The 114,431-nt window shown below is 71.0% G+C and carries 102 protein-coding genes and 1 riboswitch (1 of these 103 running past the window's edge); of the genes, 46 read left to right on the top strand and 56 right to left on the bottom strand.

Annotated features, from left to right (window positions below; genetic code table 11):
* On the top strand, positions 1–1,439 hold the 3' portion of the coding sequence (locus tag EAS64_RS37285; RefSeq protein WP_145860992.1) for a DHA2 family efflux MFS transporter permease subunit. 166 nt of this gene lie to the left of the window's left edge; only the last 1,439 of its 1,605 coding nucleotides appear in the window; its start codon lies beyond the left edge, outside the window; its stop codon occupies positions 1,437–1,439.
* A 73-nt stretch (positions 1,440–1,512) separates the two neighbouring features.
* On the opposite strand, the gene EAS64_RS37280 is transcribed toward EAS64_RS37285, so the two are convergent.
* The 11 genes from EAS64_RS37280 to EAS64_RS37230 form a co-directional block, all read right to left on the bottom strand.
* Complete coding sequence (locus EAS64_RS37280) at positions 1,513–2,679, bottom strand: M20/M25/M40 family metallo-hydrolase (RefSeq protein ID WP_145860990.1); 1,167 nt, start codon at positions 2,677–2,679, stop codon at positions 1,513–1,515.
* A gap of 1 nt (position 2,680) precedes the next feature.
* Positions 2,681–3,751, bottom strand: coding sequence for an ABC transporter ATP-binding protein (locus tag EAS64_RS37275; protein ID WP_145860988.1), 1,071 nt, complete (start codon positions 3,749–3,751; stop codon positions 2,681–2,683).
* Positions 3,748–4,800: an ABC transporter ATP-binding protein gene (locus EAS64_RS37270; protein ID WP_145860986.1), complete on the bottom strand. Its 1,053-nt coding sequence runs from the start codon at positions 4,798–4,800 to the stop codon at positions 3,748–3,750. Before EAS64_RS37270 ends, EAS64_RS37275 begins: the two co-directional genes overlap by 4 nt.
* Positions 4,797–5,705, bottom strand: coding sequence for an ABC transporter permease (locus tag EAS64_RS37265; protein WP_145860984.1), 909 nt, complete (start codon positions 5,703–5,705; stop codon positions 4,797–4,799). Before EAS64_RS37265 ends, EAS64_RS37270 begins: the two co-directional genes overlap by 4 nt.
* Positions 5,706–6,680: an ABC transporter permease gene (locus tag EAS64_RS37260; protein ID WP_187366456.1), complete on the bottom strand. Its 975-nt coding sequence runs from the start codon at positions 6,678–6,680 to the stop codon at positions 5,706–5,708. It lies immediately after the preceding gene.
* Positions 6,681–6,693: 13 nt separating this feature from the next.
* Positions 6,694–8,352, bottom strand: a complete 1,659-nt coding sequence (locus EAS64_RS37255; RefSeq protein WP_145860980.1) for an ABC transporter substrate-binding protein — start codon at positions 8,350–8,352, stop codon at positions 6,694–6,696.
* A gap of 167 nt (positions 8,353–8,519) precedes the next feature.
* Entirely contained in the window at positions 8,520–9,785 is a 1,266-nt protein-coding gene (gene lysA, locus EAS64_RS37250; RefSeq protein WP_145860978.1) for a diaminopimelate decarboxylase, read from the bottom strand.
* 83 nt (positions 9,786–9,868) lie between these two features.
* Positions 9,869–10,918 carry an SIS domain-containing protein gene (locus tag EAS64_RS37245; RefSeq protein WP_222849892.1) on the bottom strand — a complete coding sequence of 350 codons (1,050 nt, stop codon included), beginning with the start codon at positions 10,916–10,918 and terminating at the stop codon, positions 9,869–9,871.
* Complete coding sequence (locus EAS64_RS37240; protein ID WP_281283383.1) at positions 10,905–12,425, bottom strand: xylulokinase; 1,521 nt, start codon at positions 12,423–12,425, stop codon at positions 10,905–10,907. The genes EAS64_RS37245 and EAS64_RS37240 overlap by 14 nt, the downstream gene beginning before the upstream one ends.
* Before the next feature lies 1 nt (position 12,426).
* Positions 12,427–13,332 (bottom strand): GntR family transcriptional regulator, encoded by a 906-nt coding sequence (locus EAS64_RS46450; protein WP_145860975.1) that lies wholly within the window; start codon positions 13,330–13,332, stop codon positions 12,427–12,429.
* 6 nt (positions 13,333–13,338) lie between these two features.
* Complete coding sequence (locus EAS64_RS37230) at positions 13,339–14,688, bottom strand: aspartate aminotransferase family protein (RefSeq protein ID WP_222849891.1); 1,350 nt, start codon at positions 14,686–14,688, stop codon at positions 13,339–13,341.
* A 144-nt stretch (positions 14,689–14,832) separates the two neighbouring features.
* On the opposite strand from EAS64_RS37230, the gene EAS64_RS37225 reads away from it, so the two are divergent.
* Positions 14,833–16,083 (top strand): hypothetical protein, encoded by a 1,251-nt coding sequence (locus tag EAS64_RS37225; protein ID WP_145860971.1) that lies wholly within the window; start codon positions 14,833–14,835, stop codon positions 16,081–16,083.
* Here EAS64_RS37225 and EAS64_RS37220 read toward each other — a convergent pair.
* The 4 genes from EAS64_RS37220 to EAS64_RS44180 form a co-directional block, all read right to left on the bottom strand.
* Positions 16,013–16,774, bottom strand: a complete 762-nt coding sequence (locus EAS64_RS37220) for a metallophosphoesterase family protein (RefSeq protein WP_145860969.1) — start codon at positions 16,772–16,774, stop codon at positions 16,013–16,015. The genes EAS64_RS37225 and EAS64_RS37220 overlap by 71 nt on opposite strands.
* A 61-nt stretch (positions 16,775–16,835) precedes the next feature.
* Positions 16,836–17,513 (bottom strand): carboxymuconolactone decarboxylase family protein, encoded by a 678-nt coding sequence (locus EAS64_RS37215; protein WP_145860967.1) that lies wholly within the window; start codon positions 17,511–17,513, stop codon positions 16,836–16,838.
* A 14-nt stretch (positions 17,514–17,527) separates the two neighbouring features.
* Positions 17,528–18,346 carry a fumarylacetoacetate hydrolase family protein gene (locus EAS64_RS37210; protein WP_145860965.1) on the bottom strand — a complete coding sequence of 273 codons (819 nt, stop codon included), beginning with the start codon at positions 18,344–18,346 and terminating at the stop codon, positions 17,528–17,530.
* A 160-nt stretch (positions 18,347–18,506) separates the two neighbouring features.
* A complete protein-coding gene (locus EAS64_RS44180; protein WP_187366455.1) occupies positions 18,507–20,030 on the bottom strand; it encodes a protein kinase domain-containing protein in 1,524 nt (507 codons plus the stop codon).
* Positions 20,031–20,223: 193 nt separating this feature from the next.
* Between EAS64_RS44180 and EAS64_RS37200 the strand changes: the two genes are divergently transcribed.
* Positions 20,224–20,742, top strand: coding sequence for a DUF6918 family protein (locus EAS64_RS37200; RefSeq protein ID WP_145860963.1), 519 nt, complete (start codon positions 20,224–20,226; stop codon positions 20,740–20,742).
* A 73-nt stretch (positions 20,743–20,815) separates the two neighbouring features.
* Entirely contained in the window at positions 20,816–22,390 is a 1,575-nt protein-coding gene (locus EAS64_RS37195) for a serine/threonine-protein kinase (RefSeq protein WP_145860961.1), read from the top strand.
* A 118-nt stretch (positions 22,391–22,508) separates the two neighbouring features.
* On the opposite strand, the gene EAS64_RS37190 is transcribed toward EAS64_RS37195, so the two are convergent.
* The 5 genes from EAS64_RS37190 to EAS64_RS37170 all read right to left on the bottom strand — a co-directional run bounded on the left by EAS64_RS37190 (position 22,509) and on the right by EAS64_RS37170 (position 27,186).
* Positions 22,509–23,222 (bottom strand): maleylpyruvate isomerase family mycothiol-dependent enzyme, encoded by a 714-nt coding sequence (locus tag EAS64_RS37190; RefSeq protein WP_222849890.1) that lies wholly within the window; start codon positions 23,220–23,222, stop codon positions 22,509–22,511.
* A gap of 32 nt (positions 23,223–23,254) precedes the next feature.
* Positions 23,255–24,454 (bottom strand): fumarylacetoacetase, encoded by a 1,200-nt coding sequence (fahA, locus tag EAS64_RS37185; protein ID WP_145860959.1) that lies wholly within the window; start codon positions 24,452–24,454, stop codon positions 23,255–23,257.
* A gap of 107 nt (positions 24,455–24,561) precedes the next feature.
* Complete coding sequence (locus tag EAS64_RS37180) at positions 24,562–26,094, bottom strand: APC family permease (protein WP_145860958.1); 1,533 nt, start codon at positions 26,092–26,094, stop codon at positions 24,562–24,564.
* Between the two features lie 160 nt (positions 26,095–26,254).
* Positions 26,255–26,791, bottom strand: coding sequence for an inorganic diphosphatase (locus tag EAS64_RS37175; protein WP_145860956.1), 537 nt, complete (start codon positions 26,789–26,791; stop codon positions 26,255–26,257).
* Positions 26,792–26,955: 164 nt separating this feature from the next.
* Positions 26,956–27,186, bottom strand: a complete 231-nt coding sequence (locus EAS64_RS37170; RefSeq protein ID WP_145860955.1) for a hypothetical protein — start codon at positions 27,184–27,186, stop codon at positions 26,956–26,958.
* Between the two features lie 226 nt (positions 27,187–27,412).
* On the opposite strand from EAS64_RS37170, the gene crcB (EAS64_RS37165) reads away from it, so the two are divergent.
* From crcB (EAS64_RS37165) to EAS64_RS37155, 3 genes are read left to right on the top strand one after another with little or no spacing between them, the layout of a single operon-like run.
* Positions 27,413–27,904 carry a fluoride efflux transporter CrcB gene (gene crcB / locus EAS64_RS37165; RefSeq protein ID WP_222849889.1) on the top strand — a complete coding sequence of 164 codons (492 nt, stop codon included), beginning with the start codon at positions 27,413–27,415 and terminating at the stop codon, positions 27,902–27,904.
* A complete protein-coding gene (gene crcB / locus EAS64_RS37160; RefSeq protein ID WP_145860953.1) occupies positions 27,901–28,266 on the top strand; it encodes a fluoride efflux transporter CrcB in 366 nt (121 codons plus the stop codon). Before crcB (EAS64_RS37165) ends, crcB (EAS64_RS37160) begins: the two co-directional genes overlap by 4 nt.
* Entirely contained in the window at positions 28,263–29,342 is a 1,080-nt protein-coding gene (locus EAS64_RS37155) for a DUF190 domain-containing protein (RefSeq protein WP_222849888.1), read from the top strand. The genes crcB (EAS64_RS37160) and EAS64_RS37155 overlap by 4 nt, the downstream gene beginning before the upstream one ends.
* Positions 29,343–29,353: 11 nt before the next feature.
* Here the strand turns inward: EAS64_RS37155 and EAS64_RS37150 are convergent, their stop codons facing one another.
* Positions 29,354–30,364 carry a DUF4331 family protein gene (locus EAS64_RS37150; RefSeq protein WP_145860949.1) on the bottom strand — a complete coding sequence of 337 codons (1,011 nt, stop codon included), beginning with the start codon at positions 30,362–30,364 and terminating at the stop codon, positions 29,354–29,356.
* Between the two features lie 221 nt (positions 30,365–30,585).
* A complete protein-coding gene (locus tag EAS64_RS37145; protein WP_145860947.1) occupies positions 30,586–31,563 on the bottom strand; it encodes an ArsR/SmtB family transcription factor in 978 nt (325 codons plus the stop codon).
* A 117-nt stretch (positions 31,564–31,680) separates the two neighbouring features.
* On the opposite strand from EAS64_RS37145, the gene EAS64_RS46445 reads away from it, so the two are divergent.
* Complete coding sequence (locus EAS64_RS46445) at positions 31,681–33,624, top strand: DUF899 family protein (RefSeq protein ID WP_145860945.1); 1,944 nt, start codon at positions 31,681–31,683, stop codon at positions 33,622–33,624.
* On the opposite strand, the gene EAS64_RS37135 is transcribed toward EAS64_RS46445, so the two are convergent.
* Positions 33,615–34,592, bottom strand: coding sequence for a sigma-70 family RNA polymerase sigma factor (locus tag EAS64_RS37135; RefSeq protein ID WP_246116061.1), 978 nt, complete (start codon positions 34,590–34,592; stop codon positions 33,615–33,617). The genes EAS64_RS46445 and EAS64_RS37135 overlap by 10 nt on opposite strands.
* Before the next feature lie 143 nt (positions 34,593–34,735).
* Between EAS64_RS37135 and EAS64_RS37130 the strand changes: the two genes are divergently transcribed.
* Positions 34,736–35,650 carry an NAD-dependent epimerase/dehydratase family protein gene (locus tag EAS64_RS37130; RefSeq protein WP_145860943.1) on the top strand — a complete coding sequence of 305 codons (915 nt, stop codon included), beginning with the start codon at positions 34,736–34,738 and terminating at the stop codon, positions 35,648–35,650.
* A gap of 382 nt (positions 35,651–36,032) precedes the next feature.
* Positions 36,033–36,401, top strand: a complete 369-nt coding sequence (locus EAS64_RS37125) for an ATP-binding cassette domain-containing protein (RefSeq protein ID WP_439333639.1) — start codon at positions 36,033–36,035, stop codon at positions 36,399–36,401.
* Positions 36,402–36,533: 132 nt separating this feature from the next.
* Here the strand turns inward: EAS64_RS37125 and EAS64_RS37120 are convergent, their stop codons facing one another.
* Positions 36,534–36,788: a hypothetical protein gene (locus tag EAS64_RS37120; RefSeq protein WP_145860941.1), complete on the bottom strand. Its 255-nt coding sequence runs from the start codon at positions 36,786–36,788 to the stop codon at positions 36,534–36,536.
* Between the two features lie 328 nt (positions 36,789–37,116).
* On the opposite strand from EAS64_RS37120, the gene araB reads away from it, so the two are divergent.
* Entirely contained in the window at positions 37,117–38,862 is a 1,746-nt protein-coding gene (gene araB, locus EAS64_RS37115; RefSeq protein WP_145861393.1) for a ribulokinase, read from the top strand.
* Positions 38,852–39,541, top strand: a complete 690-nt coding sequence (locus tag EAS64_RS37110; protein WP_145860939.1) for an L-ribulose-5-phosphate 4-epimerase — start codon at positions 38,852–38,854, stop codon at positions 39,539–39,541. Before araB ends, EAS64_RS37110 begins: the two co-directional genes overlap by 11 nt.
* A gap of 16 nt (positions 39,542–39,557) precedes the next feature.
* Here EAS64_RS37110 and EAS64_RS37105 read toward each other — a convergent pair whose 3' ends face one another.
* The 3 genes from EAS64_RS37105 to EAS64_RS37095 form a co-directional block, all read right to left on the bottom strand.
* Positions 39,558–40,364: an ATP-binding cassette domain-containing protein gene (locus EAS64_RS37105; RefSeq protein ID WP_145860937.1), complete on the bottom strand. Its 807-nt coding sequence runs from the start codon at positions 40,362–40,364 to the stop codon at positions 39,558–39,560.
* Position 40,365: 1 nt separating this feature from the next.
* Positions 40,366–41,331 carry an ABC transporter permease gene (locus tag EAS64_RS37100; protein WP_145860935.1) on the bottom strand — a complete coding sequence of 322 codons (966 nt, stop codon included), beginning with the start codon at positions 41,329–41,331 and terminating at the stop codon, positions 40,366–40,368.
* Between the two features lie 251 nt (positions 41,332–41,582).
* Positions 41,583–42,740 carry a substrate-binding domain-containing protein gene (locus EAS64_RS37095; protein ID WP_145860933.1) on the bottom strand — a complete coding sequence of 386 codons (1,158 nt, stop codon included), beginning with the start codon at positions 42,738–42,740 and terminating at the stop codon, positions 41,583–41,585.
* Positions 42,741–43,390: 650 nt separating this feature from the next.
* Between EAS64_RS37095 and araA the strand changes: the two genes are divergently transcribed.
* From araA to EAS64_RS37065, 7 genes are all read left to right on the top strand, one after another.
* Positions 43,391–44,926: an L-arabinose isomerase gene (araA, locus tag EAS64_RS37090; RefSeq protein WP_246116060.1), complete on the top strand. Its 1,536-nt coding sequence runs from the start codon at positions 43,391–43,393 to the stop codon at positions 44,924–44,926.
* 14 nt (positions 44,927–44,940) lie between these two features.
* The gene (locus tag EAS64_RS37085; protein ID WP_439333638.1) at positions 44,941–45,501 is read left to right on the top strand and encodes a hypothetical protein; all 561 of its coding nucleotides are present in this window, start codon (positions 44,941–44,943) and stop codon (positions 45,499–45,501) included.
* Between the two features lie 1,076 nt (positions 45,502–46,577).
* Positions 46,578–47,981, top strand: coding sequence for an aldose epimerase family protein (locus EAS64_RS37080; protein WP_145860930.1), 1,404 nt, complete (start codon positions 46,578–46,580; stop codon positions 47,979–47,981).
* A 215-nt stretch (positions 47,982–48,196) separates the two neighbouring features.
* Entirely contained in the window at positions 48,197–48,319 is a 123-nt protein-coding gene (locus EAS64_RS46985; protein WP_281283378.1) for a hypothetical protein, read from the top strand.
* A gap of 298 nt (positions 48,320–48,617) precedes the next feature.
* A complete protein-coding gene (locus EAS64_RS37075) occupies positions 48,618–48,902 on the top strand; it encodes a hypothetical protein (protein ID WP_145860928.1) in 285 nt (94 codons plus the stop codon).
* A gap of 148 nt (positions 48,903–49,050) precedes the next feature.
* Positions 49,051–50,283 (top strand): alpha-hydroxy acid oxidase, encoded by a 1,233-nt coding sequence (locus EAS64_RS37070; RefSeq protein WP_145860926.1) that lies wholly within the window; start codon positions 49,051–49,053, stop codon positions 50,281–50,283.
* A gap of 235 nt (positions 50,284–50,518) precedes the next feature.
* The gene (locus tag EAS64_RS37065; RefSeq protein WP_246116059.1) at positions 50,519–51,553 is read left to right on the top strand and encodes a Dyp-type peroxidase; all 1,035 of its coding nucleotides are present in this window, start codon (positions 50,519–50,521) and stop codon (positions 51,551–51,553) included.
* 7 nt (positions 51,554–51,560) lie between these two features.
* On the opposite strand, the gene EAS64_RS37060 is transcribed toward EAS64_RS37065, so the two are convergent.
* A complete protein-coding gene (locus EAS64_RS37060) occupies positions 51,561–52,355 on the bottom strand; it encodes a VldE C-terminal domain-containing protein (RefSeq protein ID WP_145860921.1) in 795 nt (264 codons plus the stop codon).
* A gap of 544 nt (positions 52,356–52,899) precedes the next feature.
* Here EAS64_RS37060 and EAS64_RS37055 point away from each other — a divergent pair.
* Both EAS64_RS37055 and EAS64_RS37050 read left to right on the top strand, forming a co-directional pair.
* A complete protein-coding gene (locus tag EAS64_RS37055) occupies positions 52,900–53,481 on the top strand; it encodes a dihydrofolate reductase family protein (protein WP_145860919.1) in 582 nt (193 codons plus the stop codon).
* Positions 53,474–53,887, top strand: coding sequence for a nitroreductase family deazaflavin-dependent oxidoreductase (locus tag EAS64_RS37050; protein WP_145860917.1), 414 nt, complete (start codon positions 53,474–53,476; stop codon positions 53,885–53,887). Before EAS64_RS37055 ends, EAS64_RS37050 begins: the two co-directional genes overlap by 8 nt.
* A gap of 101 nt (positions 53,888–53,988) precedes the next feature.
* Here the strand turns inward: EAS64_RS37050 and EAS64_RS37045 are convergent, their stop codons facing one another.
* The 4 genes from EAS64_RS37045 to EAS64_RS37030 are packed head-to-tail and all read right to left on the bottom strand — an operon-like array spanning position 53,989 to position 57,315.
* The gene (locus EAS64_RS37045; protein WP_145860915.1) at positions 53,989–54,852 is read right to left on the bottom strand and encodes an ABC transporter permease; all 864 of its coding nucleotides are present in this window, start codon (positions 54,850–54,852) and stop codon (positions 53,989–53,991) included.
* Between the two features lie 2 nt (positions 54,853–54,854).
* Entirely contained in the window at positions 54,855–55,826 is a 972-nt protein-coding gene (locus tag EAS64_RS37040; protein WP_187366487.1) for an ABC transporter ATP-binding protein, read from the bottom strand.
* A gap of 5 nt (positions 55,827–55,831) precedes the next feature.
* Positions 55,832–56,722 (bottom strand): DUF4097 family beta strand repeat-containing protein, encoded by an 891-nt coding sequence (locus tag EAS64_RS37035; RefSeq protein WP_187366453.1) that lies wholly within the window; start codon positions 56,720–56,722, stop codon positions 55,832–55,834.
* Positions 56,723–56,781: 59 nt separating this feature from the next.
* Complete coding sequence (locus EAS64_RS37030) at positions 56,782–57,315, bottom strand: hypothetical protein (RefSeq protein WP_145860910.1); 534 nt, start codon at positions 57,313–57,315, stop codon at positions 56,782–56,784.
* 218 nt (positions 57,316–57,533) lie between these two features.
* Between EAS64_RS37030 and EAS64_RS37025 the strand changes: the two genes are divergently transcribed.
* Positions 57,534–58,331 carry a family 1 encapsulin nanocompartment shell protein gene (locus tag EAS64_RS37025; protein ID WP_145860908.1) on the top strand — a complete coding sequence of 266 codons (798 nt, stop codon included), beginning with the start codon at positions 57,534–57,536 and terminating at the stop codon, positions 58,329–58,331.
* Positions 58,332–58,440: 109 nt separating this feature from the next.
* Here the strand turns inward: EAS64_RS37025 and EAS64_RS37020 are convergent, their stop codons facing one another.
* Positions 58,441–59,511, bottom strand: coding sequence for an NAD-dependent epimerase/dehydratase family protein (locus EAS64_RS37020; protein ID WP_145860906.1), 1,071 nt, complete (start codon positions 59,509–59,511; stop codon positions 58,441–58,443).
* A gap of 145 nt (positions 59,512–59,656) precedes the next feature.
* On the opposite strand from EAS64_RS37020, the gene EAS64_RS37015 reads away from it, so the two are divergent.
* Positions 59,657–60,151, top strand: a complete 495-nt coding sequence (locus EAS64_RS37015; RefSeq protein ID WP_246116058.1) for a GNAT family N-acetyltransferase — start codon at positions 59,657–59,659, stop codon at positions 60,149–60,151.
* Here the strand turns inward: EAS64_RS37015 and EAS64_RS37010 are convergent.
* On the bottom strand, positions 60,132–61,361 hold the full coding sequence (locus tag EAS64_RS37010; RefSeq protein WP_246116057.1) for an MFS transporter: 1,230 nt from the start codon (positions 61,359–61,361) through the stop codon (positions 60,132–60,134). The genes EAS64_RS37015 and EAS64_RS37010 overlap by 20 nt on opposite strands.
* A 67-nt stretch (positions 61,362–61,428) precedes the next feature.
* Here EAS64_RS37010 and EAS64_RS37005 point away from each other — a divergent pair, with 67 nt between their 5' ends.
* A complete protein-coding gene (locus tag EAS64_RS37005) occupies positions 61,429–62,364 on the top strand; it encodes a LysR family transcriptional regulator (RefSeq protein WP_145860903.1) in 936 nt (311 codons plus the stop codon).
* 97 nt (positions 62,365–62,461) lie between these two features.
* Here EAS64_RS37005 and EAS64_RS37000 read toward each other — a convergent pair whose 3' ends face one another.
* Positions 62,462–63,229, bottom strand: coding sequence for an IclR family transcriptional regulator (locus tag EAS64_RS37000; RefSeq protein ID WP_145860901.1), 768 nt, complete (start codon positions 63,227–63,229; stop codon positions 62,462–62,464).
* Between the two features lie 158 nt (positions 63,230–63,387).
* On the opposite strand from EAS64_RS37000, the gene EAS64_RS36995 reads away from it, so the two are divergent.
* From EAS64_RS36995 to EAS64_RS36980, 4 genes are all read left to right on the top strand, one after another.
* Positions 63,388–65,577, top strand: a complete 2,190-nt coding sequence (locus EAS64_RS36995; RefSeq protein WP_145860899.1) for a malate synthase G — start codon at positions 63,388–63,390, stop codon at positions 65,575–65,577.
* A 9-nt stretch (positions 65,578–65,586) separates the two neighbouring features.
* Complete coding sequence (locus EAS64_RS36990) at positions 65,587–66,207, top strand: histidine phosphatase family protein (RefSeq protein WP_145860897.1); 621 nt, start codon at positions 65,587–65,589, stop codon at positions 66,205–66,207.
* 184 nt (positions 66,208–66,391) lie between these two features.
* Positions 66,392–67,408 carry a zinc-binding alcohol dehydrogenase family protein gene (locus EAS64_RS36985; protein WP_145860895.1) on the top strand — a complete coding sequence of 339 codons (1,017 nt, stop codon included), beginning with the start codon at positions 66,392–66,394 and terminating at the stop codon, positions 67,406–67,408.
* A gap of 148 nt (positions 67,409–67,556) precedes the next feature.
* Complete coding sequence (locus EAS64_RS36980) at positions 67,557–68,537, top strand: TAXI family TRAP transporter solute-binding subunit (RefSeq protein WP_145860894.1); 981 nt, start codon at positions 67,557–67,559, stop codon at positions 68,535–68,537.
* 111 nt (positions 68,538–68,648) lie between these two features.
* On the opposite strand, the gene EAS64_RS36975 is transcribed toward EAS64_RS36980, so the two are convergent.
* Complete coding sequence (locus EAS64_RS36975) at positions 68,649–69,404, bottom strand: SDR family NAD(P)-dependent oxidoreductase (RefSeq protein WP_145860892.1); 756 nt, start codon at positions 69,402–69,404, stop codon at positions 68,649–68,651.
* A gap of 316 nt (positions 69,405–69,720) precedes the next feature.
* Positions 69,721–69,918, bottom strand: a complete 198-nt coding sequence (locus EAS64_RS36970; protein WP_187366452.1) for a hypothetical protein — start codon at positions 69,916–69,918, stop codon at positions 69,721–69,723.
* Positions 69,919–70,160: 242 nt separating this feature from the next.
* Between EAS64_RS36970 and EAS64_RS36965 the strand changes: the two genes are divergently transcribed.
* From EAS64_RS36965 to EAS64_RS36940, 6 genes are read left to right on the top strand one after another with little or no spacing between them, the layout of a single operon-like run.
* Complete coding sequence (locus EAS64_RS36965; protein WP_246116056.1) at positions 70,161–71,363, top strand: acyl-CoA dehydrogenase family protein; 1,203 nt, start codon at positions 70,161–70,163, stop codon at positions 71,361–71,363.
* Between the two features lie 6 nt (positions 71,364–71,369).
* A complete protein-coding gene (locus tag EAS64_RS36960; protein WP_145860888.1) occupies positions 71,370–72,905 on the top strand; it encodes a long-chain-fatty-acid--CoA ligase in 1,536 nt (511 codons plus the stop codon).
* Positions 72,902–74,638 carry a PHA/PHB synthase family protein gene (locus EAS64_RS36955; RefSeq protein WP_145860886.1) on the top strand — a complete coding sequence of 579 codons (1,737 nt, stop codon included), beginning with the start codon at positions 72,902–72,904 and terminating at the stop codon, positions 74,636–74,638. Before EAS64_RS36960 ends, EAS64_RS36955 begins: the two co-directional genes overlap by 4 nt.
* A gap of 23 nt (positions 74,639–74,661) precedes the next feature.
* Positions 74,662–75,525 carry a poly(3-hydroxyalkanoate) depolymerase gene (phaZ, locus tag EAS64_RS36950; protein ID WP_145860884.1) on the top strand — a complete coding sequence of 288 codons (864 nt, stop codon included), beginning with the start codon at positions 74,662–74,664 and terminating at the stop codon, positions 75,523–75,525.
* Positions 75,522–76,715, top strand: a complete 1,194-nt coding sequence (locus EAS64_RS36945) for a PucR family transcriptional regulator (protein WP_187366451.1) — start codon at positions 75,522–75,524, stop codon at positions 76,713–76,715. The genes phaZ and EAS64_RS36945 overlap by 4 nt, the downstream gene beginning before the upstream one ends.
* 60 nt (positions 76,716–76,775) lie before the next feature.
* Positions 76,776–77,153 (top strand): YchJ family protein, encoded by a 378-nt coding sequence (locus EAS64_RS36940; protein ID WP_145860880.1) that lies wholly within the window; start codon positions 76,776–76,778, stop codon positions 77,151–77,153.
* Here EAS64_RS36940 and EAS64_RS36935 read toward each other — a convergent pair.
* Complete coding sequence (locus tag EAS64_RS36935) at positions 77,132–78,799, bottom strand: ABC-F family ATP-binding cassette domain-containing protein (RefSeq protein ID WP_145860878.1); 1,668 nt, start codon at positions 78,797–78,799, stop codon at positions 77,132–77,134. The genes EAS64_RS36940 and EAS64_RS36935 overlap by 22 nt on opposite strands.
* Before the next feature lie 82 nt (positions 78,800–78,881).
* Between EAS64_RS36935 and EAS64_RS36930 the strand changes: the two genes are divergently transcribed.
* Both EAS64_RS36930 and EAS64_RS36925 read left to right on the top strand, forming a co-directional pair.
* Complete coding sequence (locus EAS64_RS36930) at positions 78,882–79,715, top strand: mycofactocin-coupled SDR family oxidoreductase (protein WP_145860876.1); 834 nt, start codon at positions 78,882–78,884, stop codon at positions 79,713–79,715.
* Positions 79,716–79,784: 69 nt separating this feature from the next.
* Complete coding sequence (locus tag EAS64_RS36925; protein ID WP_145860874.1) at positions 79,785–80,036, top strand: hypothetical protein; 252 nt, start codon at positions 79,785–79,787, stop codon at positions 80,034–80,036.
* A 99-nt stretch (positions 80,037–80,135) separates the two neighbouring features.
* On the opposite strand, the gene EAS64_RS36920 is transcribed toward EAS64_RS36925, so the two are convergent.
* Complete coding sequence (locus EAS64_RS36920) at positions 80,136–85,682, bottom strand: ATP-binding protein (RefSeq protein ID WP_145860873.1); 5,547 nt, start codon at positions 85,680–85,682, stop codon at positions 80,136–80,138.
* 299 nt (positions 85,683–85,981) lie between these two features.
* Here EAS64_RS36920 and EAS64_RS36915 point away from each other — a divergent pair, with 299 nt between their 5' ends.
* From EAS64_RS36915 to EAS64_RS36900, 4 genes are all read left to right on the top strand, one after another.
* On the top strand, positions 85,982–86,695 hold the full coding sequence (locus tag EAS64_RS36915; protein WP_187366450.1) for a glycerophosphodiester phosphodiesterase: 714 nt from the start codon (positions 85,982–85,984) through the stop codon (positions 86,693–86,695).
* 123 nt (positions 86,696–86,818) lie between these two features.
* Positions 86,819–88,210: a DUF2252 domain-containing protein gene (locus tag EAS64_RS36910; RefSeq protein ID WP_222849887.1), complete on the top strand. Its 1,392-nt coding sequence runs from the start codon at positions 86,819–86,821 to the stop codon at positions 88,208–88,210.
* Positions 88,211–88,301: 91 nt separating this feature from the next.
* Positions 88,302–88,724, top strand: a complete 423-nt coding sequence (locus EAS64_RS36905; protein WP_246116055.1) for a cytidine deaminase — start codon at positions 88,302–88,304, stop codon at positions 88,722–88,724.
* A 119-nt stretch (positions 88,725–88,843) separates the two neighbouring features.
* Entirely contained in the window at positions 88,844–90,202 is a 1,359-nt protein-coding gene (locus EAS64_RS36900) for an aminomethyltransferase family protein (protein ID WP_145860867.1), read from the top strand.
* A 30-nt stretch (positions 90,203–90,232) separates the two neighbouring features.
* Here the strand turns inward: EAS64_RS36900 and mtnA are convergent, their stop codons facing one another.
* From mtnA to EAS64_RS36885, 3 genes are read right to left on the bottom strand one after another with little or no spacing between them, the layout of a single operon-like run.
* Positions 90,233–91,234, bottom strand: a complete 1,002-nt coding sequence (gene mtnA / locus EAS64_RS36895) for an S-methyl-5-thioribose-1-phosphate isomerase (RefSeq protein WP_246116054.1) — start codon at positions 91,232–91,234, stop codon at positions 90,233–90,235.
* A 16-nt stretch (positions 91,235–91,250) separates the two neighbouring features.
* Positions 91,251–91,946 carry a response regulator gene (locus tag EAS64_RS36890; protein WP_222849886.1) on the bottom strand — a complete coding sequence of 232 codons (696 nt, stop codon included), beginning with the start codon at positions 91,944–91,946 and terminating at the stop codon, positions 91,251–91,253.
* On the bottom strand, positions 91,943–93,226 hold the full coding sequence (locus EAS64_RS36885; protein WP_145860865.1) for a GAF domain-containing sensor histidine kinase: 1,284 nt from the start codon (positions 93,224–93,226) through the stop codon (positions 91,943–91,945). The genes EAS64_RS36890 and EAS64_RS36885 overlap by 4 nt, the downstream gene beginning before the upstream one ends.
* A gap of 101 nt (positions 93,227–93,327) precedes the next feature.
* Between EAS64_RS36885 and EAS64_RS36880 the strand changes: the two genes are divergently transcribed.
* The 3 genes from EAS64_RS36880 to EAS64_RS36870 all read left to right on the top strand — a co-directional run bounded on the left by EAS64_RS36880 (position 93,328) and on the right by EAS64_RS36870 (position 96,092).
* The gene (locus EAS64_RS36880; RefSeq protein WP_145860863.1) at positions 93,328–93,663 is read left to right on the top strand and encodes an AAA family ATPase; all 336 of its coding nucleotides are present in this window, start codon (positions 93,328–93,330) and stop codon (positions 93,661–93,663) included.
* Positions 93,575–95,734, top strand: coding sequence for a helix-turn-helix transcriptional regulator (locus EAS64_RS36875; RefSeq protein WP_145860861.1), 2,160 nt, complete (start codon positions 93,575–93,577; stop codon positions 95,732–95,734). The genes EAS64_RS36880 and EAS64_RS36875 overlap by 89 nt, the downstream gene beginning before the upstream one ends.
* Positions 95,735–95,819: 85 nt before the next feature.
* Entirely contained in the window at positions 95,820–96,092 is a 273-nt protein-coding gene (locus tag EAS64_RS36870) for a DUF4242 domain-containing protein (RefSeq protein WP_145860860.1), read from the top strand.
* 37 nt (positions 96,093–96,129) lie between these two features.
* Here the strand turns inward: EAS64_RS36870 and EAS64_RS36865 are convergent, their stop codons facing one another.
* Together EAS64_RS36865 and EAS64_RS36860 are read right to left on the bottom strand one after the other, a co-directional pair.
* Positions 96,130–96,600 (bottom strand): cupin domain-containing protein, encoded by a 471-nt coding sequence (locus tag EAS64_RS36865; protein ID WP_145860858.1) that lies wholly within the window; start codon positions 96,598–96,600, stop codon positions 96,130–96,132.
* A gap of 68 nt (positions 96,601–96,668) precedes the next feature.
* A complete protein-coding gene (locus EAS64_RS36860) occupies positions 96,669–99,047 on the bottom strand; it encodes a lysylphosphatidylglycerol synthase transmembrane domain-containing protein (protein WP_246116079.1) in 2,379 nt (792 codons plus the stop codon).
* Positions 99,048–99,442: 395 nt separating this feature from the next.
* On the opposite strand from EAS64_RS36860, the gene EAS64_RS36855 reads away from it, so the two are divergent.
* Entirely contained in the window at positions 99,443–99,790 is a 348-nt protein-coding gene (locus EAS64_RS36855) for an MmcQ/YjbR family DNA-binding protein (protein WP_145860854.1), read from the top strand.
* 35 nt (positions 99,791–99,825) lie between these two features.
* Here EAS64_RS36855 and EAS64_RS36850 read toward each other — a convergent pair whose 3' ends face one another.
* Positions 99,826–100,122 (bottom strand): putative quinol monooxygenase, encoded by a 297-nt coding sequence (locus EAS64_RS36850; protein ID WP_145860853.1) that lies wholly within the window; start codon positions 100,120–100,122, stop codon positions 99,826–99,828.
* 230 nt (positions 100,123–100,352) lie between these two features.
* Here EAS64_RS36850 and EAS64_RS36845 point away from each other — a divergent pair, with 230 nt between their 5' ends.
* Positions 100,353–101,633, top strand: a complete 1,281-nt coding sequence (locus tag EAS64_RS36845) for an autotransporter outer membrane beta-barrel domain-containing protein (RefSeq protein ID WP_145860851.1) — start codon at positions 100,353–100,355, stop codon at positions 101,631–101,633.
* 15 nt (positions 101,634–101,648) lie between these two features.
* Here the strand turns inward: EAS64_RS36845 and EAS64_RS36840 are convergent, their stop codons facing one another.
* Positions 101,649–102,461, bottom strand: coding sequence for a DUF1684 domain-containing protein (locus EAS64_RS36840; protein ID WP_145860849.1), 813 nt, complete (start codon positions 102,459–102,461; stop codon positions 101,649–101,651).
* Between the two features lie 146 nt (positions 102,462–102,607).
* A riboswitch (SAM riboswitch) is annotated at positions 102,608–102,720 on the top strand.
* A gap of 37 nt (positions 102,721–102,757) precedes the next feature.
* Between EAS64_RS36840 and EAS64_RS36835 the strand changes: the two genes are divergently transcribed.
* On the top strand, positions 102,758–104,068 hold the full coding sequence (locus tag EAS64_RS36835; protein WP_145860847.1) for an aminotransferase class V-fold PLP-dependent enzyme: 1,311 nt from the start codon (positions 102,758–102,760) through the stop codon (positions 104,066–104,068).
* 104 nt (positions 104,069–104,172) lie between these two features.
* Here the strand turns inward: EAS64_RS36835 and EAS64_RS36830 are convergent, their stop codons facing one another.
* The 10 genes from EAS64_RS36830 to EAS64_RS36785 all read right to left on the bottom strand — a co-directional run bounded on the left by EAS64_RS36830 (position 104,173) and on the right by EAS64_RS36785 (position 114,139).
* Complete coding sequence (locus EAS64_RS36830; RefSeq protein ID WP_145860845.1) at positions 104,173–105,306, bottom strand: peptidase C39 family protein; 1,134 nt, start codon at positions 105,304–105,306, stop codon at positions 104,173–104,175.
* 75 nt (positions 105,307–105,381) lie between these two features.
* Positions 105,382–107,121 carry a dipeptide ABC transporter ATP-binding protein gene (locus EAS64_RS36825; RefSeq protein WP_145860843.1) on the bottom strand — a complete coding sequence of 580 codons (1,740 nt, stop codon included), beginning with the start codon at positions 107,119–107,121 and terminating at the stop codon, positions 105,382–105,384.
* On the bottom strand, positions 107,118–107,981 hold the full coding sequence (locus EAS64_RS36820; RefSeq protein ID WP_246116053.1) for an ABC transporter permease: 864 nt from the start codon (positions 107,979–107,981) through the stop codon (positions 107,118–107,120). The genes EAS64_RS36825 and EAS64_RS36820 overlap by 4 nt, the downstream gene beginning before the upstream one ends.
* Complete coding sequence (locus EAS64_RS36815) at positions 107,978–108,937, bottom strand: ABC transporter permease (protein WP_246116052.1); 960 nt, start codon at positions 108,935–108,937, stop codon at positions 107,978–107,980. The genes EAS64_RS36820 and EAS64_RS36815 overlap by 4 nt, the downstream gene beginning before the upstream one ends.
* Positions 108,934–110,589 carry an ABC transporter substrate-binding protein gene (locus EAS64_RS36810; protein WP_145860841.1) on the bottom strand — a complete coding sequence of 552 codons (1,656 nt, stop codon included), beginning with the start codon at positions 110,587–110,589 and terminating at the stop codon, positions 108,934–108,936. Before EAS64_RS36810 ends, EAS64_RS36815 begins: the two co-directional genes overlap by 4 nt.
* A gap of 282 nt (positions 110,590–110,871) precedes the next feature.
* Positions 110,872–111,261, bottom strand: a complete 390-nt coding sequence (locus EAS64_RS47760; protein ID WP_145860840.1) for a hypothetical protein — start codon at positions 111,259–111,261, stop codon at positions 110,872–110,874.
* A 351-nt stretch (positions 111,262–111,612) separates the two neighbouring features.
* Positions 111,613–112,029 (bottom strand): manganese efflux pump MntP, encoded by a 417-nt coding sequence (locus EAS64_RS47755; RefSeq protein WP_369333574.1) that lies wholly within the window; start codon positions 112,027–112,029, stop codon positions 111,613–111,615.
* Between the two features lie 146 nt (positions 112,030–112,175).
* Positions 112,176–112,793, bottom strand: a complete 618-nt coding sequence (locus tag EAS64_RS36795; RefSeq protein ID WP_145860836.1) for a cation efflux transmembrane domain-containing protein — start codon at positions 112,791–112,793, stop codon at positions 112,176–112,178.
* 51 nt (positions 112,794–112,844) lie between these two features.
* Entirely contained in the window at positions 112,845–113,243 is a 399-nt protein-coding gene (locus tag EAS64_RS36790) for a hypothetical protein (RefSeq protein ID WP_145860834.1), read from the bottom strand.
* Positions 113,243–114,139, bottom strand: a complete 897-nt coding sequence (locus EAS64_RS36785) for an SAM-dependent methyltransferase (protein ID WP_145860832.1) — start codon at positions 114,137–114,139, stop codon at positions 113,243–113,245. The genes EAS64_RS36790 and EAS64_RS36785 overlap by 1 nt, the downstream gene beginning before the upstream one ends.
* Between the last annotated feature and the right edge of the window lie 292 nt (positions 114,140–114,431).

Raw genomic sequence — 114,431 nt, 5'->3', positions numbered from 1 at the left:
TGGACGCCTACACCCTGTCGTTCGCCGGCCTGCTGCTGCTCGGCGGCAACCTCGGTGACCGGCTGGGCAGGCGCCGCTTCCTCCAGGTCGGCCTGGTGCTGTTCGGCGTGTTCTCGGTCGGCGCCGCGCTGTCGACGAATACCGGCGAACTGATCGCCGCACGCGCCGCGATGGGCCTGGCGGCCGCGCTGGTGTACCCGGCCACGCTGGCGATTCTGAACAACGTGTTCACCGTGGTCCGCGAGCGGGTCATCGCCATCGGCGTCTGGTCGGCGATCTCCGGTCTCGCGGTCGCGATCGGCCCGGTCTCCGGCGGCGCGCTGCTGCGGCACTTCTCCTGGTCGTCGGTGTTCTACGTGTCGGTGCCCCTGGTTGTCATCGCGGTGATCGCGGGCCGGCTCCTGCTGCCCGAGTCCCGCGACCCCAACGCCGGACGGTTCGACCCGCTCGGCGCGATCCTGTCCGCCGCCGGTATCGCGCTGCTGACCTACTCGATCATCGAGGCGCCGCAGCACGGCTGGGGGTCGGTCGCAACCGTCGGCGGTGTCGCGGGGTCGCTGGTCCTCCTCGCCGTCTTCGCCTGGTGGCAGGTGCGCCGCCCGGACCCGATGCTCGACGTGCGGCTGTTCCGCAACGCCCGGTTCTCCGCCGCGAGCGTCGCGATCGCGCTCGCGTTCTTCGGGCTGTTCGGGTTCATCTTCATGATCACCCAGTACTTCCAGATCGTGCGGGGCTACGACCCGCTCGGCGCGGGCATCGCGACGCTGCCGTTCGCGTTGGTCACGGCCGGTTTCTCGCCGATCGCGATGCTGCTCATGCGCCGCTTCGGCACCAAGCTGGTCGTCGCGGCCGGGCTCGCCACGATGAGCGCCGGGTTCATGGTCGCCATGACCACCGCGATCGGGTCGTCCTACTGGGGCAACGTCGTCATCTCGATGGCGCTGATGGCGGCGGGCCTCGGGCTGACCACCGGCCCGGCCACCGAGGCGATCATGGGCGCGCTGCCGCCGGGCAAGGCGGGCGCGGGCTCGGCCGTCAACGACACCACCCGCGAGGTCGGCGGCACGCTCGGCGTCGCGATCATCGGCTCGGTGCTGAACTCCGCTTACGGCTCGCACGTGCTGACCGGCCTGACCTCGCTCGGCGCGCCGGCCGCCGCCGGGCACCTGGCCGGGCAGTCGGTCGCGGCGGGCATGGCGGTGGCCGGGCGGCTCCCCGCGCCCGTCCGCGACGCCGCGCAGTCCGCGGTGCGGTCCGCGTTCATGACCGGCGTGCACCGCGGCTCGCTGGTCGCCGCCGGGGCGACGCTGGCCGCCGCGCTGCTGGCGCTGGTCTTCGTCCCGGCGCGCGCGGTCACCGGCGCGGAACCATCCATCGACGGAACGGGTGCGGCTGACTCTGGCACGGTTACCGTTCCCCGCGTGTCGGCGGAGCGCTGATCGCCGGAATCTCTTTCGGGGGACACGCGAGCCCCGCCGCAGCGTTGTGCGGCGGGGCTCGCGTGGTTGTGTCTTATGCCAGGTAGCCGACCGCCGCGCGCTCCACGATGTCGCAGAGCTTGACCAGCTCGCCGATGGACGCCCACTCGTCTGGCGCGTGGTAGTTGCCGCCTGTCGAGCCGATGAGCAACGTGGGAATGCCCGCGGCCTGCATCAGCGCCGCGTCGGTCCACCCGTTCATCCCGGTCACCTTGGGCGAGCGGCCGAGGACCTGGGTCATCGCCTCGGTGAGGATTTCCTGCAGCCGCTCGTGCCCCCGTGCCTGGAACGGCTCGCGGTCCAGGTGGACCCGCACCTCGCCCTTGAAGCCCGGCTCGGTCTTGGCCACCTCGGCGAAGATCGCCTCGATCTCCGCGACCCGGTCGCTGAGGTGCTCGCCCGGCTGGGTGCCGATCTCGATGCCGAGCACGGCCCTGCCCGGATAGGTCGCGTAATCGGTGCCGCCGCTGATCGTGCCGGTGTGGAACACGGTGCGGCCGTTCATGGCCGACGCGCCGGGTATGAACACCGTGTTGTCCAGCTTGTGCATCCGGGTGATCACCTCCGCCAGGTGCACGATCGCGTCCACCCCGATCTCCGGCACACAGCCGTGCGCGGGCACGCCGTGGGTGATCACGTCGATCCAGCCGAATCCCTGGTGCTCGACGATGAGTTCGTCGGTCTCCTGCGGCTCGATGACGATCGCGGCGTCGATGTCCAGGCCCATCTCGACCAGGTGCTGCGAGCCGATGGAGCAGCCCTCCTCGTCGGCCACGCAGGCGAGCAGCAGGTCGCCGCGGAGCTTAACGCCGGACTTGGCGATCGAGGCCATGGCGAGCATGCCCGCGACGCAGCCTGCCTTGTCGTCGGCCGAGCCGAGCCCGTACAGCCGGTCGCCGTCCAGGCGCGGCCGCAGCGCCTCGGCCGGCCAGTTCGCGTAGCCGACCGTGTCCGCGTGCGCGTTGACGCACAGCGTCGGGCCGCCGCCGGTGCCGCGCAGCCGGGCGAGCAGGTTCGGCCGGCCGGGCTCCACCTCGACGATCTCGATTTCCGCGCCGATGTCTGCGGCGGTCAGCCAGTCGGCGATGTACTGCGCGACCCGCCCTTCCCCCGCGCCGTCCGGGATCAGCCACGGGGTCACCGAGTCGATCTCGACCATGGCGCTGAGCAGCTCGATGACCTCAGTGCGGGTGACAGGCATGCTAGGGCTCCTTCGTGAAGTGGCAGGCCGCCTGGTGCGTTCTGGTGACGGGCAGCGGCACCGGGTCCGCGGCGCGGCATTGCTCTGGTTCGCCGAGCGCCCGGTACAGCGGGCAGCGCGGATGGAAGCGGCAGCCGGACGGTATCCGGGCCGCCGATGGCGCCTCGCCGGTGAGCAGCACGCGCTCGCGCCGCCCCGCCCTCTCCGGCACCGTCTCCGGCACTGGGATGACAGACACGAGCGCCTGCGTGTACGGGTGGCGCGGGTTCTTGATGACCTCGGTCGCGTCGCCGATCTCGACGATCCTGCCCAGGTAGACCACGGCGATCCGGTCGGCCACCACCCAGGCGAGCGACAGGTCGTGGGTGACGAAGAGGAACGACACGCCGCGGCTGTCGCGCAGGTCGAGCATGAGCCGCAGGATGCCGGCCCGCATCGACACGTCCAGCATTGACACCGGCTCGTCGGCGATGACCAGGCCCGGCTCGAGCACCATGGCGGCCGCGATCACCAGGCGCTGGCGCTGGCCGCCGGACATCTGATGCGGGTACCGGCCCGCCATGGTCGCGCCCGGGTGCAGGCCGACCTGCTCGAGCGCGGCGAGCACCTTCTCCCGCGGCCGGGGCAGGCCGTGCACGATGAGCGGCTCCGCCACCGTGTCGCCGGCGTTGAGCCGTGGGTCGAGCGACTCGAACGGGTCCTGGAAGACCATCTGGATGTCCTTGCGCAGGGCGCGCAGCGCCCGTCCCCGCGCGTGCGCGACGTCCTGACCGCGGAACAGCACCCGGCCGCCGGCCGGCTCCTCCAGGCGGGTGATGGCCTTGGCGATCGAGGTCTTGCCGCAGCCCGACTCGCCGACCAGGGCCAGGATCTCCCCGGTGCCGATGTCGAAGCTGACGTCGTCGACTGCCCGGATCAGCCGCTGGCCGCGCGGGCCACGGCGGGTCCGGTAGCTGACGGCCATCCGGTCCACGGCCAGTACCGGTGACGCTTCGCCCTGGCCGGCGTGAGTTTCCGTGGTTTCCCTGGTTTCCGTGCCCGCGGCCTGCGCGCTTGCCTGCTCGGCGGTCATCGCCCGGCCGCCAGGACGTCGGCGGAGTGATGGCAGGCGGCCTGATGGCCGGGACCGACCTCGCGCAGCGGCGGCGGGTCGGCGCGGCACACGTCGTCGGTGAGCGTGCAGCGGTCGGCGAACCGGCAGCCAGGCGGTGGGGCGAGCAGGTCAGGCGGGTGGCCGGGTATCGCCGCGACGAACGTGCGCTCGCGGCGGATGTCGGGGAAGGCGTGCCGGAGCCTGGCGGTGTACGGATGGGCAGCCCCCGTACTTAGTCCGGGAGCCGGGTTCAGTTCGCCTGTTACCGTGTCCGCTTGCATGCCTTCTGGCGCCTGCGCGGGAGCGAAGATCGTCGCGGTCGGCCCCGACTCCACGATCTTCCCCGCGTACATCACGTTCACGGAGTCGCACACCTCCGCGATCACCGACAGGTCGTGCGAGATCAGGATCATGGACAGCTCGAGCCGGCTGGCGAGGCCGCGCAGCAGGTCGAGTATCTGCGCCTGCGTCATCACGTCGAGCGCGGTGACCGGCTCGTCCGCCACGATCAGGCTCGGCCGGCAGGCGAGCGCCATGGCGATGAGCACCCGCTGCCGCATGCCGCCGGACAGTTCGTGCGGGTAGCTGCGCGCCCGGCCAGGGTCGATGCCCACGCCGTCGAGCAGCTCCGCGACCCGCTCCCTGACCTCGGCCTTCGTGGTCTTCGGCGGGTGGCAGCGGATCGGCTCGGCGATCTGCTCGCCGATGGTGAGCACCGGGTTGAGCGAGTTCATCGCGCCCTGGAAGACGACTGCGATCCGCCGCCAGCGCACCGCGCGCAGCTCGGGTTCGCTCATCGCCACCAGGTCCTGGCCGTCGAAGGTGATCTCGCCAGCGGCGATCGTCGCCTCCTGGGCGAGCAGCCGCGGAATGGCGAGGGCGAGCGTGGTCTTGCCGCACCCGGACTCGCCGGCCAGGCCGACCACCTGGCCGCGCCCGACCGTCAGGCTCGCGCCGTCCACGGCCGCCACCCGACCGCGCGGCGTGCGGTACTCGACCCGCAGGTCGCGGATGTCAAGCAGGCTCATCGTGAGCTCCTCAGCCGGGGGTTCAGCGCCTGGTCGACGCAGTGGCCGATCAGCGTGAAGGCCAGCACGACCAGCACGATGCCGAGGCCTGGCGGCAGGAAGTACCACCAGTCTTCGCGCCCGATGGCGCCGGACTCGAAGGCGAAATGCAGCATCGTCCCCCAAGAGACCTGGACGGGATCGCCGAGGCCGAGGAACGAGATGGTGGCCTCGGCGAGCACGGCGCCCCCGATGACCAGGACCGTGTTGGCGAAGATCAGCGGCAGCACGTTGGGCAGGATGTGCACGCGCAGGATGCGCAGGTCCGACGCGCCAAGTGAGCGCACCCGCGTGATGAACTGACGCGACCGCAGCGACAGGGTCTGCGACCTGACGATGCGGGCGGTGGTCGGCCAGCCGGTCATGCCGATCACCAGGATGATGATGGAGATGTTCTGCCCGAAGAACGCGGCGAGCGCGATCACCAGCGGCAGCTGCGGCAGCACCAGGAAGAAGTCGGTGACCCGCATCAGCAGGTTGTCGATCCAGCCGCCGTAGTAGCCGGAGGCGATGCCGAGGCCCGCGCCGAGCACCATGGAGATCGCGGTGGCCGCGAGCCCGACGAGGAGCGAGATGTGCGCGCCGGACAGGAACTCGCGGAACAGGTCACGGCCGAGTTCGTCGGTGCCGAGCCAGTGCTGTCCAGACGGCGCCTGGAGCACCCCGTTCGCCGACGACCCGGTGGTGCTCGAGGCGAACGGGAAGAACAGCGGGCCCGCCACGGCCAGGATGATGACGAGCAAGAACAGCGCGAGCCCGGCCCGGCCGAGCCAGTCCGCGGTCAGGGAGCGCCACACCCGGCGCGCCTCGTGTTCCCGCACTGGCTCGAGCGGCGGCTGCTCGGCGAGTAGTTCCGCGGCGATCATCTACGCCTCCCGCACTCTCGGATCGAGGACCTGGTAGAGCAGGTCGCTGACGAAGTTGACGAGCAGCACCGTCACCGCGAACACCAGGAAGGACGCCTCGATGACCGGGTAGTCCCTGTTCAGCACCGAGTTGTAGACGAGCAGGCCCATCCCGGGCCAGGAGAACACCGTCTCCACCTCGATCGCGCCGCCGACCACCATGCCGACGAGCAGCGCGGAGGAGGTCACCACGGGAAGCAGCGCGTTGCGCACCGCGTGCCGCCACAGCACCCGCCCCGGCGGCAGGCCCTTGGCGGTCGCGGTCAGCATGAAGTCCTCGGCGAGCACCTCGATCACCGACGCCCGCGCCACCAGGACGAACTGCGCGATGTTCACCACCACCAGCGTCACGGTGGGCAGGAACAGGTGCGCGATGACGTCCTCGATTCGCTGGAACGGCGACGCGTACACGGCGTTCGGCGTCTCCATGCCGAAGATCGGGAACGCGTGCACCCAGACGCCGAGCACGAACGCGAGAATCAGCCCGGTCCAGAAGGTCGGCAGCGCCCAGCCGATGACCGAGGCGGTCACGGTCGCGGAGTCGTAGGCGCCGGCCCGCCGCCGCGCCGCGATCACCCCCGCCACCGTCCCGACCACAATGGTCAGCACCGTGGCGGCGGCGAGCAGCAGCACCGTGTTGCCGAGGTACTGGCCGAGCACCGTGGTGACCGGCTCCCGGTAGGTGTAGGACATGCCGAGGTTCCCGTGCAGCAGGTCCTTCAGGTAGAAGAGGTACTGCACGGGCAGCGGGTGGTTGAGGCCGTACAGCTCGCTGATGGCGTTCGCCGTCGCCTGCGTCAGGTGCCCCGACCGCGTCAGCATGCGCACCGGGTTGCCGGGCAGCACGTGGAACAGCAGGAAGTTGAACGTGACGATCACGAACAGCGTGACGAGCAGCGACAGCAGCTTGCGCGCCAGGTAACGGAGCCGGATCATCGGTGGCCGCTTCCTAGACCGGTCGCGCATTCAGGTAGTTGTCCCTGGTGAAGTTCAAGATGATGCCGCCGGTCAGCGGGGTCCAGCCGGTCCAGGTGTCGGTCCGGTACGCCTGCAGCTTGGACTGGTACCACATGACGATGTAGGAGGCGGCGTCGTAGTAGTACTGCTGCGTCTGGTGCACCATGGCCAGCCGCTTGGCCGCGTCGATCTCCGCGGCCTGCTGGCCGTAGAGCGCGTCGTAGTGCTTGTCGGCGTAGTAGACGTCGTTGTTACCGCCGATCTGCGAGCTCAGCGGGATGCCGAGCATGTAGTCGGGGTCGTAGACGCCGGAGTCCCAGCCCCAGACGAAGATGTCCCAGTTCGGCGCGTCGGCGTTGTAGACGGTGTTGCCGAGCGAGTTGGCGTCGAGCGTGGTGAGCGTCAGCTGGATGCCGACCGCGGCGCAGGCGTCGCGGAAGATCTGCGCGGCGGCGACATCGACCGAGGTCGACTCGATGGCGATCAGCCGGAAGCTGAGCGGCTTGCCCGCCGCGTTGGTGCGCACCTTGCTGCCGCCGCGCAGCTTGTAGCCGGCCGCGTCGAGGACCTGCCCGGCCTTGGCCGGGTTGGCGTTGAGCTGCTCGGCCGCCGGGATGTCCAGGTGCCAGGCGCCGAAGCCCGACGGCAGCAGGACGCTGCCTGGGATGCCGTGCCCGGCGAGCGCGACGTCCACCAGCTTCTGCCGGTCCACCGCGTAGCTGAGGGCCAGCCGCACGTTCCTGTCCTTCAGCAGCGGGTTGCCGCCGGACTTGGGATTGTCCGAGACGTTGATGCCGATGTGGTGGAAGGAGAACGACTCCATCTCGACCGTCTTGACGTGCTGCGCGCCGGCCAGCCCGTCCCAGATCGTCGGCGGGACCTCCGGGCAGATGTCCACCGCGCCGGTGCGCAGGTTCTGCGCCATCACGTCCTCGTTGCCGAACAGGATCCAGCTGATCTTCTCCGCCGCCGGCTTGGTGCCCCACCACTGCTCGTTGCGCTTGATGGTGACCGACTGGCCCTTGTTCCAGCTGACGAAGGTGTACGGCCCGGTGCCGACCGGGTGGGCGTTGGTGAACTTCTGCACCTCGCTCGCCTTCATGCCCTGCCAGATGTGCTGCGGCAGTATCGGCACCGCGAGCCCGGGGTTGAACGCCTGCGGCGCGGAGAAGTTCAGCACCAGGGTGTGGTCGTCCGGGGCCTGCGCGCTGGTGAGCTGGGATACCCACTGGTCGTAGGAGCCGAGCTGCTCCTTGGCGATCGTCTCGAAGGTGAACTTCGCGTCCGCGGCGGTGAACGGCTTGCCGTCGTGCCAGCTGACACCCGAGCGCAGCTTGTAGGTGATCGACTTGCCGTCGTCGCTGTAGGTCCAGGAGGTCGCCAGGCCTGGCTCCGGCTTCAGCTCGATGCTGTAGTGCATGAGATTGTCGTAGACGAGGGCGAGGATCTCGTCCGCTTCCGTGCTGTAGGCGGTCAGCGGGTTCATGCTGTCCGGCTCGATCGTCCAGCCAACCCGGAGCAGGCTGGCCTTGTTGGACGTCGTGGCGGCCACGTTGGCGCACCCCTCGATCGCGGTCGCCGCGAGGGGCGCGGCCAGGGCGACGAGTCCGGTGCGCCGGAGAAAGTCGCGGCGGCTGGATAGGGCAGGCATCCTTCCGGTCTCCTCTGCTGGTCGTCGGGAACCGAGCGCTGCACGGTTCCGGCTATTTCGGTGACGTTCTGCCTGTGGAGGCGGAAGTGCCAAGGCGAAGTTAGTTTGTATACAGAGTATGCAGTAGATAATGTCTCATTTGTCAATGGCTGCCGATTAAAATCGGGTTACGCGCCGTTAACCGGCATCTCCCGCGCCAGCAGATCATCGAGCGTCTCCCGGCGGACGCCGAGCCGCGCCGCGCCGTCGGCGCAGTAGATCACCGGCGGACGCAACGCGGCGTTGTAGTTGTTGCCCATCGTGAAGCAGTAGGCGCCGGTCACCGGCACCGCGATCAGGTCGCCGATCCGGGGGTCGGCGAGCGGCACGTCGGGCGTGATCACGTCGCCTGATTCGCAATGCCGTCCGACCAGGTCCGCGAGCTGCGCCGGCCCGTCCCACCGTCCGATCACCGCGGGCGAGAAGCACTGACCGTACAGCGAGTGCTCCAGGTTGTCGCCCATCCCCCCGTCGACGGCGACGTGCGTGCGCGCGTTCCGCTTGACCGTCACCACCCGGTAGACGGTGACCGCCATCGGCGCGACGAGCGACCGTCCCGGCTCCACGATGACCTCAACGCCGCCGCCCAGGTGCCGGCGGACGGCGTCGACCAGGGCCTGCGCGTACTCGGCGATGGTTGGCGTGGTATCCGCTTTCTCGTAGCGGACGCCGAGACCGCCGCCGAGGTTGTAGACATCGAAGCGCTCACCGAGCGCGGCGAGCGCCGCCACCTCGGCCTCGAACTGGGCAAGGCTGGTGATCTGCGAGCCGATGTGCGCGTGCAGTCCGCGCAGGTCGGCGACCCCGCCGGCGCGGATCCGGCTGATCGCGGCTGGCGCCTGGTCGACGGACACGCCGAACTTGGAGGCGGAACCGCCGGTGGCCATCGCCTGGTGGGTGTGCGCGTCGATGCCGGGGCTCACCCGCAGCAGGACAGGGACCGCCGCCCCTGGGCCAGCCAGCCGTTCGATGCGGTCGATGTCGTCGAAGCCGTCCACGACGATGTAGCCGATTCCGGCGTCGAGCGCCGCCGCGATGTCGGCGTTGGACTTGGCGTTGCCGTGCATCACGACCGTTGCCGGATCCGCGCCCGCGGCGAGCGCCATCCGCAGTTCGCCCGCGCCGACCACGTCGCAGCCGAGACCCTCGCTCACCAGCACCCGGATCATCGAGACGGAGGGAAACGACTTCACCGCGAAGCACACCGCGGCGCGCGGATACCTGCTGGTCATCGCGGTGCGATACTCGCGGGCGCGCTCGCGCAGCGATCCCTCGTCGACGACGAAGGCGGGCGTGCCGAAGCGCTCCGCGATGGCGCGCAGCGAGCAGCCGCCGATCAGCAGGTCCTCCCCGTCCACCCGGGCGGAGGGCGGGAACAGCGAAAGATCAAGCACGTGCCTTGCTCCTCGGGGGTTCTGCGGGAGTTGGTGTCGTCGCAGGCGGCGTGTCAGCGGATTGCGGCTCGGCAGGTGGCGGCTCAGTGGGTGGCGGTGACCTTGGCCAGGCCCGCGGGGGCGTCCGGATCGAGGCCGCGGCGCAGCGCCGCGGCCAGGGCGAGCTGCTGACCGCGGACCGTGGCAAGGACGGGCAGCAGAATCTCGCCCGCTTCCGGCAGCGGCAGGTCGGCGCCGGGGGCGGGACCGCAGGTCGCGGCCGGCACGCCGATCCGCGCGAGCCTCGCCGCGAGTTCCGCCTCGTCCGCCGCCAACCGCTCGCCGCCGGCCACGATCAGCACCGGGAGGCCGTCGTCGAGCGCGGCGATCGGGCCGTGCAGCAGGTCGGCCGAGGACAGGCCCTCGGCGTGCACCCGGGCCGACTCCTTGATCTTGAGCGCGGTCTCAAGCGCAGCGGCGTACGCCATGCCGCGCCCGGTGACCACCAGCCGCCCTGCCCGTTCCCAGCGCGATGCGAGCGCGCGGGCCGGAGCATCGTCGGCCACCACCCGCTCGACCGCAGCGGGGAGCGCGGCCAGGTCCGCTGCCGAGACGACGCCGGGGTCGAAGGCGGCGGCGACCGCGACGATCGCCAGCATCTGGGCGGTGACGGTCTTGGTGGCGGGGACGGCGAGCTCGGGACCCGCGCCGGTGGGCAAGGTGACCTGGCACGCCCGGGCCAGCGGGCTGTCCGGCTCGTTGGTGATGGCGACGACGACGGCACCGGAGCGGCGCATGGCGGAGGCGGCCTGCACGATCTCCGGGGTGGCGCCCGACTGGCTGAGCGCCACGACCAGGTAGCCGCCGTAGTCGGCGTCCGCGCCGTACCTGGTGTGCAGGCTGGGGGCGGCGAGCCCGGCGGGCCGGCGGGAAGTCAGTTCGATCAGGTAGCGGCCGTAGACCGCGACGTTGTCCGATGAGCCGCGGGCGAGCAGCGCCGTCCCTGCTAGCGGCTCCGGCAGCGCCGCGCGGATCTGGTCAAGGAACTCGGCGTGGCGGCCGGCGAGCCGGCCGAGCACCGCCGGCTGTTCGGCGATCTCCGCGGTCATCAGCGCGCCTGGTGACATCGCATGTCCCCTTTCATCGCTCGTCATGGCTGGTCACCGCGTGGCTGCCGCCAGGGTGGTCCGGTGGCAGGGCGCCCCGGTGGTAGAGCGGGGCGGCGGCGGCCAGGGTCGCCTCGTGGCGGCAGGCGAGCCGGTCCCACCGAGCGGCGTGTGCCGGGTCGGGCAGGACGGCACCGCGGGCGGCGGACGGGGGCGCGGGCAGCGCCGCGCCGTCGACTCCGGCCGCCGCCACCATCGCGGCGCCGATCGCCGAGCAGTCGACGCGCTCCGGGTCGGGCGGGCTGACCGGCCGGCCGGTGGCGTCGGCCAGGTCGACGGCGAGCGAGGAGGCGGTCGCGCCGCCGCCTGCGAGGAACACTCCGCCCGCCACGCCGCTTGCCTGCTGAAGGACCGTGAGGCAGTGCCTGCTCTCCGCCACGATCCCGGTCTGCAGGCCGCGGGCCAGGTGACCGGGCCCGTGGCCGAGGTGCAGCCCGGTGAGCGTCCCGGCGAGGTCGGGGTCCCAGCGGGCACCCTGCTCGCCGGGCAGCAGGTAGGGCAGGAAGCTGGGCGCGTCCTCCGGGTCGACGCCGGCGGCGAGCCTGGCGAGCGCGTCCTGGTCCCCGCCGGTGAGCAGCCCGGCCAGCCAGCCGTGCGCGCTGCCGGTGGCGAGCAGGTCCATCTCCAGGCCCCAGCCGCCGAGCACCGGCATCGGGGTGATCAGGTAGCGGTGCGCCGGATCGGCGGCCGCGGTGTCGCTCAGCCCAAGGATGACGTTGCTCGTCCCCGCGATGTAGGCGACCTGGCCCGGCTCGGTGATGCCGAGGCCGAGCGCGCCGAGCACGGAATCGGCGCCGCCGACGCAGACCGGGATGCCCGGCGGCAGTCCCGCCGCCACGGCGGGGACCGCGCCGGCCAGCAGCGGTCGCCATGCCTGCGACGGTGCGATGCCGGGCAGTGCGGGCAGCCCGTCGGCGACGCCGTCCAGCCAGCTGTCCGCGGCCAGGTCGTAGCAGCCGAAGCCGGTGGCCGTCGACGGGTCGGTCAGGTACTCGCCGGTGAGGGCGCCGAACAGGTAGTCCTTGGCGCCGAGCAGGTGACTAGCCCGGGCCTTCAGCTCAGGGGAGACGGCGAACAGCCGCCGCGCCATCGGGACCAGGTACCGCCCGTCCACCCACTGCCCGGTCCGCCGGTATAGCGCGTCCGGGCCGAAGCCCTCGCGCAGCGCCGTGCCGAACTCTTCCGCCCGCCCGTCTTCCCAGGTGATCGCCGGGCCGACCGGGGCGCCCGCCGCGTCGGCCAGCACCAGTGTCGGGATCATGGCGGACAGACCGATTCCCCTCCACCGTTCGGGATCGATTTGATCGGCGAGGCTGGCGGTCACCTCGCCGACGGCGTTCAGCCAGTGCGCCGGATCCTGCTCGGCCGCGCCGGGCTCTGGCCGGTGAGTCTGGTAACCCGCGCGAGCCCTCGCGAGCACCGTGCCGTCCGCCGTCACGACCGTGCCCTTGCAGCCAGAGGTGCCGAGATCGAGCCCGGCGTAGACCGCGTCGATGTCAGGCTCCGCCGGCCGGCGGGCCGGGCCGCCGGGCCCGGGACCGCTCTGCCGTCCGGCGCTGGGGTGCGGGTTCCGGCGTGACGTCCCAGCCGTCGGTAACCGGGCCGCGCAGCAGTTCCCGTGATGTGGCGCCGGAGATGTAGAAGCCGAACTCGAGCGCCGGGTAGACCTGCACGAAGCAGTCGAAGGGCACGTCGCTGGCGTCCACGCTGAGTCCGCGCAGCCGGACGACCTGCGACCTGGCGGGCAGCCGCAGCAGCCGCCGCTCATCGGTGTCGGCCGCGCTGACCTCCAGGTACTGCTCCTCGGCGTGGTCCTCGAGCCCGTAGCGGTCGGCGAGCAGCTGGTACAGCGACCCGGTGAGCGCCTCCTTGTGCAGGTCGAGGGTGGGCGCGAGCGCGACCGGTATCACCGCGGTCTCCAGGATCTTCGGCTCGCCGTCGACCAGCCGCTGCCGGGTGATCTGCCAGACGGCATCGTCGGGCCCGAGTCGCAGGGCGTCGCGCAGCACGGGCGACGGGGCGCCGCGGACCAGCTTGAGCAGCCGGGTGCCGACGCGCGGCGGCTCCTCCTCAGACTGCCGCAGCGTGGACAGCAGCCCGCCAGACCGCCCGGGCTCGCTGATGATGCGCGGCTTGGCGAGGAACGTGCCGACGCCTTGATGCCGCCTGACCCGGCCCGCCCGCTCCAGTTCCTCAAGCGCGCGGCGCACCGTGATCAGGCTGACGCCCGCCATCTCGGCAAGCTCCCCCTGGGTCGGCAGCAGGTCACCGGGCGCGAGGTTGCCGTCGGCCACCAGGTTCTCGATGAAGGAGATCATCTCCTCGTAGCGCAGGCGCTTGCGCGGCTGCGCGGCGGCCGCCTGGCGTTCGGCTCGCACGGAGGCAAGGTCGAGCAGTGACATGACCGCTCACCCGGCCTCTGCGGCGAGCACGGGGAACACCTCGGCCGCCGCCTCGAGCGTCCGGTCCACGTCGGCGTCGGTGTGCACCAGGGAGACGAACAGGTTCTCGTACTGGCTGGGGTGGAAGAGGACGCCGCGCAGGAACATCTCCTGGTACCAGCGGGTAAAGCGGTCCACGTTCGCGTACCGCTCGGCGTCACGCCAATTCTTGATGGGATGATCGCTGAACCACACCTGAAACACGGTACCCAGCCCGTCCACGCGCACCGGGACGCCGGCGTCGGCGGCCAGCTTGCGCAGTCCCTCGGCGAGGCGGTCGCCGACCTTCCGCTGCCGCTCGTACAGCCCCGGCTCGGCGAGCAGGTCCATGGTGGCCGACACGGCGGCGCAGGCCACGACGTTGGCGTTATAGGTGCCCGAGTGGGAGTAGCGCCCCTCGGCGATCATCCCCATCACGTCCTTGCTGCCGCCGATCGCGGCGACGGGGAACCCGCCGCCCAGGCCCTTGGCGAGCGTGGTGAGGTCGGGCGTGACGCCGAACCACTCCTGGGCGCCGCCGCGGCAGAACCGGAACCCGGTAATCACCTCATCGAAGATCAGCAGTGCGCCCGCCTTGCTCGTTTCCTCGCGCAGCAGTTCCAGATAGCCGGGTTCCGGCAGGATGCAGCCGGTGTTGAAGACGGCGGCCTCGGTGATGACCGCCGCGACGTCGTGTCCGCGTTCGGCCATGACGCGCCGGAAGCTGTCCGGGTCGTTCCAGGTGAGCACGATCAGCGTGTCGGTCAGTTCGAGTGGAACCCCTGGCCCGGCCGCGACCGGCCGCGGCGCGTCGGCCGGGCCCGCCTCGGCCGGGTCCACGTGGTTGCTCCAGTAGACCGTGTCCTGCCAGCCGTGATAGTGACCCTCGAACCTGATGATGAGCCGGCGCCCCGTGTAGGCGCGGGCGAGCCGGACGGCGCTGCCGACCACCTCGCTGCCCGAGTTGGAGAAGCGGACCATCTCGATGCCCGGCACCGCCTCGACCACCTTCGCCGCGGCCTCGATCTCCAGCTCGTACGGCAGGCCGGGGCACGTCCCGAAGTCGCTGATCGCTTTCGTGACCGCCGCGGTGACCACCGGGTGCCTGTGCCCGAGGATCATCGGCCCGAGCCCGAGCAGGTAGTCGACGTACTCGTTGCCGTCCGCGTCGGTGATCCGGGATCCTGTGCCGCTTGCGATGAAGGGCGGGTAGGGCTTCCAGCCGAACTTCACCGTCCTGGCACTGCTGCCCGCGCCGCCTGGGATGACGCGGCCGGCCCGGGCGAACAGCTCCCCGGACTTCGGGGTGTGCGCCGCGTACCGCTCATCGAAGCTCACAGGACCTCCATGCCTTCGCCTACTTTGTATAATGAGTATGTGGAGATCACGATAGCGTGCGGCCGCCGGAGATGTCACTAGCGGTTCCTCCATGGTCCCTCTCTTGACTTGTCCCGCGCCCGGCGCTGGCGCGATGCTTGTCACATGCGGGTGGTGCCGGACGGTGACGGCCTCGAATGGCACAGGCGCCGTGAGGAGCAGGCGAGACGCCAGGTCACGGAGTTGGTGCCACGGCCCGGCTGCCCGATCTACGGTCTCGCGGCGCCGCCGGTCCGCCCCGTGACGCTGGACGGGACCGAGCAGGTCAACGGCGACTGGACGCAGATCACCCTCGGCTACGGCCCGCGGGACGCGAGCACCGGCCCCTACCTGCGGGTGACCACCGCGGTGACGGAAGCCGCGATCATCTCGGCGAGCCTCAACTCCCCGGGCGGAATGCAGATCATCTCCACAACCGGAATGCACGGCATCGACCCAGAGGCGGAACTGCGCCATGCCCTCCGGGAGGAAGCCGCCCGGACGGCGGCGCTCCCTCCCGGGCAGGCGACGACGCCGTCCGAGGCGCCCAGGCCGGCTGTCACCCGCGAGCGGCTGCCGGCCGGTGATGCCCTCATCGTTAGCCAGGGAACGGTCTGGGCCGCACGCCTGGTTCCCGACGACGCGGGCGGCGCGCCCGCGGCGGTCACGGTGACGATCGTCGGACGCGACGTCGCACCGGAAGACATCCGGCTGGAAACCCTGGCCGACCTGCGGGAGGCGATCGAGGGACGGACCGCGGAGATCGGGCGGATCATCGCCGAGCGCAGACGGCAGCCGCCTGTCCCGCCACCGGAACTCGAACCCGCCGAGGGAGTCGCGGCATTGCGCGCACTCGCGGACTTCATCAGCGCCGGGCGGCCGGGCCGCCCGAGTGCGGCGCGGTCAGACGGGGCTCCGCGGTCAGACGGCGGTCCGCGGTCAGATGGCGCTCCGCGGCCTCGGCGATCAACCACCTGGGACACCTGGCGGAGCAGGCGCCGTGGTTCTCCGGTGACGAGCGGCTGCGCGCGGCGGCGGTCGATGAGACGCTGCGGCACGCGATGCTCGGCGACGCGGTGCGCAGCGAGCCCGCCCAGCGTGCCTGGTCCGCGTACTGGTCCCGGCCGCGACCGCACGACCAGGGCGAGATGTGGGCGCGGCACGAGTCCCAGCTCGCACTCGAGTCCTCATGGCTGGCCGCGTGGGAGGCCTGGACACGGAACGCGTGAGGCTGCTGTGCCTGGGCTGGCGTTAGGCCGGCGCCGGCTGCCGCCAGCCGGCGCCGACCGTCCGGGGAGTGCCTCGTTCAGACAGGCCGACGGCCGTCGCGCGGGCCGAACGCGGCGATCGCATCCGCGTCGCTCGCTCGCGCGTTGAGGTACTCATCCGCCCACGCGGCGCGGTCCGGGTAGGCCGAGTCGGCGATGACGGCGGCGATGGCGGCCGCGACGTCGATCTCCACCCTGGCGAGGGTGACGGCGCCGTCGCGGAGCAGTGCGTAGTGGCCGCCAGGGCGGCCGTAGGGCATGCCGACGCTGCCGGGGTTGACGACGAGACGGCGATCGGCCAGGCGGGTGAACGGCATGTGGGTGTGCCCGCACACCACGGTCCGTACCTCGTCGGGCAGGCCAGCGAGGGCCTCGGCCCAGCGGTCGAGGCGGGTGTCGACGAGCACCACCTCGTTGTCATCGCGCGGCGTGCCGTGGCAGAAGGCCACCGGGCCGAAGCCGCGGACGTCGAGGATGACCGGGTGCGGCAGGTCCGCGAGCAGCCCGACATGCTCGGGTGCCAGTTGCGCCGCGGCCCAGGCGTCGACGGGGTAGGCCTCCTCCGCCGGGTACTCGCCCCGTGCCATGGCCACCAGGTCGCGGTCTGCGTTGCCGCGCACAAGCACGACGTTGTCCAGGCTGCTGAGCCGGTCGAGCACCTCCGTCGGCTGCGGCCCCGCGGCGTGGTCGCCGCAGACCACGATCCTGTCGGCCGCCCGGACCTCGGGCAGCGCGAGGACCGCGTCGAGAACCGGCAGCACACCGTGGATGTCGGCGAGGACCGCGACGCTGTCGATCATGCTGTCATCCTCGCACCGGTCCGGGCGTCAGGGACGCGCGCTCTGCTCTCAGCAGCGCGGCTCAGCCCTCGGTGGGGAGCTTGCCGCCCGGATCGCGGGTGCCGGCGGCGTAGGCGCTCACGATCGACGCGGGCAGCACCGGCCGGAACACCGCCAGGGACAGGGCGAGTGCCGCGTAGTAGCCCACCAGCCAGGTGAGTTCCGCGAGGCGTTCCCTGCCGAGCCCGGCGAGGCCTGCCGCGTAGTCGTCGTCGGTCAGGGTCCGCTCGGCGGCCATGGCCCTGGCGAGGCGGCAGACCAGTGCCTCGTCCTCGCTGAGGCCGTCGGGGACCCGGCCGGTCAGGACCTCGTTCACCTGCGCCTGGCTGAGGCCGAGCTTGCGGGCGGCGGGCTCGTGGGCCAGCCGTTCGAAGTCGCTGCGCAGCTCGCCCGCCACGCTGAGGATGCCGAGTTCGCGCTCCCGCCCGGACAGCAGCGCGCTGAAGCGGATCGTGGCGCCGACCCGCTGCATCGCGTTGCCGACCTCCGGGGTGAGCAGCATGACGGCGAACGGGCCGACAAGCCGGCCGCCGGAGTCGACGATCGGCACGGTCCCCGCCTGGCTGGCCCGCGGACCGCCGGTGATCCCCGCGTAAACCTCGCGCTGAGCGTCGTCCAGGTCTGCCGGGGAGATCAGCTCGAGCCGCGACGGCAAGTTCTCGAACGGCGGCGCCTCGCCGGCCGGTGTCTCTTGCGTCATGTCCGTGTCCCGCGTCAGGCGATGGTGTTGCGCAGCGAGCCGACGCCGGTCACCTCGACGGTGACCACGTCGCCCGACTTCAGGAACAGCGGCGGGGTGCGGCGGGCCCCCACGCCGGACGGCGTGCCGGTGAGGATCAGGTCGCCGGTCCGCAGCGCGGTGAACTCGGAGATCGTGGCGATGAGCCTTGGGATCGGGAAGATCAGCAGGTCGATGGTCGAGTCCTGGACCTTCAGCCCGTTGACGGTGGTGGAGATGGACTGCGCGGTGATGTCCACCTCGTCGGGGGTGACCAGGTACGGGCCGACCGGCGTGCACGCGTCCCAGGCCTTGCCCTGCATCCACTGGTGCGTCTTGTACTGGTAGTCGCGCATGGACACGTCGTTGGCGACGGTGTAGCCGAGCACGTGGTCGAGCGCGTCCGCCTCGGCGATGCGACGTCCCGGCGTGCCGATCACCACGGTGAGCTCACCCTCGTAGTCGACCTGGGCGGACTCGGACGGCAGCTCCACCGCGCTGAACGGACCGGTCAGGCTGCTCGCGAACTTGGGGAACAGCACCGGGTAATCGGAGTCGCTGCGCCCGGTCTCCTCGATGTGCGCCTTGTAGTTCAGGCCGACGCAGAACACCCGGGCTGGGTTCGGCACCACGGGCCGCAGCTCCGCGTCGGCGGCGGAGAACGCGTCGGCGGTGCGCCGCTCGGCGGCCGCGAGCACCTGCGCGGTGGTGGCGTCGCCGAGCTCGGTCAGGCCGGCGAGGGGGACGAGCAGGTCACCCTGGAGCTCGGCGACGACCGGCGCGCCGGTCTTGTCGAAGGTGGACGCATAGCGCATGGCTCAGCCCTCTCGGTCGGTGATCAGCTACGTTCCCGCCGCGCGCAGCCGGCCGACTCCGGCGCACTGTGGCAGCGGGCCGACTATAGCCTCATGCGCTGCCGGTCTATGCGGCAGGTGGGGCCGCGAACCGGGCGACGGGGACACGCCGCGGCGCCGTTCAGCCGGTCGCGGTCGCCTCGAGAGTGACGTGCCCCGTTCCCGTCGAGATGAAGCCGGCGACGCAGCCGCGGGAGTCAGCGACCTGCCACGCGTCGCCGACATTTCCCTTGACCTGCCGGGAGTCACCGGGGCCGAGGGTAACGAGCAGTTGCCGCTTGCCGCGATAGTCCAGCCAGTACACAAGCAGCCTGGTCGTGGTCCTGTCGGTGAATGTGATGTTCGCCGCCCGGCCGTTGGCGGAGTGAGGGATGGCCGAGCACGTGCGCTCGGCGACCCCGACGGCGACGGCCCGGTACGGCGCCCTGACCGCCGCCGGGCTGGCTGAGGGCGAGGCCGAACCCGACGCCTTCGGCGCCGCCGTGTGCAGGCTGCCGCCGAGGGCGAGCCACAGTCCGACGCCCGCCGCCGCGAGGACCGCCACGGCCGCGGAAACCGTCATCGTCCTGCTCAGGCGCGGACCCCGCCTGGCGGCACCGCGAGCCGGCGCCGCGCGCGACGCCGCTGCCCCGTCCCGGCCGCCGCCTGGTCTGGCCGCCGCCGCCCTCACCGCGCCGTCCGCGCCGTCCGCGCCCCGACCTTGCCGCCCGACGGGGGTCAGTCCCGCCGCGGGCGACTCCGAGGTGCGCGTGTCGTGCCGCGGCTCCGCCGGCGTGATCGCGCTGACCCGGCCACCTGGAAGGCCGGCGAGCAGCGACTCGGGCAGCCAGTCGTCCCAGAGCCTGGCGTCATCGAGCTGCGCGAGCAGGTCTCGCGGCGCAGCCCGCTCCGCGGGCTCCTTGCGCATGCACCACTCGATGAGCGGCCGCAGCTCGGCGGGCACCCGCGACAGGTCAGGGCTCTGCGTCACGATGCGCTCAAGCACCATCGTGGTCATCCCACCGTAGAACGGCGGCAGGCCGGTGGCGGCGAAGACGAGCACGCCGCCCAGGCTGAACATGTCGCTCGCCGGGCCGATGTCCCGGCCGATGGCCTGCTCGGGTGACATGAAGTCGGGCGACCCGACGATCCGGTCGGCCAGCGTGAGCACCGTGTTCTGCGTCCCCCTGGCGATGCCGAAGTCGATCACCCGCGGCCCGTCGGCGGCGAGCAGCACGTTCGACGGCTTGATGTCCCGGTGCACCAGGCCCGCGGCGTGCACGGCGCCGAGCCCCTCGGCGAGGCCCGCGGCGAGCGCGAGCACCGACCGTGCGGGGAGTGGTCCGTGACTCTCGACCGCCGCGGCGAGCGACGGCCCCGCGACGTAGGCGGTGGCCAGCCAGGGGACAGCCCCGTCCACGTCCGCGTCCGCCACCGGCGCCGTGTACAGGCCGTTGACGCGACGGGCCGCGTCCACCTCGTTCCTGAACCTGGTACGGAACTCCGGGTCCTCGGCGAGCTCGGGGCGGATCACCTTGACCGCGACAAGCCGCCCGCCCGCCGAACGGCCGAGGAAGACGTCACCCATTCCGCCGCTGCCGAGCCGCCCGGTCAGCCGGTAGGGCCCGATGACCCGCGGGTCGGTCGACCGCAATTGTTCTGGCACGCGAAACCCCCGCCCCGGTCATTCCGCCGCGATGACGATGACAAAAGGATTGATACAGAACGGTTGGTGCTGACTCCGCACAGGAACCCCGTCCCCCTGCGGGCAGTACCTAACATATCGGCACATTCCGGCGAAAGCGGCCCTGCGCCCGATACCGTAGCGCCGAAAAGCGACAGAAAGAGAGCGAGCCGGCATGGCAGCCATCGTCGGAGGGGACCAGCGCCCGTATCCCGCGGCCGCCCCGGGCATAGTGCTGAGAAACACCGTGCTCAGGGACACGCTGCTCGCGCCCGACGCCCAGCCTCGGGTCGCCGCCGACTGTGAGGCGCTGGTTGACCGCGAGGTCGCGGAGATGTCCGGTGTCACCGGCGCCGCCGTCAGGCTCGCCTACCGGACGGTGCGGACCTTCGACGCGGGCCACATCCGGGTCATGATCGAGAGCCTGCTCCCCGACGTGGCGGACGCTCTCCAGCCATGGTGGACGGCGTTCGCGACGAAGTCGGGCGCCGAAGCCGGGGACTTCGGCGCGTATCTCGCCAGCCGCGAGGACGAGGTGGCCGAGGCGTTGCTCGGGATCACCGACGAGCGGCGCAAGTTCTCACACCGGGCGACGATCGTCAAGGCCTACAACACGGTCAGGCCGAGCGCCGTCAAGCATGTGAAGGTCGCCTTGCCCGCACTCGGCCGGCTGGTGCAGCAGCACGCAGCGTGAGACTGCGCATACCTAAACATACCTACCTTTAGCCGATGGCGGAGTCTCAGCGGAGACCCCCGGGTAGGGTGACATGGTTGTGACGGGATCTGGCCTAATTTTCGACGATCGCTACCGCCTGGACGAGCAGATCGCGGCCGGGGGCGTCGGCCAGGTGTGGCGGGCGACCGACCTGCTGCTCGAACGGCCGGTAGCGGTCAAGGTGCTGCGGCCCGAGTACGCCGACCACCCGGACACGCTGGAGCGGTTCCGCAAGGAGGCTAGGCACGCGGGCGCGCTGAGTCATCCGCGCGTCGCCCAGGTCTACGACTTCGGCCACGCCGGGCCCAGCGGATCCCCGTACCTGGTGATGGAGTTCGTCGACGGTCCCTCCCTCGCCGACCTTCTCCTCGATGGCCCGGCGGATGCCGTGTTCGCGCTCGACGTGGTAGCGCAGGCAGCGGACGGGCTGTCGGCCGCGCACCGGGCGGGGCTTGTACACCGCGACGTCAAGCCGGGCAACATCCTGATCGGCCCGGAGGGGCGGGTCAAGGTCACCGACTTCGGCATCGCGCACGCGGTCGGGCAGACGCCGGTGACCGATCCGGCGCTGGTCATGGGCACGTCACAGTACCTGGCACCAGAGCGGATCGCCGGCGGGCCTGGAACGCCGGCGAGCGACCTGTACTCCCTGGGCATCGTGCTGCACGAGTGCCTGACCGGGATGCCACCCTACGACGGGACCCCGGCCGAGGTGATGGCGAGCCACCTCTACCTGCCGCTGCCGCCGCTGCCCGCCAACGTCCCTCCCGAGCTCGACGCCCTGGTCGCTGGGCTGACCGCCAAGGACCCTGGGCGCCGGCTCCGCGACGCGCGGGAGCTGGCCGGGCTCGCCTCACGGCTGCGCGACTCCATCGCCGAGGGCAACGCCCTCGTGTCCGGGCCCACCGGGCCGCGCCTGTATGAGCCGGGCCCCGCCGCGCCGGCCAGCTGGAACCGGGGCGAGCCTGTCGTCTGGGACCTGGGCACTCCCGTGGCCGCCAGCGGCGGCCAGACGGCGGTCACCATCGCGAGCGCAGGTGGCCTGCACGGCCACACCGCGCTCGCCGGCGAGCGGACCACTCCGCCGTTCCCGCCCGATCCGACCGGCGGCCTGCTCCTTGACGGCGCTGCCGACCCGGCGGGCAGCGACGTGGACGCCGTGGCGCGGCGCCGCCAGCGGCGCGCGGCGGCGATCCTCGGCGCCGGCGTGATCCTGCTGGCCATCGCCGGCCTGACGGGCCTGCTCGTCTCCGGCGTGCTCGGCGCGCCCGGGGCGAAGCGGCCGCCTGCCAGCCCGGCGGTCGGGACCGCCTCGGCGGCCCACCGCACCGCGCCCGCCCGCGGCTCCAGGAGCGCGTCAGCACCTGGCGGCGTGATCGCACCGTCCGCCACGACGTCAGGGACGCCGAGCGGCCGCGCCAAGCACGGCAAGGGCGGCAAGTCCGCGTCCCCCTCCCCCAGTGCGACCGCGCGCCCAAGCGGCAGCCCGACCCCGAGCCCGAGTTCGCCAGGCACCCACTCGACCAGCCCACCCGACACGCCGTCGGCGTCCGGCACGCCGAGCACCTCGCCGTCCGCGGTCCCATCCGCTTCCCGGTCGAACTGCATACTCGGCATCTGCCTCTAACCGGTCGCGCGCTTAGCCCGATCCCGCAGGAGAAGGCCTCCATCCGCCGCGCGGCGCACCAGAATGGCGTAACGCGAGAAACACGGCCGCAGCGCGGCGAGCCAGGATCGGACCGGGCCTAGAGCCAGGGGGGCAGCGCGGGGGCGGCGGGCAGGGCGGCGCCAGTATCGGCAGTACCAGTGCGGCCGGTCAGGTAGCCGGCCAGGCCGGCGAGCGTTGCGCTGACCGGGACCGGGGTGCCGGTGCCCGCCACCTCCCAGGTGTGACCGGTGTCGGTGGCGGTGACGGCGAGCGCCGGGCCGCCGCCCGTGGCCGAACGGCGGGATGTCACGTCGTCGAGCAGCGCCGTCAGAAAGCCCGCGGGCAGGTCGCCCCAGGTGGTGCCGGCGCGCAGGTCGACCGCGTGGATCCAGACCTCGCGGTCGCGCATCCACGGGATCTCGCTCGCGGACCTGGTGAGGCCCTGGGCGGTGATCACCGTCGCCTCCCACGCCGGGCCGTCGCGGAGTCCGTCGAGATCGGCGGCGAGCGCCTGGGACGAGGAGGAAATCCAGGCGCGCAGTTCCGCCGCCGGGAGCCTGGCACCCGCCGCGATGTCGGCCTCGCGCTGCTCCGTCGAGGTGTACATCCGCCGTTCCTCGCCGGTGCGCGCCCAGTGGACCAGGTTGCGCAGCGCGTCGGCGTTGGCGGCGATGTGCGCGAGCAGGTAGCGGCGATTCCAGCCGGGCAGCGCCGTCGGCTCGCCGAACGCGTCGTCGGACAGCCCTGCCACGTCACCGAGCAGCCTGCGCGTGCCGTCGTGCATCCAGGTCAGCGTCTGTTCCGGCTTCATCGGTGTCGCTCCTCTTGCTCGTGACGGTTTCGTCAGCTGTCCACGCCGAAGGGCTCGGCGCGAGCGGGCAGGATCTTCCCTGTCACCTCGCCGAAGCCGATGCGGCCGCCGAACTCCCCGGGTGCGGTGGCGGTGATGGTCACCGTGTCGCCGTCGCGCAGGAACCCCCGCGGCTCTCCCCCGACGGTCACCGGCTCCGCGCCGCCCCAGGTCAGCTCGATGAACGCGCCGCGCTGCGACCGGGCGGGACCGGAGACGGTGCCCGAGGCGAACAGATCGCCGGTGCGGGTGGCCGCGCCATTGACCGTCATGTGCGCGAGCATCTGGGCCGGTGACCAGTACATGCTGGCGTAAGGCGGCCGGGAGACCACCTCGCCGTTCCACTCCACCGCCAGGTCGATGTCGAGCCCCCAGTCCTCTGACTCGCGCAGGTACGGCAGCGGTTGGGGATCCTGGCCAGGCAGCGGGACGCGGGCTGCCTGCAGCGCAGCGAGCGGCACCACCCAGGGCGACACGGAGGTGGCGAACGACTTGCCCAGGTGCGGCCCGAGCGGCACGTACTCCCAGGCCTGCAGGTCGCGCGCGGACCAGTCGTTGACGAGTACGGCGCCGAACACCCGGTCGCCGAACGCCCCGGTCGGCACCGCGGTGCCGACCGGGGAGCCAACGCCGATCACGAAACCGACCTCGGCCTCGATGTCGAGCCTGATTGACGGGCCGAAGACCGGCACCGGGTCATCGGGCTCCTTGCGCTGGCCGGACGGCCGGACGATGCCGGTGCCCGAGACGACGACGGTGCCGGCCCGGCCGTGGTAGCCGACCGGCAGGTGCTTCCAGTTGGGCATGAGCGGCTCGGCGTTCGGCCGGAACAGGCGGCCAAGGTTGGCCGCGTGATGCTCGGAGGCGTAGAAGTCCACATAGTCGGCGACCTCGAACGGCAGCCGCAGCTTCACCTCCCGCAGCGGGTGCACCGCGCCAGGCGGCAACTCCCCCGCCATGATCAGCTCGGTTATCCTGGCCCGGGCCGCCGCCCAGCGGGCCGGCCCCTCGGCCATGAACGGGTTGAGCGACGGCGCGGCGAACGCGTCGTCGCGCAGCGCCGCATGGAGGTCGATGACGCTGTCCGCCACCCGGACCCCCGCACGCGGCCGGGCGTTCGCGGGCGAGAACACCCCGTACGGGAGATTGTCCAGCCCGAACAGCGAGCCGTCCGGGATCTCGATCGTGCTCACGCGTAACCCCCTCTCATCGCTCCCGTCACCATCTCACGGCGGCCTGCCAGCATGACGAGGCCCCGCGGCGCTCGCGCCGCGGGGCCTCGTATCCGTACTTCCTGCCGCTATTCCACCGGCTCGGCTTCGACCGGATCGAGCGTGACGACCTGGGCTCGGGTGCTGCTGCCGAGCGCCCAGAACAGGACGCCGACCAGGGCGAAGCAGAGCACGGGGACTGCCTCGGTGAGCAGGTAGATCCACTTCTGCGACGGGTCCCAGCCGGATGGCGCGTAGTTCGAGCCGAACCAGGAGTCGCCGAGACCCGGCGCGATCAGCTGGATGGTGGCGATCACGATCAGCGCCACGAGCAGCACCGTCAGCGGCCTCATCCACGGCATGCGGAACGGCCGGGCGACCTCCGGGTGCGACCGGCGCAGCTTCCACACCGCCGGGTAGATGCCCAGGTAGCTGATGAGCGTGGTGGAGATCGTGACGCCGAGCACCGCACCGAAGTACTTCGCGGCGTTGCCGCTCGTGATGGTCTCGGCGAGAACCACGATGCCGGTCGCGACGATTCCGCTGAAGATGTTCACCCGGACCGGCGTGCCGAAGCGCGCGCTGATCACGCCGAGGAACCGCGGTCCAGCGCCGTCGTAGCAGGACACCGCGAGCGCGCGGTCCGACCCCATGATCCAGGTGACGCCCGAGGTCAGCAGGCACAGGATGAACAGCACCGCGCCGACGCCGGCCAGGACGGTGCCCGCGCCGCTCAGCGTGGGGGTACCGTCCTTGGCGATGGAGCCGCCATACACGGTGAATACGTCCTTCATCGCGTCGGCGAACCCGCCGAAGTTGGTGACCGCCGTGGCGGGCAGGACGATCAGGATGCCGAGCACCGGCAGCGCGTACAGCAGGACGCTGGCCCCCGCCGACCGCGCGATCGCGAACGGCACGTCGCGCTTGGGGTTGGTCATCTCCTCGCCGGCGCTGCTCGGCAGCTCGAAGCCGACGTAGTTGAACAGCAGCACGCCGACAAGCGCGACGAAGCCGGCGTAGGACGGCTTGTAGGCGCTGCCGCCGAGGCCGTGCACGCCGTGCTTGGCGGCGTAGATGGCGCACGAGACCGTGAACAGGCCGAGCAGGGCGAACCGCGCGAACGCGCCGGCCGTCGGCAGCCACTTCGCCTGCGAGAACGACAAGATGGCCGCGAGCACGGAGACCCAGACGAAGACGAGCGCGACCACGTAGAACCACATGGTCGACAGCGGGTTCCCGTTGTGGAAGAAGACCTCGATGGCGCCGACGCAGGCGCCCGCGAGGGTGCCGCCGATCCAGACCGGGTTGGTGATCCAGTACAGGAAGTTGTTGACGGCGCCGACGAGGCGGCCGAAGGCGAGCCTGGTCCAGAAGTACGGGCCGCCCTCCTGCGGGAACGCGGAGCCGAGTTCGGCGAACAGCAGCGCCTGCGGCACGAAGAAGGCGATGGCCAGAATCAGCATCCAGGTGAAGGCCTCACCGCCGCTGCTCGCCACGGAGGCGATCGTGTCGACGCCGACGATCGTGCAGATGAGAAAGAACAGGATGTCGAAGCGGCCAAAATGCCGCTGCAGCTTGGCGCGCTCGGCAGCGGCGGCAGCGGTGGTCTCGAGTAGGGCCATGCGGGGTGACTCCAGGGCAGGGGAACCATTTCAACCTGTCCCTCGTCTTTGAGGTCCAGCCCGCGGGCGTCGTCAGGATGAAAAAGGTTCAGTTGACAGTCGCCATAGTCTCCCGAACATGCGTTTCAAGCAGGTTAATTTACATTTCTCTATGATCACACTATTGGCCAGCAATCTTCACTTCAGTCACACGAGTCACATCTGTACGCTGGCCAGGCACTATTCCGGCTCGCGCCTCCGCCTCCTTGATGACGCGCTCCGCCTCGGCGCAGTCCATCCAGCCCCGGACGTCGGTCGACTTGCCCGGCTCAAGCTCCTTATAGATGTCAAAGAAGTGGCCGATCTCGTTGAGCAGGTGACGCGGCACGTCGGACAGGTCCCTGATACGGCCCTTGCGGACGTCGTGAGCGGCAACGCCGAGCAGCTTGGCATCCGGGCCGCGCTCGTCGTTAAGCCAGAACACCGCGATCGGGCGCACCGTTATCAGGCAGCCGGGAAAGGTGGGCTCGTCGAGCCAGACCAGGACGTCAAGCGGGTCGCCGTCTTCGGCCAGGGTCTGCGGGATCTTGCCATAGTCCAGGGGGTAGACCGTCGAGGTGAACAGCATCCGGTCTAGCCTGATGCGCCCGGTCTTGGGGTCGATCTTGTACTTGTTGCGCGATCCCTGCGGGGTCTCAACGATGACCTCAACGTCCATAACACCGGCTCCTTCGACGGCTGCGGCCCGGCATTGCGACACATGGGGGTTCGCGGTCGGGACTTGGCTACAGGTCCGCCGCAGGCATACCCCGCAACGCACCACTCACACCATAGACATATCCCGTTAAACAAACCATCACCAGTCTCAGGCGATGGGCGGTGTTAAAAGATGCGGAATTCCTCGTCGATGACGCGCGGAACGTGGCGCGAGGCGCCCGCCCTCCCGGCATCGGAGCCCGGCGTCGTCCCGCACCACTCGCCGGCCCTGCGGGCCCGATCGGCCATGCCGAAACCGTCCGCGTCATCCCCGCCGAACAGCTCGGACAGGATGCCTTCCTCGCGCCCGAACACGAGCCTCATGATGTCTCGCACCGCCCGCACCTCCTTGGTCATCCCGGGTTCACGGCACGTCCTAATCTCACGATATAACGCAATCATGGCGTCCGCCACCCGCCGGGGAAGAGCACCTTCCCGGTGGGCGGTAAAATCAACAACTGCGGCCAGATGATGCCCTGGTGCGAAGCCGCGACGCTTCGCGAACCGCCGTCCCGTCCTCGCCTGCACGGTGCGCGGCTAATGGCTTCTAGGTCCGAAGTTCGTGACTGAGGAGTCGTTCCGCATGCCTGAGCCTGCTGCCTCACGCCAGATGTCCATGCCCGATGCCGTCGACCTCGTGGCCGGCCCCGCCGCGCCGCGCCGGGCCCGGCTGGTGCCGCCACGGGCGGACGCCCAGACCATCATCGCGATCTTCGTCGGCGGCGCGCTCGGCACCCTGGCGCGCGCCGCACTGGCCGAGGCGTTCCCGCATTCCGCCACCGAGTGGCCGTGGCCGACCTTCGCGGTGAACATCGTGGCGGCCCTGCTGCTCGGCTACTTCGTCACCCGGCTGCAGGAACGGCTCCCGCTGTCCAGCTACCGCCGGCCACTGCTCGGCACGGGCGTGTGTGGCGGCCTTTCCACGTTCTCCACGATGCAGGTGGAGATCTTGAAGATGCTCAGCGCGCACGCCTACGGCCTCGCCGCCGGCTACACGACGGCGAGCGTCGCGGCGGGCTACGCGGCGGTGCACCTGGCGACCACACTGGTGCGCAGGGTTCGGGTGCGCCGGTGAACGCGCTCGTCTGGGCCGCGGTGGTCCTCATCGGCGGCACCGGCTCTGTGCTGCGGTTCTACGTGGACGGCCTCGTCTCCTCGGCGTCGGGGCGCGACTTCCCGTACGGCACGCTGGTGGTGAACCTGTCCGGCGCGGTGGTACTCGGGCTGCTCACCGGGCTCGCGCTCGGCCACGACGCGGCGCTGCTCGGCGGAACGGCCGCGGTCGGCTCCTACACCACCTTCTCCACCTGGATGCTGGAAACGCAGCGGCTCACCGAGGAGCGCCAGTACCGCAGGGCGGTGGCGAACATCGCGGTCAGCCTGGTGCTCGGGGTGGCCGCCACCGCGCTCGGCCGGCTGATCGGCGGCGCCCTGTGAACGGCGGCCCAGTGAACGGCGACGCCATCAAGCTGACCAGCTACTTCGGCGAGCGTCAGCGGACCGCGGGCCGGTTCGCGGCCGACGCGCTGCTCGACCTGTACGGGCGGCACGAGATCGCTACCAGCGTCCTGCTGCGCGGCGCCGAGGGGTTCGGCGCGAGCAGGCATCCGCGCACCGACCGGACGTTGACCCTGTCCGAGGACCTGCCGCTGATCGCGGTCGCGGTCGATACCCGCGCCAGGATCGAGCCGCTTGTCGAGCAGGCCGCGCGGCTCACCGGGACCGGGCTCGTCACCCTGGAACGGGCACGCCTGGTGCGCGCGGGCGACGGCGAACCGGTACCGCGCGAGGACGTGCACGAGCAGACCAAGCTCACCATCTACCTGGGCCGCCAGGAGCGGGTGTTCCGCGTCCCCGCCTTCATCGCCGTCTGCGACCTGCTGCACCGGCGAGGAGTCGCGGGTGCCACGGCGCTGCTCGGCGTGGACGGCACCGCACACGGCCGCCGCGAACGCGCCGCCTTCTTCAGCCGCAACGCGGCGACGCCGATGATGGTGATCGCCGTCGGCTCGGGGCAGCGGATCGGCACGGTGCTGCCCGAGCTCGGCGCGCTTCTCCGCCAGCCGCTGCTGACGCTTGAGCGGGTCCGGATCTGCAAGCGGGACGGGCAGTCCCTCTCGGTGCCTGCTAGCACTGCGCCGCCCCCCGTCAACGCCACCGTCGCAGGCACCGACGCGACAGGGCTGCCGCTGTGGCAGAAGCTGATGGTGTACACGTCGGAGGCGGCACTGCACGACGGCCAGCCGGTGCACCGGACCATCCTCCGCCGGCTGCGGGCCGCGGGGATCAGTGGCGCGACCACCCAGCGCGGCGTCTGGGGCTTCCACGGCGACCACGCACCGCACGGGGACCGGCTGCTCCAGCTTGGCCGGCACGTCCCCGTGGTCACCGTCGTGATCGACTCCCCCGCGCGGATCCTCGCCGCCTTCGCCATCATCGACGAGCTGACCCGCGAGCAGGGCCTGGTGACCAGCGAGACGGTGCCCGCGATGCGGCCGGCCGGCGGGGCCTGACCAGCCGCGCGCTACCTCTGGTGCGGGTTGCCGAGATAGGGAAACGAGCCCAGCGTGTCGGTGTGCGGACTGAGTCCGGTGGGCGGCGCCTCGTTCTTGGTGAGGAATGCCACCCGGATGTTGATGACGTCCTCGGTGAACATCCTGCCGTTGGGGTACGCGGCCGGCCGCGCGGGATCGAAGCGCAGCACGTCAGGAAGGAGGCCGTGCTCGTCGAGCGCGGCGATCGCCTCGTCGGGGGTGTAGCCGCCGGTGTGCCCAAGCAGGTGGACGAACTGGTCGGTCCACCGCGCCCGGTCGTTGACCGGCTCGCTCGCGTTGTACTCCTCCTTGGTCTCGTCGGTGTTGAAAAAGCTGCTCACCGAGGGATGGCCCGCCCGGTCCACGTGCAGCAGTTCACCGTCGGCCCATACGCTGCAACGGCCCCAGACATGCAGCTCGGGGCTCGGCGTGAGCTCGGCGGTCGGCAATTCGATCGCCATGGAGAACACGTTGGCCTCGGCATTGGAGTCGACGCCGGTCCACGGGGACGTCCCGCCGAGGTGCGGAGCCGTGAAGTTCCGGCCGCCGCTGGTGTCGAAGAGGTTCTGCACGCCGTCGTAGTCGAAGTAGAACGCGTCGCTCCGGCTGCCCGCGAAGATCTTGGTGTCTCCGGCGGTCACGAACTCGGCACGCGGCCCGAAGGACACGCCGGCCCCCTCGACGATCCTGTCACCCACCGCGTCCGGGTCCCGCGCGGCGCGGCCCGTCGCCTTCAAGACGCTGAACGTCTGGGCGCCGTCGGGTCCCGGCGGGGCGAAGACCCAGCTGAAGGCGATATCGGTCAGGTAGTCGCCGTCGTTGTCGATGTTCAGCCGGTAGACGGCGTGCGGGTGCAGGGCATCGGCGTTGGGATTGGCGTTGAGGATCAGCACCGTCCGCTGCGGGCTGCCGGGGACCCCGAACGCGTACAGGTCACACAGATCGAGCCGCTGATCGCCGAGTGGCGGCCCCAGGCTGAGGCCGGTGAAATGATTCGACATGACCCGTTTTCTCCCTTGGGCAACAAGGACCGCTGGTATCGCAGCGGTATCGTGAGCCCCGCCCACCTCAGATCAAATACCCGCCAGGCCGATCGGCTCAACGAAGGCGCGCGCGACACGGCCGCCAACGGTTGCACCGCGTGTCCCTAGGCGCCTCCGGCGCCTCTGTCGTCAGCCGCCTCCGGCGGCCCTGTCGTCACCCGCCTCCGGCGGCCCTGTCGCTAGCCGCCTCCGGCGGCGGTGAGCGAGTCGCCGAGCGCGGTGCGCCAGTAGAGCACGTGGCGGCCGGAGCGGCGGCGCGCGACGACTCCCGCGTCGAGCAGGATCCGCAGATGGTTGCCGACCGCGCCGACCGGCAGTCCCGTGCTCGCCGCCAGGTGCGTGGTGCCGAGCGGCTGGTCGAGCAGCCGGAGCAGCGCGGCGCGGTTCGCGCCGACCAGCCGTTCCAGGCCGCCGCGCCGTACGGCGTCGCCAGGCGCGAGCCGGCCGGCCACGGGATAGTAGATCGCGTAGCGCACCGGCTCGGTCCAGCCGACCCAGCTCGCGTTCGAGGTGACAGGGATGAACGACAGCTCGGCGTCCCCAGGCAGCACCCGGGTGGGCCGGTCGAATCGGTTGATCCGCAGCTGACCGTCCCCTGCCCACTCCCGGTTGCGACCGAGGTCGCGCAGGACCGCGGCCCAGCCGTGCCTGGCAAGCTGCCCGGTGCGGGCCACGATGTCCGCGCGCAGCAGCCGCTCCCGCCGCGGCCAGTCCGTCGCGAGGGTATGCGTCCAGATCCAGTCCATAACGGTTGCGGCCTGCTCAGTCAGTCCCGCCATCTCAAGCGAGCCCGGCAGCGGGCCGGCCATCGTGTCCCGCAAGTCGACGCGGAGCGCCTCGTCGGAGGTGGCCGCCACGCGGGCGAGTTCGTCGGCGAACGTCGCCTCGGGCGCGGGCGGCGGTGCCGCCAGGTAGTTGGCGATCCAGCCGGGCTGGTCGCCGCGGCGCGGCCGGAAGCTGTTGGCGATCAGGTCCCTGCGGACGGGACGCTCGTCGAGCATCGCCTCGAACGCCACGTGGTGCGCGCCGTGGAAGGCACGCGCGGCCGGGTCGGCCGGCTTGACAAGCGCCTCGAGCGCGCAGACCACCTCCGCCTTCTGCGACACCGCGAACCGCGCCCTCGCGAGCAGGTCGGAGTCCACCCGCCAGGTGCCCATGCCATCTCCCTTCCGCTGCCGCCCCCGCTGTCCGCCGCTCCCCCGCCATCACCATCGACGTTTCGCGTATCTGCGAAAGATTAGCGCGCACCCGTTCCGCTGCCGCAGACTCGCCGGGTGCGTACCTACCGGGAGCTGTTCGCCGTACCCGAGTTCCGTGCCATCTTCGCCGCCCAGTGCCTGGCCAACGCCGCCGCCGCGGCGAGCAGCCTGGCCCTCGGCACCATTACCTACAACGCCACGGGCAACGCGGTGCTGACCGGCCTGTCCATGTTCGGCGGGCCGCTCATCCGGCTCGCCGCCTCCTGGTTCACGCTGTCCGCGGCGGACCTGCTGCGGCCACGGCAGGCGCTGATGGCCGTCGCAATGGTCATGGCCACGGCGAACCTGCTGCAGGCGGTGCCTGGGATGCCGTGGGGCGCGCGGTTCGCGTTGCTGGCGCTGCCGTGGATCGCGCTGGCGGCGACCAGCGGGTCGATGCTGGCGCTGGTCTCCGACATCCTGCCGCCAGGTGGCTACGTCTTCGGGCGGGCGACGATCAACCTCGCGGTCGGCGGCATGCAGGTAGCCGGGTACGGGCTCGGCGGGCTGCTGCTGACGGCGCTGACCACGTCGGGACTGTTCGTCGTCGCGGCGTGCGCGGCAGCGGCCGCCATCGGCGTGGTGCGCCTCGGCATCGGTGACCATCCGCCGCGGGTCACCGGCCAGCGCCTGCTGCGCCGCTCTCGCAAGGTCAACCGGATGCTCCTCGGCTCCCCGCTGCTGCGCCCGCTGCTGCTCGCCGGCTGCTTGCCGAACGGCCTGGTCGTAGGCTGCGAGTCGCTGTTCATCCCGTTCGGCGCCCGCACAGCCGGATACCTGATGGCGGCCACCGCCGCCGGCATGCTGACCGGCGACGTCATGGTCGGCCGGGTGCTGCCCGCCGCCGCGCGGACCTGGCTGATCGAGCCGCTGCGGTTCCTGCTCGCGGCACCCTACGTTCTGTTCCTCCTTCATCCGCCGCTCGCGGTCGCGCTCGCGCTCGGCTTCTGCGCGTCGGCCGGCTACGCGGCCAGCCTGCCGCTGCAGGAGCGGCTGATCGCGCACACCACCGCCGACGTGCGCGGCCAGCTGCTTGGGCTCTACTCCACCGGCATGATGGCCATGCAGGGCATCGCCGCGGTGCTGGCCGGCTCGCTGGCACAGTGGCTTGGCGGCGGCCACCGGGCCGCCGCCACCGCGATCGGCATCCTCGGCTGCGCGTCGCTCGCGGTCACCGTCGCGCTGATCCCCGGCCTGCGGCGCACCCGGCCGCGCGCCGCATTTCAAGACCGGCCGAGCAGGACGGGCGACTTGCCAGTGCCTGACCGCATCCGGGGGCAGCGATTAGTTGGAAGGGCCACTGGCGTCTTACTAGGCAAGCCCATCGTGTACCGGAGCAATGGCAGGAGGCTGAGCATGGAAAAACCGCCGATTGTGTCGGCCGCGGAGTGGCAGCAGGCGCGCGATGAACTGCTCGTCGCGGAGAAGGAGGCGACCAGGGCGCAGGACGCCATCGCCGCGCGGCGCCGTCGGCTGCCGATGGTGGCCTTCCGCAACGACTACCAGTTTGACTCGCCGGACGGGCCGAAGACGCTGCTAGACCTGTTCGGCGACCAGATTCAGCTCGCCATCTACCAGTTCATGGACCGCGGCCCGGACGCGTTCTGCCCGGGCTGCACCTGGTTCACCGACAACGTCGCCCACCTGGCCGGGCTCAACGAGGCCGGGGTGGCCTGGGCCACGGTGTCCAACATGCCGCTGCCGCAGATCGAGGCCTACAAGAAGGAGCGCGGCTGGACGCTGCCGTTCTACTCCTCGCACGGCACGACGTTCGCCGACGACTGCGGGGCGGGCGCGGGCTTCCTGCTGTCCCTGTTCCTGCGCGACGGGGACGACGTGTACCGGACCTACTCGACGACGTCCCGCGGCGTGGACCGGGTGCTGTTCGTCAACAACATCCTCGACCTGGCGCCCTATGGCCGGCAGCAGGACTGGGAGGACTCACCGCCCGGCTGGCCGCAGTACCCCACCTACGGCTGATCAGGGGCGCCCGGCTGATCGGGGGCGTCGAGCAGGCCCTGCTCGGCCACCAGCCGGCGCAGCCGGTGCGGGTCGGTGATGCCGTCGACCGCGGTGATCCGGCCGGCCACGATGGTGAAGGCCATCAGCCCCGCTGGCCGGCCGCGCAGCGTGATGAGCACGCCGGCGACGCCGTTGACAACCACCGGGCGGAACTCCGCCTGCGGGTGCGCGCCGCCGAGGGTGGCCCGCGCGACGGTGTCCGCGCCGCGCAGCAGCGCCGACCCGGCGACGAAGCCGTCGGTGCGCAGCACCACGTCGGGGTCGAGCAGTTCCACCAGCGTGGCCAGGTCGCCAGCCCGCGCGGCGCCGAAGAAGGCGTCGATCACCGCCCGCTGCGCGGCGAGCGTGCTGTCCGGCTCGTGCGTGCCCGCGGTCCTGACGCGCTGCCGCGCCCGGCTGGCCAGTTGCCTGGACGCCTCGGGCGTGCGGCCGAGCATCGGGGCGATCTCGCCGAACGGCACGTCGAACACGTCGTGCAGCACGAAGGCGACCCGCTCCGCCGGGGTCAGCGTGTCGAGCACCACCAGCATCGCAAGGCCGACCGAGTCGGCGAGCAAAGCCTCTTGCTCAGGCGTCGGCCCGTCCGCCGGGCTGAGCACCGGGTCGGGCACCCGGGGCCCGGCCAGGGTCTCCGGCCTTGCCGCCTTGGCGCGCAGCACGTTCAGGCAGACCCTGGTCACGATGGTGGTCAGCCAGCCGCCCAGGTTCTGCACCCCGTTGACGCCGGCCGCGGCGAACCTGACCCATGACTCCTGCACCGCGTCCTCGGCCTCCTCCAGCGAGCCGAGCATCCGGTAGGCCACCGCTCGCAGCCGTCCGCGGTGCTCCTCGAATAGCTCAGCCAGCCGGGCATCCCCGGACTTCACCGAGTCTTGTTCTCCCGCACCGGGGCCTTTCCCGGGCCGTTCTCCGCGCACCCCTGTCACGCTTCCTCCTGTTCCCGTGTCAGCAACAGTGACACGGGAACGCTCCCCGGCGTGACACGCGGGCAGCCAACCGGAGGAACTGCCCTGCGGACAATGCGGTGCAACGGCTTCGCGGCAGGGCCCGACAGAAGGGAATTGTCGTCATGCGAGTCCTTGTCGTGGGTGCGACCGGCGTGATCGGCACCCGCCTCGTCCCCTTGCTGGCCGAGCGCGGCCATCAGGTGACCGGTACCTCCCGTTCGGCGGCCAAGGCCGGGCAGCTAAGCTCGCTCGGCGCCGAGCCTGCCGTGCTGGACGTGCTCGACGCGGCGGCGGCGCGTGCCGTGGTGGCCCAGGCACGTCCCGACGCGATCATCTACCAGTCCACCGCCCTGAGCGGCATCTCCTTCTCCCGCAACATGGACCGCGCGTTCGGCCCGACCAACCTGCTGCGCACCACGGGCACCGACAACCTGCTGGCCGCCGCCGGCGAGGCCGGCGTGCCGCGATTCATCGCGCAGAGCTTCGCCCCCTTCCGTTACGCGCACACCGGGGGCCCGGTGAAGGACGAGACTGACCCGCTGACCGAGCCTCCGCCCTCGGCGCGGCTGATGTTCGAGGCGATGGCGCACAACGACCGGGCGGTCACCGCGGCGGGCGGCATCGCGCTGCGCTACGGCGGCTTCTACGGCGACCAGGACAACGCGATGATCACGGCCATCGGCAAGCGGCAGTTCCCGCTGATCGGGGTCGGCGACGGTGTCATGTCGTTCATCCACCTGGACGACGCCGCCGCCGCGACCGTGCTCGCGCTCGACACCGAAGGACCCGCCATCTACAACATCACCGATGACGATCCCGCCCCGATGCGCGACTGGCTGCCCGCTCTGGCCCGCGCCCTCGGCGCGAAGCCGCCCTACCGGGTCCCCGCCTGGGTCGCCCGCCTGCTCATGGGAAAGACGCTGGCCATGATGACCGAGGCACGCGGCGCGTCCAACCTCAAGGCCAAGAAGGAACTCGGCTGGACGCTCCGCTACCCCTCCTGGCGCGACGGCTTCCCCGCCGCCTACGGCCACTAGCCGGCTGTCCGTTGATTGGCCGCGGGCCTCTGGTGCCGGGTTTATCCCGCCCCGGCTCGGGTCTGCCGGGCGGCAGGATCGTGGAAACTCGACAATTCGGGCATATCAGGCGCATGATCACGGAAACTCCGATCCTGGCGGAAACTTTGCACGCTATGCGCATGCGGAATTTCCGTTGTAATCAAAATTTCCGTGATCATGTTCGATTCTGCCTGACCGGTGTGACCGGCGAGGGCCGCTACCCGGGTGCGCCTGCGGGAGGCGTCGGCCGCGCCCTGTCGGCGGCGGCTTCCGGTGCGGCGGCGCGCTGGTGCTCGCCGGCCGGAGGGCGGCCAGCACCTCACCAGAACCGGCCTATGTAGTACATCTTCGTCTGTACATCATGTCTGATCTAGCAGCCGAAGTTCGCGATCTGCGGATGCGGTACGGGGCGAAGGATGTCCTGAACGGCATCGACTTCGAGATCCTCACCCGGGAGGTCGTCGCGCTCCTCAGGCCGAACGGCGCGGGAAAGACCACCACGATCGAGATCCTCGAGGGATTCCGCGCCAGGTCGGCCGGTCAGGTGACCGTGCTCAGCACCGATCCCGTCCGTGGCGATGAGCAGTGGCGGGCGCGGCTCGGCGTGGTGCTGCAGTCCTGGCGAGACCACGCCAAGTGGCGGGTCCGTGAGCTGCTGCAGCATCTCGGGGCTACTATGCCCGGTACGGCACGCCGGAGATCCCCCGGCCGTGGGACACCGCCGAGCTGATCGACCTGGTCGGGCTGACCGCCCAGGCGAACGCCAGGATCGGCTCCCTGTCGGGCGGGCAGCGGCGGCGGCTGGACGTCGCGATCGGCGTCCGCGCAGGCCGCGAACGACGGCTGAGTGCAGGGCCGACGGCTAGTGGTCCGCCCAGTGCGGCGGGCGGTCGCGGTACAGGCGGTCTTCGTCGTCGCGGCGAGGGTAGTCGCCCCACGCGATGTCGTTGTCCTCGCGGCTCTGCTCGGAAAGCACGGGCCAGGGCAGCACGGGCTCCGGCGGCACCGGCCGCGCGGCGGCGGGCCGCCCGGCCTGCTCGGAACCCGGCGCGCCGCGCCCGGCGTCCGCCGGCCGACCGGCCTGGCCTGGCCCGGCGTCCGAGCCGGCTGATGTCATGCTGCCTCCGCTGTCACGCCGGCCAGCGGCCGGCACCTTCTCGTCACGATTCTATCGCCGCACCCTCCCCTCCCGCCGTACCGAACGGGAGCGTGCGGTCCCCTTGCCGCGGCGCAGCGCCGGACAGGCCTGCAGGTGATCGTCACGCCTTGAGTCGCGGGCCAGCCGGACGGGGCAGTGGTGCTGGCGCGACATCCAGCCGTTGCCACCAATGGTGCCGGAGTTCATCGTCCGGTTCAGTTGGGCTCCGCCGCCCCGCCGGTAGCCGGTGTGGCTGGGGCGACCCCGATAGCCGAGAATGCGATATGTGGGCGTGAACATCTCAGGCATGGACGCGTGCGTGGTTGGCATCGACTTCGGCACCCTGTCCGGGCGCGCGCTCGTTGTCCGCGTCGCCGACGGCGCGGAACTCGGCAATGCCGTCCATGAGTACCGGCACGGCGTCATGGACACCGTGCTGGCTGCTACCGGTCGGCCGCTGCCGCCTGACTGGGCGCTGCAAGATCCCGAGGACTACCTGGCTGTGCTGCGGACCGCGGTGCCTGCCGCAGTGGCCGAGGCCGGCATCGCCATGGCCCAGGTGATCGGCATCGGCACCGACTTCACCGCATGCACGGTGCTGCCAGTGCTTGCCGACGGAACGCCGCTTTGTGGGTTCGCCGAGCTAACGGACCGCCCGCACGCCTATCCAAAGCTCTGGAAGCACCATGCCAGCCAGTCCCAGGCAGACCGGATTACCGAGCTGGCCCTCTCCCGCGGCGAGCCGTGGCTCGCCCGGTACGGCGGGAAGATCTCGGCCGAGTGGCAGTTCGCGAAGGCGCTGCAGTTGCTCGAGGAAGACCCAGACGTCTACCGGCGCGCGCAGCGGTGGATCGAGGCGGCGGACTGGATCATCTGGCAGCTGACCGGCACCGAGACTAGGAACGCCTGCACGGCCGGGTACAAGGGCATCTTCCAGGACGGGCGCTATCCGTCCCGTGAGTTCCTGGCGGCCCTGAACCCCGACTTCGCCGGTTTCGCCGACGACAAGCTCGCGCACCCGGTTCTCCCGCTCGGCAGCCGGGCGGGCTCGCTCACGGCGCGCGCGGCGAGCTGGACCGGCCTGCCGGAGGGAATCGCCATCGCGGTCGGCAACGTGGACGCGCACGTGACCCCGCCGGCCGCGAACGCGCTTGCGCCCGGTCATCTGGTGGCGATCATGGGCACTTCCAACTGCCACATGATGAACGGGAGCGTGCTTGCCGAGGTGCCCGGCATGTGCGGAGTGGTCGACGGCGGGATCGTCGCTGGCTCATGGGGTTACGAGGCCGGGCAGACCGGGGTCGGCGACATCTTCGCCTGGTTCGCCGACCAAGCGGTGCCACCGGAATACCATGCCGAGGCCCGCCGCCGCGGTCTCACCCTGCACGAGTTGTTGTCGGCCCAGGCAGCCAGCCAGCCGCCGGGCGCGGCTGGCCTGATCGCCCTAGACTGGCTGAACGGGAACCGCAGCGTGCTCGTTGACCATCACCTGTCTGGCGCGATCGTCGGTCTCACCTTGGCCACCCGCGCTCCCGACATATACCGGGCGCTGCTGGAAGCAACGGCGTTCGGTACAAGGGTCATCATCGATGCCTTCGAGGCGGCCGGCCTGCCGGTCACCGAAATAGACATCGCCGGCGGGCTGATGCGCAACGAGTTGCTCATGCAGATCTACGCCGATGTGACCCGGAAGCCGCTGCGTCTCGTCGCCTCTGCGCAGGCGCCCGCGCTTGGCTCCGCCATTCACGCGGCCGTCGCGGCGGGCGCCTATCCCGATGTGCCGACGGCCGCGTCGGCGATGGGACGGACGTCCGCGGCGGGCTACACCCCTGACCCGCGAGCCGTCGGCGTCTACGACCAGCTCTACGCCGAGTACGTGCTGCTGCACGACTACCTCGGCCGCGGCACCAACGAGGTCATGCACCGGCTCCGCGCGCTCCGCGACCGGGTGATCAGCCAGCCCGTCCCGGCCGGCCAGGATTCCGCGGACGCCGCTCTGGCGCCGGACGCGGAGGCCCCCCAGCGGATGACGGAGAGCAGCCATGACGGCTGACCCGGCTGACCCGGCCGTCAGCGCCGCCATCCGCCAGATGCGGCGCACGGTCGCCGAACTGCATGCGGAACTGGTCAGCAATGGCCTGGTGGTGTGGACGTCGGGTAATGTCTCGGCCCGGGTGCCGGGCACGGACCTGCTGGTGATCAAGCCGAGCGGGGTCAGCTACGCCGACCTTACGGCCGAGTCGATGGTGGTCTGCGACCTGACCGCCGCCCGGGTCGCGGGCGAGCTGGCCCCGTCGAGCGACACCGCGTCGCACGCCTACATCTACCGGCACATGCCGCAGGTCGGCGGCGTGGTGCATACGCACTCCCGGTACGCGACGGCGTGGGCGGCCCGCGGCGAGCCGATCCCCTGCGTGCTGACCGCGATGGCCGACGAGTTCGGCGGCGATATACCCGTCGGGCCGTTCGCGCCGATCGGCGGCGAGGAGATCGGTCGCGCCGTCGTCACGACCCTGTCCGGTCATCGCTCGTCGGCCGTGCTGCTGCGCAGCCACGGCGTGTTCACTGTGGGCGCTGCCCCGCGCGACGCGGTGAAGGCGGCAGTGATGTGCGAGGACGTGGCCGCCACAGTGCATCTCGCCGTCAGCCGCGGCGAGCTGACCCCGCTCGCGCAGGACCAGATCGACGCGCTGTACCGCCGTTACCAGACCGAGTACGGCCAGCGGCCGTGAAGACGGCAGGCGGCCGTCACGCTGAGCGCTGGCGCTCTGCGAGCGCCTTGCGGTATTCGTCTACCACCATGTCGGTGAGCTCTTCCGCCGACGTCTCGGAGGTCCGCTTGTCAAGCGTGATCCGGCCGCCCTGGATCATGTTGATCCGGTCGCACACCTCGATCACGTGCGCGTAGTTGTGCGCGATGACGATGACCGAGACGTTGCCTTCGTGCTTCAGCCGGGTGATCAGGTCCAGGATGATCGCGCCCTCCTTGACGCCCATCGCGGCCAGCGGCTCGTCCAGGAGCAGGATCTTCGGGTCCGAGAAGACCGAGCGGGCCACCGCGACCGCCTGGCGCTGCCCGCCGGAGAGCTGGGCCACCGGCGCGTCCACCGACGGCAGCTGCACGCCCATCTCGTCGAGATGTTCCCTGGCCTGCCTGCGCATGATGCCGTTCCGCACCAGCGGCCAGCGGATTACCTCCCGGTTGAGGAACATGTTCTGGAACACCGTGAGCTGGTTGACCAGGGCGAGATCCTGGTAGACGGCGTCAATGCCTAGCGACCTGGCGTAATCGACCGACTTCAGCGTGACCTCCCGGCCCTCGAGGAGGATCCGGCCGGAGGAGGGCGGCTGGAAGCCGCACAGGATCTTGAGCAGGGTGGACTTGCCGGCGCCGTTGTCGCCGAGGAGCCCGAGCACCTCGCCGCGCCCCAGCCGCAGGTTCACGTCGGACAGCGCGTTCACCCGGCCGTAGTTCTTGGAGATGTGCTCGCAGCGGAGGATGTCTCCGTCCGGGCTCGCGGATGCCGCCTGGCCGTCCGGTTCCGTCGCCGTCATGTCAGCTTTGTCCCCTTTCCCGCAGCCGCGTGAGCTGTACGTTCGCCACCATGGAGACGAGGATGGCACCGCCGAAGATGATGGCCAGCGGATCGGCGCTCACGCCGATGAGCGGGAACCCGTCGAGCAGGATGCCCAGCACCACCGCGCCGAAGAAGGCGCCGATGATCGTTCCCACGCCGCCCAGCATCGCCGTGCCGCCGATCACCGCCGCGGTGACCGCGTAGAACATCCACTGGTACGAGCCCGCGGTGGGGGCGATGTTGTTCGTGTAGTACATCTGCTGCAGGCCGACAAAGGCGCCAAGCAGCCCGGTGATCATGAAGTTGCCGTACTTGATCCGGCCCACGCGGATCCCGGCCTCCCGCGCCCCGAGCAGGTTCCCGCCTGTGGAGACCGTGTACAGGCCCCAGCGGGTCCTGGTCAGCACGATATGGAAGATCACGGCGAGCACGACCGCCCAGATGATCGGCGCCCACGCGTAGTAGGTGATCCACTTGCCGATGCCCATAACGTTCGCCGGAATGGCCGCCGGCTGGTCGTGCGAGGTCGTGTTCATCAGCCCGAGCAAGATGAACCCGGTGCCCAGCGTGGTGATGAACGAGGGCACGTGGAGATTGACCGTGAAGAAGCCGTTGACCCAGCCGACCACGAGTCCGAGCAGCAGCGCGAAGAACATCGCGAGCAGGCCGGGGAAGCCGTAGAAGTCGGTCAGGTAGTGCATGAGATAGGGGGCGAACCCGACGACGAAGCCGACCGACAGGTCGATCTCGCCGCAGATCAGCAGGAAGACCTCGCCCAGCGCGATGATGGCGTAAGGTGCCACTTGATCGGACCACAGGGTGACCTGGTTCGGCTTCGAGGTGAAGTCCGACCCCTTGGCGATTAGGAAGTAGAGGAACAGGGCCACCGCGATCACGAACACGGTCGCCTCGCGCTGCCGCCCGAGCACACGCAGGAATCGCATCAGCGTGGCGCCGAGGCCACCGCCGGCACCCGCTTGCCCTCGCTGAGGGGCGCCGGTCTCTCCTGCAGTTCGCTGGACCGTGTCACTCACTGGGACTCATCTCCCGTTTTTCCTCCGGCAAAGCTGCCGCTGTCGGTGTCCGCGCCCGTGCCAGCACGATTCACCGCCAGCCTAAACCCGTGTCAAGGCCGCGTCCGCGCCGGGCAGGTGCAGAACCAGAGCCGCCCTGCCCCGCCCGGCGCGGCGCGATGTCACGTGCTCGTCGTCGCCATCGGCTGGTTGATGGCGCCCGAGGGCCGCGGGATGTAGGCCTCGGCCGAAGATCCGCCCTGGTACCGGCTGGCCTTCAGCATCTGGCTGACGTTGCTCGGGGTCAGCACGGTCAGCCCGGTGTCGGTGTTCGGCGGCGCGAGCTGCGCGCCGGACAGGTTGTACAGGTAGAGGTAGAGGGTGGGCAGGAAGCCCTGCAGGTAGGGATCCTGGAAGATGGAGAACTTGATCGTGCCGGCCTTCAGGGCGTTGAGCGTCCGCGGGTCGGTGTCGAAACCGCCGGCCGGGATCGTCAGCCCGGCCCCCTGGAGGGCCCCGGCGAGGTTCGCGGTGGACCCGGAGTCGACCGCGAACGCGCCCTTGAGGCTGCTTTTGTGCCCGAGCATGAACGCCTTCTCCGCCGACAGCTCGGCGGAGTCGACCGTGCCGGTCGCGACCTCGGTCACCTTGTAGCTGCTGCCGAGCACCGACACGGCGCCGTCGTAGCGGGGCTGGATGTTGCCGGTTCCCGGGGTCGCGATGAAGATCGCGATCTCCCCGCCGCCCGGCACGAGCGTCTTGATCTGCTCGCCCATGGCCTGGCCGGACAGGTAAAGGGCCTGCCCCACGTAGGCCAGCCGGTTGGTGCCGATGTCCGGAATCCCGTGGTTGTAGATCCCGTCGGCGTTGTAGCTGAGCACCGGGATGCCGGCGTTCATCGCGTTGCCCACCGGGGTGGTGAACGAATGCGGGTCGATGACCGTTGTCGCGATCCCGGCCGCCTTGGCGGAGATCCCGGTGTTTATGGCGCTGATCATCTCGGAGACGCTCGAGGTGGTAGAGCCGCTCCACACCGGCTTCGGTATGCCGAGCAGCGCCGACGCGTCCTGGAGCCCGTACTGTGTTGGGGTGAAGAACGCGTTCGTGGTGACGTGGTTCACGAAGTAGTAGTTCTGGTTGGGCACCGCCGGGAAGGGGTTTTTGCCGTTGGCGGCGGCTACCGAGCTGCTGCTCGACGAGGTGCACGCGGCGAGCAGCGCCGACGCGGCGCCCGCCGCGCTGACCAGACCGGTGCCCTGGAGCAGCCTCCGGCGGGTCGGCCCGTCTCCCATGTTGAGCGTCTGGATTGCCTCGTCGACCTTTGGGTCGATCTTGCCCATACGGACCTCCGGTTATCAGTCGCTACCTAGTGACGCGTCATTGCACCCGGCCGGCGCTCGCTCGGCCGCGTTGACCGTGCTGGCCGCCGGGACTCGTCAGGCGGCCATCCTGCTTGCCGCAAGGGTTTCCGCCGTCCTCCGAACTAGTCGCATGCCGTCCGATTTACGGACTTTGTGAACGTTAACAACAACCTCTGTTGGGCAAGCTAAACCAGGAACTCCTCAGAGTCAACGGACGAAAGGCCCTGGGCCATGTCTGTAGTTAACGTCTCGGTAACGCTGCCGCCACGCAAATCCTTCGAGCAGCCAGACCCGCAACCGTGCGCGCCCAGCGCGCCCTCGTCGTCCAGGTCCTGTAGGCGAAGCTTCCGCAGGTCGCCGCCCACCTGGACGCGCGGAGCCTCGCATTCACCCCTTCCCCGAGTCTGGCGGCAGGTATGGCTCCACCACCCTCAGTTATCCCTACCGCTCGCCGGGCTGTCTTTAACGTCTGGCACGGGTTCTTTCCGATCGTCTGGCCAGTGGAGAGCCTCCGCGTCCCGATCGCCGGGCAACTCCCTGTCGCCTGTGCAGCCGTTGACGCGGACAGTGCCTGCCGCCGTACGATGACCAGTTGACGTGAACGGTCACATCGGGGACAGGGAGCGCGAATGATGCCCGCACCGGCTGCGCAGGACAGCCTTGAAGCGCTGCAAAGTCTCGAGGTCTGGTTCCTCACCGGAAGCCAGCAGCTCTATGGCGAGGAGACGCTCCGGCAGGTAGCCGAACAGTCGCGCGCCATCGCCGGCGCGCTCGCGGCGTCCGCTGACATCCCGGTCCGCGTCGTGTGGCAGCCGGTCCTCACCCGGCCCGAGGACATCCGGCGGATCATGCTCGAGGCCAACCATGACGACGCCGTGATCGGCCTGATCGCGTGGATGCACACGTTCAGCCCGGCCAAGATGTGGATCACCGGACTCAACGCCCTCGACAAGCCGCTGCTGCACCTGCACACCCAGGCCAACGTCGCCCTGCCCTGGTCCACCATCGACATGGACTTCATGAACCTGAACCAGGCCGCACACGGGGACCGCGAGTTCGGCTACATCCAGAGCAGGCTGGCTATCAGGCGCAAGACCGTCGTGGGCCACGTCTCCGATCCGCGCGTTACGGGCCAGGTGGCGACCTGGACCCGGGCCGCCGCCGGCTGGGCGGCGACGCGCGCGCTGAAGCTGGCCCGGTTCGGCGACAACATGCGCTTCGTCGCCGTCACGGAAGGCGACAAGACCGAAGCGGAATCGGTTTTCGGCGTGCAGGTCAACACGTGGAGCGTCAACGACCTCGCGGCGGCGGTCGCCGATGCGAGCGCACAGGACATCGACGCCCTCGTGGCGGAGTACGAAGGGCGTTACGACGTCGTGCCCGAACTGCGGTTCGGTGGGGAGCGGCATGCCTCCCTCCGCGACGGCGCCGCGATCGAGCGAGGGCTGCGCTCCTTCCTCGACAACGGCGGCTTCGGCGCCTTCACCACGAACTTCGAGGACCTGGGCGAGTTGAAGCAGCTTCCCGGACTGGCCGTGCAGCGGCTGATGGCGGACGGTTACGGTTTCGGCGCCGAAGGGGACTGGAAGACGGCCGTGCTCGTCCGGGCGGCCAAGGTGATGGGGGCGGGCCTGCCTGGCGGGGCGTCGCTCATGGAGGATTACACCTACGATCTCCAGCCGGGCGACGAACGCATCCTCGGCGCGCACATGCTCGAAGTGTGTCCCAGCCTGACCACGAGCAGGCCGAAGCTGGAGATCCATCCGCTGGCGATCGGGGCTAGGGAAGACCCGGTGCGCCTCGTCTTCACGGCGGACCCCGGGCCGGGCATCGTGGTCGCGCTGTCGGACATGCGTGACCGCTTCCGCCTCGTGGCGAACGTGGTCGAACTGGTCCCGCCGTCGGAGCCGCTGCGGCGGCTGCCGGTCGGGCACGCGGTATGGCGGCCAGCGCCTGACTTCCCGACCTCGGCGACGGCCTGGCTGCAGGCGGGCGCGGCGCATCACACCGTCATGTCCTCGGCTGCGGGCGTGGAGGCCTTCCGGGACTACGCCAGGATGGCGGGCGTGGAACTGCTCGTCATCGACGAGTCGACGACCGCGGAGGCGTTCGAGAACAAGATTCTCTGGAATGCGGCCTATTACCGACTCGCTGGCGGGATCTGATGCCGTGCCAGACGGTGCGCAAGAGCGTCCTGCGCCTCGCGGACGGGCGTGAGCTGATCTATTTCGACTCGCAAGACGGAGCGGACCGGGCCGCCTATCCCGATACCAGGTCGCTTGGCCGCGGGCCTGAGCCGGGCGAATCCCGCTTTGACCCGCTGCTCGGCGAATGGGTCACGGTGGCTGGACACCGGCAGGAGCGGCCTTACCACCCCGGAGTGGACGTGTGCCCGCTGTGCCCGTCCACGGGCACCCGGCGCATCGAGATCCCGGCGCCCGACTACGAGGTGGCGGTGTTCGAAAACCGCTTCCCATTCCTGGCCGGCGGTCCGGCCGGGCGGGATTCGCTGGCCGGGCCGGTGCCGCATCGGTTTCGCAGCGGCGGAGGCCGCTGCGAAGTCGTCTGCTTCACGGCGGATCATGACGCGACGTTCGCCGCGCTGGACGAGGCCCGGGTCTTGCTGGTCCTCGAAGCGTGGACGGCCGAATGGGCGGCTTTCGTGCCCTTCGCCGCGCGCTGGCCCTTACGAGGCGCACCTGTACCCCAAGCGGCGGGTGCCCGACTTCACCGCGCTTGACGACGCACAGCGCGCCGCGTTCTCCGGCGCTTACCTGGACTTGCTATAGCGATTCTGGCGCCTGTTCGGCACGGGTGCGCCACCGGTCCCGTACGTCGCGGCCTGGCATCAGGCGTCGGCCGGCGCGCCGCGGGAGTGGCCGGGCATACCGCTGCACGCGGAGGTCTTCACCGTCCGGCGCGCCCCTGACAAGCTAAAGTACCTGGCCGGGACCGAGTCCGGCATGGGCGCCTTCATGAACGACATTCCGCCCGAACAGGCCGCCTAAGCGGCTGCGGGTGGCGCAGGGATAACCGCCGCTACACCAGCCAGTTCCGTCGCGCAACAGGCCGTGGAACTCTTCCGGGCCTCCCATAGAGGCCCTTAATATCCCGTAACTTAAAAAGCGCGTTCGGGTCCGCGAGAAAATGCGTGATAGCTCTCCGGTTCCAGAGTCACAACTGTCCGTTCGGAGACTTATTTATCCCACTAGGAGACCTTTGCCTGGCTGGTTGCCTGAGGGGCTGGTTGTGGTGAATAAACCTGTTGCGGTGTTTGCGGCGGGAACGCACCTGGGGCCGGTTCATGCCGTTCCTGGAGTATGCCCAGCGCTGCGGAAAGTCCTGTATACGACGAATGCGATCAAAAGATTCGACTGGGAAATGCGGAAAGTCCTGCACCCCTGACCCCGCACCGCCGAGCGACGCGGCACCGCCCGCACGCGCCTTGAGAAATAAGAAGAGGAAAACCGCGGCGTTCCTCCCCACCCGTCATTACTCTCTGCTACATTCACGTCGCAGACGGCAACGGCTGTCAGGGAATCCGGCACGGGCCGGGCTGGAGGACCTGAATGACACCGGACGCCACGGAAACCGGGCACACGGTATCCGCCCGGGAACCGCACGGTATGTCCGGTTCCGTAAGCCGGCTTGATAAACCGGGCAGCACGGCATCAGATAGCGCGGACGAAAGATACCGGATAAAATCCGGTACCGGACAGCAGGAAATTCCGTGCACAAACAATCTGACACACGCGACTTCCGTGTTGTCAGTGCTCACAATCTCGGTTGGAACCTGATTATGAAAGGGAGCGCAGCATGCGTGTGATCAGAGGACAGTGGCGTCTTCGCGGGCGGGTCGGCATCGTGGTAGCTGCCGTGGCGACGCTCATCGCCGGAGGCTCGACGCTGGCCACCCAGGCACTGGCGTTCAGCGGCACACCGGCGGCGGCCGCGCACGGCGACTGCCACCGCAGCCCCACAATTACGGTGGAACCCTTCGGCTCACCTGTGCCGGATACTCCGTACAGCAGCACGCCGGAGCAGACGTTCCGGTACACGCTGACCAACTGCCACGGCATGCAGGTCAGGCTTCTCAGCTACGGTGCCATCACCCAGTCGATCACCGTCCCGGACGAGCACGGCCACAGGGCTAACGTCGCACTCGGTTTCGCGACCCTGAACGACTACGTGAACTTGGCCAGCCCGCCGCCGACGTCGCCGAACTTCGGCGGACCCTACTTCGGCGAGACCATCGGCCGGTTCGCCAACCGCATCGCGAACGGCTCGTTCAAGCTCAACGGCGCCACCTACACGCTGCCTGTTAACAACGGCCCGAACAGCCTGCACGGCGGCTTCGTCGGCTTTGGCAACCACATCTGGCGCGTGACGTCGCCTCCGGTGCGGACTAGGAGCGCCGTGTCCGTGACGATGACGCTGGTCAGCCCGAACGGCGACGAGGGCAGCGGCCTGCTGCCTGGCACCAAGGTGTACGAGCCGAACTGCGCCATCCCGTCGGCCACCCCGACGACGTGCACCGGCTACCCGGCCCAGCTCACCGTGTCGGTCACCTTCTCGCTCGACAACCACAACCGGTTCTGGCTCCACTACCGGGCGCACAACGACGACTCGTCCTTGCCGACGGTCGTCAACCTGACCAACCACACCTACTTCAACCTCGCCGGCGAGGCCTCGGGCGACGCCGGGCACCAGGTCATCCGGATCAACGCGGACAACTTCACGCCCACGGACAGCACGCTGATCCCGACCGGCCAGATCGTCCCGGTGGCGGGCACCCCGTTCGACTTCACCCACCCGAAGCCGATCCGCCCGTCGATCACGGACTGCACCGCCGGCGTCAACACGCTGGGCTGCCAGCAACTGCTGACCGCGCATGGCTTTGACCACAACTGGGTCTTGAACCCGCAGACCCGGAAGACGACCGGGCCGGGCGGGCTCAACCTCGCCGCCACCGCTCGCGACCCGCGCAGCGGCCGCGAGCTGACCGTCTGGACCGACGAGCCGGGCGTGCAGTTCTACACCAGTAACTTCCTCAACGGCACCCTGGTCGGCATCAGCGGCCACATCTACCGTCAGACCCAGGCGTACACGTTCGAGACCCAGCACTTCCCGAACTCGCCGAACCAGCTCAACTTCCCGTCAACCGTGCTGGACGCGGGCAAGACCTTCACCACGACGACCATCTTCGCCTTCTCCTCGTAACACCCCGAGGTTCCCTAACGCCCCCGTCCGCCACTCGCACGACGCGGCTGGCGGACGGGGCGGCGTTGCGCGGCCCCGGCAGGCATGGCCGCCGCGGGTCGCACCGCGCGCAGCGGTGTTCAGTCTGGCTAATCAGGCAGCGATCCGGGACGCCGCGGAGGCGCCGGTCCCCGTCGGGGTGGAGGCGTACAGCGATCCCGAGTCGCCCGCCGACGGTGAGGCTGACCCTGTCGGGTGCCTCAAGCCCGGATAACCCTGACGCGGATGACCTGACGCCCGCCGAGGCGCGCGACCTGGCGGCGGCCCTGCTGGAAGCGGCCCGCCTTGCGGAGTCATGACCGCCGGCACACGCACAGCCCGGCCTCGCCGGGCAGGAACGAACCCGCGAGCCGCAATTCTCACCTGCCACGCTAATTGCCGTATGTAACGGGAAATAACTTTAATCGCGCATTGCACCAGGCTCGATTGCGGGTCAATTCCGATGGGCCGTTTGTTGAAATGTAGTAAAAGCGGCACGTCGGCCGGATCGCACCTTCCGGTGCGATCGATCGCACCTTGAAGTAACAATGAGGTTTTCTCGGTAACCGGGAACCCGGCAGGCGGGCAGTAACTGGTCATCTGGGCAGACACGCGGACATGGGCGGACATGACCGGGAGGTCGCCGCGATGGGCGTCAAGGAAGGCTCCCTGATCCTCGACCTCATCATCCAGCTCAAGGCGTGGGGCAACGTCTCGATCATCGTCATCGCGCACAACTACGGCCAGCTCGTCGAGGTGTGCGACCGGGTGAACATGATCCAGGGCGGCAAGATCACCCTCGACAAGCGCAGCGAGGAGACCTCGGCGGACGAACTGACCGACATGGTCGTGGCCGAGTACCGGCGTGCCCTGGAGGACCGCCGCCGCGCGGCGGCGTCCTAGGCGGGCGGCCCCACTGCGCGTCCCGGCCCTGGTGGTGGCCGGCCCAGGTCACCATCAGGGCTAGCGGCGCGTGCCCAGGCGGGCTAGTCTTCGAAACTGCCCCGCGGGCGGCCGCCCGATCCGCCCCGAGTCCCTGAGGTACGCAGTCATGCCCGATCGCCAATTCCCGAAGCCGGACGAGATCTTCGAGCTCATGCGGTTCAAGAAGCCCGAGCTCAACGCGAAGAAGCGCCGCCTGGCCGCCGCCCTGACGATCTCGGACCTGCGCGATATCGCCAGGCGCCGCACACCGCGGGCCGCGTTCGACTACACCGACGGCGCCGCCGAGGGCGAGATTTCCCTCGCCCGCGCCAGGCAGGCGTTTGAGGACGTCGAGTTCAACCCGTCGATTCTCAGGGACGTTTCGACGGTGGACACATCGACGACCGCGTTCGGCGGCCCGTCCGCGCTGCCGTTCGGCATCGCCCCCACCGGCTTCACCCGGCTGATGCACACCGAGGGCGAGACCGCCGGGGCCGGCGCCGCGGGCGCGGCCGGCATCCCGTTCACACTGTCCACCCTCGGCACCACCTCGATCGAGGGCGTCAGGGCGGCCAATCCGGCCGGACGCAACTGGTTCCAGCTCTACGTGATGCGCGACCGCGAGGTCTCCTACGAGCTGACCCGCCGCGCGGCGGCCGCCGGGTTCGACACCCTGTTCTTCACCGTGGACGCCCCCATCGGCGGCGCGCGGCTGCGCGACAAGCGCAACGGCTTCTCGATCCCCCCGCAGATCACCCTTGGCACCGTGGTCAACGCGATCCCCCGGCCCTGGTGGTGGTGGGACTTCCTGACCACCCCCAAGCTCGAGTTCGCCTCGCTCACCTCCACCGGCGGCACCGTCGGCGAACTGCTCGACGCGGCGATGGACCCGTCGATCAGCTTCAAGGACCTCGACGTCATCCGCGGACTGTGGCCGGGCAAGCTCGTGGTCAAGGGCGTGCAGAACGTCGAGGACTGCCGCACCCTCGCCGACCTGGGCGTGGACGGAATCGTGCTGTCCAACCACGGCGGCAGGCAGCTCGACCGGGCACCGGTCCCCTTCTACCTGCTGCCCGAGGTCGTCAAGGCGGTCGGCGGCCGCACCGAGATCGCCATCGACACCGGCATCATGGACGGCGCCGACATCGTGGCCGCGATCGCACTCGGCGCCCAGTTCACCCTGGTCGGCCGCGCCTACCTGTACGGCCTGATGGCCGGCGGCCGGGCCGGCGTCGACCGCACCATCGAGATCCTGCGCGACCAGATCGTCCGCACCATGAAGCTGCTCCAGGTCGCCAGCATCGCCGAGCTCAACCCGGGCCACGTCACCCAGCTGCGCCGGCTCGGCCCCATCGGGTAGCCACGCCTGCCTGCCTTTCGAGAGATGTACTGACTTTGAGGGACAGGCAGGTATAAATCGGGCGGGTTTTTGCCCAGAAAGCAGTACATGTTGCCGCGACGGTGCGATGAGAGCGGCCTGGCGCGTGCGCCGGAGGCGGGTGTGGGAGGCTTGGTGCGGACGATGGCGAAGGGACGGGTCTGTGCCAGCACGGTCGAGTGAGGGTGGGGCAACGCAGGAGCCGGAGCCGCAGCCGGTGGTCAGCCCGCTGACCCAGGCGGCGATCTTCCTCGTGCTCACCATCAGCCCCGGCGGCGAGGACGTGGTCCGGGACCTGATTCCCGACCTGTCCGGCCTGGGGCGCTCCGTCGGCTTCCGCATCCCCGAGGCTGAGCTCCAGGTGGTTGTGGCGATCGGCTCCGACGCGTGGGACCGGCTGTTCGACGGGCCGCGGCCGCGCGAGCTGCACCGGTTCCGCGAGCTTGAGGGCCCCCGTCACAAGGCCCCGGCCACCCCCGGCGACCTGCTGTTCCACATCAGGGCGACCCGGATGGACCTGTGCTTCGAGTACGCCGCCCAGGTGATGAAGCGGCTCGGCGGCGCGGTCGAGGTGGCCGACGAGGTGCAGGGTTTCCGTTACTTCGACGAGCGGGACCTGATCGGCTTCGTGGACGGCACCGAGTCACCGGGCGGCGCGGCCGGGCTCGGCGCGGCGATCACCGGCGCGGACGACGATCCGGACTTCGCCGGCGGCAGCTATGTGATCGTACAGAAGTACGTGCACGACATGGCCGGGTGGAACTCGATCAGCATCGAGGAGCAGGAGCGGGTCATCGGCCGCACCAAGCTCGACGACATCGAGCTGCCCGACGAGATCAAGCCGGCCAACTCGCACGTGGCGCTGAACACGATCACCGGCCCCGACGGCGAGGAGCGGCAGATCGTGCGGGCCAACATGCCGTTCGGCAACCCCGGGCGCGGCGAGTTCGGCACGTACTACATCGCCTACGCGGCCACGCCCTCGGTGACCGAGGAGATGCTGACGAACATGTTCATCGGCAAGCCCCCGGGCAACACCGACCGGATACTCGACTTCTCCACCGCGCTCACCGGCTGCCTGTTCTTCGCCCCGTGCGCGGACTTCCTCGACGACCCGCCGGGGCCGCCGGGCGCTGACGTCGCCGCGAGCGCGGGGGGCGGATCAAGCACTGACGATCGCGCGGCAGGAGACGGATCGCTCGGCATCGGCTCCTTGCGGCGTGGTGGCGGGCGATCAGGTCCGGGGCAGTGATACGCCGCTAGAAGACCGAGATGTGCACGTGGTCGTAGTGGTTTGCGGTGATACTGCCGCGGTCCTCCATCGGTACCCAGCCCGCCGACCCCATGCGGACATCCCAGATTCGCTGCCGGTAGATGATGTACATGATCCCGAGCCGCGATGCGTTCGCCTGGGCCCACGCCGCGATGTCGTAGCCCAGTTGGATGTTGGCGGCAGCTGGCATGACGCCACCGGAGCTGAGCATGAAGTCGCATGCCCGCCCGAGCGGATGCTCGCCGTCGTTGCCTGGGCGGTAGCAGCCGATGGCGCTGAACGGACCGAACCTCCGGTCGATCTCGTCCCTGACCTCGCGCATGCGCGGCGTGATGTTGTCCCCGATGGTCGGCGACTGCGGCCGGAACTGGTCAAGCAGGCGCTTGACCCGCTGTTGCTGGCCCACCAGCGTTGCCAGCAGCTGGCGGAGCCTGGACACTTTGGCCTGCGCCGCCTGCTTGGCACGCTCTTCGGCCGCGATGAGCCGTTGCTGCTCCTGCTGGCGGGCGGCGCGCTGCTGCACGAGGTATTCAACGAGCGCGGAACCGCTGAGCACCCGCGACGGGTCGCCGCCGTCCAAGAAGGCCGCGAGCGCCTGGCTGGCCGGAGCGCCCTCGTAGCTCGCCGCGGCGAACCTGGCCAGTTCGCGATGCACGGCAGCGAACCGGCGGTCCAGTAGGGCCACCCGGGCTGCCGCCGCCTTGGCGGCGGTTTCTGACCCGGTGAGAATGTCCAGCTGACCGCGATACTGCTTGGACAGCTGCGCCGCGCGAGACTCCAACTGCGCAAGGGTAGGGGCACCGGCCGCGCTATCTCGCGCCAGCTGACTGGTCGGCTCCGCCCGTGCGGAGGTAGCAAGCAGCGAGCACGCCATGGCCACGGCAACGACTCCGCCCCAGCTGCGCGCACCGCGGCGAAGCCAGCGTACGGAAACAGCGAACCAGCTCTCGGTGGAGCAGCAGCGGCGCACAGGCTGACCTCCCTCTGCCGGCACCTCAAACCTGCTATCAGTGGCCCGGCGGCCATACCGGACGGTAGCAGCCCGTACCCGCCGCGTGCCGGCCATTCCGCCGACTCCCGCTTTCACGGCTCGTCTACGGTATTCGCTGATCAGACCGCTGCGGACCGGTTCGTGCCGGTTCTCAAGGCGGGAAAAGCCGGTGAGCGGTTAGTTCTCGCGGCTCGCGGATCTCTACTACCGGGAGGCCCGACGCGGGTTTCCTCCGCATGCCGCGGTGATCAAGCATCCGGTCCGATCGGCAGCTCCGGGGACGACGACGGGGCTTGCCGGGAGCCGCGGCGACCATGAATGGGAGGCACCTACGATGCGCAAGCTCATCAGCGCCATGAAGATCTCGGTCGACGGGAAGTACGAGGGGCCGCACGGATATGCGGACTGGGTGGCAGGCTGGTCAGATGACTACGGCCTGACACCCCAGGTCGACGCCTGCGTGCTCGGCGGCCGGATGTATCCCGGGTATGAACAGTACTGGACGACGATCCAGGACGAGCCGGACAAGGTCCACCCGCAGAGCGGCGCCGTGCCGACCCCCGCCGAGGTCGAATGGGCAGATTTCGCCAGGCGAACACCGCACTATGTGGTGTCGAGCACCCTGACCTCAGCCGCCTGGCCGCACACACGGTTCCTCCGCGGCCTCGACGAGCTGGGGACGCTCAAGCTGGAAGACGGCAAAGACATCTACCTGATGGGCGGTGCCACGATCACAGCCGCCGCGATCGACGCGGGGCTCGTGGACGAGGTACGGCTGATCGTCTATCCGCTGATCGCGGGCGAAGGAAAGGCACTGTTCACCTCATCGGCGATTCGCCGTCCGGTCGAACTGCACAAAGCGGAGCAACTGCCGGACAGCCGGCTGCTCCTGGTCTACGGGATCGGCAGTGACTGAATTCGACCGGCGGACCGTCGAGGAGTTCCGCGCGAACGGCGGGCAGGTCGGCGGCGTGCTTGAAGGCACCCCGCTGGTCCTCATCCACCACATCGGCGCCAGGTCCGGGACCGAGCGGGTCACGCCACTGGCCTACTCGGCCCAGGGCGACGACTGCATCGCGATCATCGCCTCGAATGGGGGATCGCCGAACCACCCGGCGTGGTACCACAACCTCAAAGCCAATCCGCTGATCACAGTCGAGACGGGTACCCGCAGATTCCTCGCGACAGCCGAGGAGCAGACAGGCCCCGCGCGTAGGGAGCTTTGGTCCAAGCTCGCCGCACAGTTTGCCAACATCGACAAGTTCGCGGCCAGGACGGAGCGGACAATCCCGCTGTTCCTCCTGCGGCCCGTCAGGCCCTAGCCGGCGCACCGGCGGGAAGTTGACCTGGTCATCGGCCGGACGCGGTCATTGCGCGTACCGTGGCCACGGTACGCGCAATGGGCAGCCGCCAGGCGGGCGGTTCAGCGCGGCTTGGGTTCGCGCTCGTACAGCCTGCGCGACCATGCGTACGACAGCGCCGCCACCCCGGCGCACCAGGCGATGGTGATGATCAGGTTGTCGCCGATCGGTGTTCCTGTCAGCAGCCCGCGCAGCGTCTCGTTGACCGGGGTGAACGGCTGGTACTCGGCGAACCAGCGGACGCCCGCGGGCAGCGAGCTTGTCGGCACGAACCCGCTGCCGAGGAACGGCAGGATGATGAGGAACATCGGCGAGTTGCTCGCGGTCTCCACGCTCTTTGCCGACAGCCCGAGGCCGACGCACAGCCACGTCACGGCGAAGGTCAGCAGCAGGACCACGCCGAAGGCGGCCAGCCACTGCGCCGCGTTAGCGTGCGGCCGGAAGCCGACGGCGAGGGCCGCCGCGGTGACAACCACGACGCCGGCCATCGTCTGAATGATCGCCCCCACGACGTGCCCGGTCAGCACCGATGACCGGGCGACGGCCATGGTGCGGAAGCGGGCGATGATGCCCTCCGTCATGTCCTGGGCGACGGCGATCGACGTGCCCTGCGCCGCGGCGGCCACGGCCATCAGGATGATCCCCGGCGCGACGTAGTTCGCGTAGGCGGCGCGGCCCCCGCCGGGCAGACCACCGCGCAGGCCGGCCGGCACCCCGCTGCCCAGGCCGGAACCGAGTGTCCCGCCGAAGATGTAGACGAACAGCAGCAGGAAGACCAGCGGCATCAGGGTGACCATCAGCGTGAGCGACGGGTAGCGCTGCAGGTGGCGCAGGTTGCGGCGGAGCATGACCCGCGCGTGCACGAGGGCATGGGAGCGGGTGTCCGCGGTATCGAGAGCGGTCTCCGCCATCGTCATGGTGCTCATCGTCAGGCTCCCTTCTTGCCAGTGAGCGCGAAGAAGACGTCGTCGAGATCGGGGGTGTGCACGGTGAGCGACTCGGCCTCGACGCCGGCGTCGTCCAGCCGCCGCAGCAGTGCCCGCAGGGTGGCGACGCGGTCGTCACCCGCGAGCTGGAGGGTTAGCGCGTCGTCGTCGCGGCCGGCCGGGGCGAACGCCGTCGCCGCCGCGTCGAGCTCGGCGCGGCCGGCGAAGGCAAGCTCGATGTGGCCGCCAGGGATGCGCGCCTTGAGCTCGGTGGGCGTCCCCTCCGCGACGATCCTGCCGCCGTCGAGCACCGCGACGCGGTGCGCGAGCTGGTCGGCCTCGTCCAGGTACTGGGTCGTGAGCAGGATCGTCGTCCCCTCAGCGACAAGCCCGCGGATGATGTCCCACATCGTGCGCCTGCTGCGCGGGTCAAGGCCCGTGGTCGGCTCGTCGAGGAAGATCACCTTCGGGTTGCCGACCAGGGTCATCGCCAGGTCGAGCTTGCGCTTCATGCCACCTGAGTAGGTCGACGCCGGCTTGTCACCGGCCTCGGTCAGCTCGAACCTGTCGAGCAGTTCCTGTGCCCGGCGGCATCCCGCGGTCTTGCGCAGCAGGTGCAGGTCGGCCATCAGCATCAGGTTCTCGCGGCCGGTGAGATAGCCGTCGACGGCGGAGAACTGACCGGTGACGCCGATCGCACGGCGGACCGCCTGCGGGTTCTTGGCCGGGTCCTGGCCGCCGATGCGGATCTCGCCCGCGTCGGGGCGCAGGTAGGTGGTCAGCAGGTGGACGGCGGTGGTCTTGCCGGCTCCGTTCGGGCCGAGCAGGGCCAGGATCGTGCCCCGCGGCACCGTCAGGTCGATGCCGTTGAGCACCACCACGCCGCCGAAGGACTTGCGCAGCCCGCGGGTCCAGATCGCGGCCCCGGCGCTGGCAGCATCAGCGGCAGTCGCGGCATCGGCGGCGGCCGTCACAGCGCTCACGACTCGTCCAGGCGCGGCGCGCGGCGGATGGTGACATCGCCGAGTTTGGTGCTCGCGTGGATTTTGACCCGCTCGACCTGCTCGCCGGCCTCCGGTGCGGCCGAGCCCGGAAGCTCGTTGTAGACACGGCCGACCCCGGTGTTCAGCTCGAGCCAGGCGGCGCTGCCCTCGCGGACGCCGACCTCGACGCTGCCGTTCTTGGTCGTGGCGGACACCGTGCCGCGCACGACCTCGCCGATCCGTACCTCGCCGTTGGAGTTTTCCGCGGTGATGTCGGACAGCGCGTGGTCGACCGTCACGGAACCGTTGGAGACCTTGACGGTCGCGGGACCGGTGACGACGCCGACCCGTACCTTCCCGTTGCCGTTGGAGACCTGGGCGGTGCCGTCCACGGCACGGATCCTGATGTCACCGGAGCCCGCGTGCACCTCGGCGGAACCACGGACGTCCGCGACACTGACCTGGCCGAGGCCGTTGCGGAGGTTGAGTGGCCCGGTTCCGTCGAGATGGACGGCGCCGAGGCCTGTCTTAAACGCGACGGCGCCGAGCACGCCGTCGGCCACGAAATCACCGAGATCGGCCTCGCCGCGCACGTCGGAGTCCGACGGCAGCCGGATGATGACGTCGATCGACTCGGGGCGCTTGCTGCTGAAGTTGACGAACCGGCTGCGCGGCTTGCGCGAGACGATGCTCAGCGTCCTGGTGGCCTCGTCGTACTCGACGCGGGTGTTCTCCGCCGCCTTGACGTCGGCGGACTTGTCTGGGTCACCGGGGCGGACGTCGACGATCGTGTCGGCGCGGTCGGAAACGACGAGGCGGACGTCGGCGACGTAGAGGTCGAGAGCGACGGCGATCGGTGACGGGGTGTTGAAGTTCGAGAGGGACACGTCAGGTTCCTTTGCTCGCGATGGCTTTGACTGGCGGCGGTATGCGCGGTGTGCGGGTGTCAGCGGACCCAGCCGGTGAAGCTCTGGCCGACGGTCTGGTCGGACTGCTGGGTGGGAGCACGGCGCGCGACGCGCCAGCCCTCGTTGCCAAGCCCGGCGGCGGCGGCCCTGACGATCCAGGCATTGACGGACAGCCCGCCCGCGGCCGCGGCGTCCTCGATGAAGGCCTTGAGATTGGCGGGCAGCCGCAGGTTGATCCGGACCATGGCAGCGTCTTCGCCCTCGGCGACAGGCAGCCGCACCTCGCCGGGGCCGGCCACGGCGTCGCCGGCGGCCGGCACGGCGGGCGCGGGCGGCGGTGTCACGACGAACCCGGCCGCGCCACCGCGCAGCCGGACATCGACCGCGCCGGGCGCGAGCTCGGCGGAGATCTCCTCGGCAGCGGCGGACAGCGCCTCGAGCAGGGTGAGCCGCACCGCGGCGTCGAGCGGCCGCAACAGCCGGTCGGCGAGCGCATGGGCGTCGTCACCGCCCAGCTCGGCCGCGGTCGTCAGCTCGCGGCGGAGGCTTTCGACGTACTGGGTGAGTTCCATGGCTCTACTATGGCACCACTTTGGCACCACTGCAAATAAATTTGGCTCATCTTGGCATACTGCAGGTCGATGTTGGTGCCACAGCGCCCTGAGGGTGGCACCACGCGGCATCATCGACCCGCATGCCGAGCGGTGACGGCGGTCCGCGGTCGTCCGTAGGCGCCGGCTATAACAAGACAGCAAGACCATCTCCTGTCGGCTCAACAGAATCGGTGGCAATGAACAACCTGTACCGTGAGCTCGCCCCGGTCTCGGCTGCCGCCTGGGCCCAGATCGAAGACGAGGCGAAGCGCACGTTCGCGCTGCACGCCGCCGCGCGCAAGGCGGTCGACGTGACAGGACCCGACGGACTCGGCCTCGCCGGAGTCGGCACCGGGCACGCGACGGCGATCGAACCGCCGGGCGACGGCATCTCGGCCGCGCTGCGCGACTGGCGGCCGGTCGTCGAGCTGCGCGTGCCGTTCACGCTCAGCCGTGCGGAGATCGACTCGGTCGAGCGGGGCGCCCTCGACGCGGACTGGCAGCCGGTCAAGGACGCCGCGAAGAAGATCGCCTTCGCCGAGGACCGCGCGGTCTTCGATGGTTACGCGGCCGCCCGGGTCTCCGGCATCAGGCCGGCCGCGTCCAACCAGGGCCTGATCCTGCCCGGCGAGCCGCGCGACTACCCGGACGTGGTCAGCAAAGCGCTGAGCGAACTGCGGCTGGCCGGCGTGGCGGGCCCTTACTCGCTGCTGCTGTCCGCCGACGCGTACACGGCGGTTAGCGAGACCTCCGATCACGGCTACCCGATCCGCGAGCACCTGCGGCGGCTGCTCGACGGCGAGATCATCTGGGCGCCGGCGATCGAGGGCGCGCTGCTGCTCTCCTGCCGCGGCGGCGACTACGAGCTGCACATCGGCCAGGACCTGTCCATCGGCTACCTTGACCACGACGCGGACTCGGTGCGGCTGTACTTCACCGAGTCGTTCACGTTCTCCGCCTACACCTCGGAGGCGAGCGTCGCGATCACCGCGTAAGACGCAAGAATGTACCGAAAGGCCGGTGATAGCCGGCCCAACGGTACATTCTTAGCGGGTGCGGGTGCGGGTGCGGGGTGCGGGGAGTAAGCAGTCGTACTGAGCGGGTTCAGTCGCGCCACTTGATGGCGGCCAGGCGGCGGGCGCTCACGTAGCCGTTGGCGGCGAACCAGTGGGCGGACGCCGCGATCGCCTCCCGAGCCGGGCGCGCGGTGTGACCGAGCTCGGTGCGGGCCCGTTCATCGCTGAAGATCATCGGCGTCGCGGACATGCGCGCCGCCTCGAGCGGCACCCGGGGTGCGCGGCGCAGCATCCGGCCCTGGACCAGGGTGGATGAGACGCCCGCCGCGAGGACCAGGCCCCGCGGCACGTGCATCCGTGGCATCGGCAGGCCGGTGCAGCCGGCGAGCGCCGCAAGGATCTCCCGCATGCTCAGGTTCTCGCCGCCGAGGATGTAGCTGCGGCCCGTTAGGCCGCGTTCCAGCGCCGCGACGTGGCCCGCCGCCAGGTCGTCGACGTGCACGACGTTCATCGCGGTGTCGGCGAAACCGGGCATCCTGCCGTTGAGGTAGTCAAGCACCACCCGGCCGGTCGGCGTGGGCGCGGCGTCGCCCGGGCCGAGCGGGAAGGTCGGCAGAACGAGGCACGCGTCGAGTCCCCCGGCGCAGGCGCGCAGCACCTCGTGCTCCGCGACGAACTTGGATCCCTTGTAAGAGCCGTGCAGCAGGGCCAGGTCGGCGTAGCAGGTCTCGTCGCCCGGCCGCCCGTCACCGGCCCGCCGGGGGTCGAGTACGCCGATGGTCGAGGTGTAGACCAGCCGCTCGCAGCCGGCCGCACGTACCGCGGCGAGCACGTTGAGCGTGCCGCCGACGTTCACGTCGTAGAACACCCGGGGGTCGCGCGCCCAGAACCGGTAGATCGCGGCCAGGTGGAACACGAAGCGGGCGCCGGCACAGGCCGCCAGGACGGCGGCCCGGTCTCTGACGTCCGCCACCACCCGTTCGGCGTCGACCCCCGCGAGGGTGCGGCAGTCGGCACCCGGCTCGGTCAGCGCGACCACGTGCGCGCCACGCGACCGCACCGCCCTGGTGACGGCGGACCCGATGAACCCCGAGGCGCCCGTGACGACCACCCGGTCCCCCGGCTCGATCGTGACGCGGCGCGGCTGCAAACCCGGCACGGATCAACTGTCCGCCGGCGCGCGCCCTTGGGCAAGCAGGCCCGGCGTGGCGTTGGCTAGTGTGCGTTCGCTAGCGGTCGCGTCGGCTAACGGTCTCGTTCGCTGGCGGTCGCGTTCGCGCGCGTGCGGCTGGTAGCGTCCGGGTGTGACGATCCGGGAGATGCAGCCTGGCGAAGAGGCACTGGTCGGGGACCTGCGGGTGGCGGCGTACCGGGCGCTCGGGGTGCTGTCCGAGGGCACCGGGTACGCCGAGACGCTGCGCGGCTTTGGGTTCGGCGGCGACTGCGTGGTGCTGGTGGCAGCCGACGAGACCGGCGCGATCGCGGGCACGGTCACCCTCGAGACCTACGGCCCGGACAGCGAGCTCGCGCGGGACGAGACAGAAGCGGACGTCCGAGCGTTCGCCGTCTCCGCGGCGGCACAGGGGCGCGGAGTCGGCAGGGAACTGCTGCGCGCCCTCATTGAGCTGGCCGATAAGAACGGGGTGCGGCGCCTGCGGCTGTGCACGCTGCCGCCGATGAAGGCCGCACAGCACCTGTACGAGACGGCCGGTTTCACCAGAACCCCGGACCTCGACTGGGAGCCCGCACCCGGCGTCGCCCTGCGGGCCTACGAGTTCGCTATCGCGCCCGTGAGCTGAGGGAGACCGCCCCGGCCAGCGCGATCGCGAGCAGCACGGCGGCGAACAGCGCGACCGCCGCCCATCCGCCGCGTGCCCAGAAGACGCCGCCCGCCGACCCTGCCACGCTGCTGCCGATGTAGTACAGGCACAGGTACAGCGCGGAGGCCTGCGCGGGCGCGACCGGCGCCCGTGCGCCGACCCAGCCGCTCGCCACCGAGTGCGCGGCGAAGAACCCGGCGGTCATGACCACGAGCCCGGCCACGATGCAGGCGATGGACGCGGGCAGCGTCAGCGCGACGCCCGCGATGGCCACCATCACGCCCGCGGTGAGCACGCCGCGCCGCCCTGCTCTGTCCGCTAGCCTGCCGGCCATCGTCGAGGTGTAGGTGCCCGCGAGGTAGACCGTGAACAGGGCGCCGATGACGCTGCTCGACAGGCTCCACGGCGGAGCGCTCAGCCGGAACGTCAGGTAGTTGTACACGGTCACGAACGCGCCCATCAGCGCGAACCCGATGACGTACAGGCGCAGTAGCCCGGTATCCGCGAGGTTGCGCCCGAGCGTGCCGGCCAGCGCGCGCAGTCGCAGCGGCGACGGCGTGAAGAACGCCGACCGCGGCAGCACGACCGCGAACGCGATCGCGCAGCCGAGCGCAAGCGCCGAGACCCCCGCGTCGGCAACCCGCCAGCCGCCGTGCTCGGCGAGGATGCCCGCGATGATGCGCCCGCTGAGCCCGCCGATCGCGTTGCCCGCCACGTACAGGCCCATGGCGCGGCCCAGGTGGCTCCTGTCGACCTCCTCCGCGAGGTAGGCCATCGCGGTGGCGGGCACGCCGGCCAGCGCGAACCCCTGCAGGACGCGGACCGCGACGAGCATGGTCAGGTTCACGGAGGCCGCCGCCGCCAGGCCGAGCACGGCCGCGGCGAGCACCGAAACGGTCATCACCGCGCGCCGCCCGCACACCTCCGACAGGGAGCTGACCGGGATGATCGCGAGGGCGAGCGCCGCCGTGCCCGCCGACATGGCCAGGCTCGCCCCCGCGGGACTGGCACGGAACGCGCCCGACAGCAGCGGCAGCAGCGGCTGGGGCGTGTAGAGCAGCGCGAACGTCGCCAGGCCCGCCGCGAACAGCCCGAGCCTGACCCGCCGCATCCCCGGGTCGCCGTGCCGCAGCCGTGCCGTCTGCCGCCCTGTCGTCTGCTGGCTGGTCTGCTCCGGGGCGAGGGTCACGCCAACGACGCTAAGCCCGCGCACTTCGATACGTCCAATGCATGAAAACTCGTGAAACAATTCAAATATGAATGAGCCTGCCGACCAGGCGGAAGCCGCCCTCGACGCCCTCGTGCCGCGGCTGCGCCAGTTCGCCGTCGTCGCCCGCGAGGAGCACCTCACCCGCGCCGCCGAACTCCTGCGCGTACCGCAGCCCACGCTGTCCCGGTCGATCGCCCGGCTCGAGGCCGATCTCGGCGTGCCGCTGTTCACTCGTCCCGGCCGGTCGATCCGGCTGACCCGGCATGGCCGCGCCCTGCTCGACGCCGCCGAGCGGACCATCGCGACCCTGTCCGGCACCGTCGAGCGCCTCGCGGCCGAGGCGCATCCCGGCCGCGGCCGGGTGGCGCTCGGCTTTCTGCACACGCTCGGCGGGCAGACCGTGCCGCGGCTGCTGAAGGAGTTCCGTGCCGGGCACCCGCTGATCAGGTTCGCGCTTGTGCAAGACGGCGGGCACGGGCTGCTCGCCCGGCTGCGAGACGGCGAGATCGACCTGTGCCTGACCGCGCCGCTGCCGCAGGCGCCTGATCTGCGCTCCCGCGGGCTCGACGAGCAGCGGATCGACCTGTACGTCCCCGCCGGGCACCGGCTCGCGGCGCGGCGGCACGACGGCGTGCCGCTGACGGAGGCCGCCGATGAGGACTTCATCGTCATGGAGCCCGGCTACGGCCTGCGGGCGATCACCGACGGCCTGTTCCGCGCGGCGGGGTTCGAGCCGCGGATCACCTTCGAGGGCGAGGAGGCAGACACCGCGCGCGGCCTGGTCGGCGCCGGGCTCGGCGTGTCGTTGCTGCCCGCCACCGCGTCGTCCCTCGCCGACCCCGCGGTCGTCGCGGTGCCCATCACCACGCCGAAGGCGGCCCGCACCATCGGCATCGCCTGGCCCGCTGACCGGCCGCTGACCGCACCGGCGGCCGCGTTCCGCGACTTCGCCCTGACCTACGCGGGCCGGCTGCCCCGCTAACCCGAAGAGGCCTCCCGGCGCGCGGGCAACCACGCCGCCGCGCCGCGGTGTCGCGCGGTCACCGGAGGCGGGACCGACGGGCGAAGCGATGTCCCGGTCAGGAAAGACGCGCCGCCAGGTCGGCGCTGGCCGCGCGCAGCGCGGAAACGGCGGTGCCGACGAGTTCGTCGGACATCCGCGATGCCGGCCCGGACACCGAGACGGCCATCGGCAGCGCCCCGGGAATCCCCACCGCCACGCAGCGGACGCCGATCTCCATCTCGCCCTCGTCGAGCGCGTAGCCGCGGGTGCGGATCAGCGCGATCTCCGCGTGCAGCGCGGCCGGGTCGGTGATCGTGGTCGGGGTCCGCGCGGTCAGCGCGGCCGCCTCGATCAGCCGCCTAGTCTGCGCGGCGGGAACGCTGGCGAGCAGCGCCTTGCCGACGCCGGTGCAGTGCAGCGCGACCCGGTTGCCCACCTCGGTGAAGATGCGCATGGCGTGGCTGCCGGTGGCCTGCGCCACGTACTCGGCGCTGCCCTGGGTCAGCACCGCGAGGTTGGCCGACTCGCCGGTCAGCTCGGCGAGCCGGCCAAGCACCGGCAGCGCCCGTTCGCCGAGCAGCGCGTGCGCGGCCCCGCCGAGCGGGACGAGCCGCGAGCCCAGGCAGTAACGGCGGTCGGGCAGCTGGCGCAGGTAGCCGCGGCCGGCGAGGGTCGCGGCAAGCCGGTGCAGCGTCGGCAGCGGCAGGCGGCAGGCGGCGGCGAGGTCGCTGAGCGAGGCGGTCCCGCCGGCCGCCGACAGTGCCTCGAGCACGTCGAGCGCGCGGTGCAGGGACTGCACACCGCCGGGACCGCCTCCCCGTCCGGGACGGCCGTCCTCGGTCATGGGTCCCCCGTTCTCATGGCTCAAGCCGCTAGACGACACTGGGCCTTGACGGCTGGGTGCGCCGCAGCCTATGGTCCAGCCAGTATTTCATCATGCGAACGTAAGATTTCGCAATACGAAATTTGCCGTAAGTCCCGACCGAGACAGAGGTGATACCCGTGACTGACCGGATCCCGGCCGGCGCGCTCCAGGTCGCGCGCAGCCTGCACGCGTTCATCGAGGAGGAGGCGCTGCCCGCGGCGGGTATCGCCGACGCGGCCGGCTTCTGGGCGGGCGTGTCGCGCATCGTCGCCGACCTGACGCCGGTCAACCGGGCGCTGCTCGCCCGGCGCGACGAGCTGCAGGCGTCGATCGACGCCTGGCACCGCGGACACGCAGGCCAGGCAGTGGACGCGGTCGCCTACCAGGCGTTCCTCACCGAGATCGGCTACCTGCTGCCCGATCCTGGCCCGTTCCAGGTGACCACGGAGAACGCCGACGCGGAGATCGCCACGCTCGCCGGACCGCAGCTCGTGGTGCCTGTCAGCAACGGGCGGTTCGCGCTCAACGCGGCCAACGCCCGCTGGGGCTCGCTGTATGACGCGCTGTACGGGACCGACGCGATCGGCGAGGATGGCGGCGCGACCAGGCAGGGCGGCTACAACCCGGTCCGCGGCCAGCGGGTGATCGACACGGTCCGCGACTTCCTCGATGAGGTGGTGCCGCTCGGCGGCGCGTCGCACCGGGATGTGACCGGCTACACGGTCAGCGCCGCCGGGCTCGCCGCCCACTTCACAGACGGCACGGCCGCCGACGGCACGGCCAAGCTCGCCGATCCCGCCGTATTCGCCGGCTACGCAGGCGACCCGGGCGCGCCGTCCGCGATCCTGCTGCGCCACCACGGCCTGCACATCGAGATCGCGATCGACCGCGCGGGCCGCATCGGCGCCACCGATAAGGCCGGCGTCCAGGACGTCGTCGTGGAGGCCGCGGTCACCACGATCGTCGACTTCGAGGACTCGGTCGCCGCGGTGGACGCCGAGGACAAGGTCGCCGCCTACCGCAACTGGCTTGGCCTGAACACCGGCGAGCTGACCGCGCCGGTGGAGAAGGGCGGCCGGACGTTCACCCGCCGCCTCGAGCCAGACCGCGGCTACACGGACCCGTCCGGCGCCCCGTTCGCCCTGACCGGCCGGTCGCTGCTGCTCGTCAGGAACGTCGGCCACCTGATGACCACCGACGCCGTCCTCGACGCCGACGGCGCGGAGGTCCAGGAGGGCATTCTGGACGCGATCGTGACCAGCCTGACGGCGCTGCCCGGCCTGCGCGCGGACTCGCCGTGGCGCAACGGCACGAAGGGGTCGGTCTACATCGTCAAGCCCAAGCAGCACGGGCCCGAGGAGGTGGCGTTCACCGTCACCTTGTTCTCCCGGGTGGAGGAACTGCTCGGCCTCCCGCACCGCACACTCAAGATCGGGCTGATGGACGAGGAACGGCGGACCTCGGTGAACCTCGCCGCGTGCGTCAAGGCGGCGGGCGACAGGATCGTGTTCATCAACACCGGCTTCCTCGACCGTTCAGGCGACGAGATGCACACCTCGTTCGAGGCGGGTCCGATGGTCCGCAAGGCCGCGATGAAGACGCAGCCGTGGATCCTCGCCTACGAAGACAGCAACGTGGACGTCGGCCTCGCGCACGGGCTCGCCGGTCGCGCGCAGATCGGCAAGGGCATGTGGACGATGCCGGACCTGATGGCCGACATGCTGGCACAGAAGATCGCGCACCCGCGGGCGGGTGCCAGCACCGCCTGGGTTCCCTCCCCCACCGCCGCGACCCTGCACGCGCTGCACTACCACCGGGTCGACGTCGCGCAGCGGCAGCGCGAGCTGGCGGGCCGCCCACCGGTGCGGCTCGACGACCTGCTGCACCTACCGCTCGGCGATCCGGCGAGCTGGAGCGCGCAAGACAAGCAGGCGGAGGTCGACACCAACGTCCAGTCGATACTCGGCTATGTGGTCCGCTGGGTCGACCAGGGCATCGGCTGCTCCAAGGTCCCCGACATCAACGACGTGGCGCTCATGGAGGACCGGGCGACCCTGCGCATCTCCAGCCAGCTGCTCGCGAACTGGCTGCGGCACGGCGTGGTGAGCACCGAGCAGGTAACCGAGAGCCTGCGCCGCCTCGCCGCGGTCGTCGACGCGCAGAACGCGGGCGACCCCGTCTACCGCCCGATGGCACCCGACTTCGACGCGAGCATCGCGTTCGCCGCCGCGAGCGACCTCATCTTCCAGGGCGCCAGCCAGCCGAACGGCTACACCGAGCCGATCTTGCATCGCCGCCGCCGCGAGGCCAAGGCCGCGCACCGCTGACCCCGGGTCATGAACCTCGATCGCCTGGCGAACCGGTACTTCGGCATGCGGCACGGCGAGAGCAAGGCGAACGTCGCCGGGCTCATCGTCAGCCGCATCGAGACCGACAGGAGCGGCGACTACGGCCTGTCCGACCGCGGCCGCCTGCAGGCGGCCGCGGCGGCAGGCTGCTGCGGGCTTAGCGACCGGACGGTCATCCGCTCCTCGGACTTCACCCGCGCGTGGCAGACCGCGCAGATCGTGCGCGAACGGATCGGCGCGGCCGAGGTGGTCGCCGCCGAGGAGCTGCGCGAGCGGTCCTTCGGCGAACTTGACGGGTCGCCTGCCGCCGGGTATGCGCGAGTCTGGACGGCCGACCAGGCCGAAGCGGGCGCCAGCCCGGCGCCCGGCCCGGTGCCCGACGGGGTCGAGCCCGTGACGGCGGTGCTCGACCGAACCGTAGCGCTCATCGCGGAGCTAGAGCGCCGGCATGCCGGCGCGGACATCCTCCTCGTATCCCACGGCGACACGCTCGCCATCCTTGCGGCGGGCTTCCTCGGCGTGGAGCCGTCACGGCACCGGAGCGTGCCGTCATTCGGCACCGCCGAGATCCGGCCACTGCGGCCGCCTGACGACGCGCGGCACGGATAGCGCGGGGCGGGCACTCGCGTCCGCCGCGGCCAGCTGCGACGGACGAAGGCCAGCTGCCGCCCGCGATTACGCGCGGCGGCAGCCGGCGGAGCCACGAACCCGTTCGGGATGACGGATTCGCGACGCAAACCGTTGCGGATCGGGGACCTGCCACCGGCCGCGGAGCCGGGGTTAAGGTAAGGCGATGCGATCGTGGCACGTGGACCGGCCGGGGCCGGTCGATGGGGGCGGGGACGGCGTGGGGCCGCTGGTGGCGCGGGACGTTCCGGTGCCCGAGCCGGGTCCGGGCGAGCTGCTGCTGCGGGTGCTCGCCTGCGGGGTGTGCCGCACCGACCTGCACGTGGCCGAGGGCGACCTGCCGGTGCACCGGCCGGGGGTGACGCCCGGGCACGAGGTGGTCGGCGAGGTGGTGGCGGCCGGGCCTGGCGATATGGCCGGCTTCGCCATAGGCGACCGCGCGGGTGCCGCGTGGCTGCGCTCGACGGACGGCACCTGCCGGTACTGCCTGCGCTGCGCGGAGAACCTGTGCCCGTCCTCGGTGTACACCGGCTGGGACGCCGACGGCGGCTACGCCGAATACCTCACGGTCCCTGCGGCCTACGCGCACCCGCTGCCCCCGGGTTACTCAGACGTGGAGCTGGCGCCGCTGCTGTGCGCCGGCATCATCGGCTACCGCGCGCTGAAGCGGGCCGCGCTGGCGCCAGGGGGCCGGCTCGGCCTTTACGGCTTCGGCGGCAGCGCGCACCTGGCCGCGCAGGTCGCACTCGCGCAGGGCGCCACCGTGTCCGTGATGACCCGGGGCGAGCAGGCGCGGGAGCTTGCCAGATCGCTCGGCGCCGCCTTCGTCGGCGGGCCCGCGGACATGCCACCCGAGCCGCTTGACGCCGCGATCATGTTCGCGCCGGTCGGTGACCTGGTGCCGCCCGCGCTCGCCGCGCTCGACCGGGGCGGCACGCTCGCCATCGCCGGCATCTACCTGACCGACATCCCGCCGCTCGACTACCACAGGTACCTGTTCCAGGAGCGCCAGCTGCGCAGCGTCACGTCGAACACCCGGCAGGACGCCCGCGAGTTCCTCGCCTTCGCCGCCGCGCACAAGCTCGCGGTCACCACGCACCGCTACCCGCTCGATGCCGCCGACCGCGCCCTCGCCGACCTCAAGGCCGGCCGCTTCGACGGCGCCGCGGTGCTCGTCCCGTAGGCCGCGTTCTTTCCCTATCCCGAACGGGTTCGTGGCTCCGCCGTCCTCCCCACCCTCCCGTGGGTGCCCGGACCTGCCCGGTTGCGAAGATCATCTTCGGCTGATGGGATTCTTCGCAGGAGCGGTAGCGGTAGCGAAGGAGGACCCCTTGGCAGCTGAGTTTCGCCCCGTCGCCCCCGTGGACCCGACGAACCTGAGGCCGATGCTCTTCCTCGACGTCGCACGGCAGATGATGCTGGACGGCGACTGGTCGCAGCGCGCGGTGTCCGTCGTCATGGAGAGCCACACCGGTCCCGGCCGGTTCAGCTTCTACGGCGCGAACCAGCCAGACGTGATCGAGGAGGTGCACGCCGGCCGGGTCGACGTGTCGATACTCAACCCGGCGGCGATGCTGACGATGGCGCACCGCGGCACCGGTGCGTTCGGCAGCGTCAAGGACGTGGCGGCCGTCGCGGTGCTGCCGCATTACGACCAGCTTGGCTTCGCGGTCGCGTCGCGGCTGGGGTTCACTCACCTGGAGGACATCGCCGCGCGGCGTTACCCGCTGCGCGTGTCGGTACGCGGCTCGATTGACGCGGGCACGCCCATCATGGTGGACGTGGTGCTGCGCGAGCACGGTTTCAGCCTCGCCGACATCGAGGCGTGGGGCGGCGAGATCGTCCGTGACCAGCCGATGCCGAACGACCCGTCCCGGATCGGACGGCTCGCGGCGGGCGAGATCGACGCGATCTTCGACGAGGGCGTAATCATGTGGGCCGACCTGGTGGCCGGGGCAGGCGCGGAGTTCCTCGCGCTCGACCCGGCGCACCTCACGGCCCTGGAGGGCCAGGGTTTCCGCCGCGGGCTGCTCGAACAGGCCCGGTACCCGTCGCTGCCCGGCGACATCCTCACCGTGGACTACAGCGGCTGGCCGATCTACTGCCGGGCAAGCGCGCCGGACAGGCTGATCGAGAAGTTCTGCCTGGCGCTGATCGCCAAGCGCGACTCGATCGCGTGGGACATCGGCGGGCCCACCCAGCCGCCGCTGCCGCTGGACCGGATGGCCCGCGAGTCGCCGGCCACACCGCAGGACGTGCCGCTGCACCCGGCCGCCGCGGCGGTGTGGCGCGCGCATGGCTTCCTCGACTGAGCTTTGGGCAGGTTCTGCTTTGGGCCGGCTTCTGCTTTGGGCCGTCTTCTGCTTTGGCCCGGCTTCTGCTTTGGGCCGTCTTCTGCTTTGGCCCGGCTTCTGCTTGGCCGGTCAGTTCGGGTCGGGCAGCGGGGTCAGCCCGGTGCCGGTGAGCAGGAAGCTGCCCGCCTCGCCGGCGGCGCCGGCCACCAGGTCGGTGACCGCCTTGCCCGCGTGGTCCGGTGTGAGCACCTGGCCGAGGTTCTCCCGGTATTCGGCCACGGTGATGCCCTGCCTGGCGGCGTAGGCCGCGACCGCCTGGGCGCCGAGTTCGGTCTCCGGCGTGATCTGCGGCAGCAGCGCCACAAACCTGATGCCGAGGCCTGCGCGCCGCGACTCGTCGGCCGCGTACGAGGTCAGCCACCGGATGGTCGACTTGGCGCCGGCGTAGCCGCCGGACAGCGGCGAGCCCTTCACCGCGGCGCCGCTGGACAGCGCGATCACCGTGCTGCCCGCCTCCAGCGGGGCGAGCAGCGCCTCGCGGGTCCAGTGGAAGGCGTGCTTGACGTCCACCTCCCAGTTGCGCGAGAACGTCTCCCAGGTGTGCCGGTGCAGCGGCCTGGGCAGCGGCGGCGCCCCGGCGTTCAGCACCAGGACGGCGGGCCGGTAGGCGTCGACCAGCGCGCCCGCGGCGACCGGGTCGGTGGCGTCCGCCTTAACCGGTGTGAAGCGGCCGCCCAGTTGGGCGTGCAGTTCGGCAAGCGCGCCTTGATCGCGGGCTACGCCCACCACCCGGTAGCCGACGCCGGCCAGCGCGATGGCGATGCCCCTGCCGAGTCCCCTGCTCGCCCCGGTGACCAGGGCGGTCTTGGGCTGTGTGCCTGTCATGTCAGTCCTCCTTCGCCCGGGTGCGGTCCACGGTGAAGGCGATGGTGAGGCTTTCGGTGCCCATGGTGTCCTGCATGCTGTTCTCCGATCTCTTTGCTGGCTTTCACCTGAACTGATCCGGAGAGAAGCGGAAGCTAACCGCGGCCGCGGGGGAATTAACGGGGCGCGCGGCTTCGCCCGGAGACATATACCGACTTTGGGGGGGACAAAACTGGCCAAAACGGTCGGATTCTTGCCCAAAAAGCGGATTCTTGCCCAAAAAGCAGTACATGTCCGCGGCGGGCGGCAGGATCCCGCGCGAAGGTTGGGCGTCAGGTCAGCTGGACCCGGCCCTCGCCGTTGCCCCCGTTGCCGCTGACGAAGAAGGCGAGCAGGCGGTGCCCGGCAAGCCGACCAGGTGCGCCACCGCGGCGTCCAGCCCCAGGGCCGACGGGCCGGCAAGCAACTGGCGGTCGAGCAGGGTCCGGTTGAGCGTGCGCCGGTCAAGACGCCGCAGCGCGTGCGCCGCTGTCATCGCCGGTCTTTCCGCTCACCCGTCACCCGGTCGATCCTAAGTCCCGGCTTCGCGCTCAGGACAGCAGCCAGTAGACCTCCGTCCACTGCTTCGCCGGATCGTCGCTGTGCGCCCCGTCACGCGACGTCGTTGTTCGCGCGGACAGCCGACAGCGGGACCGCGTTGTCCGCCAGGCTATGGAGGTCCAGCCGCTACGGAAAGACCATGAGGAGGTCACCAGCCGTTCACACAGGGAGGCCGCCGTGGCTCTCGAAACTGGCCTCGGAGAAGCACTTCGCACCGACTACTTCCAGCTCAGCGAGGAGTTCACGCCGGCCCAGCTTGCGTACCTGCAACGGGCGCGCGCTTTCGTCCACGACGACGTGCTCCCGGTCATCAACGGCTACTGGGAGCGGGCCGAGTTCCCGCGGGACCTCGTCAGGAAGCTTGGCGCGGCCGGCCTTGTCGGCGACGGCATCGAGGGCTATGGCTGTCCCGTCATGGATCCGCTCTCGGCCGGCCTGGTCACCATGGAGCTGAACCGGGGCGACGGCAGCATCGGCACCTTCCTCGGCGTTCAGGCCGGACTGGCGATGCGCTCGATCGCCATGCTCGGGTCGCAGGAGCAGAAGCAGCGGTGGCTGCCCGCCATGGCCCGGGTGGACGCTCTCGGCGCGTTCGCGCTGACCGAGCCGGAGCACGGGTCGGACTCCGTCGCCCTGGAGACCACGGCCCGCCGGGACGGCGAGGAGTACGTGATCGACGGCACGAAGAAGTGGATCGGTAACGGCACGGTGGCCGACGTGGCCGTGGTGTGGGCACGCGACACCGCCGACGGCCAGGTGAAGGGCTTCCTCGTCGAGAAGGGCACCCCCGGGTACCACGCGCGGCTGATCGACGGCAAGGGATCGCTGCGCGCGGTGTGGCAGGCGTCGATCGACCTGGACGGCGTCCGTATCCCCGCCTCGAACAGGCTGCCGCGGGCGCAGTCGTTCCGCGACACCGCGGCCGTGCTCGCGAGCACACGCGCCACCTGCGCGTGGGCGGCGCTTGGCCATGCGGTCGCGGGCTACGACGCGGCGCTTGCCTACGCCGGGCGGCGCACCCAGTTCGGCCGTCCGCTCGCGGGCTTTCAGCTGGTCCAGGACCGCTTGGTGAAGATGCTCGCCAAGGTCACGGCGATGCAGCTGTACTGCAGGCGGCTCGCCGATCTTGCCCTCGCCGGCCGGGTCGAGCCGACGCTCGCCGGCCTGGCCAAGTCGCACAACACCACCGCCGCCCGCGAGGTGCTCGCCGAGGCACGCGACCTGCTCGGCGGCAACGGCATCCTGCTGGACTTCCACGTGATCAGGCACATGGCCGACATCGAGGCAATCCACACCTTCGAGGGCACCGCGACCATCCAGAACCTCATCGTCGGCCGGGACATCACCGGCCTGTCCGCCTTCGGTACGCGAGGAGCGTGAACCGCCATGACCAACCTGGCCCTTGACCTGCACGAGGCCGCGCAGATGTATCCGGACCGCCCCGCCGTACGGCTCGATGACACGATCTTGTCCTACGCACAGCTCGACGACCTCAGCGCCCGGGCCGCCGGCTGGCTGCGCTCGCGCGGCCTCGAGCCGGGCAGCGCGGTGGGCATCATGCTGCCCAACGTGCCGCAGTTTCCCGTCTTCTACTACGGGGCGCTGCGCGCCGGGTGCGCGATCGTCCCGATGAACCCGCTGCTCAAGGCGCGCGAGGTGGCCCATTACCTCGGCGACTCAGGTGCCGGCCTTGTCCTGGCCTGGGAAACCGCGGCCGCAGAGGCCGCCGCGGGTGCCGCGACCGCCGCGGTGCCCGCGGTCAGCGTCGGCGCTGCGACGCTCGACGAGATCGGCGGGTGGGAGCCCGCGCCTGACGTGGCGCCGCGCGCCGACGACGACACCGCGGTGATCCTCTACACCTCGGGCACGACGGGAACACCGAAGGGCGCCGAGCTGACGCACGCCAACATGCGCCGCAACGCCCTGGTCACCGCCACGTCATTGCTCAGCCTCGGCCCGGACGACGTCGTGATGGGCTGCCTTCCGCTATTCCACAGCTTCGGGCAGACCTGCGGTCTCAACGCCGCCATGCTGTCTGGTGCCTGCCTGACGCTGATATCGCGGTTCAGCCCGGCGGCCGCGCTCCGGGTGATCGAACGGGACCGGGTCACGGTATTCGAGGGCGTGCCGACCATGTACGTCGGCATGCTCGGCGAGAGCGCCGTCATCGCGGACACCTCGTCCCTCCGGGTGTGCGTCTCGGGCGGCGCCGCACTGCCCGTCGAGGTGCTCAACGGGTTCGAGAAGACGTTCGCTACCGTGATCCTCGAGGGGTACGGGCTGTCGGAGACCTCGCCAGTGGCCACGTTCAACCGCTATGACCGCCGTAAGGCGGGGTCGATCGGACTGCCCATCAGCGGCGTGGAGCTGCGTCTGGTGCGTGGTGAGGACGGCGACGAGCTGGCAGGTCCAGGCGAGGTCGGCGAGATCGCGATCCGCGGGCACAACGTGATGAAGGGGTACAGGAACCGGCCCGAGGCCACCGCGGCGGCCATCCGCGGCGGCTGGTTCCGCACCGGTGACCTGGCACGCGCCGACGAGGACGGCTTCTACTACATCGTCGACCGCAAGAAGGACATGATCATCCGCGGCGGCTACAACGTGTACCCGAGGGAGATCGAAGAGGTCATCTACGAGCACCCGGCAGTGCTCGAGGCAGCGGTGATCGGCGTCCCGCATCCCTCGCTCGGCGAGGAAGTGGGCGCCGCGATCACCCTGCGGCCCGGGCAGGCGGCCACCACCGGCGAGCTGCGCGACTGGGTCAAGCAGCGCGTCGCCGCCTACAAATACCCACGGCACGTGTGGCTGACGGACGGGCTGCCGAAGGGGCCCACGGGAAAGATACTCAAGCGCGAGATCGTGATCCCAGCGGACATCGCCGGCACATCGGGCGTCACCGGCACCGCAGGGGGACGGCCATGACCGCGGCATCCGGCCGTTCCGCCGCTGCCTCCGCCGACGCGGCGGCCGCCGACACCGCCTCCGTTGCCGACGGGGCGGCCGCCCTGGACATGCTCCTTATCGAGGCGGCACTGGGTTCCGGCCGGCGGTTCTTCCCCGGCCGCTCCGCGGTGCGGCTGGCCCGGGCCCTGGCCGCCCGGCCCGGTGTGGTGGCGACGCGGGCCCAGAGCCTGGCCGGCGAGCTGGCCCGCATCGCCGGCGGCACCTCGGGCGTCACCGCGACAGCGAAGGACCGCCGGTTCGCCGACCGGGCCTGGACAGGCAATCCCGCGCTGCGCCGGGTCATGCAGGCCTACCTGGCCACGTCAGAAGCCGCGCTCAGCCTCCTCGACGAGGCCGCGCTCGACTGGCGAGACGCGCAGCGGCTGCGTTTCGCCCTGACCAGCCTGATGGACGCCCTAGCCCCGAGTAACAACGCGCTGCTGTCTCCCGAGGCGTGGAAGGCGGCGATCGACTCCGGGGGCGGCAGCGTGGTGACCGGAACCAGGCACCTGCTCAGCGACCTGGCCAGCCCGCCTCGGGTGCCGTCCATGGTGCCGGCCGGTGCCTACGCCGTCGGCACCGACCTGGCGGTCACTCCCGGCAGCGTGGTCGTACGCACCCCGGTCTTCGAGCTCATCCAGTACTCGCCGTCAACCGAGACGGTCCGGATGAGGCCGCTGCTGATCGTCCCGCCGACGATCAACAAGTACTACATCCTCGACCTCGCTCCCGGTCGCAGCCTGATCGAGTACCTGGTCGGCCAGGGGCAGCAGGTGTTCGTCATGTCGTGGCGGAATCCGGACGCGCGGCACGCCTCCTGGGGCTTGGACGCCTACGTCCAGGCCGTACTCGACGCCGCGGACTCGGTCACGGAAATCAGCGGCGCGGACGCGCTCCACCTGCTCGGCGCCTGCTCTGGCGGCATCCTCGCCAGTCTCGCCGCCGCCCGATCCGCCGCTGTACAGGACGCCGGGCGGCGGCTGGCCAGCCTGACGTTGCTTGTCACGATGCTCGACCAGGCGCGCGCCGACGCCGTCGGCGCCCTGGTGGACGCCTCGATGGCGGACGCCGCGATTGCCGCCTCGGCGCGCCAGGGCTACCTGGACGGGCGCAGGCTCGCCGAGGTCTTCGCCTGGTTGCGGCCTCGCGACCTCATCTGGAACTACTGGGTCAACAACTACCTGCTCGGCAAGGAGCCGGCCCGGTTCGACATCCTGTTCTGGAACGCGGACACCACCCGGATGACCGCGGGACTGCACCGCGACTTCGTTCGTGCCGCCGCCAGCAACGCGCTGGCCAGCCCTGGTGCGCTCACGGTGCTCGGCCGTGAGACCGACCTGGGGCAGGTTGATCTGGACAGTTACGTGGTCGCCGGGGTGGCTGACCACATCTGCCCGTGGCAGTCCTGCTACCGCAGCGGCCAGCTGCTCGGCGGCAAGACCCGGTTCGTGCTGTCGACGAGCGGGCACATCGCGGCCCTTGTCAACCCGCCGGATGGCAAGAAGTCCAGGTACCAAGCGGGCGACGACGTCACCGCCGAGCCCGGCGACTGGCAGCAGGCGGCGCAGACCCTGCAGGGATCGTGGTGGCCCGACTACGCCGGCTGGCTGGCGGAACGTTCCGGCGCCCTGTTGCCCGCCCCGGCGGCGCCAGGGAGCGACCGCTTCCGGGTCATCGAACCAGCCCCCGGCAGCTACGTGCGGGCCGCGTGACACGGGTAAGGCGGGGGCAGCGCATGGACCGGGACGCCGATGAGGTCACCGCGGTGACCGTGGAGCGGCGCAGCCTGCGGGTCGCGATCCGTCGCGGCACCGGCGGCGGTCCACCGGTGCTTGTATGCAACGGCATCGGCACCCCGCTCGAGGCCCTCGCTCCGTTCACCGGTGCGCTTGACCCGGCGATCACCGTCGTCAGGTTCGACGTGCCGGGCGCGGGCGGCTCGCCCGCGCCGGCACTCCCCTACTCCGTCCCCGGCCTGGCTCGGCTCGCGGGCCAGATGATGAGCGAACTTGGCCACGGGCGCTTCGACGTCCTCGGGATCTCCTGGGGTGGCGGTCTCGCCCAGCAGCTCGCGCTGCGCTATCCGCGGCGATGCCGGCGGCTCGTGCTCGTCGCCACCTCGACGGGCGCCCTGATGATCCCGGCGCGGCCCCGCGTCCTGCTGCACCTGTCCTCGGCGCGCCGGCACCGCGACCCGGCGCACGCCGCCCGGATCGCCGGGGACATCTACGGCGGGTCGCTTCGCCGCGAGCCCGAGCTGGCCGCGCCGATCGCCGGTTCCTACCGGGGGCCGGCCTCGCGGCGCGGCTACCTGTATCAGCTGCTCGCGTCCGCGTGCTGGACCAGCCTGCCGTGGCTGCGGCTGATCAGGCAGCCGACGCTGATCCTGGCCGGCGACGACGACCCGATCATCCCGCTTGCCAACGCGCGGCTGATGGCCGCGCTGCTGCCCGCCGCCCTGCTGCACGTGTACCCCGACGGGCACCTCGGCCTGCTCACCCGGGCTGCCGAGCTCGCCCCGGTCGTCAGCGATTTCCTGCTGGCCGCCGGCCCGCCTGTTGTACCGGGCGCCGGGCGCGCGGTGCAATGGCTGGCATGACCACATCAGCGCCGATGAGTCACCACGAGGCGGCCGCCGCCATCGTCGCAGCCGTCAGGACCGGCCTCCCTGGGCTGACCGAGCGGGTCGTTACTCGTATCCGCGCGGAAATCCCCTTCTACGCAACCCACGACGTGGTCGCGCCCGATGACCTGCGCGACTCGGTCAGCGCCAACGTCGGTTACATCCTCGACAGTCTCACCGGGACCGCAACCGCCAACCTGAGCGCGCCGCACGCCACCGGCAGGACCCGTGCGGCCCAGGGAGTGCCGCTCGCGGAGATGCTCACCGCCTACCGGCTGGGCGTGGCGGAGCTGTGGACGGAACTCGTCACCGCCGCCCGATCCCTGCCTGGCGTCCACGCCGAGGACGTCATCGACCTGGCGGGCGCGGTCTTCGCGGTGCAGAACACCTACAGCGACGCCGCGCTCGACGCCTACCGCGACGAGGCCAGGGAGATACTGCGCGCCAGGGAACGCGAGCGGGCCGCCCTGGTGGAGGTAATTCTCACCGGCACCACCGCGAAGGGCGCCCTGTGGGAGGTGGCCAACGCCCTGCGGCTACCGCTCGATGGCGTATTCCTGGTGATAGCGGCCGAGACCGAGCTCGGCCATGACCCGATCCCCCATGCGGAATCGGCGCTCGCCGTCATCGACGTCCGGTCGGTCTGGCGACTGGACGCCGAGGTGTCGCTCGGCGTGCTCTCGCTGCCCGACCGGTCCCGCAACGGCGCTGTGCTCGGCGTGCTAGACCGGCACGCGACCGGGCGGATCGGCGCCAGTCCGGTATTCGCCGAACTGCACCAGGCCGGCTGGGGACTGCAGCTCGCCCGGCTCGCGCTCGGCAGCCCAGCGGGCGGCTCAAAGGTGACCCAGTTCCGGGACAGCCCGATCGACCTGCTCGTCGCCGCCGCACCGCACGCCGCGCTCCAGGCGGCTCGCGCCGTGCTCGGCGCCCTGCTCAGGCTGCCTGGCGAGGAACTCGAGCTGCTCCTCGGCACCTTCGAGGCCTGGGTACGCGCCAGCGGCTCGGCCACCGTCGCGGGCGCGGAGCTCTACTGCCATCCGAACACCGTCCGCTACCGGCTGCGCCGCATCGAATCGGCCACCGGCCGGACGCTGGCCAATCCCGGCGAGGTCGCCGAGCTGGTCACCGCCGTCCGGGCCTGGCGAGAACTCCCCCATCCCTGATCCGGGCCCTTGCCTCGTGACGGGCGCCCGGCGGCGCGGAACCGCTGCGACAATGGCGGTATGGACGTACTCGCGTGCCCCTGCGGCCTCGGCGACGACTACGACTCCTGCTGCGGGCGGCTGCACGCCGGCGCTCAGGCACTGACCGCCGAGTCGCTGATGCGCGCCAGGTACAGCGCGTTCGCCGTCGGCGACGCCGGCTACCTGCTGCGCACCTGGCACCCGTCGCGCCGTCCGCAGAAGCTCACGCTCGACCCGGCACTGCGGTGGACGCGGCTGGCGGTACTCGAGACCGAGGGCGGCGGGATGTTCGACACCACGGGCACGGTCCGGTTCCGTGCCGTCTACAACAAGGAAGGGCAGCGCGGCGTCCTCGCGGAAACCAGCAGGTTCATCCGCCAGGACGGCCGGTGGAGCTATCTCTGCCCCGTCGACTGACCCGGCGCCGACTCGGCGACCTGGCCGTTCGCGACTGACAGGCGGCGGGTGACAAGGACCGACTCAAGCATCCGGCGATCGTGCGTGACCAGGATGAACGTACCCGGGTAGGTCGCCAGGGCGTCCTCGAGCTGTTCGATCGCGGGCAAGTCGAGGTGGTTGGTCGGCTCGTCGAGCACCAGCAGGTTCACGCCGCGGGCTTGGAGCAGGGCGAGCGCGGCGCGGGTGCGCTCGCCGGGCGACAGCGAGGCGGCCGGGCGGACCACGTGGTCCGCCTTGAGTCCGTACTTGGCGAGCAGCGTCCTGATCTCCTCGGGAAGCATGCCGGGAACCTGAGCGGCGAAGGCGTCGAGGAGCGGCTGCGAGCCGCCGAACAGGCTGCGTGCCTGGTCGACCTCGCCGACATGGATGCCGCTGCCAAGCGCGGCATGACCCGAGGTCAGCGGCAGCCGCCCGAGCAGCGCGGCGATGAGGGTGGACTTGCCCGAGCCGTTCGGGCCGGTGATGGCGATCCGGTCGGCCCAGTTGACCTGGAGGCTGACCGGGCCGAGGCGGAAACCGCCGCGCTCGACGACCGCGTCCCGCAGCGTGGCGGCCACCGTTCCTGAGCGGGGCGCGGCGGCGATCTCCAACTTGAGCTGCCACTCCTTGCGCGGCTCTTCGACGACGTCCAGCCGCTCGAGCATCCGTTCCGTCGCCTTGACCTTCCCGGCCAGCTTCTCCGAGCGGCTCACCTGCCGGTGCAGTATGTGCTTGTCGTTATCCGTGGCCTTGGACTTCGCCTCGCGGACGCCCTTGTCGGCCCAGGAGATCTGGGTGCGCATCCGCTGCTGCAGGCCGGCCCTGGTGTCGGAGTACTTCTCGTAGGCATCCCTGGCCTGCTGCTTGGCGATCTGCCGCTCCTCCAGGTAGGCGAGGTAGCCGCCGCCGTACAGCCGGACCTGCTGCTGCGCCAGGTCGAGTTCGAGTACCCGGTGCACGGTGCGCTCGAGGAACGCGCGGTCATGACTGACGAGGACGGCGCCTGCCCGCAGGTGCGCGACGAAGTCCTCGAGGATCTCAAGGCCGGCGATGTCCAGGTCGTTGGTTGGCTCGTCGAGCAGGAACACGTCGTAGCGGGACAGCAGCAGCGAGGCGAGGTTTGCCCGGGCGGCCTGACCGCCGGACAGGCTGGCCATCGGCTGTCGCTCGGCGCCGTCGCGCAGCCCGAGCATCGCGAACACCTGAGGGGTCCGGTCCTCCAGGTCGGCGCCGCCGAGTGCGAGCCAGCGGTCGAGCGCGCCGGCGTAGGCGTCGTCCGCGCCTGGTCGCTCCTCGACAAGGAGTTGCGTGGCATCGTCCAGGTCACGCTGCGCCCCGGCAACGCCGGTGCGGCGGGCGATGAAATCGGCGACCGTCTCCCCCGCGCGACGCTCCGGTTCCTGGGACAGGTAGCCGACCGTGGCGGTCGGCGGGCTGAGTGAGACATCGCCCGCGTCCGGCGGCCGCAGGCCGGCCAGGATGCGCAGCAGCGTGGACTTGCCCGCGCCGTTCACCCCGACAAGCCCGGTGATCTCGCCCGGCGCGACCACCAGGTCGAGACCGGAGAACAGGGTACGGTCGGCATGCCCGGCGGTTAGGCCCTTGGCGGTCAGTATCGCGCTCATCGCGGGTTCATTTTAGTGAGGTTGCCAGGGCGTGCCGCACGCGGGAATCTGAGAGGCGACCCCAGGACCAAGGAGCTTGCTGATGCCAGGACGGGTACAGGGCAAGGTCGCTTTCATCACCGGCGCGGCGCGCGGCCAGGGCCGCAGCCACGCGATACGGCTCGCCGAGGAGGGCGCGGACATTATCGCGGTCGACATCGCCGGGCGGGTCACCTCCGTGTCTGCCTACCCGCCGGCCACCGAAGCGGACCTGGCAGCGACGGTCAGCCAGGTCGAGGCGCTGGACAGGCGGATCGTCGCGCGCAAGGCGGACGTCAGGGACTCCGCGGCGCTGAGCGAGGCCGTGAGCGACGGAGTCGCCCAGCTCGGCAGGCTGGACATCGTCGTCGCGAACGCGGGCATCTACCAGCCCGTCCCCACCCTCGACCTAGACGACGCCGCCTGGCAGGAGACCATCGGCATCAACCTGACCGGGGTATGGAACACGGTGAAGGCCGCGCTGCCGCACCTCATCGCAGGCGGCGGCGGATCGGTGATCCTGACAAGCTCGGTGCTCGGCCTGCGCGGCGCCGCCAACTCCGTGCACTACAGCACCGCCAAGCACGGCGTCGTCGGCATCATGCGCTCGGTCGCCAGCGAGTTCGCCGGGCACCGCATCCGGGTCAACAGCGTCCACCCGACCCTGGTCGACACGCTCATGATCCAGAACGAGCAGACATGGCGCATGTTCGACCCCGCCAACCCGCACCCGAGCCGCGAATCGGCGGCGCCGGTCTTCCAGATGGTCAACGCGCTGCCCGTGCCCTGGGTCGAGCCAGCCGACATCAGCAACGCCGTGCTGTTCCTCGCCTCCGACGAGGCGCGCTACATCACCGGCGTCACCCTCCCCGTCGACGCCGGCGCCCTCGTCAAGTAACTCGCCACGTTTGCACATTACTCACCGTCGAACTCGTTTGCTGGCGCAACTGCCGGGCAACGGGGTGCCATGGGAGTTGCGGGGCAGCATGCGAGGCGGCGGGGGCAGCGGTGGTGGCATAGGCCAGACGTCCGGTACTGGTACGGGCTGGGGATCGCGTTCCTGCTGGTGGGCGTGGCTCAGATCGGCGTCGCCGTCGGCCGGTCGAGCGGTTTCGGGTACGTCATGGTCGGTGTCGTGTATCTGCTGATCAGCGCCGCATGGCTTGCCGTGGGCGGTTACAAGCACCGCCGTGAGCAGCCGGAAGCCACGCGGGACTGAGAATCCGCCCGTGTCTATGCCGAACGGGTTCGTGTTTCACCGAGGATGACCAGGTGAACCACGAACCCGTTCGGACTGATCCTGACTTTGACCTGGACCTTAGTGGGCCGCCAGGCCGCGCTCGATCGCCTCGATGATCGCCGGCCGCAGGCCGGCGACGCTGACGATGGCGTCGACAGAGCCGACCTCGACGGCGCGCTGGATGGAGTGGATCCTGTCGAACTCCGCGGCGACTTCGCCGAGCTTCTCCGCACGCACCGACGCCTGGACCTCGGCCAGCCGCAGCGTCAGCCCGGCCCGTTCGGCCCCGCTCGTCTCCGCCAGCCTGGCCTGGAGTTCGGTCACCCGCGGGTCGGCCGCGGTGCGGTTGCTGACGTCGGCGGCGAAGACCACGGCCGCGGCCGGGGCGCCGCCGAGCACCGACGCGAACGAGCCCTCGAGGGCGAGCACGGTCATGTTCGGGTTGAGCACCTTGGAGAACACGACGAACGCGCCACCGTGGTAGCGGGAGATGACGCAGAACACGATCGGGCCGTCGAAGTTGACGATCGCCCGGCCGATCTCCGCGCCGTACTCGAGCTGGAGCTTGCGCATCGATTCCGGCGAGCCGTCGAACCCGGACAGGTTCGCAAGCACCACCAGGGGCCGGTTGCCCGACGCGGCGTTGATCGCCCGCGCGGTCTTCTTCGAGGACTGCGGGAACAGCGTGCCCGCCGTGTAGGTGTCGGGGCCGTCCGTCGGCGGGATGCCGCGGCGCGGCACCGACTTGGACTCGATGCCGATGAGGCAGACCGGGCGGCCGCCGAGGTGCACGTCCTGCACCACCGAGGTGTCCGCGTCGGCCATGCCCGCCCAGCGCTCGAGCACCGCGTGGTCCTGGTCGGACAGCGCGCGCATCACGGTGCGGATGTCGAACGGCTTCTTCCTGTCCGGGTTGTGCTGAGCGGAGAAGATCTGCCCGACGGTGGTGAAGTCGCTGCCCGCCACGGCGTGCGGGAAAGCGGAGATGTCGCGGTCGGCCGGGTCCTGCGAGACCGCCTTGCGCGGCGCGCCCTCGCCGGGCGCGACGTAAGTGTGCTCGTAGTAGGCCATGAGCACTTCGCAGGCGGCGGGCAGGTTCGGCGCCCAGTACTGCGCCTGGCCGTTCGGTCCCATCACCCGGTCGTAGCCGCCGATGCCGAAGTTGTCCTCCGCCGACACGCCGCCGGAGAAGTCGAGCGACTGCTTGCCGGTGAGCACCATCGCCGAGTCCGGCGTCATGACCAGGATGCCCTTGGTGTGCATGAGCATCGTGGCCTCGGCGTTCCAGTACGGCTGGGCGCCGACGTTGATCCCGGCGACGACGATGTTGATCTCGCCGCCCGCCTGGGTGTAGGTGACGATCCGCTTCAGCGCCGCGGCCACCCAGTCCATGTTCTCGGTGCCCGAGGTCATCGAGATCCGCGCGCCGGACGACAGCGCGAACCACTCAAGCGGTACCGCCATCCGCTCGGCGAGGTCGAGCGCGGCGATCACCCGGGCGCATTCCGGCTCCGACAGCGCGCCGAGCGACTTGGTCGGGTCGCCGAGCAGCACCACGCGGGTGACGCCCTCGGGGTGCCGCGACGTCGGCGTGGTGACGACGCCCGCGACGACCGCCGCCTTGTTCTTGCCCTTCGGCCTGTCGACAGGCACCAGCGTCCCGGTGTCGTCGAGGTCGTACTCGGTGAACGCGCCCGCCGGACCGGACAGCATGGTGGTCAGCTCGTACGGGTACAAGGTGCCGCGCCGCGCGGCGCGCAGCACCTTCTGCCGGTAGTCGTCGAGCGGCGCGATCGGCTCGGTCGGCGGCGGGCCGACGGACATCCGCACCGCGCGGCTCGCGTCCAGCCGGACCCGCACGGCCAGCTCGGCGAGCTCGTCGCCCCCGTCCTTGGACGGAACGCGCTGGCGGGCGACGAACTGGACCTCCTCGACGCCGGCGCCTGACGTGGTGGGCCGGACACGGTGCACAAGCGGGGTCAGCTCGGCGGGCGTGAAGTCGGTCGTCGGCCAGACGTACATCATGATCTGGTTGGCCTCGAACCGCTTGTGCTGCGGCCGCTGCGCCTGGGTGGTGCGGATCGCGTCCATGCAGGCGGCGAGGACGTTCTCGAGCTCAGGCAGCGCGACGAGCCGGCCGTCGGCCTCGCGCAGCGGCGTGAGGTCGCGGACCTGCCCCATCGCGAACAGCCGCTCGTCGGCCGGGTTGGCCTTGGCGACCGCCTTGACCAGGTAGATCTCCTCATCCGCCGAGGGCAGCCTGGTGAGGTCGAACTCGCGCAGCCGCCCGAGCTGCAGCCGCTCGGCGACCTGCGGGTGCAGCCCGCGGATCAGCCGCTCCTCGACGAGCGGCGCGCTTCCCCCGTCCGGGCGGAAGGTGAAGTGATGGTGCATCACCGCGCCCCTGGCGCCGGCGACGGTGACCGTGATCCGCGCGAGGCCGGCGGGCAGCGGGCGTGCCGTGACGAGATCGCCGACCGCCGTCGCGAGCGCGTCGCCCTCCGGCTGGTCGTCCCAGGCGACGTATACGTCGGCGACAAGGCGGTAATCCTCCGGGGGGATGACCCCCCGTACCCCCCGAGGGCTAGCTTGCGCGGCGTGCGCTGCGAGTTCGCCGATGGCGGCGATGGCGCCGGGCAGCCCCGCGGCGTCGGCGGCTGTGGCGGCGATCAGCGTCACGCCGCCTGGTCCCGCGTCCTCGGCGGTGAGGAACCGGCAGCCGCCGATGTCGCGCGCGGTGACAGCGGACAGCTTGTGGTTGCCGTAGTAGCGGCGGGTCAGCACCTCGAGCAGCGGCGCGTGGTCGACCGGGCGGCCGATCCGCTGGCCGATCAGCCGCACCAGCGGCTCGGAGCTGCCCACCATGGCCTGGATGCGCTCGTCGCGGTCCGCCGCGTCCGGGTGCTTGTCGAGGTAGCGCAGGTCGTCGCGGACCGCGGCGTAGACCCTGGCGCGGCTGCGGCGCAGCAACGGCTGGGCGAACCAGCGGAACACGACGCCGCGGGCGAGGTCGGTCACCGCGGGGAAGCGGACCTGCGTGGCCTCGATGAGGTGCTCGAGCGCCAGGCCCGCCTGCTCGCGCAGCGGCTCCGCGGGCGGCGCGCTCGTCAGCCACTGCCGCAGCAGCTCAGAGACGATGGTGGCGTCGGGGTTCATCCGCTGCTGTGCCAGGAAGATGCGGAAGACGGCGGCCTCGAGCTCAGGCGTGCGGTCGAGCTCGCTGACGCCGTAGTAGCGGAACACCCGGCCCAGCTTCGCCTGGAAGCTCTCTGGCACGCCCGCCCGCTCCACGTCGAGGTTCTTCAGGTAGGCGTGGAAGAACTCGCGCGGGCTGTGCACCTGGCTGCCCGGCTCGGCGTCCGTGTCGCTTTCCGTCCGGTTGCGGCTTAGCTCGGACATGTCGGCGAACACGGTGAACAGCTCCACCTCGCCGGGCAGCGGCTGGCCGCCGAGCTCGGCGCGGGCGGCGAGGTATCCGGTCAGCGCCTGCCGCGGCGCCTGGACGTCGCCATCGAAGCCGAGCAGCCTGCCGCGCAGGTCGGCTAGGTAACGCTCGGCCCGCACGGCCGCGGGCGGGTTCTCCGCGCCGGCCGGCAGGTCGATCTCCGCGGCGCCGGCGGCGGCTGCCGCCGGCGCGTCTCCCGCGCCGTCGCCGAGCGGCTCGAGCCGCAGCAGCGGCGCGCCCGCCTCGACCTGGCTGCCGACAGAGACCCGGCACTCGCGAACCCGGGCGCGGAACGGCGCCCGCAGCACCGTCTCCATCTTCATGCTCTCCAGCACCAGGATCGGCGCGTCGGCCTCGACCTCGTCGTCGACCCCCAGCGGGGTGGCGACCACCAGGGCGGGCGCCGGCGAGCGGACCACGCCGCCCTCGTCGCGGCTGATCCGGTGCGTGACGCCGTCCACCTCGACCAGGTGCACGGGGCCGTGCGTCGCGGTCGTCAGCCGGAACCACTGGCCGTTGACCGTGATCCGGCCGCTGTGCACGTCATACCGCTCGATGTCGACGTCGGCAGGCCGCGTGTCGCCGCCGGCCGAGATGCCGACGCGGAACCGCTTGCGCCCGAGCCTGGAGACGTGCACCCGGTAGCTCGCGCCGCGCAGCTTCAGGTCGAGCGGGCGGGCCGGGTCGTGGTGCACCTGCGGGCGGCCGCCGTGCGCGGTGGCGAGCAGCCGCTGCGCGCTGACCTCTTCCTCGTCCTCGTAGGCCTCGATCGCGGCGGCGGCGAGCGCGACGCCGGAATGCTTGCGCGCGGTCAGCCGGCCCTGCGCGCGCACCCGGTCGATCCAGCCGGTGTCGGCCGAGGCATCGATCACCTCGGGCTGGTCGAGCAGGTCGAGCACGAAGCTCTTGTTGGTGGCGCCGCCGTCGATGAGCACCATGGTCTCGGCCATGGCGCGGCGCAGCCGGCCGAGCGCCTCGTCCCGGTCGCGGCCGTAGGCGATGATCTTCGCGATCATCGAGTCGAAGTCGGCGGGGATGGTGTCACCCTCGCCGACGCCGGTGTCCACCCGGATGCCGGGGCCGGCGGGCAGCGCGAGCCGCACGATACGGCCGGGGGCGGGCGCGAAGTCGCGGTCCGGGTCCTCGGCGTTGAGCCGCGCCTCGATCGCGTGCCCGGTCTCGGCCGGCTTGTCGCCCTCGAGCCTGCCGCCGCTCGCCACGTGCAGCTGCAGCCGGACCAGGTCGGTGCCCGTGGTGAGCTCGGTGATCGGGTGCTCGACCTGGAGCCGGGTGTTGACCTCGAGGAACGCGAAACGCCGCTCGCCGGGATGGTAGAGGAACTCGACGGTGGCCGCGCCCCGGTAGCCGACGGCGAGGGCGAGCCGCTCGGCGGACGCCTTCAGGTCCGCGGTCTGCTCCGGTGACAGGACCGGGGAGGCGGACTCTTCGATGATCTTCTGGTTGCGCCGCTGCACCGAGCAGTCGCGCACCCCCAGTGCCCAGGCCGTTCCCTGGCCGTCGGCGATCACCTGGACCTCGACGTGGCGCGCGCCGGTGACCAGCCGCTCGAGGAACACGGTGCCGCTGCCGAACGCGCGCAGCGCCTCGGCGCTTGTCCGCTCGAACGCCTCGGTGAGGTCGCCCGGTGAATTGATGGCCCGGATGCCGCGACCGCCGCCGCCGGCGGTGGCCTTCAGCATCAGCGGGTAGCCGATGTCTGCCGCGGCCGTGAGCGCGTCGTCCAGGGTGGCGACCGCGCCGCGGCTCCACGGCGCGACGGGGACGCCGACCTCCTCGGCGATCAGCTTGGCGCCGATCTTGTCGCCGAGCTTGCGCATCGCCTCGGCGTCGGGCCCGATGAAGGTGACACCGGCCTTCTCGCACAGTTCGGCGAACGCCGGGTCCTCGGCGACGAAGCCCCAGCCGACCCAGGCGGCGTCCGCCCCGGTCTCGGTCAGCGCGCGCTCGAGGAGGGCGTGGTCGAGGTAGGGGCGGGCCGAGGCCGGCCCGAGCGGGTAGGCCAGGTCGGCTTCGCGGACGAAGGTGGCGGTGCGGTCCGCGTCCGTGTACAGGGCGACCGTCTCGATCCGCTCCCCCGTCTGCGCGGACAGATCCCGGACGGCGTGGATGAGCCGCATCGCGGCCTCACCGCGGTTGACGATCGCGATACGACTGAACACCGGTTAAGCCTCCGAGTACCGACATGTCAGAAGGCGATGCCCGGAGTCCCAGGCCTCGCCTTCACCTGTTTCTATCCTGCTCGATACCCGGCTGGAGGACCAATGCAGGGCATGACGCACGCCGGCGCCACCGATTTGTAGGAAACCGACAAAAAGGCGGCCATCCCTGGCCCGTCGCGAAGGCTAGCGCGCGAACCGGCGCGGCAAGCGTCCTTCGAGGTGAGGGTGAAGATGATCACTGGCTCACGGACGCTACCCCCACGGTAGCGGGCAGATCCGCACAAGGCATACTGCGCGACATGACCCGTGCCATGGTGGCCGCGCACCGGGGAGTCGCGACCGGGGCGGCCGAGAACACCATCGCTGCCTTCAGCAACGCCATCGACGTCGGCGCCGACATGATCGAGTTCGACGTCCGCTCCACCGGGGAGGGCGAGCTGATCGCCTTCCATGACGCGCAGGTGCGCGGCGTACCGGTTGGCGCGCTCAGCCGCGCGGAGATCGCGGCGGCCGCCGGGGTGCTGCCGCCGCTGCTCACCGAGGTGCTCGCGGTCTGCGCCGGGCGCATCAGGCTGGACGTGGAACTCAAGGAAGACGGCTACGTGGCCGACGTGATGGCCGTGCTGCGAGCCGGCTTCGACCCCGGCCAGTTGGTGGTCACGTCGTTTCTCCCCGCCGTCGTCGCCCAGGCGAAGGATGTCTACCCCGAGGTCAAGACCGGACTGCTGATCGGCGACGGCGGATCGCTGCTCGACCTGGCGGCTCGGTTCGGCGAACTCTACCCGGTCGGTCTCGCGCGGCGCGTCCGGGCGGACTACCTGGCGCCGCACTACGGGCTTGCCCCGCTCGGCGTGCTGCGCCGGGCCGCCGCGGCCGGGCTGCCGTGCCTGCTATGGACGGTAAATTCCCCCGCCCTGATCAGCAGGTACGCGACCGACCCGCGGGTGGCCGCGATCATCACCGACGTGGCGGCGGAGGCCGTCGCGATCGTGGCGGCCGCCGCTGGCCGGTGACCAGTGCCGGCCGCAGACCGGCGCAATTTGATTACCTTCAGTAACTCTCCATCAGCACAGCGTGAGATAATTGCGCTGGGCTCCGGTCCGCGCGGCCGGCCACCGGATGGGGGCGAATGTTCGATGGAAGATTCCGTTTCACCGCCGCGTGACCGCCAGGCCGCCTGGCCGCACGACCTGCGCGCCACCGCCGACGAGCGGCGGGCCTCGGGAAAGGCCGTGCGCCAGCGGGTCAAGCGCAGCGAACTCGGGTCATGGATGGAGCGCGATCGCGAGCACGACGCGCTGCGGACCATCCTGGCGCAGGATGAGACCAGGGACCGCGAGCTGGTGCCCATCCGTCACTATCGCATGGCGGCCTCGGCGTGGAACTACTTCCGCGGCGCCGCGGCGGTGATGGCCGCCGATCTGGCCGCCCATCCAGACAGTGGGCTGACGGTGCAGCTCGCCGGCGACGCGCACGTGCTGAACTTCGGCCTGTGGGCGACACCGGAGCGCAACCTATCGTTCGACCTGCGGGATTTCGACGAGACGCTGCCCGGTCCTTTCGAGTGGGACGTGAAGCGCTTCGCCGCGAGCATCATGCTGGCGGCGCGGGACAGCGAGGTCGGGTCGCTCAGGGCCGCGGAGGCGGTGTCGGCCGGCCTGCGGGCCTACTGCCGGGGCATCCGTCGCTACGCCACGATGCCGGAACTCGACATCTGGTATGACGCGCTCCACGTGGACCAGCTTGTCGACTACTTCGAGCCCGCCGACCGCGACCGGGTCTCGGTGCACATAGAGCGCGGCAGGGAACGGCGCACAAGCCGCGGCGCGTTCGCCCGGCTCACCGAGATGGCCGACGGCCGGCCGCGGATCACCGCTGACCCGCCGATCAGGACCACGCTCAGCGAGGCCGCGCAGGCCGACCTGGTAGACCAGCTGCTCGCCGGGTACCGGCTGACCCTGCAGGAAGACCGCCGGATCCTGTTCGACCGGTTCACCGAGGTGGACGCGGTCCGCCAGGTGGTCGGCGTGGGCAGTGTCGGAATGCGGGTGTACCTGGTGCTGCTGGAAGGCCGGACCGGCACCGACCCGTTGTTCCTGCAGGCCAAGCAGGCAGGGCCCGCGATCTACGAGGCCTATGCAGAGCCGAGCCGCCACACCAGCCATGGGGAGCGGGTGATCAGAGGTAAGCGGCTGGTGCAGAGCGCCACCGACATCTTCGCCGGCTGGGGCTCGATGAACGGCAACGACTTCTACGTGCGGCAGTTCCGGGACATGAAGATCATCCCGACGACCGCGCTGATCGCTCCCCGGCTCGTCGAGTTCGCCGCCGCATGCGGCGCGACGCTCGCCAAGGCGCACGCCCGCACCGGCGATGCGACGGCCATCGCCGGCTACATCGGCAAGGGCGGCAGGTTCATCGCGTCGGTCGGCGAGTTCGCCACCGTGTACGCCGACCAGACCGAGCGCGATCACGCCCAACTGGTGGACGCCATCGAGAGCGGGGCAGTGTCGAGCCGGCCGGCGTAAAGCCGCGGGCCCGGCCAGTGCTCGCCGTTGACCGTCGCGGTCGTTAGGCTGCTGGCAGCCTGACCCGAGGCGTGCCCGAGGAGTAATGCCGGTGGAACTGCGCAAGACCGACGACGCCGATGCCCGCGCGCTGTCCGATGCCGCGTGCGCGGCGGCCCAGTTCGCCTACGCGAAATACTCGCGTTTCCGGGTCGGCGCGGCCGTCGCCACCGCGGGCGGCATCTACACCGGCGCGAACGTGGAGAACGCCAGCTACGGACTGACCCTGTGCGCCGAACGCGCCGCGATCGCCAAGGCGGTGACCTCGGGCGACCTGGCGCTCAGCCGGATCGCCGTGGCGTGCGTCGATGCCGCGCCTGGTGACGGGCTCAACGCCGCGATGCCCTGCGGTGCGTGCCGGCAGTGGTTCGTCGAGTTCGACCCCGGCCTGCAGGTGCTGATCTGGACCCCCGCCGGCGACATCTACCAGTTCACCGCCCGCGACCTGCTCGCGGTCCCCTTCGTCCTCGGTTAACTCCCGTCGGCCGGGGCGGACAACCGAGACATTTGTCGCGATCGAGACTGCCCGCATGGCCGGCGCGGCGGCGCCCGTTTCGCGGTCTACTGGTGCGGTCTACTTCAGGGAGGGAAGCGATGACGTTCGAGAGCCTCGAGGCGGCCATCAAGCGCGCCGGGTCGCCGGTGGAACTGCTGCGCCAGTCGACCGCGCGGCCGCACGCCTTCCCAGTCGCACCCGAGTTCACCAACTGGCGCACCGAGCAGAACGCGTGGCGCACCACCTGCGTGCTCTTCGACCAGTCGCATCACATGACCGACCTGTTCCTGCGCGGCCCCGACGCGCTGCGGCTGCTGAGCAGCCTCGGCGTCAACTCGTTCGCGAACTTCGGCCCTGGCAAGGCCAAGCAGTACGTCGCGGTCAACGCCGACGGCCACCTCATCGGCGACGCCATCCTCTTCCACCTGGCGGAGGACCTGTTCGACGTGGTGGGTCACCCGACGGTCGCCAACTGGCTGCAGTACAACGTGGCGACGGGCGACTGGAACGTGACGGTCGAGCGCGACGACAACTCGGTCGACCGCCTGTCGGGCCCGCCGGTGCTCTACCGCTACGAACTGCAGGGGCCGGCCGCCGGGGTGATCGTGTCGAAGCTCATCGGCGGGCCGCTGCCCGACGTGAAGTTCTTCCACATGACGGAATTCGCCATCGCCGGGCACCGGGTGCGGGCGCTGCGGCACGGCATGGCCGGCCAGCCGGGCTTCGAGCTGTTCGGCCCGTGGGCCGAGGGCGAGGACGTGCTCGCGGCGATCCTCGCGGCCGGCGAGGAGTTCGGCCTGCGCCGGGCCGGGGCCAAGGCCTACTCCACCTCGAACCTGGAGTCGGGCTGGATCCCGACGGCGGTGCCCGCCATCTTCGGTGCTGACATGCAGGGCTACCGGGAGTGGCTCGACGTGTCCGCGCTTGGCTCGCTCGGCGGGAGCATGGACTCGCCCGACATCGCCGACTACTACGTCACGCCGTACGACATCGGCTACGGCCGGACCGTCAAGTTCGACCATGACTTCCTCGGCCGCGAGGCGCTGATACGCGTCGCGGCCGAGGACCACCACCGCGCCAAGGTGACGCTGGTGTGGAACCCCGACGACCTCGCGCTCGCGGTCAGGTCGCTGTGCGAGCCGGGCCTGCCGGCCAAGTACATCGAGATGCCCAAGGCCCGGTACGCGTTCTTCCAGGTCGACAGGGTGCTGCGCGGCGGGTCGACCGTGGGTCTCTCCCTCGACGTCGGCTACCTCGCCACCGAGCACGCGTTCGTCTCGCTCGCGACGATCGACACGGCCGCCAGCGAGCCTGGCACCGAGGTCACCGTGCTGTGGGGTGAGCGGCCGAACACCGGCAAGCCCGCCGTCGAACGGCACCGGCAGGTCGGCATCCGCGCCACCGTCGCCCCGGCCCCGTACGTCCGCGAGGTGCGGGACTCCTACCGCAAGGGCTAGCGACGGCGCTGGCAGCATCCGCCCCAGGTGTTACGGGCGGATCACGCGGTCTTCCGTGATGATCGCGGTGATCAGGTCGGCCGGAGTGACGTCGAAGGCGTAGTTCAGCGCCCGGGAGCCCTCCGGTGCGGTCCGCACGCCGCCGAAGGACGTGACCTCCTCGTCCGCGCGCAGCTCAAGCGGGATGTCAGCCCCGGTGGCGGTGGCCTCGTCGATGGTGGATTCCGGGGCGCTGACCAGGAACGGGATGCCTGCCCTGCGGGCCGCGAGGGCAAGGGAGTAGGTGCCGATCTTGTTGGCGACGTCGCCGTTGGCCGCCACCCTGTCGGCTCCGACGACGACCGCGTCGGCCTGCCCCTGGCTGATGAGGAACGGTCCCGCGCCGTCGGCCACCAGGTAGTGCTCGATGCCGAGCTGGCCGAGCTCCCAGGCGGTGAGCCGCGATCCTTGCAGCAGCGGACGGGTCTCGTCGGCGATGACGTGCGCAAGGGCACCCCGGTCCCGCAGCGTCCTGATGACGCCTAGTGCGCTCCCCCAGCCCAGGCAGGCCAGAGCGCCGGTATTGCAGTGCGTGTGCACCGTCAGCGGACCCGCGCCGCACTCCTCGATGAGGAACGCGGCGCCCCGCTCACTCAGCCGCCTGCTGGTCTCGATCGCGGCATCGCGGACCGCGAGGGCGGCGGCCTCCGTCGCGGCGGCGCCGTCGGTAAGCACTGCCGCGACCGCGAGCACCTCGCGGCGCAGGTTGACCGCGGTCGGACGGGCGCCGGCGATCCGCTCGACCTCGGCATTCAGCCGGCCGGCGTCCCACCCTTCGCGATCGGCTTGCCTGGCGGCAAGCGCCACGCCAAGCGCGCCGGCCACCCCGAGCAGCGGCGCGCCCCGCACGGCCAGCCGGACGATCGCGTCGACAAGCTCATCCACGGTGGCGATGTCGAGGAGGGCGAGCCGATGGGGAAGGGCCGTCTGGTCGATGGCGACGATGCGGCCGTCGCGCCAGCCGATGACGTCATCAAGCACCTCGCTGCCCACGCCGCCGACGCTACACCTAACGGGCGTCAGAACGGGTGCGTGGTGCCTGCGGCGGCAGCAGTCCCTCGCGCACGGCGACGAGGGCCGCCTGCGTGCGCGAAGTCAGCTGAAGCTTGCGCAGCATGTGGCTGACGTGGGTGCGGGCCGTCCGCTCGCTGATCACCAGCGCGTCGGCGATCTCCTTGTTGGACCGGCCCTCGGCGACAAGAACGAGAACCGCCCGTTCCCGCCCGGTCAGCGCGTTCAGCCCGGTGCGCGGCGCGGTGATCTCCCTGGTGAGCCGCCGCGCGATCGCCGGGTCGAGGTAGGTTCCGTCGACGGCGGCCGCGCGGATCGAGGCCGCCACCTCATCCGGTCCCGCGTCCTTGAGCAGGTAGCCGACGGCGCCGGCGGCCAGCGCCGCGTGCACCCGCTCCATCTCGCCGAAGCTGGTCAAGATCACCACGCGCACCGCCGGGTACCGGCCGGTGATCAGCGACACGGCGAGCACGCCGTCCATGCGCGGCATCAGCAGGTCGAGCAGGATCACGTCGGGCAGGGTGCCCCGGACGGCCATGCCCGCGAGCTGGTCGAGCGCGTCCTGCCCGTCGGCGGCCTCGGCGGCGACCGCCATTTCGTCGAGCGCCTCCAGGTAGGCGCGGACGCCGCGGCGCACCACGGCGTGATCGTCGACGATCATCACCTGGACCGGGCGGTCCTGCCGCCGGTTCACCGGGCACGCTCCTGCGAGGCTTCGCTCACGGCACGGATCCCCGCCCCGGCTGTCTCGCTGGGCAGTGCGGTCTCGCCGGGGAGGGGGACCATGAGACGGACCACCGTGCCCGCGGCACGGCCCGGCTGGACCGCCACCGCGCCGCCCCAGCGTTCGGCGCGTTCGCGCATCGTGGTCAGCCCGTAGCCCGCCGGCGCGTCGCGGGGCAGCGGCGAGGCGTCCTGGGCGATCCCCCGGCCGTCGTCGGTGACGGTCGCGGTCAGCTGGTCACCGCGCACCGCGAGCCGGACCGCGACCTTGGCCGCGCCCGCGTGCCTGACCGCGTTGTGCAGCGCCTCGGCGATGATCCGGTAGACATCCTCGGCCAGTTCCCCGGTGGCCGTATCAAGACCACGGCCGGCCGAGACGCTGACGGTCAGGCCTGTCCTGTTCGCGGTGCTCTTGGCCAGCACCCTGAGCGCCTCTTCGAGACCGCCGAGATCGGCGAGCGCCGCGGGGCGCAGCTCGTGGACCATCGCCCGCAGGTCGGCGAGCGCGGCCTGGGACAGCCCGCCAACCTCCCCGGCGATCCGCGCCACCGCCTGGGCGGGCACCGCCTCACCGCGCCCGGCGAGCACCTCAAGCGACTTGGCCTGCATGCTGATCGAGAAGACCTGCTGCACGATCGAATCGTGCAGGTCGCGGGCGAGCCGCTGCCGTTCCTCGCGCCGCGCGCCGTCCCGCGCGTGGCGCAGCAGGGTGGCATAGTCGACCGCGATCGCGGCCTGGTCGGCCATCGCGACGAGGAACTCCACCGCGGGCGGCGCCATCGCCTGCCCCGGGGCGAAGAACGCGTTGAGCACGCCGACGGCCTGGCCGCGGGCGATCAGCGGGACGCTCGCGAACGACTCCCAGTCCCGCTCGCCCAGGTACTCGCGAAGCGGCGTCCAGGCGGGATCGTCCCTGATGGCCGCCCACCGGTTGGGCACCAGAACCGGCTCGGCCGAGCTGAACGCGTCAATCATGCGCAGCGCGGCCCCGCGCGCCCGGCACTCCATCAGGCGGTCGAAGAAGTCCGGCCAGTGCCCGAACCCGGCCGAGCCCATGACGCGCAGCTGCCGCCCCGCGGCGTCAAGCGTCATGATCTGCACCGCGGCCAGGGCGTCGGCCTGGAGAACCTCCGCCGCGATCGCGTCGAGGATGGTGGGGAGCGAGCCCTGGGACGCTAGGTTCGCAGCCGCCCGGGCGATCGCCGCGACGCGCCGCTGCCGGTCCCGCTCGCGCGCTGTGCCTTCACCCATGTCAGGAGGTTACCGGCAGCGGGGCGATCGCATCCCTTGTCTGTCGCCGCGGCTTGTGCACGTGATGTCCGGCAGAAGCCGGCGGCTCGTATGATCCGGGCATGAGGCTGCTGGAGCGGACCGCGGCCCTCGCCGCTCTGCACGAGTGCCCGCCGGGGCGGGTGGTCCTGGTGTCCGGCGAGGCGGGCATCGGCAAGTCCTCGCTGGTGCGCCGGTTCCGCGACGAGTCGGCGCGGACGGTGCTGTGGGGCGAGTGCGACGCCATGCGCACGCCGCGCCCGCTCGGTCCGGTCCGCGACCGACCGGACCACGACGCGGCTGCGGCTCGCCCCGCTGTCACTCGACGGGGTGGCGGAACTCGTCAAGACCGAGGCGCCAGCGGCAACGCCGACCGGAGAACTGGACGCGGCACGGCTGCACGCGCTGACCGGGGGTAACCCGTTCTACCTGACGGAGGTGCTCGCCGAACCCGGCCAGCCGGTCCCCGCGTCGGTCCGCGACGCGGTGCTCGCCAGGGCGGCCAGGCTCGGCCCCAGGCAGCGGGCCGCGCTTGAGGCGGTGGCGATCTTCCCCGGCGGGGCGCAGATCGGGCTTATCGACGGCGATCCCGCTGCCGTCGACGGATGTGTGGCGGCGGGGATGCTGGTGACCGCGGGCCGGGTCGTCGGATTCAGGCACGAACTTGCCCGGCTCGCCGTGGACAGCGCGATCCCGCCGGGCAGGAAGACGGCGCTGCACACGCGGACGCTCGCCAGCCTCGGCGCGGCGGGCGCCGATCCCGCGCGGCTCGCCTACCACGCCGAGGAGGCGGGCGATGGCGCCGCGGTGCTGCGGCACGCGCCGGAGGCGGCGCGGCGGGCCAGCGCGGTCGGCGCGAACAGGCAGGCGGCCGATCAGTACGCGCGGGCGCTGCGGTTCGCCGCCGCGCTGCCGCCCGCCGAGCGGGCTGAACTGCTCACGGTGTACGCGGAGACCTGCGACGTCATCGGCGACGCCGCGGCAATGAGCGCCTCGTCCGCGGCCCTCGAGTGCTGGCGCGAGGCGGGAGACCGGGCGCAGGAGGCGGCGCTGCTCGCCCGCCGCGCGCACTACCTGTGGGCCAGCGGCGAGGCGGCCGCCGCGCGCGCCGCGGTGCGCGAGGCGATGACGCTCGCCGGACGGCTCCCGCCGGGTCCCGCGCTGGCGGCCGCCTACACCTGGACCGGCTACCTGCTGATGCTGGCGCGAGACATTCCCGGTGCCATCGACGCCAGCGAACACGCGGTCGGCCTGATCGAGCGGCATGGCCCGCCCGTCCTGCTGACCCGGGCGCTGAACGCCCTGGGTACGGCCCGCTGGTTCACCGACCCACGGCTGGCTGAGGGGACGCTCCGCCGGGCCGCCGAGGCGGCGCGGTCGGCGGGCGACGACGCGGGGATGGGCTGGGTGCTTGTCAACCTCGGCTCGGGCGCGGGAGAGATCCGTGAGTACGCGGTCGCGGAGCCGGCGCTCCGCGAGGCGATCGACTGGGCAACGGCCCGCGACCAGGACCGGGTGGCCGGCTACGCGACCGCCTGGCTCGCCCGATGCCAGTTCGAGCGGGGCGACTGGGCGGAGGCGACACGCACGCTCGCCGCGGCTTCCGGCCCGGACAAGGCGGTGCCCGCCAGGATCGTGCGGCTCACCACACTCGGCAGGCTCCGGGCCAGGCGCGGCGACCCGGGTGCCGCCGAGGCCCTGTCCGAGGCCTGGACGCTGGCCGAGAGAACTGGCGACCTGCAGCGGCTTTGGCCGGTGGCGGCGGGGCGCGCGGAGCTCGCCTGGCTGTCCGGGCGGCCGGACGCCGAGGTAGGCGGCCTGGTGGCGTCGACCTATGAGCTCGCCGTCCGGCTCGGCCACCCGTGGGCAATCGGCGAACTCGGCCAGTGGCTGTTGGTAGACGGGTCGGCCACGAATCCGTCCGTGACGGTGGGGTCAAACGCGACCGCGCTCGCCGCGACGGCACTGCCCGCGCCGGCACTGCCCGCGCCGGGGGCCGCCGATCCGTACCGGCTGCCGCCAGAGCTCGCGGCGCTGGCCTGGGAACGGCTCGGCTGCCCGTACGAGGCGGCATCGGCGCTGGCCCTCGCCGGGGAGCAGGCAAGCGCAGGGCACGCCGATGGAGGCCAGGGACCCGCCGCGGCGGCCGGGGCGTTGCTCGAGGCGCTGCGCCGGTTCGAGCGGCTCGGCGCCCGCCCGGCCGCGGACCGGGTCGCCGCGCGGCTGCGGGCGCTCGGCGTCCGGCCGCCACGACGCGCCACCCTCGCCCACCCGTCCGGCCTCACCGAACGAGAGGCCGAGGTGCTCGCCCTGATCAGGCAGGGCCACGGCAACGCGGAGATCGCCGCGCGGCTGTCCATCTCGGCGAAGACCGTGGACCACCACGTGTCCGCCATCCTCGGCAAGCTCGGCGCCCGCACCCGGCACGAGGCAGCCCAGCACGAGGCGGCAGAGCAAGCGGATGCCTTATTTGGGGAGAGCGCCGAGTAAAGATGGGGAACGTTCCCCATGCCGTCGTGCGGCGCCGGCCGGGAGACTTGCAGGCATCCATTCGGATGCGTGAAAGGAGCGGGACATGCCGCGCTACATTGTGCAACGGACCTTCGACGGGGGCCTCCACATCCCGGCCAGCGACGAGGGCGCCAAGACCTGCCGCGCCGTGGACGGCGGGAACGCCGGCTTCGGTGTGAACTGGCTGCACTCCTACGTGAGCCTGGACAAGACCAAGACGTTCTGCGTCTACGACGGGCCCACGCCGGAGGCGATCCGGCAGGCCGCGGAGACCAACGGGGTGCCCGTCGACCAGATCACCGAGGTCAGCGTCCTCGACCCGTACTTCTACCACTGAGGCGGCGCGGCAACGCAGCCGGCGCCCGCTGACGAGGCTACGGGGTATCGGCGGGCGGCGCGGGGACCGCGGGAGCGACCTCGACCTCGTGCCTGGCGGCCAGGGCGATGGCCGCGGCCATGTCGGGGGGCCTGGTCAGCCGGGCGGAGGCTTCCTCGAAGAACTCGCGGGCGCCGCCCGGGCCGGCGATGGTGAGGAACCGGCAATCGGCGGTGCCGTTGCGGTAGGCGTGCCACTGGAACGCGGGCACGGTGACGCAGCTGCCCGCCGGGGCCTCCCGCCAGTCCTCACCGTCGAAGACCTCGAGCACGCCGGCCAGGACCACGTAGATCTCGTCCCAGGGATGGCGGTGCGGCGGCGGTCCCGCCGCACCGGGCGCCTCACCTGGCGCGCTCGTGTCGAACACCGCGACACTGAGCTCCTGGCCAGCCGGGGTGAGCGGGCGGAGTTCCTCGCCGAGCACGCTGAGCACCGGGCTGGTCGCGGCGTGGCTGATGGTGACTGGCATGGCGGCCTCTCCCTCGCTGCTGCGGTTTCATTCTGCCGTCGCGGCGGCGACATCGAAAGCGACCGCGATCACAGGTCGTGGTTGCGCTCGAGGTAGTGCATGGCGGCCCAGCCGACCGGCACCGGGAGCCAGAAGGTGAGCAGCCGGAACAGCAGCACCGCGCTACCGGCGACCGCGCCAGGGAGGCCGCTCGCGGTCAGCCCGGCGGTCAGCGCGAACTCCACCGCGCCGAGGCCCCCAGGGGTGGGAATGATCGAGCCAATCGTGCTGCCCGTCAGGTACACGAAGCCGATCTTGCCGAACGGCACCGAGCGGCCGAACGCCGCGACGCACGCGGCCAGGCACAGGATGTAGGCGAGGCTGAGCAGCAGCGCCCCGCCGATCCCCTCCGCCAGCTTGCGCGGATCCTGCGCCACCTCGAGCAGCCGCGGCAGCACCTGGCCGGAGATGGGCGACAGCCTGGCCCGGACCAGGCGGCGGCCTGCCGGGATCGCCAGCACGCTGACAGCGATCACCAGCAGGCCGGCCACCACGAAGTAGGCCCAGGTCGGCGGCTTGATCTGGTCGGAGGTGCTGCTTCCGGTGATCGCGCCGAACACCGCGAGCAGCAGGATGTGCAGCACGAAGGCCACCACCTGGTTGACGCCGACGCTGGCGACCGCGACCGCGGGCGGGATCTTCTTGCGCTGCAGGTAGCGGACGTTCATCGCGGCGCCGCCGACGGCGGCCGGTGTCACCAGCGTGACGAAGGAGCTTGCCAGCTGCACCATGGTGGTGCGGGCGAAGCTGAGCTTCTCCGAGACGAATCCGGACAGCGAAAGTGCCGCAGCGACGTAGGTCACCGCGGACAGCCCGAGCGCCACGATGCCCCAGCGCCAGTCCGCCGACTTCAGCACGCTGCTGAGGCTCTCCTGCGCCAGCTCGCCCGCCAGCAGGTAGACCGCCGCGACGCTCGCGACCAGGGTCACCAGGGTGCGCGGCCTGATGCGCTCGAGATGCACCGGGGTGACCTCGGCGCCGGGCACCGCGGCGAGCAGCACCTTCCTGACGGCGGGCAGCACGTCGCGGCGGCGGCGCAGTTCGTGCCTGGTGGACCGCACCAGCGCGACCGGCTGGAGCAGCGGAAGCACGGAGATCAACTCATTACCGCCGACCTTGGTGGCCGCGAGCTTCGCCGACTTGTCCGGCCCGACGACCAGCGCGAGCTCGACGATCAGCTGTGCCAGGTCGAGCCGGGTCTGCAGGTCGCCGGCCGGCAGGTCGCCGTCGCCGGGATCGAGCAGCATGACCTGGCCGTCGGCGGTGAACACGATGCGGTCCGCGGTCAGCCCGCGGTGGGCGACGTGGTGCGCGTGCAGGCGCTGCACCGCGTCCCAGATACGGCCCAGTTCGTCATCGGTGCACTCGTGATTGCGCGCCGCCAGCGTGGTCCACGCGCAGTGCTCGTAGGCGAGCACCGCGGTGTCCGCGCCCACCCGCAGCACCGTGCGCAGCCGCGGCGTGCGCACCCCCGCCTCGGTGGTCGCGTAGGACATCAGGGCCCGGCGCTCGACCGCGCGGTCGACCGACAGCGGCGCGGTGCGCGACACCTGGCCCTGCACCCGGACCCAGCGGTAGAGCCGGTAGAACGTTCCCGCCGCCTGCTGGTCCCTGTCGAACACCTCAAGGTCGAGCTGCCCGCCGTCTTCTGTCTCCACCCGGTAGTGCCTGGAGCCTGCCGCGCCCGTGGGCTCGGGGACCCGGCGGATGGCCGTCGCGATCCGTTCGGTGCCCGTCAGGGCGGTGGCGATGTCGAGCGCCGTCGGCCGTTGCGGCGCCGCGCCCGCGCCGTACCTGACGGCGAGCCCGATGGCGCGGCCGGCGAGCAGCGTGAGCAGGAAGGAGATGATGGTGGTGTGTGACGTGCCGAGCTCGATGATCCCGTACACGCCGATCGCCAGGCCGAAGGCGTTGCGCCAGCCGGTCCGGCCGGCCAGCCCGATGATCGTGGTGTAGGCGACAAGCCCGGCCAGGTAGGGGTCGAGGGCGTCGGTGTGGCTGACGCTCGGATGCGCCATGATGATCGCGTCGTAGAGACGGACGGCCTCGGGTCTGGCGAGCACGATGTTGGCGACCTGGACGAGCAGGCCGGCGAGCACGCCGGTGGCCGCGGCCTCGACGAGACGCGGCACCTGGCGCCTGGCCAGCTGGGCGACCGCGAGGCCGAGCGGCAGGATCAGCAGCACGAACAGCCCGAGCGCCGGGCCGATGGTGATTATCGCGGGCGGCAGGTGCTTGCTCGCGCCCACGATGTCGGTCTCCGCACCGGTTGTCGTCGCGCTCGCGGCCACCGCCGCGACGGCGAGCAGGATGATCCACAGGCACGACAGCGCGAAGCGCAGCGCGTCGGCCGGCTTGTGGATCCGGCGGTCCGGCTGGTCATCGACCTGGATCGCCTGAGACTGCATCACCGGACGATCGTTTCATCTCCGCAGCGCCTCGACGACGCGGCACCGGCATCTAGCCCGGGCGTGGCGGGCGGCAACCACTGTCCGCCGCCCCGCGGCGGGTGCGGGCGCGCCGGAATCCGCCCGCGCGCCCCAGCGCCGGGCGGGTACCCTACGCCCCGATGTTTTCCCAGGTGAAGCCCCGCCTTGCGATCACGGCGAACCGGCGCCAGGGGCGGCGCCGGTCTACCTCCGTGAACGTTAACGCCAATGATGTCCCCGGTAACTCAAATTAGGCGAACGCCTATATGGACGATGATCGCATTTCCGGCGTCTCGGCGTACCGGCCCGCCGGCGGCGGCCGCTGCCGGCGGGCGGCCGGCCGGATTGTCGGTAGCCCGTGTTAGCGTCCGGGCATGATCACAGCGGCGGACGTGCGCGAGGTGGCCATGGCGCTGCCCCGCAGCGAGGAACACCTGATCAGGGACTACATCAAGTTCCGCGTCGGGAGGATCGTCTACGCCTCGATCTCACCGGACGAAACGACCATCGGCTTCGGCTTCCCGAAGGAGGAACGGGAGGCGATGGTCGCCAGCCAGCCGGACAAGTTCCTCATGCCCCGCCAGTCCGACCTGCGCTATCAGTGGATCAACGCCCGGATGTCCGCCCTCGGTAAGGACGAGATGACCGAGCTGATCACCGACGCCTGGCGCATGTGCGTGCCCAAGAAGGTCGCCGCCGCCGTCCAAGATCGCGCGGGGTAATCGTGACAGTGCGGACAACGGGCGGGTCTGCGCTGTTATATGCCCTCGGCGACGGTGAACAGGGTGAGCTTCGGCGCGGCGGCAAGCAGCGTGCCGAGCTCGGATGCGCCCTCGGCGGTGGCGCGCCAGGCGCGGTAGGCCCGGTCGTGCTCAACCGACTCCCAGGTCTCGTACACCACCACATGGGTAGGGTCCGCGCTGTCGTTGAGCACCGTGAGCCCCAGGCACCCGGGGAACGCGCGGGTGTCGGTGAGCGTCGCGCGCAGTATCCCGGGTGCGCTTTCCAGCGATTCGGGCTTGAGCTGCAGATCGAGAATCGCGATTATCGCCACGGGTACTCCCTTGCAGACACGGTGATCAACAACCGCCACTCTGCCATGGCGCCTAACCGGGCGGTAGTGAGCCACGTCTCAGCGATCGGCCGCCGCGCTAGTCGCCCGGCGACAGGGGCTGGCGATGAGCGCTTGCGCGCCGGACCTAGACGGCCCGTGTGGGAGCGTGTCACGATCGCTGAACGGGATCGCGGCGTTCGAAATTCACGCTGGAAGAGGGGGGATACGAAATGAAGACTCTTTTGATCACGAAAACGGCTATAGCGGGAGGTGCGGCAATCCTGATCGCCGGGCTCGTGGCGGCTGCCCCAGCGGCTCAGGCCTCCAACGGGCGGACGGTGCCCTGCAAGACGCCCGCGCTGATCGCGGCGATCAAAGCCGCTAACAACAGCGGCGGCGCGAGGATCAAGCTCACTCCGCGGTGCACCTACCGGCTGACCACGGCCAGCAGCCCGAACGCCATGCTCGGCGACACCGGGCTGCCGGTGATCACCAGCCGGATCACGCTGACCGGCTTCCATACGACGATCGCGGGGAACAGCAGCACGTTCCGCATCCTCATGGTCACCGGCTCCGGGAAGCTGACGCTGAATGGGCTGACCATCACCGGGGGAAACACCTCCGGGCCTGGCGGCGGCATCTTCAACCTGGAAGGCAGGCTGACCCTCAACCACAGCCGCGTTACCGGCAACTCCTCCGGGGGCGGGATGATGGCCGCGGGCGGCGGCATCGCCTCGGGCACGCTGAACACCGGACCAGTCGGCACGGCCGTGCTGAACTTCAGCTCGGTGGATCACAACACCACCACGAACAGCGCGGGCGGGATCCTCAACCACGGTGGCACGCTGATCCTGCATGCCAGCAGGGTCGCCGATAACACCGCGGCCGAGGGCGGCGGCGGCATCGCCAGCGGCACCGGCGGCCAGGGCGGCCCCCGCTCTAGCATCCTGGTGGTCAAGTTCAGCGTGGTGAGCGGCAACGCCGCCAACGGCGGGCCGATGGCCGGGGCGGGCGGTATCTCCAACGGCGGCACGGCGGCCATCACCGGCAGCGCGATCTACGGCAACACCGCCCCGGGCGGCGCCGGCGGCGGGATCCTCAACCACGGTGTGATGACCGTCAAGGCCAGCAAGGTGAGCGGCAACACCGCCCCCGCTGACAGCGCGGGTGATCAAGGCAACGGCGGTGGCATCGCCAACATCAACCTCGCGCCTGTCGCCCAGGGCGCCGTCAACGGCGGAATCTTGACCATCACCTTCAGCCGGATCAGCGCAAACACCGCGTCCGGGGCAGGCGGCGGGATCTTCGAGGCCACCATCACGCAAAGCGGTCCGAGCGCGGGTGGCCCGCTGACGCTGAAATTCAGCAAGGTCACCGGCAACAAGGCCGACCAGGGCGGCGGCATCTTCGCGGTGCCCGGCAGTCCGGTGCAGCAGAAGTTCACCGTGATCGCCAGGAACATCCCCGACAACTGCGCCCCGCCAGGGGTCGTCCCCGGCTGCACGGGCTGAGAAAGGAGACAGCGGCTACCCGGGGATCTTCTCCCCCGCCTCCACCGCGACCGGCAGCCGGTTCTCCGCGGGCGGCAGCGGGCAGGTGGCGAGGGTCGTGTAGGCGCAGGGCAGGTTCGTCGCCCGGTTGAAGTCGACGACCACGGTCCCGTCGGCGTCCGGCGCGGGCAGGTGCAGTGACCGGTTGGCCGCGTACGTGGTCACCCCGGAGGTCTCGTCGGTGAACAGGATGAACAGGCCGCCTGGCGCGTGCCCGGCGAAGGCGGTGAGCGCGAGTTCCCGCCCGTCCACGCTGAACTCCACCCGGCCCGGCGCCGTGTAGACGTGCTCGAGGCCGTCGGCGACCGACCCGACCGCGGTGGGCCGCGGCTCGTCGAACGGGAAGTAGCGGCCCACGATCGCCCAGAGCGGGTCCGCCGGGAAGGCCGGCGTGCCCTCGTACGCCACCCGCAGCGGGTTGTCCGGGTGCCGCGGCCGCACGATGTCGTTGCCGCCTCGCTTGGCCACCTCGATCACCGCGTCACCCCAGGCCGGGTACAGGCTGTCCCGCTCGGCGATCACACCGAACGAGTAGCGCCCGGTCACCGCCGTCCCGTCGACCGTCAGCGACTCGCCGTCGGCGAGCGCCACCACGACGCCGTCCGGTCCCGTCGACCACTCACCGGGCGCGTCGGCGAACCGCTGCGGCTCGTCGGTGAGCCAGTTGAAGCTAGTGATGGCGAGGAAGCCGTGCTCGCCGGCGCGTGCCGCCTCGTGCCTGCGGTGCCAGTCCGCCCACTGCGCGGCGAAGTCGTCGGTGCCTGAGGCGGTCTCGCTGACTGCGGTCATGGCGCATGCTCCCTTGAAGATCGAAAGTCATCATTCGAAACGGTTGGCGGCGACTGTCTATGCCGCACGGAATCCGCCCGTGCGGCGGAACGAGTGCGGCGATACCCCCTTGCGCGCGCCACGGTGACCTCTGTTAGTCTCTTGCCCGTCACGAGTGCCAGCGTCAAGCCCCGGCTTGCTGGCCGGCAACCCTCCTCCGCGGCGGGGTGCTCCGGGTGAAGACATGGCCGCTCCCGACCGGGAGCGGCAAGCGCGGATCCGGTGCCCGGGTCCCGAGGTACCGGAGTGATGCTTCCATGGCACCATCGCTTGCCCTGCTGTCCCGTCCCGCCCAGGAGGCCGGCGCGCCGCTCGCGCCGCTGGCTAGCGACGGCCAGTCGGTCCCGCTCGTCCAGGGCGGTTCCGTCCGCTGGGTCAACCTCGACTACGCGGCGAGCGCGCCCGCCCTGCGGGCGGTCGCCGACCACGTCGCGCAGGTGCTTCCGCTGTACGCGAGCGTGCACCGCGGCGCGAGCTACGCCTCCGAGGCATGCACCGCCGCCTACGAGGCGGCAAGGCGGCAGGTCGCAGCCTTTGTCGGCGCCCGTCCTGACGACGTGGCGGTCTTCACCCGCAACACCACGGACGCGCTGAACCTGCTGGCCACCGCGGTGCCCGGCGAGGTCGTTCACCTGGACATCGAGCATCACGCCAACCTGCTGCCCTGGCAAGCGCGCGGCAACCGGCTGGTGCCCGCCGGGTCCACCGTGGCCGCGACGCTCGCCGCGGTCGAGGCGGAACTCGCCCGCCGCCCGGCGGCCCTGCTGACTGTCACCGGCGCGTCCAACGTCACCGGCGAGTGCCCGCCCCTTGACCGGCTCGCCGAGATCGCGCACCGGCACGGCGCCAGGCTCGCGGTCGACGGGGCGCAACTGGTGCCGCACCGCCGGGTCGACCTGTGCGCCATCGGCGCGGACTATCTGGCGCTCTCCGGGCACAAGATGTACGCGCCGTTCGGCGCGGGCGCGCTGATCGGCCGCCGCGACTGGCTGGACGCCGCGCCCGCCTACCTGGCGGGCGGCGGCGCGGTCCGCGAGGTGACCTGCGACTCGGTCCGCTGGGCGCCCGCTCCGGCGCGGCACGAGGCGGGCACCCCCGCCGTGCTCGGCGCGCTCGCCCTGGCCGCGGCGTGCCGCGAGCTCGCCGCGCTGCCCGACGGCGCCGTCGCCGCGCACGAGCAGGCGCTGCTCGGCCGGCTCGACGAGGGGCTCGTGGCGGTCGGCGCGCGGGTGCTGCGCATCTGGCCGGACGCGCCGGACCTGGACCGCGTGCCCGCGGTGTCGTTCACGGTGCCCGGCTTCGCCGCCGCGCGGGTGGCCGCCTACCTGTCCGCGGAGCACGGCATCGGGGTACGCGACGGCAAGTTCTGCGCCCACCCGCTGCTCGCGCGGCTCGGCGCGGCCGACGGCGCGGTCCGGGTCAGCCTCGGCCTCGGCAGCCAGGCCGACGACATCGACCAGCTGATCGCCGCGCTCGGCAAGCTGCGCACCGACGGGCCGTCGTGGCGCTACACCGCCGATCATCGGCCCTCCCCGGACACCAGGCCGCTCCCGGACTGGACCCGTTAGCACGGCGGCTGCCCGCTTCACCCGCGCTCCGCGCTTCTTGCTGTTATCAGCTGACGGGCGGCGCGGCGGCATGATGGTGGACGATTGGGTACACCCGAGTGTGCCTAAACGTCCACTGTCCCTTGCGGCGGGGCCGGACGCGTGAAGGCGAGCATCGCGCGGATGGGCGGCTGGCCCGTCCACGCGATGCGGTCAAGGCCGCCGGCCGGATACGGGGCGTCGTAGCCGTCCACCCAGGACTCACCCTGGCCGGTCTCGGTCCACGGGTCGTGCACGATGAACGCGTCGCCGTCCATCGCGTGCACCAGGATCCAGTGCGGGCACACGTCGCCGTGCACGAGCACCTCGTCGACCAGCAGGATCGCGGCGCCCCCGTCCCTGATGACCTGCTCAAGCTCGGCGATGTCGAACGCGCGCCGCTCGGTATCGATGCCCGCCTGGGCGGCGCGGCCGGCGAAGCCGCTCTGGATGAACCGGCCGAGCTCGCGTTCCTGCTCGGTCCCGCCCTCGTCGAGGAACAGCGCCTCGCCGGTGCTGATCACGATCCGCGGCGTCACGCCCTGGCCGCGGGCCGCCAGGGCCAGGCCGTAGGGGTCGCAGGCGAGAACCGTGGTGGCCGCGCGCCACAGCTCAAGCTCCGTGGTCCTGTTGACCCGGTCGAGCAGGCCGTAGTGCGCGAGCAGCATAGACAGCGCGGCTGGCCCGCAGGTGAAGTCGGTGGTCTGCCGCATGTAGGGGACGGCGGTCCTGTCGGTGCGTGTGCGCCACTTGACCTGCGCCGCGGGCACCGCGGGGCCAGGATCGGGAACCGGCGCGCCGATCTCCGGCGCGGGCACCGTCTCATACCCGGCCGCCGTGAAGGAGGCGGCGTCCTCATCGTGGCCGACCGCGCATTCCCGCTTGACGACCGCGAAGCCGGATCCCCAGGCGAACGCCTCGGCGGCTTCGGCCAGGGCGCGGCGCAGCGCGGGGCGTTCCCACCCGGCCACGCGGTCGGCTGCCCAGATGCCGCCGATCTTCAGGTAGCCGGACAGCGGCCGGCCCGCGGTGATCGCGGCGCCCGCGATGCCCGCGCCGTCCCTGGCCAGGAAGACGTTGCGGACGAGCGGGGCGGCGAACCGCGACCACGACTCGATGACCTCGGCGGGCAGCCCGAGCGGCGCCAGGCCCTCGCTGGTCGCGCCCTCGATCGGCAACCGCGAGACGGCGAACGACGCGACCTCAGTCGTGGACGGCATGACGCTGCTGCGCTCCTTCTTCTTGTGCGCCACAGCGCGGCGACGCGGGCGGCCGCGCGCCGGGGGGCGCGAGGGTCATCGGCCGGCGGGGACGCTGGCCATCAGCCGCCTGGTGTAGTCGCGCGCCGGGGCGGACAGCACCTCGCCGGTGTGGCCCTGTTCGGCGATCCGGCCCTGATACAGCACGTAGACGCGCTGCGACGCCTGCCGGACGACCGCCAGGTCGTGGGAGATGAACAGCACCGACAGGCCAAGACTGGCGCGCAGTTCGGCGATCAGGTTGAGTATCTGCGCCTGCACCGACACGTCGAGCGCCGACACCGCCTCGTCGCAGACCAGCAGGTCGGGACGGGCCGCAAGGGCGCGGGCGATGGCCACCCGCTGCCGTTCGCCGCCCGACAGCGCCCGGGGCCTGCGGCGCGCGTAGGCGGCGGGCAGGCCGACCATCTCAAGCAGCGCGGGAACTTCGGACTTGCTCCGGCCGCCTGCCCGCAGCGCGTCGCGCAGCGAACTGCTGACGCTGAGGCTGGGGTTGAGCGCGGAGTACGGGTCCTGGAAGACGATCTGCGGCGGCCGCGACGTGCCGGTGCGCACCGTTCCCTCGTCGGCCACCTCCAGGCCGACCACGATCCTGGCCAGGGTGGTCTTGCCTGAGCCGGACTCGCCGACGACCGCGACCGACTCGCCTGGCGCGATGTCCAGGTCGATGCCGTCGAGGGCGACGTGGCTGCCGAACGACTTGCGCAGGCCGCTGATGCACAGCACCGGCTCGAGACCCGCCGGGGCGGAGGCGAAGGCGGGGGCGGCCGGTGGGACCACAACCCGTTCGGGATCATCGGTGGTGAATTGACCGGCGTGGACGCACGCGACCCGGTGGCCCGGGCTGATCTCGGCGAGCGCGGGGGCGGCGGACCGGCACTCGTCGGTCGCGAGCGCGCACCGCGGCGCGAACGTGCAGGCGTCGCCGACCTGCGCCAGCCGCGGCACCGAGCCGGGGATGGTGGGCAGCCGGTCCAGCGTGACGTCGAGCGGCGGGTCGCAGTCGAGCAGCCTGCCGGTGTACGGGTGAGCCGGGGCGGCGAGCACCTCGGCGGCGTCGCCCTGCTCGGCGACCCGTCCCGCGTACAGGACGGTGATCCGGTCGGCGCGGCCCCTGGCCACGCCGAGGTCGTGGGTGACCAGGATCAGGCCCATGTTCCGTTCCCGCTGCAGGCCGGCCAGCAGGTCGAGCACCTCGCGCTGCGTGGTGACGTCGAGGGCGGTGGTCGCTTCGTCGGCGACGAGCACGTCCGGCTTGGTGACCAGGGCGGCGGCGATCGCGACCCGCTGCCGCATCCCGCCCGACAGCTGGAACGGGTATTGCCCGGCGACGCGGCCCGGCAGGCCGACCTCGTCGAGGCTGGCGAGCACCGCCGCCTTCCGCGCCGCCTTGGACAGCCCGCGCAGCGACATGGCGATCTGGTCGCCGCACCGGTGACGCGGGCTGAGGCTGGTGAACGGGTCCTGCGGCAGCAGCGTGATCCTGCTGCCGCGCACGCCGCGCCAGGCGCGGTGCCCGCCGTCGAGCGGCAACGTGTCACCGCCGATTGTCATGGTGCCGGCCGCCGTGAGGCCGGTCGGCAGCAGACCGGTCAGCGCCCGGGCGGTGACGGACTTGCCGCTGCCCGACTCGCCGACGACCGCCACGGTTTCGCCGCAGCCGACCTCCAGGCTGAGCCCGCCGACGATCGGCCCGGCCGGGCCGGTGACGCGCAGGCCGGTGACGGACAGGGCGAGCTTCGCTGGTTCGCCTGTCGTGGTCCGCACGCCGCTCATCGACTCGCCGCCCGTGCGGTCAGCCGCTCGAACAGCCAGTCGCCAACGATGTTGATCGCGGTGGCGGTCGCCACGATCATCACGCCTGGCGCGATGATCGCGGCCGGGTTGGCCGCCAGGATGTTCTGCCCGTCGGACAGCTGCCTGCCCCAGTCGGGCGAGCCGGGGCCGACGCCGAGCCCCAGGTAGGACAGCGACGACATCGCGACGATCGCGAAGGCGATGTTCAGCATGACGTTGGCGACCGCGACCGGGATGACGTTCGGCAGGATCTGCCGGTACATGATGCGCCACGCGGGCATCCGCAGCACCTTCGCCGATTCGATGTAGGGCTGGGTCTTCTGCTCCATGACCGCGCCGCGGATCAACCGGATGTCCGACGGCGAGAACAGCACGATCAGCACCGCGACCGTCATCCAGTAGCCGCCGGAGAAGATGCCGGCCACCACGACGGCGAGCAGCACCGCGGGCAGCGCGAGCAGCAGGTCGGCCCAGCGGGCGATCAGCGCGTCGAGCAGTCCGCCGTGATAGCCGGCCAGCGTGCCGAGCAGCAGGCCAGCGATCATCGAGCCGAACGCGATCACCAGCGGGCCGGCGATCGCCGACGGCGTGCCGCCGAGGGTCAGCCTGAGTATGTCGCGGCCGAGGGTGTCGGTGCCGAGCAGATGCCCGGCGATGCCGGGTCCGTTGACGCCGAGCAGGATGTCCTGCTGCGTCGAGCCCGGCGCGACGACGCCAGGCAGTAGCGCGCAGACCGCCACGAAGGCGAGGAGCAGCATGGAAAGCACCACGCTGACCTGGATCTTGGGCCGTCGTCCGGCGGCTGCCCGCAGGCCCGCGACGGGCACCGAGGGCGTCACGATGCCGCCATCTCGTGCCGCAGGCGCGGGTCGAGCGCCAGGTAGGCGAGGTCGACGAGCAGCGCGGTGACCGCGATCGCGGCGGCCATCAGCAGGGTGAGAGCCTGCACCACGGGGACGTCCTTGAACAGCACCGCGCCGTCGAGCAGCGAGCCGAGTCCCGGCAGCGAGAAGACCTGCTCGACCAGGAGCGTCGAGCCGAACAGGTACGCGACGGTCAGGCCCAGGCTGGTGATCACCGGCAGGCAGGCGTTGCGCAGGATGAGGCCGAGCACCTGGATGTTCGCCAGTCCGCGGGAGCGCGCGAACGTCACGTAGTCCTGGTCGACCTCCCTGATCACCGCCGCCCTGGTGATCTTCAGGATGAAGCCGCCGAGGCCGAGCGCGAGGGTCAGCGCCGGGAGCGCCAGGTGATACAGGCGGCCGGCGACGCCGGTCCCCGTGCCGTAGACGGGGAACCAGGCGAGGTCGCTGGCGAACAGGTAGAGCATGAGCAGCCCGAGCGCGAACGCGGGCGCGCTGGCGAACACCACGCCGACGCCGACGACGCCGCGGTCGGTTCCCCGGCCGTGCCGCAGGCCGGCCAGCACCCCGGCCGGGACGCCGAGCGCGACCGACAGCAGCAGTGCGAACCCGACGATCTCCAGCGTCAGGGCGAGGCGGGAGGTGATCTCCCCCGCCACCGCCTGACCCGACTGCACCGAGATGCCGAAGTTTCCGTGCACCGCCTGGGTGAGCCAGGTCCAGTACTGGGCGAGGAACGGCTCGTTCAGGTGGTACTCGGCGCGGATCTGCGCGAGCGTCTGCGCGTTGACCGGCCTGGTGCCGAGCAGGTTGCGCGCCACGTCGCCCGGCTCCAGGTAGAGGAGGCTGAAGATGAGCAGCGACATGACCGCGAGCAGCGCCGCGGTGCCCGCCACGCGACGGGCGAGGAAGAACGCGCCTGCCCTTGTCACGCTGACGCGGCCCCATACAGCGAGGCGGCCCAGGGCGACTCGAATGTATACGAGCTGTAGCCGCGGACGCCGACGCTGCTGGAGAAGGCGGTCAGCGTCTTGCCCCACCACAGCGGCAGGTACGGCAGGTCGGCGCCTGCCGCCTGCTGTGCCTGGATGATCAGGTCGGCGCGCTTGGCCGCGTCGGTCTCGGTGACCGCCTGGCCGAGCAGGCTGTCGACCTGCGCGTTGACGTACCCGGCCAGGTTGGCGGCGGGCTTGTTGTACAGCAGGTAGGTGACAAGCTCGGCCGGGTCGGGCGTGGTGTTGAAGTACCACATGTAACGCAGCGGCTGCTTGGCCGCGCCCAGGTTGGCCAGCCACTGTGACAGCGCCACCTCCTTGACCTGGAGGGTGATGCCGATCTGCTTGAGGTTGGCGGCGAGGCTGAGCGCGGCGGTGCCGAGCTGCGGGCCGGTGTTGGGGTACTCGAGGGTGGTGGTGAACCCGTGCGGCACCGAGGACTTGGCGAGCTCCGCCTTGGCGTCTTCAATGGAGAAGCCCACCTGCGGCACGGCGGCGAGCTTGGCCGTCGCCTGCTGCGCGGTGTAGACCCCGGCGAACTGCTCGGGGGTGGAGATGGCGGTCGCCACCTGGCCCTGGCCGCGCAGCAGCTCGCTGACCACGGCGTCGCGGTCGATGCAGTGCGCGATCGCGCGGCGCACGTGGACGTCGCTAGTCGGCGCGACGCCCAGGTTGAAGATCAGGCCGGCCCAGGACCGGTCGGGCACGCTGAGCACGCGGGTGCCCGGAAGGCCCTGCCACTGCGCCATGGCGCCGAGCGGCACGCCGAACGCCATGTCGAGCGAGCCGGACTTCTGCGCGAGGAACCGCGCGTTGTCGTCGGCGATGAAGTTGATCTCGATGGTCTCCACCGGCGGCTTGCCCGCCCACCAGGTGCCGGAGGCCTTCAGGGTGACCGAGGAGTCCGGCTGGAAGCTGGTCACCCGGTAGGGGCCCGTGCCGACAAGCAGCGCCTGGGCGGTGCCGATCTGGCCCTTGTGCTTCTCCCAGAACGCCTTCGGCGCGATCCACAGCGAGTCCGCCGCGCTCGGCACCCACTCGAACGCCTCGTTCGCCGCGCTGAGCTTGATGGTGATCTCGTTCTTTCCGGTCTGCTTCACGGTCGCGCCGCTGAAGTAGCTGGCCGTGTTAGGCGAGGCCTTGGCGTCCATCGCCATCTTCAGCGAGTAGAGCACGTCCTCCATGGTGAGCAGGGTGCCGTCGGTGAACTTGGCGTCGTCCCTGATCGTGTAGACGTAGGTCTGCGCGTCCGGCCGGCTCCACGACGACGCGATCGCCGGCTTGGTGGCGCCGGTGGAGTCGATGTAGACCAGGCCCTCCATGGTCAGCGCGGCCACGTAGTAGTTGTAGATGCCGGCTTCCTGACCCGGGTACAGGTTGCTCAGCGTGGCCGGCAGGCCGACGGTGAGCTGCTTGATCGGCTGTCCGGTTGCCTTGCCTGCCGCTCCTGGACCTGCCGTTCCCGTGCTTGACGCGGACGGCGCGCTGCCGCCGCCGCGGCAGGCGTCGAGCAGCCCGGCGAGCGAGACGATCGCGGCCGCCCCGGCTCCCCGCCGCAGCAGGTCCCGGCGACTAAGCGGCGTGTTCATCGAAGTGCCTCCTCGGGGCGTGGCGACCCTAGATACCGCTGTTGCGCATGCGGCGTCTGTGGTTGATGCGGATGCACAAGATCATAGATTTTCTACGAGTGCAGTGTAAAGGGACTTAACGTATGTAAACCGCATAACACCCGTAACGGGACGTGTAGGGTCATGACCATGCCCTCCGCCCGTGAGTCCGACGGCCTTTCTGACGGCCTTTCTGACGGCCTTTGCGACGGCACTGGGGAGGCAGTGGTGACACAGGCGCCGATTCGCCGGCTGCCGAAACGCTCACGAGCGGAAACGCGCGCGCTGATGCTGCGCGCCGCGACCGAGCTGGTGTGCGAGGGGATGGCGGACAGCAGCGACGCCGCGGTCTCCGCGGCCCTCGCGCACGTGCAGCTGACCGAGGTCGCCGCCCGGGCGAACGTGATCGTCCGCGCGGAGCTCCCGCCCGGCGAATTCGACGGGCGGGTCGCCGCGATCACCACCGGCGCCATCTACCAGGTCTGGCCTACCCAGGGCGAGTTCCAGGCCGACCTGCTGTTCCACCTGGCGGAGCTGGACGCCGCGTTCCGCCCGACCCTCGACGAGGTGGCGGGCATCGTCACGGCCGCGGTGGACGACGGACGGCCGCTGCCGCAGACGCTCGCGGCGATGATCGAGGTGTCGTTCCGGCATACCAGGGATAGCGCGATCTTCTACGCCTCGCTCGGCTTCTACCTGCGCTCGGGCAACGAGCGGGTCCGCGCCGTGCTGCGGCACGGCGACGACGACTTCCTCGCCGCGATCGGCCCGGTCTGGAAGGCGCTGCTCGACGGGTACGGCCTGCGGATGCGCGCACCCTTTGTCCTCGACGATTTGTCGATATCGATCGGCGCGCTGCTCGAGGGGTTCGCCCTGCAGTGGAAGCGGCAGCCGGAGCGGACCGTGGATCCACTTGGCGAGAAGGGCTGGTCGCTGCCGGGACGGCTCGCGGCGATGATCCTGTGCCAGATGACCGAGCCAGCCCGTTCCCTGGAAGATCGGTCCTTACCGGGGGAGCTGTTCGACGATCAGGTAGATTCCGAGCAGGATCAGGGCGACGCCGGCGAGTCGTTCGGCGCGCTCACGCCAGCTTTTGGCGATCTTCGCCCCGAGTGCCAGGCCGAGCTGCGCGGCGATGAATGCCTGCAGGGCGATGGCGACGATCACCGCGATCACCGGCAGACCGGACAGGCCGATGCTGAACCCGATGGCCAGCTCGTCGAGGCTGATGCTGATCCCAAGCCCGATAAGGGCCAGCCCGCGGCTGGTGGTGATGCGGGCCGCCTTGTCTTCCTCCCCCTCTTCGTCGGCGAACAGCATCCAGCCACCGATGCCGATCACGGCAGCGGCGGCGACATAGTCGGCGACCTGGCCGATGCCGTGGGCCAGCGCGGCGCCAAGGCCAAGGCCGATCAGCGGCATGCCGCCCTCGAAGGTCACGAAGATCAGCGAGATCCGCAGCCGCTGCCAGGCCGAGGTAACCGCTGCGGCGCCGATAGCGGCGGCGACGGCGAATGAGTCGATGCCCAGGGGCAGAACGAAGGCGAGCAGCGTCAGCATGACAGGTCCTAGCCAGCCGCGGTCGCGCCCTCGTGCGGGCTGAAGATTTCCCTGACCTCACGCGCGGCGTAGTAGACCAGGACGTACCCGGCAGCGGGGTCGGCCCACCACCAGCCCGCCACGGCATTCAGACTCAGCCCGAGCAGCACCGCCATGGCCAGGATGCCGTCGATCACCGTAACCCTGCCCTCGGTCACCAGCACCGGGTTATCCAGCGCCCGGCCGGTCCGTCCCTTCCCGGCCGCCAGCGCGAACATGACCGCCGCGGTCACCGCGGTCCATATGATGCCGGACACCGAATGCCGCGGGTGATGCCCGACCGCCAGCACCACCGTGGACTGCACCAGGAGATAGACGGCCAAGGCGGCGAACGCGCACCCGATCAGCCGCAGGCCGCGCCGCTGCCGGTCGGTTCCGGTGCCGGACAGCTCCCAGATCACCACGGTGGACGCCCCGATCTCGATCAGCGAGTCCAGCCCGAACCCGGCCAGCGCCACCGACCGGGCCGTGATCGCGCTCACCGTCAGGACAACGATTCCTGCGACGTTCCAGCCGAGCGTTGCCCATTCCAGCGCGAAACCGCGGCGGACCAGGGACTGCCGCTCCTGCTCGTCAACCACAGCCACAGGGAGAGCGTAGCGGCATACGCGGTAGCTCTTAGGGGCGCGTCGGCCTGGTTACAGCGGAACGATGCGGGGTTCGCCGACAGTGACGCCGCCGAGCTTGAGCGGCACCTCTGCGTATGGGTCAAGGGCGTAGGCGAGCGACAGGCGGTGGTAGCCGTCGGCGATGTCGGCCTCCGCGACCAGGATCGGCGACAGCCTCTCGCCGCCAAGCACCTTCTTCAGTTCGTTGACCACGCCGGGATCGGACAGCGGCAGCGGCTCGCGCCCGGTGGCCCGCATGATGTCGTTGGCCCGCCGGGTGATCACCGGGAGCTTGCGCAGCTCGGCCGCCGCCTTCTCGGCGCGGCTCTCACCGAAGCGGATGCTGAGATAACTGGAAGCGGCCGCGTAGTCGTGGGCGGCCACGTCCTGCTTCCACCGCAGGTAGCGGCTGATGTCGGTCGTGCTCATTACCGCCTCCTCCTGGCACCGGACGTCCCGGCGCGAGTCAGGTCCGCCCAGGGCTTGCGTCCGACGGCGGCGTACATGGGGATGAGCTCCGCCGCGTCCGCCGCTGCCTCTGGGCGCCAGTGCGGCATCGGCACCAGGCCGGGTTCGACAAAGGACAGCCCGTCGAAGAAGCGGGCGTACTCCGCGCCGGTCCGCGGCGTGAAGACGGCCGACCCGAGCTTGGCGTTGTACCGCGCGGCGCCTGTGGTCATCGTCTGGGTGTCGATGTCGCGGGTGGTGTCCGACATCGCGAGATAGCTGCCCGAAGGGACCGCGCTCATCAGCTTGGTGATGACGGCGTGCGGATCATCGGCATCGGGCACGTACTGCATGGTGCACAGCACCATGACGGCGACGGGCTTGCCGAAGTCGAGCGTATCCGCGGCCCGGCTCAGCACCTGGCCGGTGTCGCGCAGGTCTGCGTCGATGTAGGCGCAGGCTCCCTCGGGGGCGCTGGTCAGCAGCGCCCGCGCGTGGGCGAGCACGATCGGGTCGTTGTCCACGTAGACAATCCGGCAGTCCGGTGCGACCGCCTGGGCGACCTGATGGGTGTTCTGAGCGGTGGGCAGGCCGGTGCCGATGTCGAGGAACTGGCGGATTCCCGCCTCGCGCGCCAGGTAGCGGACCGCACGGCGGAGAAACGCGCGGTTAGCCCGCACGCACGCGAACACGACTGGGCTGACCTCGATGATCGCCTCGGCCGCCGCCCGGTCCGCGGCGTAGTTGTCCTTGCCGCCGAGCAGGTAGTCGTAGACACGGGCCGGGTGGGCGGTGCTGATGTCGAAGGGCGGCGGATTTCGCGGCGAGCCCGGGGCGTCGTGGTAGCTCTCGCTCGCCGGTGCCTCGTGAGCGCTCAATGCCGGATGCCTTTCCGCTCGCTGATCGCCTCCGCTCGCTGATTGCCGCGGGTGCTGATCGGGACGTACCGGAATAGCCGATGACGCTGACCATCGTTACGCAGAAACTATCCCACGCGGAAAGCGAACCTGGCGGGCGGCGACCACCCTGCCGCTGTTCATCTTTTAGGCTGTGTAGCGCCAGGGTTCCTGGGTGTAGGTGCGGCCGGTCGGGGTCGTCCACTGGTGCCAGCCGGGCTTGGGCTGGGTGACGGTCCAGCCTGCGGTTTGCTTGACCTGGTGGCAGCGTCTG

It is taken from the genome of Trebonia kvetii (genome assembly GCF_007827045.1).
Lineage (GTDB): Bacteria > Actinomycetota > Actinomycetes > Streptosporangiales > Streptosporangiaceae > Trebonia > Trebonia kvetii.
Note: the sequence above shows the minus strand (reverse complement) of the source record. Positions and strands in the feature narration are given on the sequence as shown.

Bases quoted from the DNA above. Each gene is read 5' to 3' on its own strand.
- EAS64_RS37215 (WP_145860967.1), bottom strand. From the start codon at position 17,513: ATGACGCAAGAGACACCGGCCGGCGAGGCGCCGCCGTTCGAGAACTTG.
- araA (WP_246116060.1), top strand. From the start codon at position 43,391: ATGATGCCCGCACCGGCTGCGCAGGACAGCCTTGAAGCGCTGCAAAGT.
- EAS64_RS37220 (WP_145860969.1), bottom strand. From the start codon at position 16,774: ATGATCGACAGCGTCGCGGTCCTCGCCGACATCCACGGTGTGCTGCCG.
- EAS64_RS37195 (WP_145860961.1), top strand. From the start codon at position 20,816: ATGGTTGTGACGGGATCTGGCCTAATTTTCGACGATCGCTACCGCCTG.
- EAS64_RS37260 (WP_187366456.1), bottom strand. From the start codon at position 6,680: ATGATCCGGCTCCGTTACCTGGCGCGCAAGCTGCTGTCGCTGCTCGTC.
- EAS64_RS37150 (WP_145860949.1), bottom strand. From the start codon at position 30,364: ATGTCGAATCATTTCACCGGCCTCAGCCTGGGGCCGCCACTCGGCGAT.
- EAS64_RS36990 (WP_145860897.1), top strand. From the start codon at position 65,587: ATGAACCTCGATCGCCTGGCGAACCGGTACTTCGGCATGCGGCACGGC.
- EAS64_RS37125 (WP_439333639.1), top strand. From the start codon at position 36,033: ATGTCTGATCTAGCAGCCGAAGTTCGCGATCTGCGGATGCGGTACGGG.
- phaZ (WP_145860884.1), top strand. From the start codon at position 74,662: ATGGACCGGGACGCCGATGAGGTCACCGCGGTGACCGTGGAGCGGCGC.
- EAS64_RS36825 (WP_145860843.1), bottom strand. From the start codon at position 107,121: ATGAGCGGCGTGCGGACCACGACAGGCGAACCAGCGAAGCTCGCCCTG.
- EAS64_RS36870 (WP_145860860.1), top strand. From the start codon at position 95,820: ATGCCGCGCTACATTGTGCAACGGACCTTCGACGGGGGCCTCCACATC.
- EAS64_RS36935 (WP_145860878.1), bottom strand. From the start codon at position 78,799: ATGAGCGCGATACTGACCGCCAAGGGCCTAACCGCCGGGCATGCCGAC.
- EAS64_RS36855 (WP_145860854.1), top strand. From the start codon at position 99,443: ATGATCACAGCGGCGGACGTGCGCGAGGTGGCCATGGCGCTGCCCCGC.
- EAS64_RS37000 (WP_145860901.1), bottom strand. From the start codon at position 63,229: ATGACCGAGGACGGCCGTCCCGGACGGGGAGGCGGTCCCGGCGGTGTG.
- EAS64_RS37030 (WP_145860910.1), bottom strand. From the start codon at position 57,315: ATGGAACTCACCCAGTACGTCGAAAGCCTCCGCCGCGAGCTGACGACC.
- EAS64_RS36975 (WP_145860892.1), bottom strand. From the start codon at position 69,404: ATGACAGGCACACAGCCCAAGACCGCCCTGGTCACCGGGGCGAGCAGG.
- EAS64_RS47755 (WP_369333574.1), bottom strand. From the start codon at position 112,029: ATGCCGCTGATCGGCCTTGGCCTTGGCGCCGCGCTGGCCCACGGCATC.
- EAS64_RS37120 (WP_145860941.1), bottom strand. From the start codon at position 36,788: ATGACATCAGCCGGCTCGGACGCCGGGCCAGGCCAGGCCGGTCGGCCG.
- EAS64_RS36835 (WP_145860847.1), top strand. From the start codon at position 102,758: ATGGCACCATCGCTTGCCCTGCTGTCCCGTCCCGCCCAGGAGGCCGGC.
- EAS64_RS37225 (WP_145860971.1), top strand. From the start codon at position 14,833: ATGCGGGTGGTGCCGGACGGTGACGGCCTCGAATGGCACAGGCGCCGT.
- EAS64_RS36910 (WP_222849887.1), top strand. From the start codon at position 86,819: ATGGAAGATTCCGTTTCACCGCCGCGTGACCGCCAGGCCGCCTGGCCG.
- EAS64_RS37275 (WP_145860988.1), bottom strand. From the start codon at position 3,751: ATGACCGCCGAGCAGGCAAGCGCGCAGGCCGCGGGCACGGAAACCAGG.
- EAS64_RS36840 (WP_145860849.1), bottom strand. From the start codon at position 102,461: ATGACCGCAGTCAGCGAGACCGCCTCAGGCACCGACGACTTCGCCGCG.
- EAS64_RS36900 (WP_145860867.1), top strand. From the start codon at position 88,844: ATGACGTTCGAGAGCCTCGAGGCGGCCATCAAGCGCGCCGGGTCGCCG.
- EAS64_RS37110 (WP_145860939.1), top strand. From the start codon at position 38,852: ATGACGGCTGACCCGGCTGACCCGGCCGTCAGCGCCGCCATCCGCCAG.
- EAS64_RS36960 (WP_145860888.1), top strand. From the start codon at position 71,370: ATGACCAACCTGGCCCTTGACCTGCACGAGGCCGCGCAGATGTATCCG.
- EAS64_RS36985 (WP_145860895.1), top strand. From the start codon at position 66,392: ATGCGATCGTGGCACGTGGACCGGCCGGGGCCGGTCGATGGGGGCGGG.
- EAS64_RS46450 (WP_145860975.1), bottom strand. From the start codon at position 13,332: ATGTCACTGCTCGACCTTGCCTCCGTGCGAGCCGAACGCCAGGCGGCC.
- EAS64_RS37175 (WP_145860956.1), bottom strand. From the start codon at position 26,791: ATGGACGTTGAGGTCATCGTTGAGACCCCGCAGGGATCGCGCAACAAG.
- EAS64_RS36880 (WP_145860863.1), top strand. From the start codon at position 93,328: ATGAGGCTGCTGGAGCGGACCGCGGCCCTCGCCGCTCTGCACGAGTGC.
- crcB (WP_222849889.1), top strand. From the start codon at position 27,413: ATGCCTGAGCCTGCTGCCTCACGCCAGATGTCCATGCCCGATGCCGTC.
- EAS64_RS36955 (WP_145860886.1), top strand. From the start codon at position 72,902: ATGACCGCGGCATCCGGCCGTTCCGCCGCTGCCTCCGCCGACGCGGCG.
- EAS64_RS36845 (WP_145860851.1), top strand. From the start codon at position 100,353: ATGAAGACTCTTTTGATCACGAAAACGGCTATAGCGGGAGGTGCGGCA.
- EAS64_RS36810 (WP_145860841.1), bottom strand. From the start codon at position 110,589: ATGAACACGCCGCTTAGTCGCCGGGACCTGCTGCGGCGGGGAGCCGGG.
- EAS64_RS37070 (WP_145860926.1), top strand. From the start codon at position 49,051: ATGCCCGATCGCCAATTCCCGAAGCCGGACGAGATCTTCGAGCTCATG.
- EAS64_RS37055 (WP_145860919.1), top strand. From the start codon at position 52,900: ATGCGCAAGCTCATCAGCGCCATGAAGATCTCGGTCGACGGGAAGTAC.
- EAS64_RS37045 (WP_145860915.1), bottom strand. From the start codon at position 54,852: ATGAGCACCATGACGATGGCGGAGACCGCTCTCGATACCGCGGACACC.
- EAS64_RS36945 (WP_187366451.1), top strand. From the start codon at position 75,522: ATGACCACATCAGCGCCGATGAGTCACCACGAGGCGGCCGCCGCCATC.
- EAS64_RS37270 (WP_145860986.1), bottom strand. From the start codon at position 4,800: ATGAGCCTGCTTGACATCCGCGACCTGCGGGTCGAGTACCGCACGCCG.
- EAS64_RS37265 (WP_145860984.1), bottom strand. From the start codon at position 5,705: ATGATCGCCGCGGAACTACTCGCCGAGCAGCCGCCGCTCGAGCCAGTG.
- EAS64_RS37180 (WP_145860958.1), bottom strand. From the start codon at position 26,094: ATGGCCCTACTCGAGACCACCGCTGCCGCCGCTGCCGAGCGCGCCAAG.
- EAS64_RS37075 (WP_145860928.1), top strand. From the start codon at position 48,618: ATGGGCGGACATGACCGGGAGGTCGCCGCGATGGGCGTCAAGGAAGGC.
- EAS64_RS36830 (WP_145860845.1), bottom strand. From the start codon at position 105,306: ATGCCGTCCACGACTGAGGTCGCGTCGTTCGCCGTCTCGCGGTTGCCG.
- EAS64_RS37280 (WP_145860990.1), bottom strand. From the start codon at position 2,679: ATGCCTGTCACCCGCACTGAGGTCATCGAGCTGCTCAGCGCCATGGTC.
- EAS64_RS37130 (WP_145860943.1), top strand. From the start codon at position 34,736: ATGCGAGTCCTTGTCGTGGGTGCGACCGGCGTGATCGGCACCCGCCTC.
- EAS64_RS36860 (WP_246116079.1), bottom strand. From the start codon at position 99,047: ATGCAGTCTCAGGCGATCCAGGTCGATGACCAGCCGGACCGCCGGATC.
- araB (WP_145861393.1), top strand. From the start codon at position 37,117: ATGGACGCGTGCGTGGTTGGCATCGACTTCGGCACCCTGTCCGGGCGC.
- EAS64_RS37105 (WP_145860937.1), bottom strand. From the start codon at position 40,364: ATGACGGCGACGGAACCGGACGGCCAGGCGGCATCCGCGAGCCCGGAC.
- EAS64_RS37170 (WP_145860955.1), bottom strand. From the start codon at position 27,186: ATGACCAAGGAGGTGCGGGCGGTGCGAGACATCATGAGGCTCGTGTTC.
- EAS64_RS37005 (WP_145860903.1), top strand. From the start codon at position 61,429: ATGAATGAGCCTGCCGACCAGGCGGAAGCCGCCCTCGACGCCCTCGTG.
- EAS64_RS36865 (WP_145860858.1), bottom strand. From the start codon at position 96,600: ATGCCAGTCACCATCAGCCACGCCGCGACCAGCCCGGTGCTCAGCGTG.
- EAS64_RS36885 (WP_145860865.1), bottom strand. From the start codon at position 93,226: ATGGGTGAAGGCACAGCGCGCGAGCGGGACCGGCAGCGGCGCGTCGCG.
- EAS64_RS36930 (WP_145860876.1), top strand. From the start codon at position 78,882: ATGCCAGGACGGGTACAGGGCAAGGTCGCTTTCATCACCGGCGCGGCG.
- EAS64_RS37145 (WP_145860947.1), bottom strand. From the start codon at position 31,563: ATGGGCACCTGGCGGGTGGACTCCGACCTGCTCGCGAGGGCGCGGTTC.
- EAS64_RS36915 (WP_187366450.1), top strand. From the start codon at position 85,982: ATGACCCGTGCCATGGTGGCCGCGCACCGGGGAGTCGCGACCGGGGCG.
- EAS64_RS37200 (WP_145860963.1), top strand. From the start codon at position 20,224: ATGGCAGCCATCGTCGGAGGGGACCAGCGCCCGTATCCCGCGGCCGCC.
- EAS64_RS37245 (WP_222849892.1), bottom strand. From the start codon at position 10,918: ATGACGAGCGATGAAAGGGGACATGCGATGTCACCAGGCGCGCTGATG.
- EAS64_RS37080 (WP_145860930.1), top strand. From the start codon at position 46,578: ATGCGTGTGATCAGAGGACAGTGGCGTCTTCGCGGGCGGGTCGGCATC.
- EAS64_RS47760 (WP_145860840.1), bottom strand. From the start codon at position 111,261: ATGCCGGAACGACACCTCGATCATCGCCGCGAGCGTCTGCGGCAGCGG.
- EAS64_RS36970 (WP_187366452.1), bottom strand. From the start codon at position 69,918: ATGACAGCGGCGCACGCGCTGCGGCGTCTTGACCGGCGCACGCTCAAC.
- EAS64_RS37190 (WP_222849890.1), bottom strand. From the start codon at position 23,222: ATGAAGCCGGAACAGACGCTGACCTGGATGCACGACGGCACGCGCAGG.
- EAS64_RS37255 (WP_145860980.1), bottom strand. From the start codon at position 8,352: ATGCCTGCCCTATCCAGCCGCCGCGACTTTCTCCGGCGCACCGGACTC.
- EAS64_RS36925 (WP_145860874.1), top strand. From the start codon at position 79,785: ATGGGAGTTGCGGGGCAGCATGCGAGGCGGCGGGGGCAGCGGTGGTGG.
- EAS64_RS37210 (WP_145860965.1), bottom strand. From the start codon at position 18,346: ATGCGCTATGCGTCCACCTTCGACAAGACCGGCGCGCCGGTCGTCGCC.
- EAS64_RS37095 (WP_145860933.1), bottom strand. From the start codon at position 42,740: ATGGGCAAGATCGACCCAAAGGTCGACGAGGCAATCCAGACGCTCAAC.
- EAS64_RS36940 (WP_145860880.1), top strand. From the start codon at position 76,776: ATGGACGTACTCGCGTGCCCCTGCGGCCTCGGCGACGACTACGACTCC.
- EAS64_RS37100 (WP_145860935.1), bottom strand. From the start codon at position 41,331: ATGCGATTCCTGCGTGTGCTCGGGCGGCAGCGCGAGGCGACCGTGTTC.
- EAS64_RS37025 (WP_145860908.1), top strand. From the start codon at position 57,534: ATGAACAACCTGTACCGTGAGCTCGCCCCGGTCTCGGCTGCCGCCTGG.
- EAS64_RS36790 (WP_145860834.1), bottom strand. From the start codon at position 113,243: ATGAGCACGACCGACATCAGCCGCTACCTGCGGTGGAAGCAGGACGTG.